The organism is Sorangium sp. So ce204, assembly GCF_051526795.1.
Classification (GTDB): domain Bacteria; phylum Myxococcota_A; class Polyangia; order Polyangiales; family Polyangiaceae; genus Sorangium; species Sorangium cellulosum_B.
In genome coordinates this window covers 3,448,187-3,563,529 of record NZ_CP150317.1, presented here as the reverse complement: position 1 = coordinate 3,563,529, position 115,343 = coordinate 3,448,187, and the positions used below count along the sequence as shown (strand labels likewise).

Genomic DNA, 115,343 nt, shown 5'->3' with positions numbered 1-115,343 from the left:
TCCGCGCGGGCCACTGGACCTGACGTAACCTCCACGGCGCGCTGCTCGCCGGGCGCGCCGCGGATCGAGCTGACCGCGCCATGGCCAGGTGCCTCGTATGCAACGCCGAGAACCCCGGCTCCGCCCGGTTCTGTGTGGCGTGCGGCGCGTCGCTGACCGCGAAGGAGGCGGGCGCCGGCGCGGCGGCCTCGGCGCCTCCCGCGCCCGGCCCGCGGGCGACCGTCCCAGGGCAGCCGCTGCTGGGCGCGCTGGCGCCCGAGGATCCAGCGCACAGGGCCAGCCTCTCGGCCCTCGCGGCCGGCGGCGCGAACGGGCCCGCGGCGAACGTCCACGCGCCTCACGTCGTCCCCGCGCCGCTGGCGGGCTCGCTGCCGCGGCGCGCGCCGGGCGGCCACCTGCCGGCGGGGACGCTCGTCGATCAGAAGTACGTGGTCGAGCGGGTGCTCGGCGAGGGCGGCATGGGCGTCGTCTACCTCGCTCGGGACGTCCACACCGGCCTGCACGTGGTGCTGAAGGCGGTGCGCCAGGAGCTCGGGCACCGGCCGGACGTGCGCGCGCGGACGCTCGCCGAGGGCCGCGCGCTCGCGCAGATCGATCACCCGAACGTCGTCCACCTGAAGGCGGTGGTGGCGGAGCGAGACGACCTCTGGCTCGTCATGCAGTACATCGACGGCGAGAGCCTCGAGCAGACGCTCGCCAGGTACGCCGAGGAGCGCCGGCGGATGCCCCTGCCCGAGGCGCTCTCGATCTTCCGGCAGATCGCCTCCGGCATCGCGGCCGCGCACCGCGAGGGGGTGATCCACCGCGATCTCAAGCCGGCGAACGTGCTCCTCCGCGGCAAGGACGGCGTCGCGAAGGTCACCGACTTCGGCATCGCCAAGGCCGAGGCGGACGCGCTCGCGGGGCGCGGGCTGACCAAGGGGATCATCGGCTCGCTCTATTACATGTCGCCGGAGCAGGTCCTCGGGCGCCGCGACCTCGACAAGCGGGTGGACATCTACGCGCTGGGCGTCGTGCTCTACGAGATGCTGGTGGGGCAAGTGCCGTTCGACGCCGAGAGCGACATCGAGATCATGCGGCAGCACGCGGAGGCGCCGCTCCCCCTGGTCAGCGCCGTGCGTCACGACGTCCCTCCGGAGCTCGACGCCTTCCTCCAGAAGGCGTGCGCCAAGGAACGGGCGGGTCGCTTCGCCAGCTGCGAGGAGCTGCTCGCCGCGCTCGACGCGATCGCCCACCCTGCGCCTGCCGCGGCCGCCGCGCCGCTCGGCGCGTCGAGCCGCCCGCCGCCGCCCGCGGCCACGACGGTCGACGAGGTCCGCGAGCGGCTGCGGTCGCCGTCGGGCGCTGCGCTGGCCAGCGGGCCTGCGGGGTCGCAGCGCGCGCGCGGCTCATGGCTCGCGATCGGCGCCGGGGCCCTCGTGATGTTCGGCGGGGCCGCCGCGCTGCTCGGGCTGGGCGTGCTCGACAGGCCGCGCGAGGGTCGCCGGCGGGCCGCCTCGTCGAGGGAGCAGCGCCCGGCGGCCAGCGCGAGCAGCACCACCCCGGCGACGAGCGCGGAGCAGCCGCAGCCGTCGCCGCTCGCCAGCCTGACCGGGCTGTGGGTCGGCAACGGGCGCGAGCTCGAGGCCGTCCTTGCCGGCGAGTCGCTCGAGTTCCGGGTCCGCCGCCCGGAGCAGTTCGCGCCGCAGGACTATGCCGAGGGCGAGGCCCGCTTCTCGCTGCGCGAGATCCCCGGCGAGACCGGGGTGTTCGCCGTCGAGGACCGGCTCCGCTTCATCGCCCCCGAGTCGCGCAAGTTCGATCCGGCCCGCTCCAGGGGCACCTGCCAGGACGTCCGCAGCGCGGTGGAGGGCCACCCCCTGCGCGCGAGCTTCGACGGGGCCCGCCTGAGCGTCGAGTTCGCGAAGATCGAGCCCTCGACGAGCAATTTCGTGGTGGAGCGCGGCAAGGTCGTCAGCTGCGTCGGCCTCAGCGCCCTCCCCGCCACGCGCGTCGTGAGCACGCTGTCGAGGATGTGAGCATCGGCGCGCTGGCGCTGAAGCCCGCCCGGCAACGCGCGTCGCCGAGCGGGCTCAAAGTCCACCCACGGCGGGCACCGGCTGCGGCTTCCCGGCGTGGATGACCGCGCAGCGGACGGTCGTCGACGAGGTCGGCGCGCTCGCCCGCCCGCCGCCCAGCACGAGCGTGCCGAAGATGCTGCGCGCCGCCGCATCGACCTCCGCGGCGCCGCGCGGCGGCACCGGGTTCCCGCTCGCGTCGAACACCGTCACCGCCTGCACGACGCCGCGGGCGATCTCGCCGTCCGGGAAGGACATCATCACCGTGGCGCGGACGTAGGCCGAGGCCCCCTCGACGATCCCGAAGCTGTACGGCTTCTTCGCGAAGGCGCCGCAGAAGCCGCTCGTGCCCATGCCGCCGTCGGGCCCGTAGTTCGCCGACGCCCACTGCCCCACGTTGACCGTGAGCCCGCTCTCCCCCGAGCCCTGCGCGTACTGGACGCACTGCGCGAGCGCGGGATCCCACATCGCGCCCGTTGGGCAGCGCCCGACCTTCGCGCACGCCTGGCCGGTCCAGACCTCGTCGCGCGCGCAGGTCTGCGAGAGCGGGACACACGCGGCGGTCGGACCGTCGACGATGAGCTCCTGGCCAGGCGGGCACCCGAGCTTCTGCCCGGCGCCGACCGCGACGCCGATGTTGGTCGCCACCTGCTCGCGCGGCACGCAGTAGCCCGTGCTCTGGTCGATCTCGTCGCCGGGCCGGCAGCGATCGGGAGCGCACCCGCCGGCCTCGTAGTGGCGACCCACGCCGCAGTAGGCGTTCGCCGCCTGGGGTGTGAGGCACTGGCCCGCGACCGAGAGGTAGCCCTTCAGGCACCGGCAGCGGTTCTGCTTCGTGTCGAAGCCGGCGCCGTCGCTGCACGACGAGATCGAGCAGCGGCAGCTGCTGCCCTGGCAGATCTTGAGGAAGCAGGAGTTCTCCGGGCAACCGACGAGCACGGCAGGCGCCAGCGCGAGGAGCACGACCGAGAGCGCGGTGGAGGCGAGACCAAACGAGCCGGACCGCATCGGGCGACCCTACTCGATCCGCTCAGACCGGGGAACTCGGGGAGCGACGCGCGGCGGCCGCCGCGATGCGCTGCCGCGCCCGCGGCGGTCGCAGCGGCGCGGCCGACGTACCGGCGGCCGGGGTGGTGTGGTAGGGGGTGTCGCCGTCCACGCGGAGATTCCACCGCGCCGGGCCCTATCAAGCCATGCTGCCCATCTACATCGAAGGTTCGCCTCAGTTCGAGTCCACCCTGTCAGCCCTGCGCACCCGCGGCACGGGCGACCTCGCGAACGTCACGCCGGCCGTGACCGAGATCATCGACAACGTGCGGCGCGGGGGGACGTCCGCCGTGCTCGGGTACATCGAGAAGTTCGAGCGGAGGACGTCGAAGGCGCTCGTCCGCCACGCAGGCCCCGAGGCGGAGGGCGGCTTCGGCGGAGCCGAGGCGCTCGCGAGGCTCTCGCCGGAGGTCCGCGCCGCGCTCGAGACCGCGGCAGCGAGGATCGCGCGTTACCATGAGCGGCAGCGCGACGCGGGCGACCTCGGCCCCGCGAACGTGACGGCGAACGGGCCCGCGCTGCAGGCCGGCTTCAGCTACGAGGAGGAGGGCGTCCTGCTGGGCATGCGCGTGCGCCCGCTGCGCCGGGTCGGCGTCTACGCGCCGGGCGGCAAGGCCCGCTACCCCTCCAGCGTGCTCATGTCGGCCATCCCCGCGCGCATCGCCGGCGTGCGGGAGATCGTCCTCGCGAGCCCGTCGGCCGACGACGCCACGCTCGCCGCGGCGCACCTCTCCGGCGTGACGACCCTGCTCGACTCGGGCGGCGCGCAGGCGATCGCGGCCATGGCCTACGGGCTCCCGGAGCTCGCGCCGGTCGACAAGATCGTGGGGCCCGGCAACGCCTACGTCGCCTGCGCGAAGAAGCTGGTCTTCGGGGATGTGTCGATCGACGGCATCACCGGGCCGAGCGAGATCCTCGCGCTCGCCGACGAGTCCGCGGATCCCCGGCTCGTCGCCGCCGATCTGCTCTCGCAGGCCGAGCACGACGAGGCGTCCTACGCGCTGCTCGCGACGACCTCCGCGAAGCTGGCGGAGGCGGTCGCGCGCGAGCTCGACGCGGCGCTCCCCGAGCTCACGCGTCGCGCGATCGTGCAGGCGTCGCTCTCGACGCACGCGGCGGCGCTGGTCGTCGGCTCGCGCGCTCGCCTCGCCGAGATCGCCGATCAGCTCGCGGTCGAGCACGTGGCCTTCCACGTCGCCGACGCCGAGGGGCTGTTCTCGGAGATCGGCACGCTCGGCGCCGCGCTGCTCGGCGACCTAACCCCGGTCGCCGCGGGCGACTACCTCGCGGGGCCCTCCCACGTCCTCCCGACCGGCGGCTCGGCCCGCTTCGGCGCGCCGCTCGGGGTCTACGACTTCGTGACGCGCGCGAGCCTCATCCGGTACTCGGGCGCGGCGCTCCGGACGCAAGGCCCGATCATCGAGAAGCTGGCCCTGGCCGAGGGCCTGCAGGCGCACGCCCGCGCCGTGTCGCTCCGCCTCGCGAGCAAGGCGACCGACCCTGCGAAGCGCGGCGCGTCGCAGTCCTGACACCGCGCTGCCGCCCGGCGCGCCGCGCCCTCGGGAGCGCGGCGCGCGAGGGCGCGCTGTCGACCGCGCTCCCCTGACCTATCGAGCTCGGTTCAGCCGAGCGCTGCGCGCGCCGCCGCGAGCGGCCGCCTTGCGCGGCCTCGCGGCGCCGTGCGCCCCCGCCAGGCTCACTCGGCGCGGAGGTAGCCCGCGTTGATCATCTTCAACACGGACTGCGCGGTCTCCAGATCCGTCGCGGGGCTCTTGTTGAGGACCATCGCGAGGTGCCCGTGGTTGTAGACGACCTGGAGGACGTCGAGATCGACGGGCGAGAGATCGCGGAGCTGCGGCTTGAGCGGCTGGGGGATGACCAGGCGCGCCGACAGGTCCGGGAGCTGGTGGCGGATGTTGTTCAGCTCGTCGATCTGCCGGAGCCCCTCCATGAGGAGCTCCTGCACCGTCGCGCTGATCTCGCCGGTCATGACCCGCTCCTCGGCCGCCTCGAGGTCGAACGTCCCGCCGGCCCAGGTGAGGATCCGGTAGACGCTCTTCAGCGGCGGGACGTCGGTCAGATCGTTGATGGTCGCAAAGGTCACGATGCCCTTGCGCAGGTAGATCTTGCCGACGTCGTCGTCGGAGCGGACCACGAGGACGCCGCTCTTCTTCGATGTGCCGAAGAGCTGCAGCAGATCCGGGAGCGGGATCTCGTCGATCGACCCGGACATCGACCGGGTCTGACCGCTCCTCAGCGATGGCTCGTCCATCCGTTTCCGCGCCGGCGGCGCGCCCGGGTCGGTGGAGACGACCTTGAGGATGCTGGTGCCGATGAGCACCCGATCGCCTTCCTTCAGGGTCGTCTTCTTGATCTTCTCGCCGTTGACGAACGTCCCGTTCGTCGAGCCGAGATCCTCGATCACAATCGACTGTTCGGTGCAGGCAATCCGGGCATGGCGCCGGGAGACCATGTCCTCGACGAGGACCATGTCGAGGTCGCTGGAGCGACCCACGACGATCTCCTGCTGCTCCCCGAGGGGGAATTCGCCGCCTTGGTACTTCCCGGAGATGAAGCGCAACGCTAGTTGCCGCGTTGCCGACACCTTGGGAGCGTGGTTATCCATCGCAGGGAGTAAAAACCTTCGTGCGCTTACGAGAGCGCCAGCAGGGGGCAAAGCTTAGTTTCACCGAGCAAAGGTGGTCAAGAGATCCGGTCCGTTCTTTCAAATGAGTCGGCTCGTCCGATCCTGACGCAACGCGCCGGCCCCCCTCCCTCGGCCGCCACAGGGGCGCGCCGCGGGGGTAGGGGCCAACGTACTCGGCGCACGCGAGTGTATCCAATTTGAGGGAAAGAGGGCGACTGGCTCCGTCGAAACGGTCGGCACCGCCGGTTTCCGGGGCCCCCGGGCCCCGGGCGGCGCGCCGGGCCGCCTCAGCGAGGAATCCTGCGGTCGCTCGGCTCATTGCCCTTGCTTTCGAGCCCGGCATGTTGAACGGCCTCGGCGTGAGCTCCGAAGCGACGCGACCCACCCTCTCCGCAGGCGATCCGCTGGGCACGCACCGCGTGCTCGATCCACCGGGGGCCATGCCGCAGCCGGCAGAGCGGCTGGACGCCGACGCCTCGCGCCACTTCGAGACCGAGATCGTCGTCGATGTGCAGACGCTGAACATCGACGCCGCGAGCTTCCGCCAGATGGAGGAGGCCTCCGGCGGCAGCCCGGACGGCGTGGCCCGGCTCGTCCTCGAGACGGTGGCGCGCCGGGGCAAGCAGCACAACCCGGTCACCGGCTCGGGCGGCATGCTGCTCGGCGTCGTGCGTCGGGTCGGCGCGCTCGCCGAGCACCGCGGCGTCGCCGTCGGCGATCGCGTCGCGACGCTCGCGTCGCTCTCGCTCACGCCGCTCTCGCTCCGCCGGATCATCGCCGTGCGGCCCGCGTCCGCGCAGATCGACGTCGAGGGCACCGCGATCCTCTTCGGGTCGGCGCCGCTCGCCCGGATGCCGACCGACATGCCCGAGCGGCTCGCCCTCGCGCTGCTCGACGTCGCGGGCGCCGCGCCTCAGGTGGCGCGCCTCGCCGGCCCGCGCGACAGCGTCGTGGTGCTCGGCGCGGGCGGGAAATCGGGCCTCCTGTGCGCGGCCGAGGCGCGGCGCTGCGTCGGCCGCGCCGGGCGCGTCATCGGGATCGAGGCGTCGCCGGGGCTCGCCGCCGATCTGCGCTCGCTCGCGATCTGCGACCACGTCGCCGTCCTCGACGCGCGCGACCCCCTCGCCGTGCGCGACGCCGTGCTGCCGTTCACCGGCGACGCGGGCGCCGACCTCACGCTCTCGTGCGTGAACGTCCCAGGCGTTGAGCTCAGCGCGATCGTCGCCACGCGCGATCGCGGCAAGACGTACTTCTTCGCGATGAGCACGAGCTTCACCGCCGCCGCCCTGGGGGCCGAGGGGATCGGCAAGGACGTGGATCTCTACATCGGCAACGGCTACGCCCACGGACACGCCGAGCACACGCTCGCGCTCGTGCGCGAGCATCCCGCGCTCGAGCGGCTCATGACCTCGCGCTACGGCTGAGCGCCCCGCTCGACGCGACGCGCGCGGCGCGCATGCGCCCAGACGCCGCGGGCGCTTCTGGGACGCGCCCAGACGCCGCGGGCGCCTCCGGGGCCACCGGCTTCAGCCTGGCCGCTCCTGAGGGGCCGCCTCGGCGGGCGAAAGCGCCGCGGGCGACGGCTGCGGCGCGCTCAGCTTGTCGACGGCGGCGGGGAGGATCACGGCGAAGGTGCTCCCCTTCCCCTCGTACGACCGGACCTCGATGCGGCCGCCGGCGCTCTGCGCGATGCGCTGGCTGATGGACAGGCCGAGCCCGGTCCCCTTGTCCTTCGTCGTGAAGAACGGCAGGAAGATGTTCGCGAGCACCTTCTGGGAGATCCCGGGGCCGTTGTCGGTGACGTTGAGCTCGACGAACGGCTCGTCCGAGCCCGAGCCGGGCCGCGTGCCGCGGCCGAAGCGGACGCGCGTCGAGATCACCACCTTGCCCCGGCCCTTCATGGCCTGAACGGCGTTGCGGAACAGGTTCATCAGCACCTGCCGCAGCTGCTCTGGATCGATGGCGACGCGGGGGAGGTCGGGATCGAGCGTGACCTCGACCTCGAGCTGGTCGTTCCTGCGCTCGATCGAGAGCACCTGCAGAGTGCGGCGCACGATCGCGTTCACGTCGGTCGGGACGACCGAGCCCTGCGCCGGCCGCGCGAGATCGAGCACCGAGCCCACGACGCGATCGAGCCGATCGACCTCCTCGAGGATGATCCCGAGGAACTCGCGCGACGCCGCGTCGATCTGCGCTTCCGGCACGGGATCGGCGAGCAGCTGCGCCGCCCCCTTGATCGCGCCGAGCGGGTTCCTGATCTCGTGCGCGAGCCCGGCCGCCATCTGGCCGAGGAGCGCGAGCCGGTCGCGCTCCTTCATCTGCGCGTAGAGGCGCGAGTTCTCCAGGACGACGCCGATCTGCGCGGCGAGCGTCTCGAGCAGGGTCAGCTCCTCGGGCGAGAACGCGTCGCGCACGCGCGTGTCCGCCACGACCAGGAGCCCGATCGGCTCGCCCTGCTCGTCGCGCGCGCACAGCACCACGCCCGAGCAGAGGCTGCCGAGCACCTCGGCCGCCGCGAGCACCGCGTCCTCGGGGACCTGGGGCCGCACCTCCGTCCGCCGCGCGAAGTTGCCGTCGTCGTCCGCGTCGCTCTGGCTGCGGCGCGCCCGCCGCTCGCGCGCCTCCCGCTCCAGCTCCTCCATCGCGAGCGGCCCGCGGTCGAGGCGATCGAGCAGCGCCCTCGCGGTCGCCACCTCGATCCGCTCGGGGACCCGCGGCCCGAGCGAGGCGAGCCGGTCGAAGCCCGTCCCATCCTGATCGCGCAGGTAGAGCGCCGCCGCCGTGACCCGGCGCGACTGCTCGAGCGCGCTCATCACGATCGAGCCCATCTCGTCCACCTCGAGCGTGTGCACGAGGCGCCGCCGGGCCTCCGCGAGCGAGCGGTCGAGGTCGAACCGCTCCCGCAGGAAGAGGCGCTGGAGCTGCTCCTCGACGCGCTCCCGCAGCGGGTCGAACAGCACGAGGATGACGATCGCGGCGAGCACCGCGTTCAGGTACATCGTGTTGAAGCCGCCGATGAACGTGAGCAGGAGATAGAAGATCAGCGCGATCAGGAACGCGACCGCCGTGGCGACGAGCAGGCGCGCGAGCATCTCGTAGGCGTCGAGCAGGCGCTCGTGACGGAGGGCCTGGGCGAGGACGAACAGGAACACGATCGAGAGCGCCGCGCCCACGGGCGGCGGCTCCGCGCCGAGGAACCAGGCGAAGTCGGCGACGCTGGCGAGCCCGGCGAGCGCGCCGATCACCACGAGGAACCGCACGCGGCGCTGCGTCGCGCGCGAGGAGCTCTGCTTGCCGCGCTGGCCCAGCGTGTACAGCCCCGCGGTGAGCAGCGCGAAGACGTAGAGGAAAATGCAGCCGCGCGTGAGCCAGTCGAGCCACGAGCCCGGCTCCCGGCTCACCAGCACGAGGACGAACAGCGGGATGACGAGCACCCCCGCGAACCGGAGCAGCCGCGAGCGCCGATCCGGGTCATGGGGGATCATCGCCTCGAAGAGCTGCAGCGCGAACTGCGGGAGAAGCACGGCGAGGATCGCCGTGAAGCGCTCCCAGATCGAGGCCTGGAAGAAGCCGAAGAGCGACTGCGAGAGGTACCAGAGCCCGACGTCGGCGGCGAACGCGGCGAAGAAGAGGTGGACGCGGCGGACGCGACCTCGCAGCAGCGTCGACGCCGCGATGGCGAGGGCAAGGGCCCCGCAGACAAGGGTCGTCCGTGTGCGGAGATCGATCCCGAGCGGCGCCACGCGCGAAGGCTACCGCGGCGAGCCGCGCGGCGACCGCAAAACGCGCCGGGGAGCGGGGCCGGGCGGCGCCGGGGCGCGGACGCGCTCAGGCCGCCCGGGCGCGCGGCTCAGCGCGTCCCGTCGCTCTCGGAGGGAGCGGCGTCGCGTCTGTCCGCGCTGCTGGGGCTCCACGGGAGCGGGTCCGGGTTGCAGCGCTCCTGCGATCGCACCTCGATCGTCGTGGGCGCGCCATCACCGCTGGACGGCGGCGCGACGTCGCGCGGCGGGAGCGACGCAGGCGAGACGAAGTCGGTGACGGGTACGACGACATCGCCGTCGGTGCCATCGCTCGATCCGGACGCTTCTTCGGAGATCATCGGGTCGAGATCGCTCCACGCTTCGACGCTCTGCTCCTCGTGCTCTGGGGACGCGATCGCGCAGCCCGCCAGCAGCAGAGGCGCCGCGAAGCCCCCCGACAGCCAACTCCTCCAGCAACCTCGCATCACTTCAATCCTCCGAAGTCCCGCCAAAGCCATACTGTTTGACAAGCTGGGAAAGCCGCGGGCGTTTCATGCCCAGGAGCACGGCGGCGCGCGTGATGTTCCCACGACTCTCGTCGAGCGCCCTAGCAACGCACTCGCGCTCGATCTCGCGCTTCATGTCGCTGAGGCTGACCCCTCCGCGGACATGAGCGTACGCGAGCTCCAGCGGCGTGCGATCCACGGGCGTCGATGGGGAATGTGCCACCAGCGTCGCCTGATCGGGCGCCGACGCGCGTGGCCCGCTGGACGGCTCTCTGGGCGCGTCTCTGGACGGCTCTTTCGACGATTCTCTCGACGATTCTCTCGACGATTCTCTCGACGATTCTCTCGACGATTCTCTCGACGATTCTTTCGACGATTCTTTCGACGATTCGAAAGCAGGGTGCATGCCAGCCCTCGGTGTCATCGGAGCGCTCACCTGCTCCGCGGCGTCGAGCTCCCGCAGCCCTTCGACGTTCGTCGTGAAATCCTCGAGATCGATCACCTCGCCGTCCGCGAAGATCGCCGCGGCGCGCAGGGCGTTCTCGAGCTCGCGCACGTTCCCCGGCCAGGCGTGCCGCGACAGCGCCTCGATGGCCCGGCTGGACAGGCGCTTCGGCGCCACGCCACGCTCGCCGCCGATCCTCTCCAGGATCGCGGCCGCGATCGCGGGCAGATCCCGCGGCCGATGGCGCAGCGCGGGGACCTCCAGGACGACCTGCCGGAGCCGGTAATAGAGATCTTCCCGGAACTCGCCCCGGGCGACCATCGCACGCAGGTCGCGGTGGGTCGCGCAGAGGATCCGCACGTTCGCGCGCAGCGGCGTGACACCCCCGACCCGCTCGAAGGTCTTGTCCTGCAGGACGCGGAGCAGCGCGACCTGCGTGCGCGGCGAGATGTCCCCGATCTCGTCGAGGAAGAGCGTCCCCCCCTCGGCGAGCTCGAAGCGCCCGCGGCGGCGCGACGCCGCGCCGGTGAACGACCCCTTCTCGTGGCCGAACAGCTCCGAGAGCAGCAGCGTCTCGACCAGGGCGGCGCAGTTGACCTTGATCAGCGGGCCCGCGCGCCGCGCGCTCACCTCGTGGATCGCCTCGGCGACGAGCTCCTTCCCGGTGCCGCTCTCGCCGTGGATCAACACGGTCGCGTCGCTCGCGCCGACCTTCTCGATCTGGTGGATGAGGCTGAGCAGCGCCGGCGTCGTCCCGACCATCCGCTTGATCGCGGGGCCCGCGCTCGCCGGCCTCGGGGCGCGAGCCGCTCCCCTTCCGCACCCGGCGCACGCGCTGGAGCCGCAGAGCTCGCAGCCCCTCGGCTCCGCCTCGGCCGCGCTGCGCGCGCACGCCTCCAGCCGGGCGAGCTCGGCGAAGCTCCGGCGCGCGAGGAACTTGCGCGCGATCTCGGGCGGGAGCGACTCGGCGATGCGATCGCGGAGGTCGATCGCCGCCTCCAGGTGCGAGCGCGCCGCCGTGGGCTCGTCCTCGGGGGCGCGCGACGCGCGGTCCCCGGCGGACGACGCGTGGTGAAGGAGCACGTGCGCCTCCAGGGCGCACTCGTGGCTGTGGGCCTGGCGCGACAGCGCGAGCGCCTCCGCGGCGATCTGCCCGAACGGCGCGCCGGCGGCGCGCGAGCACATCGCCTCGAGGAGGGCGATCTCGGCGCGGTGCCGGTCGGAGGTCGCCTCGGCGCGCGCCCGCTGGATCATCTGACCGGCCTGCAGGAGGTCGCCGTCGTGCAGCGCGATGCGCGCGGCGATCGCGTAGCACTCGCCGAGCTTCGAGCCGGCGCCGCAGGCGAAGGCGGCCGTGAGCTCGGACCAGGCGTCCACCGTGCGGCGGCACTCGAGGTGGATCTGCGCCGCCACGTAGGCGACGTGCGTGATCCGGACGCCAGGGATGACGTGGCCGCAAGCCTTCCGCGCGAACGCGAGCGCCTGCTCGGCCTCCTCGATGAGCCCGAGCTGCAGCCGGATCTCGGCGAGGTTCGTGATGAGGTTCACGAGCGCGACCTTGTCGCCGATCCTCCGGAAGATCTCGATCGCGCGCTCGAAGAGGCGCAAGGCCTCCGGGTACTCGTGCTTCAGGTGGGCGATGACCGCGAGGTTCGTGAGCGCATAGCCGGTCGCCGCGCGCTCGCCGCGCCGCTCGCCCTCCTCGAGCACGCCGGCGAGCATCGTGCGCGCCTCGTCGAGGCGGCCGCTGGAGAGCAGCGCGATGGCGCGGTTCAGCCGGGCGCGCAGCTCGCTCACGTGCTCGCCTGCGCACGCCGCCTCCCACGCGTCGGCCGCGAAGTGCAGCTCCGCCTCGGCCCAGGCCTGCTGCGCGAGGAGCAGCTTGCCGAGGATGTTGCGCGCCTGGAGGCGCGTCGCGATCTCCCCAGCGCCGGCGAGCCCCTCCTCGGCGCGCGCCTTGGCCGCCGCGAGGTCGCCCGTCTTGCAGCAGAGCTCCGCCATCTCCACCGCGCCGCGCGCCCGCTCCTCGGGCGTGGCCGCGAGCGACAGCGCCCGCGAGAGCACCATCGCGGCGGTCGTGAGGTCGCCGCGCGCGCTCGTCGCGCGGCCGCGCACGAGCAGCGCGGCGAACGTCTCCCGCTCGCGCTGGGCCGCGGAGGAGAAGTCGATGGCGAACTCGATGTCGCCGAGCCGGAGCGCGAGCGTCGCCGCGCGCAGCAGCCGCTCGCCCGGCGCGGCGCTCCCGCCGGAGAGCGCCCGCATCGTCCGGGCCCAGCGCTGCCAGAAATCGGCGCGCGCCGACGGCTCGCCGACCGAGGAGATCGCGAGCATCGCCGCGGCCTCGGCGCGATCGTCCTGGCCCAGCGAGGCGAGGAGCTCGCTCGCGCGCGAGAGGCTCCACGGGTCGGACGACTGCTCCTCAAGCGCCTCCGCGATCGCGAGCACATCCTCGCGATCGACGCCGGCCGGGTCGACGATCGCGCGCCGCGCGGCGACCCACCCTCGATCGTCGACCTCGATCAGACCGAGGGCGGCGAGCTCCTGGGCGACCCCCTGGCACGCCGCGTCCCCGGGCCCGGGCTCCGCGCGCCGCGCCGCGAGCTTTCGGAGCTGCGCGGACGGCCAGGGCCGCTGGCTCAGCGCGAGCCGGTCGAGCAGGCGCGCGGCCTCGCGGCTCGGCGGCTGCCGCGCGGGGCGCTGCTCGGGCGGCGCGGCCAGCACGGCGGAGCAAAAGCCCTCCAGCGCGTCGAGCCGCTCGATCTTCGCGACGACCCGGCGCTCCGCGTCCGCCGCGAACGCCTCCCAGAAGCGGTGCAGATCGTCCGGCGACGCGATGCCGTCGATCGTGAGCGCGCTCGTCCAGGGCCGCATCGCGCCGTCGCTGCACACGATGACCAGCGCGGAGCACGACCCCTCCGCGATGAGGCGCGTGACCTCCTCCAGCACCAGGCTCCCCCAGCTGGTGGCCTCTCCCTCGGCGACCAGCAGGATCGCGCCTTGCGCGGCGGCGCTGATGCCCTGCGCGACCGCCGCCGGATCGGCAGAGGTGACAGCGCAGCGAAGCGCGAGATCGCGCCATGGATCCCGATCCGCGGCGTGCGCGGCCGAGATCAGCGAGCGTCCCACACCTCGAGCGCGGCGCGCGAGGTGGGAACAAACGGCGTCCAGGACCGACCGCTGTCCATGGACGTGGAGCACCCCACGCGACGCGGCATCACGGACGCGCTCATCGAGCGCCCGGAACCCCCCGGAGTCGCTCGTGATGACGGAAGAAACGCAGGCTGCGGCAACGGATCCCAAGGCAACAAAAGCGTACCTCTCCGCCGGACCGCGCATCAATGGATCCCGCCGTCGAATATAATGAGGCGCCTACCTCACCATAAGAAAATTACAGTCTTATTGCGGTGTTCCGTCCAGGACCCGCTGGATGGCGTCGAACGCATCCGCGGGAGCTTCGCCCAGGACGCGGGCCAGCGGGAGCTGCGTCGCCGCGGCGGCGACGTAGAGCGGTACGAGGTGCGGCGCGAGCCGACGGAGCGCTTCGAGGTGCCGCGCGACGCCGGCCGCGTCGCCGCGGCGCACCGGCCCCGTCAGCGCGTCGGGCACGCCGAGGACCTCCACGTTGTCCGCGACCGTGCGGAGCAGCGGGCCGAGCATCTCGGCCGCCGTCCTCCGATCGATGCCCGCGCGCTCGAGCAGGTCGACGCCGGCGGCGGCGAGCGCGGCAGCGCCGTTGGCGACCAGGCCCGCCGCCGCGTGGTAGGCGACGCGGTCGAGGCCGGAGAACGTGCGCGGCGTCATGCCGAGGCACACCCCGAGCGAGCGAGCGGCGCGCACGGCGGTCGGATCGCCGTCGATGTGGAGCTGGCCACGCTCCAGGAAGGGCGCGAACGAGGGCGAGGCGAACGAGATCATCGGGTGCATCTGCGCGACCGAGACGCGGCCGCCTCGCGCCCCCGCGAGCGCCTCCGGGCCGAGCGCGCCGGCGCAGTGCACCACCGCGACGTCCCTGTGGCCGACGAGCCCGCGGTCGCGCAGCGCCTCGGCGCACGGCGCGATATCCCGATCGCGCACGGCGAGGATCACGAAGTTCGCCTCGATGCGCTCCGACGGCAGGCCGTCCCGCGCCGGCCGGAGGGTCACCCGTAGCCCCGCGTCGCGGATCGCGCGCGCGAGCCCGCGGCCCACCTTGCCGCCGCCATAGATGAACACCTCCAGGAGGGCGTTGTCCTCCGGGTGCACCGGCGACGGGCGCGTGCTGTCCATCTCGCTCATGGATCGCTCCTGTAAAGGCGGTGCGCGAGCACGTAGTCCAGCACGGCGCGCGGCACGCGCTGGTGGACGGCCTCGAGATCGCCCGCCGCGAGCGCGCGGCGGATGTCGCTGCTCGAGATCCGAGGCAGCTCCACGTCCGCGGGGCGCAGGTGAGGACGAGCATCGGCCGGCCCCGCGTCGAGGCGCTCCGCGGCGGGCGCGACGACGCCGGAGCGGCCGAGGACGATTGGCGGGGCGAGCTGCTCGATGCGGTCGAAGCGGTGCCACCTCGGCAGATCGGAGAGCACGTCGGCGCCCACGAGCAGGCGCATCGCCCAGCCCGGGTGCGCCGCCGCGAGGTGCTCCAGCGTGCGCAGCGTGAGGCTCTCGCCGCCGAGATCGCGCTCGACGGGCGACACCGACACGCCCGGGAGCCACCCGAGCGCGAGGTGGCACATGGCCAGGCGATGCTCGAACGGCACGAGCTCCTTCGAGAAGGGGTGGCGGTAGACAGGGACGACGAGCACCTCGTCGATCGGCGCGACGGAGATCGCGTAGGTGGCCGCGAGGACATGCGCGACGTGGGGCGGGTTGAAGCTGCCCCCGAAGATGGCGACGCGGCGCGCCTCGGGCGCGCGCGCGGCCGGGGCGCGGGCGGGCGCGTCAACCGTGCGAGCCACCTTGAACCCTCAGCCTGGGGCCGGCGGCGGACGGGCCCACGATCTCGCGCGCCGTCACCGCGCCGCTCGCGTTCATCACCTCGATCCGCACGCCGCCCTGCCCGTCGTCGAGGAGCGCCGTGCCGCCGTCGGAGCCGATCGGCCCCGGCGAGAAGAACGTCCGCGAGCCGACCTTCTTGATGAGCGGCTCCGGGCTCTTGCCGAAGACGAGGAGCGACGCCGCCACGATGTCCTCCTCGTCGAGCGCGGCCTTGTCGAACACGAAGAGCGCGACGCGCCCGTCCAGGATCTCGATGGTGCGCCGGCCCGACGGCAGGCTCATCAGCACCCGGAGGCGCAGCCGAGCGCGCTCGGACGCCACGAAGGCGTCGATCTGGTCCGGGGTCGCGGCGGCGCACCGAGCGGCCCGATCGAACAGCGCGCCCTCGGTGGGGTCCGCGCCGACCAGGCGCTGCGCCCAGCCCACGACGACCCTGTCGAGCGCGTCGTCCTCGGCGACGTAGATGACCCGCTCGGCGTGGCCTTCGTCGAGCAGGTGCTGCGCGCCGCGAGCGAGCGCGGGCAGATCACCCTGAGCAGGGCCGAGGACGCCGAGGCGCATCGGACACAGCATAGATCACCGCGCCAAGGTGAGGACACCTTCTCCACTCCGCCCGCTCGCGCGTCCTGCGCCGCCGCTGCCTCTGCTCGCTCCCGCGCCCTCCTCTGCCGGCGCGGCGCGCGTCTGCTAGCGTCCGCCCATGTTTCGGCGAGCTCGCGCGCTCCAGCATCCAGTCACCATCACCCTCGACGGGGCGGACGTCCCGGCGGAGCGGGGCGAGCCCCTGGCCGTGGCGCTGATCGCCTCCGGGCGCGTGACGCTCGCGCGGAGCCCGAAGCTGCACCGTCCCAGGGCGCCTACCTGCCTGCGCGGAGGCTGCGACGGCTGCCTCGCGCGGGTCGACGGGGTGCCCAACGTGATGACCTGCCTGCGACCGGCGGCCGGTGGAGAGCGCATCGAGGTGCAGAACGTCGTGGGCTCGCGGCAGGCCGACCTGCTCCAGGTGACCGACTGGTTCTTCCCCCAGGGGATCGACCACCACCACCTGATGGCCGGCGTCCCCGGCCTGTCCGGGGTCATGCAGTCGATCGCGCGCAAGCTGGCGGGTCTCGGGCAGCTGCCGAGCGCGGCCCTCCCCCCCGAGCGCGCCGCGCGGCTCGACGTGGACGCGGCCGTGATCGGCGCCGGGCCCGCGGGCGTGGCAGCCGCGTCGGCGCTCTCGGCGCGTGGCCTCCGCGTGGCGCTGGTCGACGACGGGCTCGCCCCCGGCGGGTCGCTGGCCGGCGCGCCGCGCCGCGCGGCGGAGCTCTTCGCGCGATACCCGCTCGACGGCGTCCGCGTGCTCCGCCGTCACGTGGCCGCCGGCGTTTACCTCGGCGAGCTCCTGGTCGCCGGCGACGCGGGCGCGACCGTGATCAGGGCGCCCGCCAAGGTCTTCGCCACCGGGGCGCACGACGGCGTGGCGGCGTTCCCGAACAACGATCTGCCCGGGGTCTTCTCGGCGCGCGCTTTCTGCCGGCTCCTCGCGTGCGGCGTCGAGCCGACCGGCCCCGTCGCGCTCGCGGGCGAGGGCCTCTGGGCCGACGAGCTCGCGAGCGCCCTCGGCGACCGCATCGCGGTCCGGATCCCGCTCGCCGCGCTCGCCGCGGTGAACGGGATCTCGCAGGTGAAGAGCGTGACGGTGCGCGACGCGCCCTTCGCCCCCGACAGCCCGACGAGCGACGTCCGGATCGTGGCCGTCGCGGTGGACGCGCCGGCCGCGCCCGCGTTCGAGGTCGCCGCGCAGGCGGGCGCGCGCGTCGAGATCGACCCGCGCGCGGGGTACGCGGTGCAGGTGGACGCGCGCGGCAAGGCCGGCGACGGCCTGTGGGCGATCGGCGAGTGCACCGGCGCCCCGCTCGATCTCGCCGGCATCGCGCGGGCGGCGACGATCCTCGCCGACGACGTGCTCGCGGCGCGCGGCGCGCCCGCGTGAGCCTGCGGGCGCGCGCGTCGGGATCGACCCGCGCGGCGGCTCAGCCCTCGATGATCAGATCGAAGAGGCCGAGCCCGCCCGCGAGGAACACGACGTCGAACACGCCCATGAGCGCAACGTAGTCGGTGAGCTCGCCGATCGACGCGCCGCCGAAGAGCTCCCGCGTCCCCGCGACCGCGGCGAGCAGCGTGGGCGCGAGCAGCGGGAAGAGCACGCTCGCGAGCACGAGGTCGCGGGCGCGGGTGCGCACGGTCATGGCCCCGAAGAGGGTGCCGCTCGCGGCGATGCCCGGCGTCGCCGCGAGGCAGAAGAGCGCGAGCCCCGGGCCCGTCTTCACGAGATCCACCGCGAAGAGGAGCGCCGCGACCGGGATGATGATCACCTCGACCGCGATCACGAACGCGCAGAGCCCGAGCGCCTTGCCGGCGAAGAGCGCGCTCCTCGCGATGGGCAGCACGAGCAGGCCCGAGAGCGCGCCGTCCTCGCGCTCGCGCTGCCACGTGCGGCTCAGCGCGAGCACCGACGCGAACGCCACGCTCACCCAGATGACGCCGGGCGCGACCCGCTCGGCCGCGTCCTGGCCCGCGTAGAACGCGAGCGACGCGATCACGGCGACGAGCACCGCGAAGAACCCGCTCGTGGTGACGATCTCGCCTGTGGCGAGCTCGATCGCGAGGTCCTTCCGCGCGACGAGCGCCGCCTGGCGCGCCCAGCCGGGCCGGCGCCGGGGGAGCGACGCGCGGACCGAGGGCGCCGTGCTCTCCGAGATCACGGCGCGGAGGTGAGGCTCAGGTACGTCTGGTCCTTGAGCCCCCGCTCGTAGTCGGCGAGGAGCCGCATGCCCTCGGTCGGCTTGAGGAGGTCCTGCTTGATCGCGCCGTCCACCTGGGCCTTCACCTTCCCCACGAGATCGCGGTTGTCGTACTGGGTCAGCGCCAGCACCTCGTGGATCTTGTTCCCGGCGATCGTCTCCTCGATGTAGTACCCGCTCTCCTCGTCCTCATCGAGGAAGACGTGCACCTCGTTGACCCGGCCGAAGAGGTTGTGGATGTCGCCCATGATGTCCTGGTACGCGCCGGTCAGGAAGATGCCGACGTAGTACGGCTGGTCGCCCGAGATCGGGTGCAGCGGGAGCGTGTCCTTCACGTCGTTGAGATCGATGAACTTGCTCACCTTGCCGTCGGAGTCGCAGGTGATGTCGACGAGCGTGCTGTCGGCCGCGGGGCGCTCGTTCAGCCGGTGGATCGGCACGATCGGGAAGAGCGCGCCGAGCGCCCAGTGATCGAGCAGCGACTGGAACACCGAGAAGTTGCAGATGTACTGGTCGGCGAGCTGCTTGCGGAGCTCGCCGAGATCGTCCGGCACCTCCTCCGGCTCGAGCGACGACGCGATCTTCTGCATGCCCTCGGCGATCTCCCAGAAGAGGATCTCGACCCGGGCCTTCACGTCGAGGTTGAGGAGGCCGAGCTCGAACATCTTCTGCGCCTCCTCCTTGATCTGGAGGAGGTCGTGCCACGACTCGCCGAGGTTCGGCCCGGAGATGTTGTCCTTGATGTAGAGGAGGTTCTGGATGAGCTTGTGCTCCTCGGTCTGGATGTCGATCGGCGACATCGGCGTCTTCTCGATCGAGCCGAACGCCTGGACGACCAGCACCGAGTGGTGCGCGACGATCGCTCGCCCGGACTCGGAGACGATGTTGGGGTGAGGCACCCGCTCCTCGTCGCAGATGTCGGCGATGTTGTGCACGATGTCGCGCGCGTACTCCTCGACCGAGTAGTTCATCGAGGAGTGGAACGTCGAGCGCGAGCCGTCGTAGTCGATGGCGAGCCCGCCGCCGACGTCGATGTACTCGATGCGCTGCCCCATCTTGCGGAGCTTCGCGTAGTAGCGCGTCGCCTCGCGCACGGCGCGCTTGATGATCAGGATGTCCGGCACCTGCGAGCCGATATGGAAGTGGAGGAGCTTGAACGAGGAGCTCATGCCCGCCTCGTCCATGATCCTGATCGCCGCGAGGATCTCGGCGGTGGAGAGCCCGAACTTCGCGTTCTCTCCGCCCGACGTCTTCCACTTGCCCGCGCCCTCGGTGAGCAGCCGCACCCGGAGCCCGATCATCGGCTCGACGTTCATCTCCTTGGCGACGCGGGTGATCATCCGCACCTCGGAGAGCTTCTCCGCGATGAGGATCACCTTCTTGCCGAGCTTGCGCCCGATCAGCGCCGTGCGGATGAAGTTGTCGTCCTTGTAGCCGTTGCAGACGATCAGCGACTCGGGGTCGGTATGGACCGACAGGCCGGCGAACACCTCGGGCTTGGAGCCGACCTCGACGCCGTAGTGGTAGGTCTTCCCCGCGTCGAGGATCTCCTCCACGACCTCCCGGAGCTGGTTCACCTTGATCGGGAACACGCCGCGGTACGTCCCGCGGAACTTGCTCTCGGCGATCGCCCTGTTGAAGGCCTCGTTGAGCGCCCGCACCCGGTGATGGAGCAGATCCTGAAAGCGGATGAGCAGCGGCGTGCGGAGCCCTTGCTCGAGCGCCGCGTCGACGACGTCGCGGATCGCGATCTTGCTGCCGCGCTCCTGGAGCGGCGCGACCGTGAGGTTGCCGTCCGGGCTCACGTCGAAGTAGCCACGACCCCAGCGGTCGATCATGTAGAGCGACTTGGCGTCTTCGGTCGTCCAGACGTCGTTCTCGGTCTCGTGCGCGCTGCTCACGGTCGTTCTCCTTGGCGGGGGCCGCGGCCGGCGGCGCCAACACCTTCTCTGGGAGGGCCCCCAGGAGGGGGCTTCTGGCTCATCAGGGGGACGTCAGATCGTCGGTCCGACGCAGGACGGCGGGAGGCCGCGCGCTGGCGACGCGGCTCATTACGATAGGAACGCCTGACCTTCAAGGGCAGGCAGCCCGGTCACAACCGGCGGGAGGGGGCTCCGAGCAGCGCGCGCTCAGGCCTGGGCCTTCGAGGCCGCCTTCGCCCGCTTCGAGGCCGACTGGTAGAGATCGTAGAGGCGCGGGACGGGGTACGCCTCGAGGCGCTTCCTGTACCCCTGGTCCTTCGACCGGTTCAGGACGGTCAACGTCTCGTCGATGAGCTTCGCCCGCGTCCCGAACTTCTCCTTTACAACGCTGAACGTCGCGTGGAGGCGGAGGAGCTTGGCGTTCGAGACGTGATCCAGGCCCTTCGTGCCGCCCCGATCGGAGCTGACGCGCCCGAGCCAGAGGTCCTCGGTCGCGAACCCTTTCACGGCCTCGACGAGCTTCGCCTTGTCGCCGAAGCGCTCCTTCACGATCGCAAGCGGATTTTTGCTGGCCATTGCTGAGACTCCCACGGGCAGGCGAGGCCTGCGCCGGACATGCGCGAGATGACTCGCGCGGCTTTGAAGAGGGGCGCGATCTAGCAGAGCATGGCGGGGCGCCGCAAGGCCGCGCTGCGGAGGGGCGGCGCCGGCGGCGGTCGAGATCCCGCGTCGCCCGAGCGTCGCCGCTGTGCTGGGCCGCGGATCGTGGTACACGGCGCGCCGATGCTCAACCTGGGGAGCTGGCTCGTGGCGCACGTCGACCGGCTCCGGCCGCTGAAGCCGCCCCTCTCGGACGTCAGCTCCCGCCTCGCCGCGCCCTCGTCGGCCCTGGGGAGCACCGTCCTCAAGGCCCTGTTCCCGGTCGTCGCGTTCATCGCGCTCGCGCCCGTCCTCTGGCTCTTCTTCCGGCGCACCTGGCGGGAGCTCGACGTCGAGGCCCACGAGCACCAGCGGCGCACCCTCGCCGCCGGCGGCTACGACCGCCGCCCCGCGGTCCTGTTCACCATCACCGCGGTCGTGCTCATGCTGCAGCAGTACTACGGCGGCCGCGCCGTCTACGACGAGCACATCCGGCCGTGGCTGCGCGAGATCGAGCTCGCCCAGTCGCTCTCGCCGGCCGGGACGCTGCTGCCCATCTCGATCCGCCGCTACGACGAGCTCTACGGCTACGTCTGGTGGTCGTTCACCCGTGTCTTCGGCTACGTCGCCATCCCCATGGTCGCGTGGAAGGTCTGCTTCCCGAAGGACAGCCTGCTCGACATGGGGCTGCGCGTCCGGGGGCTCGCGAAGCACGCGTGGATCTACCTGCTCTGCCTCGCCGTCGTCGTCCCGGCGGTGTTCGTCGTCGCGAGCGCGCCCGATTTCGGGACCTACTACCCGTTCTACAAGCAGTCCTCCCGCTCCTGGTTCGACCTCATCGCCTGGGAGACGATGTATTTCGCCCAGTTCTTCGCGCTGGAGATCTTCTTCCGGGGCTTCTGGCTCGCCGGCCTGCGGCACACGCTGGGCTCCGGCGCGATCTTCGCGATGATCGTCCCCTACTGCATGATCCACTTCGGCAAGCCGTACCTGGAGGCGGCCGGCGCCGTGGTCGCCGGGATCGCGCTCGGCTCGCTCGCGATGCGCACGAAGAGCATCTACTCGGGCTTCCTGGTCCACGTCACGATCGCGCTGCTCATGGACCTCGTCGCGCTGTCGAACCGCGGCGCGCTGCCGCGATCGTTCTGGGGGACGTGACGTCTTCTGATGTCTTCGCGGCCGGCCCGCCGGCCCTCGCGCCGCGGGCTCAGCCGAGCGTGCGGGTCAGCTTGCGCATGATCTCCGCCCGGCTTCGGTCACGGATCCCGCGCCGGTAGAGCGCCTCCAGCCCGCCGGCGGCCGCGCGCACCGCCTCGCGGTGCTCGCCGTCCCAGGGGAGCACCGCGAGCCTCCGCCAGAGGATCTTCTCGAGGAGCCGGGGCTTGCGCCTGGCCAGCGCGCCGCTCGCGAGCTCGATGACCCGAGCCGAGGTCGGGTCGGCGCGCATCGCGCGCACGAAGAACCCCACGGCCGCTGTCACGCGGCGGCCGCCGTGCATCGCCTGTACGCCGGCGTCGCACAGGGCCTCGGCCCGCTCGCGCGGGGTCGCGGCGCGCCGCGCGCGCTCCCGCGCGGCCTGCACCTCGGCGCTCAGCGCGTCCCGGCGCCGCCGGGCAGGGCGCATCTTGACGACGAGGAACAGGATGAAGAGGGCCGCAACCCCCGCGAGCACATGCCGCCAGCCGATCTCCATGGCGCCCGCCTTACTACAGCGCCCGGGACGTGCTCACCAGACCGAGCTTCCACGACGGGGGGCGGCGCGCCCGATCGCCTCACGACGGCGTCCTCGGGATGAAGGCGCGTGCCCGGAGCGTTGCGCTCCAATCCAGAATCCAGCTTCAGCTTCCTCCGATTCCACCGGCACGATTTCCGCCGATACGGTGCGGTTTGCGCGAGCGGACGATCGCAACCTATGCTGAACCGAGAGATGCCTGCCCCGTCGACCTCCGGGCCTTCCCTTCGCGTGCCCCTGCGCGCCCTCGCCGCCTCGCTCGGGCTCGCCGTCCTCGCGCTGCACCCGGGCAGCGCGCTCGCCGACATCTTCACGTACACCGACGCGGATGGAACGGTGCACTTCGCGAACCGCCCCAGCGGCGACGCGCGGTTCAAGCTGTACATCAAGGGCGACGGGCGCCGCTCTTCGACGACGCGCGCGGGGGTGACGCCCGTCGCGCCGAGCGACAAATCGCTCGAGCGCTTCAGCCGCTACGACGCGTGGATCCGTCAGGCCGCCGCGCTCTATCAGATCCCCGAGGAGCTCGTCCGCGCGGTGATCAAGTGCGAGAGCGACTACGATCCACGGGCCGTCTCGCCCGTCGGCGCGCAGGGGCTGATGCAGCTGATGCCGGAGACGGCGCTCCGCATGCAGGTGCGCGACGCGTTCGACGCGCGAGAGAACATCTTCGGTGGAACGCGGTACCTGCGCATCCTGGCCAACCTCTTCAACGGAGATCTCGATCTCACCATCGCCGGCTACAACGCCGGTGAAGGGGCGGTCATGAGGCACGGCGGCATCCCGCCGTACCAAGAGACCCAGACCTACGTGACGCGCGTCCGGACCTACTACGCGCGCTACCGCACCACCCGGGACACCACGGTCGCGTCGATCGAACCCTGACCGGCTCGCGCGCCCGCCAATCGTGCCCGCCAACAGCGAGCGCGCTCGCCAACCCCCCGCCCGCCCGCCAGAGGCGCCGCTCGGCGACAAGCGGCGCACATCGCCCCCGGCGGGGTACCGCGATGCTACGCTCCCAGGAACCGCTGCCGCAGCCTCTCCCGGGCAGGCCCCGAGACGCGCAGGCGCAGGCACGCGGCCATCCCTCGACGCTCTCTTTGCTCCGCGCGAGCAAGGGTCCACGACATGACGACCACCTCGAGCCTCATCGAACTCAGCAAGCGAAGCCACGACATCGCGCCCCTCAAGCCGCCGGTGGACCCGGCGTCCCTCCAGCACGCGAACCTGCTCGAGCTGCCCGATTTCCGGAGGATCCCGGCTTACGCCGACGTGACCGACGAGCAGTTCATGGACCACCGGTGGCAGGCGAAGAAGTCGATCACCCGCCCCGACAAGCTGCTCGACACGCTGCGCGGGATGGTGTCGGACGACTTCATCCGGGACGCGACCGAGGGCTTCGCGCGCGCGCCGATGAGCGTCCGGGTCTCGCCGTACATGCTCTCTCTGATCGACTGGAACGATCCGTACGGCGATCCGCTCCGCACGCAGTTCATCCCGCTGGCCTCGCGCTTCCTGCCGGATCACCCGAAGCTCGGGCTCGACTCGCTGCACGAGCGCGCGGACGCGCCCGTCCCCGGGCTGACGCACCGGTACGCCGACAAGGCGCTCTTCCTGCCGCTCGACACGTGCCCCGTGTACTGCCGCTTCTGTACGCGCAGCTACGCGGTGGGCATCGACACGGAGGAGGTCGAGAAGACCCACTTCAAGGTCGACGAGGAGCGCTGGAAGCGAGCGTACGCGTACATCGCGTCACGCCCCGAGCTGGAGGACATCGTCGTTTCCGGCGGCGACGCGTACAACCTGCGGCCAGAGCAGCTCGGCGCGATCGGCGAGGCGCTCCTCAGGATGCCGAACATCCAGCGCATCCGGCTCGCCACGAAGGGCCCGGCCGTGATGCCGCAGAAGATCCTGACCGACGACGAGTGGATCGACGCGGTGACGCGCACGGTCGAGCTCGGCCGGAAGCTGCACAAGGAGGTCGTGATCCACACGCACTTCAACCACCCGAACGAGATCACGGGCGTCACCCGCGACGCGATGAACAAGCTCTTCGAGCGGGGGATCACGGTCAGGAACCAGTCCGTGCTCCAGCGCGGGGTGAACGACACGCCCGAGACGATGAAGCTGCTCGTGAAGCGCTTGGGGCACGTGCACGTGCACCCCTATTACGTCTACATCCACGACCTCGTCCGCGGCGTGGAGGACCTCCGGACCACGCTGGCGACCGGGCTCGCGATCGAGAAGCACGTGCGCGGCTCGACCGCCGGGTTCAACACGCCGACGTTCGTCGTCGACGCGCCCGGCGGCGGAGGCAAGCGCGACGCGCACTCGTTCGAGCACTACGACCGCACGACCGGGATCTCGGTGTTCGAGGCGCCGAGCGTCAAGCCGGGGCAGCGGTACACGTACTTCGATCCGATCGATCAGCTCCCGGCCGAGGGGCGCGCCCGCTGGGCGGACCCGGCGGAGCACCAAAAGATGATCGACGAGGCGCTCCAGGCCTCGCGCTGAGGCGGGCCAGCTCCGAGGGTCAGGGATCCCACCCGGGATCGCTGGACTGCGGAGCTAGGCCTCGGCCGGCGGCTCCTCGTAGCGGGCGAGCGCGCCGGCGAGCTCGCGCTTCACGCGGTCCACGAGGTCGGGCGGCTCGACGACGCGCGCGGTCTCGCCGAAGCCGAGGACCCACGTCGCGAGCTCCGTCATGTCGCCGATGAGCATCGTGAGCCGCACGCCGCCGCCGGACAGCGGCGTGATCTCCTGAGACGGATGCACCTTGCGCGTCCGCACGAACTCGGTGACGCGCTCGTCGAAGTCGATCACGACGCGCCGGGGCTCGCCCCCGCGCCAGATGCCGAACTGGCCCTGGAAGTAGTCGTCGATGGAGAAATCCGGGGGCAGCTCGAACCGCTCGGTGACCGCGCACTCCGTGTCGCGCATGCGATCGAGCAGGAACGTGCGCACCTCGCCGCGCCCCACGTGGAGGCCCACGCAGTAGATCGCGTCCTTGTAGAGGACGAGCGCGTACGGGTGGATGAGCACCCGCTCCTCGCGCCCGTCCCGCGAGCGGCGGTAGCGGCACCGCAGGGGGCGCAGGTCGGCGACGGACTGGAACAGGTCGTCGAGCTCCTCGGTGCGCGCGGCGTAGTCCTTCGGCGCGAACGGGAGATAGAGGAAGCGCTCCTCCAGCCGCGCGTCGGCGACGCCGGCGTTCGGGCCGCGCCCGGGCCTGCGCGCGACGCCGAGGAGGCGCTGCGCGGCGAGGTCGATCTCCTCGAACAGGGTCGAGCCGCGCATCGGCTCGAACAGCCGGCGGGCGGCGAGCAGGGCGTACGCCTGCGTCCGCCGCACCTCGACGCGCCGGGGCGCCTCGCTCGGAGACAGCCGCCAGAGGCGAGGGCCCCCGGGGCGCGTGGCGACCGACACGAGATCGAGCTCGCGCTTGACCTCGACAAGGTAGCGCCGGAGCGAGCGCGGCGTGACGTTGAGCTCGCGCGCGAGATCGTAGATCGTCAGGCCGGAAGGGTGCTTCTGCAGCAGGCTGCGCAGCGAGTCGAGCCGCCGGTGCTGGGTGAACGGGCCGCGCGGCCGGCCGCGCTGCGCGCCGCCCCGCGCGTCGTCATCGTCCTCGTCGTCGTCGTCCGGCGGAGGAGGCCTCTTCGAGGCGGCCACTGGAGCACCCGCGTCCGCCCGCGGAGGGCCCGCTGGAGGGCGCACGCTCGGCGAGGACGGGGCGGCTGGAGGGCGCACGCTCGGGGCCGCCGTGCTCGACCTGACGTCGAGGGCCGCGTCCCCGGTGAGCCGCGGCGCCGCGCCCGCGCGCGGCTTCGAGGGCGGCGTCGCGCCGCTCGAGAACGGGTCGGCGGTGTGGCCGACGCGCGGGCGCGGAGAAGCCGCTGCCCCGCTCGATTTGCCGGCCCCCCGCGCGCGAGTGGACGCGGTGGCAGGCGCATGGGCACCCCCAGGGCCTGTGCGAACAGCGCGCGCCATCAGCTCAGCGCTGTATCGCATCACCCCCTCCCGTCCAAGATGTTTGTCCCGCGCCCTGCCGACCGAGCAGCGATCGCCGACCGGGCGCGCGGCGGCGGCGCTCGCGGCGCGCCAGGAAGCGGCGCTCAGCGCTCGCCACGGCGCCGTGAGCTCGCGAAAATGTCGTTGGGTTACGGGAATTTCGCCGCGGCGAGCCGCGGGGACGCAGCGGCGAGCGGCGCGGAGTGGAGCGGAGCCGCCGCGCCGCCGGCGGGCGGCTCACCAGGGACGATCGCGCATCGTCTTCTTGTACTGCTCCTTGTAGAGGTCGTGGCACTGCTTGCAGCTCGCCTTCGCGCCGTCGACGTCGCCGGCCTTCGCCTTGGTGATGCCGGCCTTCGTGATCGCCACCCAGCTGCCCATGCCGGGCGGCGGCTTGCTGGCCACGTACTGCAGCGCCGTCGCGATCTTCGCGGCGTCGCCGCTCGAGGTCGCGGAGGCCATCGTGCTCTTCATCCAGGCCTGCATCGGGCACATCTTCTGGCCCTTCGCGCCGCACTCGAACTTCTTCTCGCCCGCCTGCGCGGCGCCGGTCGACGCCGGCCCCGCGGCCGCGGCGGCAGACGCAGCGGCCGTCGCCTTCGGCGCGGCCGTCTCCGCCGGCACGGCGGTCGCCGCGGCCGTCTCCGCCGGCGCGGCCGACGCAGCGGCCGTCGGCTCGGCGGTCGCCGCGGCCGGCACCGCCGCCGTCTCCGCCGGCGCGGCCGTCGTCGCCGCAGGGGCGGCGCTCTCGGTCGGCTTGCCCTCGGCCACCGCCCCCGGGGTCGCGTCGCTCCCCTTGCTATCGCAGCCGAGCGTGGCGAAAGACAGGCTCGCGAGCAACAGCGCGAGCGGCGTGATCGTTCTCCTCATGCAGTCTCCTTGGGTGATGATCGGAAGCGCTCCTGACGAGCGCGAGGCCGAGGGATGCGTGCCGCGGTCCTCTGTGCGCCGCGCAGTGTAATCGGGTCGCCGTCCGTCCGCTGCGGTCGCGCGCGTCGGTCGGGGCGCCATGCGCGGCGCTTCACTCGCGCGTGCCGGGCGTCGAGGCAAACGTCGACCACTGGAAGTTGTCGAGGAGGGCCACGGAATCGTTCCAGGGATCACCGGTGTCCCAAAGTACGAAGCGCAGCTCCATGATCTCACCCGGGGTGACATTGCCGTTCATGACCAGCCATCCGGTCCCGCCGCCCGCGCGCTCGCTCGATCCGCACCAGCCAGGGTCACCGCTGACGTGGGCGGGCGGCCTCGTGGCATCGAACCCCGTCCCGCGGAGCTGGGTGATGCTCGTGCAGGTGGTCGTCGTGCCGGGGGTGGCGCCGTCGGCGCACCCGGTCGGCCCGTTCACGCACTGGGTGAAGAGCCCGGTGCCGCCGAACGCGAGGTTCGCTCCCAGCGGGTAGACCGGCGCCCCGGCGGGCGGCGGATCATAGAAGGCGAGGTTCCCGTCCGCCGGGTTCGCCGCCTCGCCTGGAAAGGGCTCGAACGTCGAGTCGAGGAGCGCCAGAAAGAAGTCGTTGAACCGGCTGCACACCCACTCCGGATACTCGGACGAGAGGAAGAACGTCGAGACGCTGAACGCGCTCGCGTTCGTCGGCACGCGGACGCGCAGCTTCAGCATCACGGGATCGTGGGCCATCGCGCCGCCCTGCGGGTCAGGGCACCCGGGCGCGTTCGGGAGGTTGTCGCCGTTCGCCTCGAGCCAGTCCGCGGGCACCCTGCTCGACGTCCCCATGTCCTGGCCGCCCTGGAACGGGGCGAAGCTCGGCCTCGTGTTGTTCGGCGCCGCCTCGGCCGCGGCGACGCCGGTCGAGAGCACCGCGAGCCGCGCGCCCCGGAGCGGCGTGATGCCGGAGCCGAAGCCCTGGCGGATCGATCGCTGGGCCGCGGCCGGCGCGCTTGCGCCGTCGGCGCGGTGGAAGCTCGCGGAGAGGACACCCCACGTGCGCTGCGAGCGCGACGGCGGGCTCGCCGTCGTTGTGACGCAGAGATCGATCGCCTTCGCGTAATCGAGCGCGGTCGGCGAGTCGCTCGCGAGCCCGGCGTCGCAAGGCGCGATGTTGTCTACCGCGCCGTCGCAGTCGTCGTCGATCCCGTTGCCCGCCACCTCGAACGCGCCGCGGTTCACCAGGGCCGGGGTGCCGCACCCGTCCGACGGGGAGTCGCAGCAATCGCCGTCGCAGATCGTCCACCCGTCGCCGTCCTGATCGGGTGGGTTGTCGACGGCGCCGTCGCAGTCGTTGTCGACGCCGTCGGCGCACACGTCGAGCGCCGGCAGCACCTGGTGGAGGCATGGCCCCCACGAGAGGCCGCTCGGCCTGCAGGTGGAGACCCCCGGGGCGCAGGGAGCGACCCCCTCGGTGCCCGGCGATCCCTCGTAACACACCCTCGTGTCGCCCGGCGCGCACGAGCAGCGCCCACGCTCCGCTTCGTCGTGCTCGCACCCGTCCGCCGGGTCGTGGTTGCAGTCGAGGAACCCGTCCTCGCAGGCGGTGAGCGCGCACGCGCCCGAGATGCAGGCGATCCCGGCGTGCGAGAGCTCCGGACAGGCGCGACCGCAGGCGCCGCAGCTCAGCGCGTCCGTCTGGAGATCGCGACAGACACCATCGCAGCACGCCGCGCCGCTCTCACACGGGTGCGCCGCCGAGCAGCCCTGAACGCACTCGCCCTCTCCGGTGCACAGCGCGCCCAGGGGACAATCGTCGTCGACGATGCAGGCAACACAGGCGTGCTTCGCGGGATCGCAGGTGAGCGGAGCTGCGCAGTCGGACTCGGCTTCACAGCCCGAAAGGCAGCGCTTCGCCTCGGGATCGCAGTACTGACCGGGCGGGCACGCCAGAGGGCCAGGCAGACAGGCCACGCAGTCGCCCGTCTCCCGGTCGCACAGCGGGGCGCTCGGGTCCGCGGCGCAGTCGGCCGGACAGCCGGAAGCGCCCTCGCCTCCCGCGCCTCGCGGGATGTCGGGGCCTGCCGCGCCGGCGCAGGACGGCGCCACGCCGGACGCCAGCGCGAGCCCGACCACGGCGGCGAGCCCTCCGCTCCAGGCCAGCGGGCGGCGACGGACGGCGCGGGTTCTTGTCGACATCGGCAAGCGGCTCCCCTCCTCCTCGGCGCGACGCCCCCGAGGGGTGGCCGGCCGCAAGGATCGTAGACTACCCGGTCAGCGCCTGGAAACACGGCAGATCGGCGCGGATGAGGCGCCTCGCCCGAACGTCACGTCATCGACGCGCCCCACACGACCACGGCGCGCTTTGCGACGCGCGACACACTGCCGCGGCGCGCTCGGCTGCGCCGAGCGGAGGTGCGACCGGGGCGTCGCTCAACGCGTGTGCTCGTAGAGCGTGAAGGCGCCGTCGCGCTCGATCCGGCGAAACGAGGGGTGCGCCGCGGTGAACACCGGCTTATCCGGCCGCTCGTTCCGGAGGATCACGTAATCGTACGCGACGCCATGGACATCCGGCTTGAACCACTCACCGCGGTTCGACGGCGGCGCGGGGAGGCGACGCTTCAGCGTGAAGGGGAAACCCACGTTGTGCCAGCCGTCCGCGCTGAAGCCCCCGTGCATGATCTGCACCCACGACGAGAAGTGGTTGGTGCCCTCGATGATCAGCGATTCATCGGTCCGTGGGGGCAGGGTCAGGAAGAGGACCTCGGCGCCCGGCGGGATCCGCTCCACCATCCGGGCGAACGGCGCGACCCGCTCCTCGAAGCGCGCGTATTTCTCCGAGAGGTGGAGCGGCAGCACGAGCGCGGCCGCCACGGCGGGGGCCATCAGGAGGCGCGAGCGGCCCTGGAGCGGCGCCGTGATGGCCAGGAAGCCGAAGAAGCAGATGAACGGCGAGAAGCGCCCGCTCACGAACCACCAGTCGAAGGGGCGAGCCAGGTGCAGCGGCACGAGAAAATAGCAGATCGCCATCGCAGCGCAGAGGGCGAGAGAGCGATGGCGGTGCAGCCGATCGAGGAGCGAGCCAGCAGGCGCGGCTGGCTCGCGCGCGGGAAGGCTGCGGCCAGGGAGGAAGCGCCGGGCGACGCGCGCGACGCCAGAGAGGCCCAGCAGCGACGCCACCGCGAGGAGCACCCAGAAGAGCCGGGTGTCGAGATCGCCCGATACCGAGTCGAGCGTGTACTCGGGGAACGATCGGAGCATCTCGTGCCATGGCACCCAGACGCCCTGGAACCGCGGGCCGCTCCGCAGATCGACCATGGGGCTCTTGAAGGCGACGAGCTGCCACAGGACGAGCGCGACGGCGGGCGCGAAGAGCGGCAGCGCGACGGCGATCCGCGACCACCGGGGCAGGTGGCACAGCATCAGCACGGCGACGCAGACGTAATAGCCGAAGAGGATGAGCGGATGGCTGAGGCCGCAGCCGACGCTGAGCAGCGCGACGGCGGCCCCGCGCGAGGGGCTCGGCCGATCGAGGTAGACGTCGAGCGCGAGCACGCCGGCGAGCAGCAGCGCGACGCCGACGAGGAACGGCAGGAAGCCGCACGCCCAGGAGAGGGTGAAGGCCAGCGGGAAGGTGAGGACCGAGAGCCAGGGGCTGCGCCGCGTCTGGCGCGCCCAGCCGAGCGCCGCCGCGGGGATGGCGAGCACATAACCGGAGAGCACGACGCGATTCGCGTTCTCGAGGCCGACGCCATAGGCGATCACGTGCGTCAGGATGTGATAGGCGCCGTAGGGGGCCGGACGGAGGCTGAGCTCGTAGAAGTCCCTGAAGCGCGTCCACGGCTCATCGAAGCTGTGCCAGATATGGACGGCCGCGAGGTGGTTCGGCAGATCGAGCAGCGGAAGGAACCGCACCCGCCATATCGGCACGACGGCTGCGACGGCGAGGAGCACGAACGTCGCGACGAACGCCCTGTCGCGGGGCCAGCGATTCCCGCTCCCGATCGCGGGAGGCGCCTCCGCGCCGGGAGGTCGAGGCGGCGGGGCGGCGGACGCGCCGGCCCGGGGCGTGGGATCGCTGTCGGGCGGGCTCGAAACGGGCATTTCCATGAGAGGTGTGGCGCTCCCCTTCCCTCCGCTGCTGCGCGAGGAGCGGGTAGGCCGCGAGCGTTAGCACAGCGCGCCGCGCGGATTGCAGCGCCGCGTGTCTTCCTCTAGTTTCCCGGGCGTTTCGCCGGGTGGACACCGCACGAGGGACGACCACTGGCCAGCCGGAGCGGCTGGCCGGGCCGACCCCGGCCGGCTCTCAGGAGATGACGTTTGCGTGCACATGCCGGGGCACGTGCACGCAAACGTCGCTTGATCTCGGGGGGAGGATCGGCCAGCCGCTCCGGCTGGCGCTTACCGGCCCTCGATCGTCTGCGACTTGATATGGAACTCGACGCGGCGGTTGCGCTGCCGGCCTTCCGGCGTGTCGTTGGACAGGAGCGGCCGGCGGGAGCCATAGCCGATGGAGGTGAGCCGCTCCGACTGAACGCCCTTGTTGATCAGGTAGACCCTGACCGCGATGGCGCGGTTGTGCGCGAGCCGGTCGTTGTAGTCGATGGTGCCCTGGTTGTCGGTGTGCCCCTCGATGCTGAGCAGCTTGATCTCGGGGTTCGCCTTGAGCAGGCGCACGACCTCGTCGAGGATCGGATAGCTCTGCGGGAGGATCCTGGAGCTGTCGAACTCGAACTCGACCTGCTTCATGATCTCGATCTCGGCGGAGCCCGTGATCCTGCGGATGTAGAAGGGGCAGCCGTTCTTCTCCGGGTCTTCGACGACGACCTGCCCCGGCTCCTTCGGGCACTTGTCCTCGGCGTCGGGGATGCCGTCCTGGTCCGCGTCCTCCTCGGGGCAGCCGTCGCGATCGTCGATGCCGTCCTTGTCCTCGGGGTCGTCCGGGCACTTGTCGACGACGTCGGGGATGCCGTCGCCGTCGCGGTCGGGCATGTCCGGACATCCGTCGCTCGGCTTGGGCTGCTTGCCGTCCTCGGGGTCCTCCGGGCAGAGGTCGATGACGTCGGGGTAGCCGTCGCCGTCGGTGTCCTTCTCCGCCGTGATCACGTAGTTGAAGCCGGGCGAGCGGGCGTCGGAGTCGGCGATGCCGAACGAGCCGCCGACGAGGGCGACCCCCCGGAAATCGGGCGCGTAGCCGCCGCTCATGCGGGTGCCGACGCCGGCGCCGACGTAGACCGCCTTGTCCTTGGTGAGGAACATCTTGCTGTTGAGCTGCCACTCGATGGGCGAGGCATCGAGCTCGCCCGCGGTCTCCTTGAGGAGGCCGAACGAGCCGAAGATCTCGGCCCCCAGGCGGAGCTTGCCGTCGAGGAGCGGGACGTAGCCGCCGACGCCGTACGTGAGCTCGCTGCCCACGACGAGCTCGTTGAGCGCCACGCGCGGCCGGATGGCGACGCCGGTGTTCAGGGTGACGAAGAAATCCTTGAAGTCGTACTCGGCGCCGAGGCCGAACGAGCTGCTCACGCCCCTGTCGCCGGCGAACGAGTAGTTGTTGCCGATGGGCACGAAGACCGCGCCGGTGACGCCCAGCCGGAAGCGGCGCTCGTCGAGCTCCAGGGCGACGAAGCGCGCGTCGACCCGGAGGTCCATCGGGGTGGCGGTCTTCAGGTCGACGCTCTGGTTGAGGCCGAGCTCGCGGTGGTAGGTCTGGTTGCCGTCCTGGAACAGGACGATGGGGAACGCGACCTGGAGGGCGCCGCGGCCGAGGATCTCGACGCCCGCGTTCAGGTAGGTGATGAGCTGGGAGGTGACGGGCCCGTCGCCCTCGAGCCGGTCCTCGATGGCGAGGTTGTCAACGTAGTTGTCGTCGCGAAGCGGGTGGACCGACACCCCCAGCCCGAGCTGCCCGAAGAAGCGCGTCCGTTCCCCCATGTGCGGGCGCCAGACGCCGATCCCGTCGTCGGGGGCGCCGGCCATCCTGAGGCGATCGAGGTAGAAGGTCCGGTCCTGCGCGCGGGCGGCGGAGGGCGCCAGCGCGGCGAGGGCCGGTGCGGCCAGGGCCGCTGCGGTCAGCGCGCAGCGAAGGCGCGACGGGCGTCGCGGCGCACGGCCCGGCAGGTTTCGTCGATCCATCACGGTGAGCTGTCCTCCAAGCAACGCTCGAAAAACGAGGTTGACGCGGGCGTTCCGCCGCATGCGGGCCGGCGTCCGGGCGGGAGACTACTCGGGCCGGGGGAGGATGTCTCCTGGGTCGAACCAGGAGGTGCGAGGAGGGCGGCGGGAGGGCGCTGCTGTGTCCGGGGCGCGCGGGGTCGAGGCGGCGGGCTGGCGCGCGGGTGCTTCCGCGTCGTCGGTGCGGTGTGTAGCGTGGGCCGCGTGGCGACGGTGAAGAAGCGGCGAACGGGCTACGGCGCGGGCGCGCGGATGGCTCCGCTGGCAGTTGCGGCCGGGATGACCAGCTGCGGCCTGATGCTCGGGCTCGACGACTTCAAGGACGCTCCGCGGGCGGGTGCTGGGGGCGGCGGAGCCGGTGGCGGCAGCGGCAGCGCCTCGAGCTCCAGCGCAGGAGGATGCGCGCACGACGAGCGCGACTGCGTCGGCGATACGCCCCGACAGTGCGCGGATGGGGAGTGGGTTCAGCAGCGGCCTTGCAGTGGAGAGACGCCAGTCTGTGCAAAGGGCCGTTGTGTACCGTGCACCGAGGGCGAGCGAGGGTGCTCAGGTGAGAAGCCGAGGCGCTGCGAAGGGGGCGCATGGGTCGAGGAGGCGCCGTGCGCGACGCCGTTCCCGGGGTGCCGCGACGGGGTGTGCGTCCCCACGAGCTGCCAGGGCGGCGACGCGCCTGGCACGGGACTGAGCTGCGGGGCCGACGGGGACAACGATTGCTGCGCCGCTGACGTCGTGGCGGGAGGAACGTTCGACCGCAGCAATAACGAGAGCTACCCAGCCACCGTCAGCGACTTCAGGCTCGACAGATACGAGGTCACGGTAGGACGATTTCGGACGTTCGTGGAGGCGCTGAAGGGGACGCGCAGGGATCCCCCGGCGCTCGGAGCGGGGGAGCGCCCCGGCGTGGCCGGCAGCGGGTGGCGCTTCGAGTGGACGTCCTCGCTCACCGCAAACACCCAGGAGCTAAAAGCGCAGCTCGAATGCGACTACTACCCGACATGGACCGACGAGCCGGGGCCCAACGAACACCGGCCGATCCATTGCGTCACGTGGTATGAGGCCTTCGCGTTCTGCGTATGGGACGGGGGCTACCTGCCCACCGAGGCCGAGTGGAACTACGCCGCCGCTGGCGGCGCGGAGCAGCGAATGTATCCGTGGGGTGAGTCGAGAGAGCGCGGGTTCGCTGCCAACGAGTGCAGGGGGAACGGCTCCTCCAGCGGATGCGGCATCGCCGCGTTCCTGCCTGTTGGCTCGTTCTCGCCGTCCGGCGATGCGAAGTGGGGCCACGCCGACATGCTGGGAAACGTCTCGGAGTGGACCCTGGATTGCAGCGGTGATTATCCGATGCCGTGCGAGGACTGCTCGAACCAGGGCTGCTCCGTCTCATCAGGATACGTGGTTCGCGGTGGGAATGCCATCGCCCCGCTGTACGATACAGTGTTCAGAAACAGGGAAGACCGCACAGTCAGGACCCAGGGCGTGCGCTGCGCCAGAAAGGCCCAGGCTGAGTGACAAGCTCGACCGATGAGGCGCCGATTTCGGATGTCAGCGTCGGCACCTCCCACGAGATCCGTGGACAGAGATTGACCCGGGGCGCTCCGCCGCACTCCGATTAGGCCGAGGACTGAGGTAGCTTGCAACGGCGATCGACGTCTCGCGCGTCAAACCACGAGGAGCGAGGAGCGCTGCGGAAGGTGGCGCGTGCGGCGCCCACGCCGGCTTCACCGATGCGCCACAGCGAAGCCGAACTCTCTATCATCTGAAGGTTGCGCAATCACGGCATCCTCAGTCATAGGACTTGCCACCACTGAGCGCCCGAAATAGAGGTAGACGACATTCTCCTCCGTCATGGCGACCGTAAAATCCGAGTAGCCGTCCCCATTGACATCTCCAGGCGACCCCAGACGCTGCCCTGTCCGGTCTTCAATAGCATTTCTGTAAATTGCGACATCCGGCTCGCCCAGGTTCGATTCACCATCACCCAGATACAGAAGCACCTTGGGCGACCGGTCGGCAACTGCAACATCATCGAACCCATCATTATTGACATCACCAACCGCCGCGACCGTCAAGCCAAACGAGTCGCTTCCCGTGAGGGTCACGCTCGGCGTCGTCTCTAGCCCCTGCGGCCCACCGAGGTAGACATACGCACGATTATCTCTATGAACTCCAATGATGACGTCGTCAAATCCATCGCCATTGACATCACCAGCGGCACCGAACGAGGTAACGAACCGGGATTGACCGGAGGGGTCTACGAGCTCTACCTTCGGCGCAGAATCGACCCCTCGGCCCGGGTTTCCTTGATAGACGCGCACGACGTCACGATCGATTGTGTGAAACACCACCATCACGTCGGAAAACCCGTCTCCGTTGACGTCACCCGCCGATGAAACGAGCGAGGTCGCGTTCTCCCGGTTCTCTACGCGCTCGCCGAGCTCGAGATCGATCGGCGCGTCGAGCCCCGACGAGCTCCCCAGATACAACGACGCAGTCAACCAAGAGCGCTCAGTTGTCCCGACGATAACATCAGCGAATCCGTCACCATTAACGTCGCCAGCAGGCGCCATATAGGGCCCGATATACCCCTCCACCGAATTACCATCGACATCAAAACGACCCAAATCGAACCGATCCCTACTGCTGCCACGATACACGAACGCCTTATCTCTATAAGGCGCCGCAACCAGCACATCGGCATACCCGTCTCCATCGACGTCACCGGCGCACGACAAAGACATCCCGAAGCCATCGTTGGCCTCGATGGGACTGGAGACGATGCCATCGTTATCCAGATTGAATTGCGCACCAGAGGTTCCGTAGTAGAAATATATGGCGCCTCTGGTAGGACTGCGACCGTAGGCGCTGATGGCGACATCGTCATAGCCATCAGCATTGTAGTCGCACTTGGTCCGGCCAACATTGACCCACCGCTCGGGCGAAAAATCTGAGCAGCTCCCCTGCACGCAGGCGCGCACACGCCAGTAATATCGCCGCCCAACGGGCGGAAGCAGCGCTATCTCCAGATCCTCTGCCGGCTGGTGCTCCGTAAGCTCGGTGATGACCGAGACGGCCTCATTCGCGCCTAGATCGGTGCCATACTCCAATTCGTACTCGATGGGAGCGCCGGACGGCGACGTCGACGCCTCCCACACAAACCGGGGCCTACGCGAACCGGCCTTCCGTTGGGCCCCCAGATAGGCGTCGTTCCGCGGGAGCCGCAGGACGGGTACTGTCGGCGGTCCCCTCGATCCGTCGCCGCCGCCAGACGTCGCCTCCCCGCTACCATCGCCGCCAGACGCCACCCCCCCGCCGCTGCCAGCCACCGGATGGGTAGGCGTGTCGACGAACTCGTCGAGGCCGAGGATCTTGCTGCAGCCCGTGAGAAAGACGAGTGCGAACCATCCCACTTCAGGCCCGAAGACCACATTGGATCGACGAGTTCTCATGACATTAACAAAAAAAATCGTACCGAACACACCGATGTCAAGCGGCGGCCCTAGTTTGCCACGGGAGGGATCTCGACATTATTGATGGGCAGGAATCCAGCACCGGCGGGGTATGCGTAAGAAACACGATAATTTTGCTGAATTGCACCCCATCCCCAGACCGTGACGCCGAAGGGGAGTTCGCTCCGCATCTCGTGTCGACCGTTCACGCACCCATTCACCGACTGCCACTCCCCGGTCATCAAATCAACAACAGTATACTCGTAGCTACCGTCACCAACAGGAGTCCACCCCGTGAGCTTCCCAACACAATCCAGCTCAACATCGGCAAATTCACCATTCACCCTCGATCGGGTACGGACGACAACGAGGCTCGTCTCCGGGTAAGTCGGATCGGTAAAAAACGCGTAATAATCGAGATACTGAGACGGCGGGATTACATTGACCCACTCTGGGTCCCCAATACCCCCGAAGAGAGAACCACCCGTCATATACTGACCGACATAGAACGGATGGTTAGCATCCTGACTTTTGACAATAAAAGGCTCACCTGTCGCGAACTCATACACTTCGCCCAGCCGCAGCTCCTCAGGCGCATTCTCTGGCCTCGATGGCTCCCAAGTGAGCCGCGTGCCGTCAACCATGCCCACAATTCGGTACGGCGGCGACTCATCCTGCTCCGTTCGGTTCCGGTGTCGAACCGCGACGTACTCGCTCCCGGTAGCTCTGACGGGCGCGATTTGCTGCTGTCCAGAGTCGCAATCACGAACATCACTGCCCGCAGGCACGAGCATGCAAGCATGCGCCCCGAATAGGCCAACAGGCTTGGTCGATTGAATTGGACTCCCGGTCAGCTCAGCCCGCTGTGTAATCTGCAGGAATTCGCCAGCATTCAGCGTATACGTCTTCGCTTCACCCGCGCTCGCGGGCTCAACGCCGTCCCCCGCCTCTACATTCACCTTGGGAAGGATAGTAACCGCAGTATCATCTTCATGAGCGACGATGGCCAACGAAGGATAGGCACCATTGTACGCTGGAGACTGCGACTCTGACTCCGAGTACCCATTTATAGCCACGTAGTTGCTATCCCACGCACTCGTCGGAAGCAGAAGCGTAGCCGAGGTGAATGACGCCTTACCTCCACCGTACGGAAGGATCTGGTAGGCCACGACTGGGAAGTCGGTCGTGATGTGAAAGGCCTTTCCGCGACCGGTGATTGGCTCGCCCGGAAACTCTGGGACGCCGGTTTCCTCATCCAGCGCTCCGGGCGCTGGGCAGTCCTCAATACCGCCCCCAGCAGACAACCTCGACAGGAACAGGACAGCAACTTGCCCCGCGGCAAGCTCATTGGTGTCAGCATACTTCGTGTAGGAAACGCTCTTCGTCTGCTCGTTCCATTCGGGAATGTAGGCGAAGGTGTTAACTGGAAGCTGCTCGCCATCGCGCTCAACGTTGATGTGAACCGGCAAGTTCCACGTATTCGCGACAATTGCAGCGAAACATGCGCCCTGGGTGGTCGGCCGCAGCGCCGTCTTCAGCGCCCAGTAATCGCATCCGTACGAGCTCTTCGACTCCCGCGCCGCCGTGCACGGGTCCGGCACGCACTGCGCATTGAGGCACCCCTCTTCAGGCTTGCACTCCTCGATCGTCGCACCATTGCAGCTGATGACCTTCTTCAGATCGTTGGAGCACGTGTACTCGCACCGCCCCCCCTCCCCGAAGGTCCCCGTGCTCCCCGCCTCCCCACCGGCGCCGCCGGTGCCGCTGCCGCTGCCGTTGCCGCTGCCGCCGGTCCCGGTGGGGCCCGAGCCGGAGCCGGTGAGCCCATGACGGTACGAGTCCGTGCACGCGGCGAACGAGCCCGTCACACCGGCTGTCGCTGCAAGTAACCCCACAATCGCGTGTCGACGGTATCTAGCCATGTTCGCCATCTCTACAGGGCTCCTTCCCCCACAAGCATCCTGAAACTTCGCGCCTTCGAGCGTAACACGGTTCGCCCGCCATGGGGAGGCTCGCGAAAGCGTTCGCATTTTTTCGGGGGCGTCGCGAGAGCGGGTTGCATGTCCCAGGAATGCAATGGACGACCCCCATCGCGCCATCGCCCCCTGGCGTCCGGACGGACACAGAGCCGCTGTTCAGCCAGCCGTCCTCACGCCTCCCCTGCGGGTAGGTCGAGGTGGTGCATCAGATTTGGCCACCGCGACTTCCACGTACGTCGGCCCCACTCCGCTCAATGGTCGTCGTCGCCGTCCGACGCAGCCCCCGCCCGGCCGCTGCCGAAGACGCGGAAGAGCACGTACAGCGATGGGAACAGCAGCACGGATCCGACGCCGAGCACCCAGACAAGCAATCGCAACGTCCTCGGGTTCGCCGCCGCGCCCTCGAGCGTCACGTCGGGCACCACCAGGAACGGGTACTGCGAGGCCGCCCAGCCGAGCAGGATCAGCGTGACCTGCGCCGCCGCCGCGAAGCGCGCCAGGCGGAAACGGCGGGTCCACAGCGCGAAGAACGCCGCGGTGGCCGCGAGGCCCGTCGTGACATGGAGCGGCCACGTGATCGGATGATCCGTCAGCCCCTCTCGAATGAGCGGGGCGCCCCGGAACGACGCCGCGAACGACGCCAGCGCGAGCGCGGCCACCACGCAGCCCGAGGCGAGCGCGCGCCGCCGGAAATCGTCGACCAGCGCAGGCTCCTTCGCCTCGTTCGTCAGGTACACCGCCGCGAGGAACGCGAACAGCGCCAGCGCGAACAGCCCCACCACGAACGGAAACAGCGAGAGCCACGGCGCGAAGAAGCCGCTCGTCACCACCCCCGACGCCACCCGGATCCGCCCGGACGCCACCGCGCCGACGATCATGCCGAGCAGCACCGGGGCGATCACGCTCGCGAGCGAGAAGACGAAGCCCCAGCGCTTCTGCCGCCGATCCCCCCGGGAGTCGTAGCTGCGGAAGCTGAACGCCGAGCCGCGAAACACGACGCCCACGAGGAACAGCGTCAGGGGGACGTGCAGCGCGATCGAGATCGCCGCGAACGCGGGAGGGAACGCGGTGAAGAGCAGCACAACGACCAGGATGAGCCACACGTGGTTGGCCTCCCAGATCGGGCCGATGACCCGCTCGATGAGGGCGCGCTGCTCCCGCTTCCGCGGGCCGGAGGCGAGCAGATCCCACACGCCGCCGCCGAAATCGGCGCCCCCGAGCAGCGCGTACAGCACGAGCGCCGCCATCATCACCCCGCCGATGAACCACTCAGTGCGCATCAGCCTCGCCTCCCCCGGACGCACGCGGCGCGCCGCCGCCGCCGCCGCCCGTCACCCCGAGCGGCGCCGCGCGGAGCTGGCGCACGAGCAGGTAGACCACCACCACGCCGAGAAAGACATAGAGCGCCGTGAACGTCCAGAAAGGCGCCGCGAGGTGCGGGAACGGGGTCACCGCGTCGCGCGTGCGCATCGCGCCCCGCACGATCCACGGCTGGCGACCGAGCTCCGTCACCAGCCAGCCCGCCTCCATCGCCACGATGCCGAGCGGGCTCGCCAGGATCGCCGCCCAGAGGAACCAGCGCTGATCCGGGATCCCCCTGCGGCGCCACGCGAGCACCGCCCCGACCACCGCCAGCAGCGCCATCGCGGAGCCCGCGCCCACCATCACCTGGAACGAGAGGTGCGTCGCTGTGACCGGCGGCCACTCGTCCCGCGGGACCGCATCCAGCCCGGGCACCACCGCGTCAGGATCCGCGTGCAGGAACACCGAGAGCCCCGCCGGGATTTCGATCGCGTAGTCGACCTCGCCCCGCTCCACGTCGGGCAGGCCGCCGACGAGGAGCGGCGCGTGGGCCGAGGTCTCGAAGTGCGCCTCCATCGCCGCGAGCTTGGCGGGCTGCCCCGTCCCGACCGCCACCGCCGCGTAGTGACCGACGAGCGGCTGCGCCAGCGCCGTCACCCCGGCGATCGCGAACGTCACCGCGAACGCCTTGCGGAACAGCGGGCTCGACGGGTGCCGCAGGAGCACCAGCGCGTGGATCCCCGTCATCACGAACGCCGTCGCCTGATAACACGCGAGGATGCCGTGCAGCGTCTCGTGCTTCCACGGCGGGCTGAACATCGCCGCGACCGGGTCGATGTTCGCCGGGCGCCCGTCGACCATCGTGAACCCGGCAGGGTCGTTCATGCAGGCGTTCACCAGGATCACGAAGAACGCGGACAGCGCGCCGCTCAGCGCGACAAGCGCGCCCGAGAGCAGGTGCAGCCTCGGCGAGAGCTTGCCGCGCCCGTAGAGGTAGATGCCGAGGAAGATCGCCTCCGTGAAGAACGCGAACCCCTCGAGCGAGAACGGGAGCCCTATCACCTCTCCGAACGTCCCCATGAAGCTCGGCCACAGGAGCCCGAGCTCGAACGAGAGCACCGTCCCCGACACGGCGCCCACAGCGAACAGGATCGCCGTCCCCTTCGCCATGCGCTTCGAGAACTCGAGGTAGTCTCGATCGCCCGTCCGGTGCCAGAGCGCGTCCGCGATGACCATGATCAGCGGCAGCGCCACCCCGGCGGCGGCGAAGATCATGTGAAATGCCAGCGACAGGCCCATCTGGGCCCGGGCATAGAGGAGGCTGTTCATGAGGCCCTCTGCGGCTCCCTTCTCCCGCGCGACCGCTCCCTGTGCCGTGCCGCTCTCCTGCGGGGACGGTCCGCGCGCTCCCGCCGACCATAGGGGGGCCCGCGCCAGGGACAAATAGGGGCGAACCCGGGTAAGCTCGACGCCGATGCAGACCCTTGTCGAGCTCGTCGCCAAGAAGCGCGACGGCGGGCGGCTGTCCGAGGACGAGATCGCGCGGATCGTCCGCGCCCTCAGCGACGGCGAGCTCGCCGATTACCAGATGGCCGCGCTGCTCATGGCGATCTTCTTCCGCGGCATGGACGACGCCGAGACGGTCGCGCTCACGCGCGCGATGCTCCACTCGGGCGACGTCCTCGATCTGTCCGGCGTGCCCGGACGGAAGGTCGACAAACACTCGACCGGCGGCGTCGGCGACAAGGTCTCGATCTGCCTCGCCCCCCTCGTCGCCGCCTGCGGCGTCCCCGTCCCGATGGTGTCCGGCCGCGGCCTCGGCCACACCGGAGGCACCCTCGACAAGCTCGAGGCGATCCCGGGGTTCGACGTCGCGCTCGACGCCGGCGCGTTCGCGCGCATCGTCCGCGAGGTGGGGACGTGCATGATCGGGCAGACCGCGCGGATCGCGCCCGCGGACAAGCGCATCTACGCGCTGCGCGACGTGACCGCCACGGTCGAGTCGATCCCGCTCATCGTCGCCAGCATCCTCTCGAAGAAGCTCGCGGAGGGCATCGACGCGCTCGTGCTCGACGTCAAGGTCGGGCGCGGCGCGTTCATGAAGACCCTCGGCGACGCCCGCGCCCTCGCGACCGCGCTCGTGCGCGTCGGGACCGCGGCCGGCAAGCGCGTCTCCGCGCTGCTCACCGACATGAGCGCCCCGCTCGGGCGCGCCGTCGGCAACGCCATCGAGACCCGCGAGGCGATCGAGGTGCTGCACGGCCGCGGGCCGGGCGACCTGGTCGCGTGCACGCTCGCCCTCGGCGAGGAGATGCTGATCGCCGGCGGCGCGGCGGCGAGCGCGGCCGAGGCGCGGCCGAAGCTCGAGGCCGCCATCGCGAGCGGCGCGGCGGCCGAGGTCCTCGCGCGGATGATCGCCGCGCAGAAGGGCGATCCGGCCGTGGTGCAGGACGCCGGCCGGCTGCCTAGCGCCCCCGTCGTTGTCGAGGTCGCCGCCCAGGACGAGGGGTACGTCGCCGCCGTCGATCCGCTGGAGATCGGCCTGTCGGCGGTCGCGCTCGGCGCCGGGCGGACGCGCGCCGACCAGCGCGTGGACCCCGCCGTGGGGATCGAGCTCGCCGCGGTGCGCGGCGATCGCGTGGACCGCGGCGCGCCCCTCGCCCGCATCCACGCGCGCCGGGCGGACGACGCGCGGGCCGCGGCCGATCGCGTCCGCGCCGCCTTCCGGCTCGGCCCGGCGCCCGCCGAGGCGCCCGCGCTCGTGCTGGAGCGGATCGAGGCATAGGCGCGCGCGGCGGCTCGCCGGCGGCGCGGGGCCCCACTAAGCTGCCGGCATGCGGACCCCGAGGCGCGACCTCACCACGCTCGGCTACCGGCGGATCATCCAGCTCCTCGTCTACCTGGTCATCATCCCCGGCGTGCTCCTGTCGGGCGTCGGCTTCCTCCTGCTCGTCCTCGGCGAGGCCCAGTACAACCTCATCATGGGGATCATCGTCCTCACGTTCTGCGGGACGCTCGCGACCGGGGTCATCCTCGTGTGGGTCTTCCTCCGGCGCGAGCGCAACCTGTCCGAGCTCCAGGCCGATTTCGTGTCCAAGGTCTCGCACGAGCTGCGCACCCCGCTCACGTCGATCCGGATGTTCACCGAGACCCTCACGCTCCGGCGCGGCGACACGATCAGCGAGGATCGCTGCATCGAGGCGCTCACCAAGGAGAGCGCCCGCCTCCAGCAGCTCATCGATCGGCTGCTCGACTGGGGGCGGATGGAGAGCGGCCGGCGCGTCTACGAGCTCTCGGAGCACCACCTCGGGGAGATCGCCGACGAGGCGATCCACGCCTTCGAGCCGACCCGCGAGAAGCGCAGCGTCGACCTCGACGTCTCCATCGACGCGAACCTCCCGCCCGTGCTCTGCGATCGCAGCGCGCTCGTCGACGCGATCGTGAACCTCCTCTCGAACGCCTACAAGTACGGCGGCCAGCCGAGGAAGATCAGCGTCTCCGCCCACGTCCTCAACCGGTCGGCGCTGCTCACGGTCCGCGACAACGGCAAGGGCATCGCCCGCGCGGAGCACAAGCGGATCTTCGAGAAGTTCTACCGGGTCGACGATCTCCTGGCCCGGCAGCAGGAGGGCTCGGGGCTCGGGCTGTCGATCGTCAAGCATGTCATCCGGGCGCACGGCGGCAAGATCCTCGTCGACAGCGAGCCCGGGAAGGGCAGCACGTTCACCCTCGTGCTCCCGCTCCGGAGCGCGCCCAAGGCGAGCGCCGAGCGACGCGCTCCGAACGCCGCGCACGCCGCGCCCGCGGTCGCCGCGGCGCACAACGACGCGTCGGATCACGGCGCCGACGCGAGCGCGCCGCCGTAGCGCGGCCGCCGCCGGTCAGGACGTGAACATGCTAGAGGACGTCCTCAGCATGACCCGAACCCCTCAGACACCGGCGCGGACCGTCCTGCTCGTGGAGGACGACCCCAGCATCGCGATGGGTCTCGAGATGAACCTGACCGCCGAGGGCTACCGCGTCCTCGTGGCCGAGGACGGGGAGCGCGGGCTCGCGCTGGCCCGCGGCGGCGGGATCGATCTCATCATCATCGACGTCATGCTCCCCCGGCTGAACGGCTTCGAGCTGCTCCGCATGCTCCGGAACGAGCGGCGCACCCTGCCGGTGATCATGCTGTCCGCGCGCGGCGCCGAGATGGACAAGGTGATGGGCCTCGAGCTCGGCGCCGAGGACTACATCACGAAGCCGTTCAGCCTGGCCGAGCTGCTCGCGCGCGTGAAGGCCGTGCTCCGGCGCGACGCGATCGCGCGCGCCGACGGGGCGCAGCTGCGCGCCGGCGACATCGTGATCAACGCGGCGACGCGCGAGGTCCGCCGCGGCGACGCGCTGATCGAGCTCACGGCGACCGAGTTCGACGTGCTGCTCTGCCTCGCCGAGGCGGGCGGCAGGGTCCTGTCGAGGGAGCAGATCCAGGCCAAGGTCTGGGGCCCGACGCACCACGGGACCCCGCGCACCATCGACAATTTCATCCTCCAGCTCCGCAACAAGCTGGAAGAGAACGCAACGACGCCGCGCCACCTGCTGACGGTGCGCGGCGTCGGCTATCGCTTCGTCCCCTAGAGCGGCGGTCACCCGCTTCGGATACGGGCCCACCTCGACGTTTTCGGTGCTCAGCGCACAGGAGTGCGCTTGCGCGCCGAAAACGCCGATCTGGGCCCATCTCCTGTGCGGGAGACCGTCGCTCTGTTCGGCGGTCGGAGGGCGAGCGCTCCGGGGGGCGCCCTGTCAGGGCGCCTGACAGAACTTGTTGATGTTGTCGACGAGGGGATCTTCCTGCTTGATCGCCTTCTCGATCGACGCCTGGGCGGCGTTGCTCTTCTCCGCGTCGTTGGCGTCCGCCGCGGTCGCGAGATCGCGCGCCGCCTTGGCGACGTCCTTCGCCATGGCCTGGTACTCGCCCGAGAACTTCTGCAGCTCCGGGGTGGTCAGCTTCACCTGCGCCGCGTCGGCCGCCACCTTGTCCATCGCGTCGGCCATCGCCTTCAGCTCGCTCGACCCGCCCTGGTCGGTGCCGGCCTTGGTGCCTTTCTCGATGCTCTGAACGCCCTTGTTGATGACCTCGATGAGCGCGTTGCACTCCGAGACCTTGTTCTGGCCGCAGCCGCCAGCGCCGGCGACGAGCCCGAGCGCCGCGACGAGCGCTGCGAGGGTGACCTGGGTGCGCATTCTGCTGTGTCTCCTCATGTGGTGAGCGAGGCCGGTCCGCCCATCCCTAAACGCCTAGGCATGAACCCACATTTTGCGGGTACGTTTCAACATGGAATCCGCGATCGACGTCCACGACCGCCGCGTGGGTCAGGACCGCACCCGCCAGTTCCCCTGGAAAGTTCGGCCGATGTCGTCGGCTGTGGGATCGGTGATGATGAGCTCCGGCCGGCCGCCTTGCGCGAACACGATCGTGTTCTGCCGGAAGACGCGGCCGAAGGCGATCGCCTCGTCCCGGTCCATGCCGTGGACGAGCCACGCCGGCTCGCGCCAGATGCCCTCCGGCTCCGCCTCGGAGCCGACGCACGGCTCCACCCGGTAACAGCCGAGGATCAGGAGATCGCGGAGGACGTGGTGGCGCTGATCGTTGACCCGGCGGGGGATGAGCATCGAGCGCGGGTTGTAGGCGGTGAGCACCGCGAACTTGCGGGTCAGGAGCTCGGGGAGCCCGGCCTGATCCTGGACGATCTCGCCGTCCAGCGAGACGCGCAGCGTCCCCGCCGGGGTGGGGAACTCGTAGATGGTCGAGAAATACGACCGGAGGAGCGTCTGATCCATCGTGCAGCGGTGGTGTGAGGGGGCCGCGGCGCTCGGCGCACCGGGTGCGTCGCCTTGCAGAGGGGCCCGTGGCGTGAGCGCCCGGGCCGCCGGGCGCGACGGCGCAGGGTTACCAGAGACGCGCGGCTCTGGCTACTCGCCGGCGCCGCTCGCGGCCAGACCACCGCCAGACCACGCCAGACCGGCGCGCGCTTCCCCTGCCCCGCCCGGTGCGCTAAGCGTTCCGCGCGATCGACCGGCCTGCCCGCGCGCACCGCGCCGGCGGCCCTGACCCCCTGCGCCCGATGCCACGATGATCGAGGTCGAGCACCTCTCCAAGTCCTACGGCCCCCACCAGGCGGTGAGCGACCTCTCGTTCCAGGTGAGCCAGGGGGAGATCGTCGGGTTCCTCGGGCCGAACGGCGCGGGCAAGAGCACGACCCTCCGCATCCTCGCGGGGTTCCTCGGCGCGACGTCCGGCCGGGTGCGGATCGCCGGCCACGACATCGCGGAGGAGCCGATGCGCGCGCGGGCCTCGCTCGGGTACATGCCCGAGACCTCGCCGCTCTACCCGGAGATGCGCGTCTCGGAGTACCTCGCGTTCCGCGCCGAGCTGAAGCTCGTGCCGCGGCGCGCGCGCGGCGAGGCCGTGGCGCGCGCCCTCCGCGACGCGCACGTCGAGGACGTCGCGAGCGTCCTGATCGGCCACCTCTCGAAGGGCTACCGCCAGCGGGTCGGCCTCGCGGACGCGCTCGTCGGCGACCCGCCGCTGCTCATCCTGGACGAGCCGACGGCGGGCCTCGATCCGAACCAGATCCGCGAGGTGCGCGCGCTCGTGCGCCGGCTCGGCCGTGACCGCACGGTGCTGCTCTCGACGCACATCCTCTCCGAGGTCGAGGCGACGTGCACGCGGGCGCTCGTGATCGCCCGCGGGAGGCTCGTGGCGGAGGGCTCGATCGACGAGATCCGCGCGATGCGCCGGTCGTCCGGCGCCCGCGTCGTCGTGCGCGGCGCGGTGGACGCGGCGCTCGCGGTGGCGCGCGGCGCGGCGCAGGTCCGCTCGGCCGAGGCGGAGGACGCCGGCGAGGCGGCGCGGCTCACGGTCGAGTTCGACGCCGGCGCCGACGCGGGCGAGGCCGCCGAGCGCCTCGTCGCCGCGCTGGTCGCCGCGGGCCTCGGGGTGCGCGAGCTCGTCCCCTGGGCCCCTTCGCTGGAGCAGGTCTTCTCCGAGCTGACCGCGGCCGACGACGCCGGCGCGCGGGGCGGCGCCGGAGAGCCGGCCGAGCCCGGGGCGGAGGGCGGCGAGGCGCCTCGGCCGGCGGCCGGGGACCGGAACCAGAAGAAGAAGGGCAGCGCGGCCCGGCGCGGCGAGGGCGGCGCGGTGAAGGAGCGGCGGTGAGGGGCTTCTGGCCGATCTTCAAGCGGGAGCTCTTCTCGCTCTTCGTGACGCCGCTCGCGTGGGTGCTGATCACCACGTTCCTGCTGGTGCAGGGCGTGCACTTCTTCCTGATCGCGACGCAGTTCGCCGGCGAGGTGGAGCTCTCCGCCGACACGGGCCCGGTGCAGGTCTTCTTCGGCCAGACGATCCTGATCTACCTGCCGCTGCTCTTCGTCTGCCCGCTGCTCACGATGCGGCTCTTCGCGGAGGAGCGCAGGAGCGGCACGATCGAGGCGCTCCTGACGGCGCCGGTCGGCTCCGCCGGCGTGGTGCTGGCGAAGTACGCCGCGGCCCTCGTGACGTACGTCGCGATGTGGGCGCCGACGCTGCTCTACGTCGTCCTCATCGGCAGGACCGGCGAGCTCGACTGGCGGGTCGTGGGGTCGAGCTACCTCGCCGTCTTCGCGGTCGGCGCCGGCTACCTCGCGATCGGGACGATGACCAGCGCGCTCACGAAGAGCCAGCTCATGGCCGCGGTGCTCAGCACGATGGCGGTGATGGGCATGTTCATCCTCGGCATCGGCGAGTTCATCTTCCCGGACGGCCCGGCCCACGACCTCTGCGCCTACGTCTCGGTGTGGACGCAGATGAACGACTTCTCCCGGGGGATCGTCGATCTGCGCCGCCTCGTGTTCGACGCGACGGTGGTCGCGCTGCCGCTGTTCGTGACCGTGCGCGCGGTGGACGCGTGGAGGTGGGGCTGATGTCCGGAGAGCGGCCCGCGCAAGCCGGGGCTCCGCCGCCGGGCACCTCGCTCGGCGAGAAGCTCTCGACGAGCGTCGGGATCATCGCGGCGATGGTGCTCGCGGTGCTGGTCAACTTGCTCGTCGCCCGCCACTACAAGCGCTGGGACTGGACGCAGGGCGGCCTGTACACGCTGAGCGACGCGACCGTCTCGACGCTGCGCTCGATCGAGGAGCCGATCCGCGTCTACGTCCTGCTCTCGGAGGGCGACCCCCTGACGCTCTCGGTGCGGCACCTGCTCGACGCGTACCGGGCCGAGAACCCGCGGATCGAGGTCGAGGTGACCGATCCCGACCGGCGCCCGGCGGAGTTCCTGGCGGTGCAGCAGCGCTACGGCGTCGTCGCGGGCAAGACGGACGACGGGCGCATCGTCACGGACGCGGCGATCATCGTCGCGCGCGGCGATCGGCCCCATTTCCTGACGGCGAGCGACCTCGTCGAGGTCGAGGACGAGGACGACCTGCGGTCGCGCCCGCGGCTCGAGCAGGCGCTCACCGGCGCGATCCGGAGCGTCCTGCGCAGCGAGCGGCCGCTGATCTGCTTCGCGGCCGGGCACGGCGAGAAGTCGATCGAGGCCGGCGGCGCCGGCGGGCTCGCGGCGCTGAAAGACCGGCTCAACAAGAACAACTACGAGGTCGTGGCGCTCGGCGGCCGCCGCGGCGCGGACGGCCACGACCACGGCGACGAAGACGAAGAGGAGGCTCTCGCCGCGCCGGCGGAGCCCGCGCCGGAGGTCGATCTCGACCGCTGCCGGGTGCTCGTCCTCGCCGGGCCGAGCCGGCCGGTGCCGGCCAGCGACGTGGCCCGCTACCGCGCGTTCATCGAGAGGGGCGGCAGCGCGCTGATCGCGCTCGGGCCCGTGCCGGACGAGAGCGATCAGCGGTACGTGGACCTCGGGCTCTCGGGCCTGCTCGCCGTGGCGGGGGTCGAGCTCCGGTCGGACTTCGTGTTCGAGCTCGACCCGAAGCTCCGGTCGACGCAGGGCTTCGGCGAGACCTTCGCGCCGATCGTCAGGCCGCACCCGATCACCGAAGGACTGATCAAGGCGGCCGATCTCGGGCTCGGCCCGGTGCTCACCGTGGCGAGCTCGCTCGCGCCCACGGCGAGCGGGCCGGTGGTCCCGGCGCCCCTGCTCGTGACGAGCGACAAGGCCTTCGGCATGGTCGATTTCTTCGGCTGGGCCCGGGATCCGTCCGAACCGAAGCCGCGCGACGGCGATCACCCGGGTCCGCTCACGGTCGCCTGCGCCTCGGAGCTGCCGAAGCCCGCGGGGTCCAGCGCCGCGCACGGGCCGCGCGTCGTGGTGGTCGGCTCGCCCGGCGTGCTCTACGGCGCGAACTGGCAGAGCCCCGAGCTCCGCGGGACAGCCGTGCTCGTCGAGAGCGCGCTGTCCTGGCTCGCGGCGAGCCCGCCCATGCTCGACATCCCGGACAAGCCGGCGTTCACGGCGGGCCTGCGGATCAGCGAGGACTCGCTCGCCGGGATCTTCCGCTACGTCATCGTGTACATGCCGCTCGCCGCGGCCCTCCTCGGCCTCGCCGTGTACCTGGCGCGGCGCGGCTCCGAGCGCCGCCCCGGCGACAAGGGGGGCCCCGGCGCGCCGGCCGGACGCGACGCGCGCGGCGCGCCGGCCGGGGCCGGGGCCGAGCGCGAAGGATCGCCGTGATGCGGCCGCTGCGCCGGCACGCGACGACGCTGCTCCTTGTCGCGCTCACCGCCGCGGCGGCCGTCGCGCTGCTCGTCCTCGACCGGGGCTCGGTGTCCACCGACGAGGCCGAGCGGCGCAAGAAGCACCTGATCGAAGCGTGGCGACCCGACGAGATCACCGAGCTCACCGTCACGATGGCCGCGCCCGGCGCGCCGCGGACCGCGCGGCTCACCCGCGGCGAGGTCGACGACGCCGGCCAGCGCCCCTGGAACGTCGAGATCGACGGGCAGCGCTACCCGGCCGACGAGCCCACGGTCGACCAGCTCCTCGGCACGCTGGAGTTCGCGACCGCGGAGCGGCGCGTCTCCGCGGAGGCGAGCGACCCGGGCGCCCTCGGCCTGGCCCCGCCCAGGCTCTCGATCGCGCTCGCGATGGGCCCGCGCCGCGAGCGCCTGCTGCTCGGCGGCGGCGCCCCGACGCCGCCCGGCGCGGTCTACGCCGAGGTCGCGGGCCGAGGCGTCTTCGTCATCACGAAGCAGCTCGCCTCGGCCCTCGAGGTGCCGCCGGATCGCTTCCGCTCGCGGAGCTTCGTCCCCTACGTCGCCGCGGAGCTCTCGGGCCTCACGCTCGAGGGCGACGGCGGATCGCGGCGGTTCTCGCGCGCCCCCTGGGGCGGCGGCCGCGGGGCCGGCTTCCGCTTCGCGGAGGGCTCGCCCGAGGGCAGCGGCGTCCGGGTCAGCGCGCCGGCGCTCGATCTCGTGCTCTCGGCGCTCGACCGCATGCAGGCCGAGGCGTTCCTCTCGGAGGAGGAAGCGCGGCAGGCCGCGTCCTCCGGCGGCCCCCGGGTCACGCTGACGCTGGAGCCGAGCGATCCCGCGGCGAAGCGCGGCGTGATCGACGTGGGCGGCGCCTGCCCGGGCAGGCCCGATCACGTCGTCGCGGCGCGGCGCGAGCCCGCGCGCGCGGCCGCCTGCGTGCCCGCGAGCGTGCTCGAGCCGCTCACCGAGGAGGCGTCGCGCTTCGTCGATCTCGCGCTCGTCGCCGCGCCGCTCGACGAGGTCGCCGAGGTGAAGCTCGCCGCCGGCGAGCGTTCGCTGGAGCTCGCGCGCGCCGGCAGCGAGTGGCACCTGCGGGCTCCCCAGGACCGGCCTGTCCCGACGGAGACGGGCCGCGCCCTGGTCCAGGCGATCCTCGACGTGCGCGCCGCGCGCCTCCTGCCCGGGGCGAGCGATCGCGCGGCGATCGGCCTCGCCTCGCCTCGGGCCACCCTCCGCGTCGTCTCGACGCCGCCGGGCGCGGTCGCCGAGGGCGAGCCGCAGGAGCGGATCGAGACGCTCGAGATCGGCGCCGAGCAGGCCGGCGTGGTGCACGTCCGGCGGCTCGAGGACGGCGCGATCGCCGAGATCCCGGCCGTGGCCGCCGGCGCGCTCCTTCCTTCCGAGGTGTCGCTACGCTCCATGAAGGTGTTCGATTTCACCCCCGATCGGGTCAGCGCGCTGCGGATCGAGCGCCCCGGCCTGGTCCAGCGGCTCCGCCGGACGGGCGAGGGCGCCTGGCGGCTCGTCGATCCGACAGGCGAGGGCCTCGCGGCCGACAGCGGGCTGGCCGACGAGCTCGCCGAGCTGCTCGCCGGCCTCCAGGCCGAGCGCTGGATCGCCGAGGAGGCTGGCCAGAGCCACGAGCTCGGCGCGCCCCGGCTCGTGGTCGAGGCCGAGCTCGACCCCGCGCCGGAGCCCGGCGGTGGAAGCACCGGCGCGGCGACGCGCGCGGCCCGGGTGGCGCTCGGCGCGCGCGCAGGCGCGGGCTCCTTCGCGCGCGCCGGGGACGGCGCTGCGGTGTTCGTCGCGCCGCCGGCGCTGGAGGCCGCGGCCGGTCGCCTGCTGCTCCGCCGCGACGTCTTCCTCGTCCCGCCTCACGAGATCGCGCGGGTGACGCTGGCCCCTCGGGAAGCGAAGCCGGTCGTGATCGAGCGCTCGCCGGAGGGCTTCACGATCGCGGGAGCGGCCGATCAGGCGACCGCCGCCGCGCTGGCCGCGAGCGTCCGGGACGCGCTGGCCGAGCTTCGGGCCGAGGGCGCCGTCGCGCTGGGCGAGCCGGAGCGGCGCCATGGCCTCGGCCCGCCGCGCCTCCGGGTCACCGTCGAGTTTTCCCGGCCGCAGGCCGCCCCGGCGGAGGAAAGCGGCGCGGTCCCGTCGCGGGCGCCGGTGGGGTCGTTCACGTTCGCGATCGGCGCGGGCGACGCCTTCCGCGGCACGAACGTCGTCTACGCCCGGCGCGACGACGTGCGCGCGGTCTACGCCATCGCGCAGTCCCGGGTGCGACCGCTCCTCGAGGCGGCGGGCATCGCGGGCGACTGAGCGGTCCGCGGCCCGATCGAACGGACTATTTCGTTCTGATGGCTCACCTGTGCTAGGCGACGTGCTGGACATGGCGAAGGCGGACATGGCGAAGAGGCAGCGCCCGCTGACGGTCGACATCCCCCGTCCCGGCGATGAGCAGCCGGTCTGGTCGCGGGTCGGGGTGATCGCGCTGGTGGGGTTTGTCGTCGGCGTCGCGTGGCCCAAGCTCGCCGGCGTCCGCATCGGCCCGACCGTGCCTTCCGACGTCAAGGCGACGGCCGAGGCCACGGCGGCGCCGGCGTCCCCTCCCCCCGCGGCAGCGGCGCCCGGGACCGCGGAGCCCGAGGCCAAGCCTCCCGAGGCCGCCGCGAAGAACCAGCAGCAGATCGTGGTCGGCCCTGGCAGGATCACGCGCTGCTCCGACAAGAAGAACAAGAAGGTCGAGGACTGCGGAGAGCTCCAGTTCGATCCGATCGCGCTGCCCCGGCTGAAGGAGCTCGCCCAGTGTCCGGCGGCGCTCGGCGTGAACGGCAAGCTCCCGATCGGCTTCGAGCTCAACTTCGAGAAGAAGGAGGTCCAGGTCGTCAAGGGGAAGAAGACGAGCCTGCCGGCCTCGACCGTCAGCGGCATTCTCCAGTGCGCAGCGCGGGAGTTCTCGAACGTGTCGCTCGAGGAAGTCCCGCACAAGTACCGCCGGTACTCCCTCGTTTACACTGCCACCTTCTATCCCCCGGGCGCGCAGGCCGACGCCGGGAAGGCCGAGGCCGGCGGCGGCGAACAGGAGCAGGCCGCCGGCACGACCACGAGCGAGACCGCCGTGAGCGGCCTGGCCACGGTGAGCTGGGATACTGCGCTCGTCCGCGGCGCGCCCAAGGAGGGTGATGTGGTGATGCGGCTGGTGCGTGGCACTCGGGTCAAGCTCGTTGGCCGGCAGAACGATTGGTACAAGATCGAGCACCGCGGCAAGACGGGGTGGATGTACCGGGGCGCCATCGGCCTGTAGCCGGGGGCCGCGAGCGTCGGCCTGATGGGAGACACGCGGGCGGCTTCAGGCGCGGATCCCAGGGCCGCGCCCGAGCGATGGCGCGTCGGTTCGCGTAGAATGGTTGGGCCGATGACGCGCAAGTTTTCGCTCCCCCTGCTCCACCTGGCCCACGCCGACCGCGCGACGGCGCCTGCGTCGGCCACGCCCACGGTGGACGCGGTGCGTGAGCGCCTCGGCGGGCGCGCGTCGACCGAGCCCGGCGTGGGCGAGCTGGTCCTGCTGACCACCACCACGGGCAAGGCGCTCCCCGGGGTGGTCCTGTACAGGGGTGGCACCACCGTCGATGTGTGGATTGACACCACCACAACGGCATCATCCACCCGGGACGAAGCGCGAGGCCTGGACCTCGCGAGCGCCGCGACCCGCCGGGGCGTGGTTCACCGAGCGCGCCCTGCCGATCTCGCGCCGTTGCGCGTCGCTGCGCCGGAGTCGCTCCTCGCCATCGCGGCCGACGCGCGCGTCTTCGCGGCCCTGAGCGAGGGCCAGCGCATCCGGTTTCAGGACGGCGGCGATCTCGCCGAAGGCACGCTGGTGGAGAAGTGCCGCTTCGGCGGCCTGGTGCGGCGCGACGACGGCACCCTCCTCGGCATCGGCTTCCGCCGGCTCTGGCCGGCGCGGTCCGAAGGAGCCAAACGAGGCCAGCGGAACTGAGGGGGAACTGAGGGGGAACTGAGGGGGAACTGAGGGGGAACTGAGGGGGAACTGAGAGGGAGACGGTATCGCACACTGGCCAGCTCCCTGGGGTACGGCCGGCGGCGCACGTGCGGGCTTGTGCCTCCTCCGCGGACGCGATAAGAGAGCCACCGTCATCGTAGCTCGCGCGCTGCGCGTCCAGCTCGGAGGATACCCCTTGAAGCTCGCCCCCTCGTTCACGATCGCCCTCGCGCTCGCGCTCGCCATGCTTCCGGGCTGTGGTGCTTCGCTGTCCGGCCTGTGCGAGGACAAGTGCGATTGCACTGGCTCGTGCAGCGAAAGAGACGAGGTGGAGTGCGTGGACGCCCTCGAGGACGCCGAGAGATCCGCGGAGTACGACGGCTGCCAGGACCAGTTCGACGAGGCCATCTCCTGCATCGACGATGAGTTCGTGTGCGACGGCAGAGACGTCGCCATCGCCGGGTGCAACACGGTGATAGAGAACCTGCGCGAATGCGCCGGACTGCCCGTGTCCGGCGCCGTCGTGGCCCAGTTCTTCTGATCGACGGCCGGCGCCGAGCCTGTCGCGCGCGCCGCGTGGCTCCTCTGCGCCCCTCGCGACAGGGCACCTCTCGCGGGGCGCGCTCGCGGCGCTCGGGTAGGTGTCGCGGCAGGCCTCACGCGGCGCCTGCCGTCCCGTCTTCCTGCAAGCTGCTCCTGCGCGCGGAGGGCCTTTCCGGTCGCCAGGGTTCGATCGAAGCAGCGCCTGGCGCGCGCCGAGAGGGCGAGATCGCTTATTCGCCGAGGTGGGTGCGGACCTTCGTGAGCAGCGTATTGCTGTCGAAAGGCTTGATGAGGTAGTCGGTACACCCGTTCGCGAAGCCGATCTTGATGCTCGTCTGATCGCTCCTCGTCGTCATCATGATGATCGGCACGGTCTTCGTCGCGTCGAACGCGCGGAGCCACCTGCAGGCCTGGAAGCCGTCCATCGCCGGCATGACGACGTCCATCAAGATGAGATCGGGGCGCTCCGAAATCGCCTTCGCGATGGCCTCCTTGCCGTTGCGCGCGATGACGATGTCGTAGTCGTCCACGCCGAGCGTCAGCTGCTGTGACAGCAGCGAAGTCAGCGAGTCGTCGACGACGAGGATCTTCTTCTTTCGAGCGGTCTCGCTGGGCTGGCTACTTGGCGCGGACGGCCGGCTCCGCGGCGCCGAGTCGGAAGCGGAGGCCGTTTCCGGAGAGCTCTTTCGCGAGGAGTCGACACGACGATCGGCCATGAGGGAGCCTCCATGAGGAGGCGCCGTTCCCTGGGACGCCTCCGGAGTGTTCAGGTTGCAACGAGTGATCCCCCCGTCACCTTATCAGGATCGCTACCGCACCGGAACCAAGTTCCACTGTCACCCGATGTGGCCAAACCCGCGAAAGTACTCCTGAACAGACAGCTGCGCGCTCCCCCGCAGCGAGCCGCCGAGGCCAGCTGGCGAGAGGAGGAGTTACCCGCAGACCTGCGAACCCACGACAAGCGGCTGCGCCGTGCGGAACGGCTGCTCACGCTAGCGTGTGAGGACGGTACGGCGGCGTTTGCTCGCCGATCCAAGCAAGAGAACGGTAGTGCCCAGGGACGGAATCGAACCGCCCACACGAGGATTTTCAATCCTCTGCTCTACCAACTGAGCTACCTGGGCTTGCTGCGGGCCCCGCGCTTACGCCGGAAGCGTCGGTCACGGGCGGGCTACGTTACGCGGATGTGGTCGAATGTCAAGGAATTCTTCGGCGCGCTCCGCGGAGCGATCGAGCAGCCGGAAGGCGGCCGCGAGCCACGAGGCGCGCAGGTAGGCCGCGGCGGCGAGCGCCGCGAGCTGCGCGGCGAGCGCGGCCGCGACGCGCAGGCCGCTGCTGACCCCGGCGAGGTGCATGCCCAACGCCCCGCCGGCGAGCGCGACGGCCGCGAGGGCGCCCCGGGACGCACAGGCCCAGACGGCCGCTAGCGGAGCGCCGCGCAGCGCGTCGAGCCCTCTGGAGACGGCGGTGTAGAAGCCCCGCTGCTCACCGACCACGGCGACCCGCGCGAGATCGTGGAGCAGGGCGATGGCCGCGACCGGCACCAGCGCGACAACGGCGACGGCGATCGCCGCAAGGTCGCGGCCGCGCGGCAGGATCGGGAGCTCCGCGCAGAGCTTCGTCCCGGGGAGCAGGACGAGCGCCGCAGCGGCGACCTGCGCCGCGAGCGCGACGCCCCAGAGCAGCGCGAGCGGGCCCAGGGCGCGCGCCGCGCGGCCTCCCAGGTCCTGCGCGGAGAGCGGTCCCTTCTGGCTCAGCGCGGCGAGGAGCACCGCGAGCGGGAGCAGCCCGAGCGCGGCGGCCAGCAGGGTGCCCAGGCCGAGCTGCGTGGCGAGGGCAGCGGCGGCGTGCGCCGAGAGACGCGCGAGCTCGCTGAGCATCAGGCCGCCGGGATCGAAGAGCATCGCGTCGCCGCGCGGGTATTCGCCGACGATCTGGGCCACGAAGACGGACAGCGGCGCCGCGACAACGAGCGAGGCGAGCGCCCGGTAGCCGAAGTACAGCGCGACCGCCGCTGGCCGCTCGTGCGCGGCGGGGCGCCCCGCCGCGCGCCCTGGCTCGGCCCCCGCGGCCCCCTGCGAGCCCGGATCGCTCGCGCCCCGCTCCGCCGGCGCGCTCATGGCCCGAGGAGCGTGAGCGCGAGCCCCACGGCGAAGCTCGCGCGCGAGAGCACGCCGGGCGCGAGGAGGTCGGGGCGCGATCGGCGCGCGTTGTTCGCAAGGTCCTCGTCGAGCAGCACCCGGTGGTCGGGGTCGATCACCACCGCGACGAGCGGAGAGGCGCCGGCGTAAGGGATCGCGGCGGTGCTCTCACGCGCATCCCACCGCGCCCGCTGCACGCTCCCGTCCTCGCCGTGCAGCGCGACGTCGACGGGGAGCACGAGCGAGCCGCGGCGCCGCACGACGGCGCGGCCGCGGTAGCCCGCCGCCTCGATCCCGGCCTCGCCCGGCGCGGGCGCCGCGGTGTCCGCGGGCCATGCGTCGAACGCCTCGACGGTGTAGTCGACCCACGCACGCTCGAAGAGCCCGGCTCGGAGCGCCTCGGCCGCCTCGTCGCCCACCTCCCGCCGCACCGCGTCGAGCAGCGCCTCGGGGCCGGGGTGCCGGAAGCGGTTCTCGCGCGCGTAGCGGCCGACGGCTCGCCGCACGAGGTCCTCGCCGTACACGCCCTCGAGGGTCGCGAGGAGCACCGCGGGCCTCCCGTACACGAGCCCGAGGTAGTCCTTTCCGTCGACGAAGCCCGCGGCCGGCTGGGCGACGGCGCCGTTGTGGCCCGACGTGAGCGCGTCGGCGCGGTACTGCGCGCGGAGGTCGATCTCGAGGCCGAGCAGGCGCGCCCACGAGCCGTCGCCGTAGCGCGCGCGCAGCGCGCCCGCTTCCGCGTAGGTGGTGAGGCCCTCGTCGAGGAACGGGTAGCGGTGCTCGTTCGTCGCGACGAGGCCGTAGAACCACTGGTGCGCGAGCTCGTGCACCGTGACCGCCTCGACGAAGCGCACGCCCACGGCGGGCCAGAGCCAGCTGCCGCCGGTCGTGATGAGCGTCGGATACTCCATGCCGCCCGCCTCCTCGGCGCCCTCCGGCGGGTGCACGATCGTGAGCGTGCCGTACGGGTAGCGGCCGAACGCCGCGCCGAAGCGCTCGAGGCCGAACCGGACCAGGTCGATCTCCAGCGCCGCCTCGCGCTCGCTCCCCTCGGGGAAGAGGCACCGGATCGCGACGCCGTCGCCGGTCGTGGCGCGCAGCTCGCGGAAGCGGTCCCACGCGGCGAAGGCGAAGTCGTGCACGTCCTCCTGCACGAACCGGCGGATCGCTCGCCCGTCGGCCCGCCGCTCCTCCACGAGCCGGCCGGTCGCCCCGACCGCGAAGCGCTCCGGGACGTCGACCGTCACGTCGTACGCCCCGAAGTCGGCGTAGAACTCCGAGAGCCGGTGGTAAGGGAAGTGCGCCCAGCGCCCGTCGGGCTCGAGGCGCGCGATCTTCGGGAACCACTGCCCCACCATGTGGAAGCTCCCGTGGTGACCCGTCCTGAGCGCGAGCGACGGGAGGTCCGCGTCCCACGCGAGATCGATCGTGATCGCCTCGCCCGGCGGTACGGCCCGCGGCAGCTCCACCCGGATGTCGGTCTCGTCGTCGGGATCGCCGGGCGTCGTGGGCTTCCCGCGGGGCCACACGTCCGCGCCTTCCATCTCGCGAACCGCGAAGCGGGTCACCTGGATATGCCCGTAATCATATAGCATTTCGCCACCGCGAAAGCCGTCGATGGACGAGCGGAGGAACACGGTGCGCGGGTCCTTGAAGCCGTTCAGGTAGAGGTGGACGAACAGCTCGCGCTGCGGCTCGCGCGACGCGTTCCGCCAGACCAGCGTGCCCTCGCCGTGCATCGTGTGCTGCGCCGGATCGAGGCTCGCGCGCAGCGTGTAGCTCGCGATCGGATCGGCGTGGGCCGCGAGCTCGGCGTCCGGCGGAGGCGCGGGCGCCGGAGCTGCCAGCGCCGGCGCGGCGCTCGCGCCGGAGGGAGCGGCCGGCGACCGCCGGGCCGGAGCGTCGGGCTCGATCGGCTGGACCGTCGAGAGGAGCGACGCGCCCATGCGGCCGGCGAGCAGCGCGAGGAGGAGACCGACAGCGGCCTGGAGAGCCGTGCGCACCGGTGCAACCTAGCGAGGTTGCGGCATCGCGGAAAGGCGGGTCTGGGGACGCGGCGGTCGCGGCGGTCCGCTCGGAGCGATGAGGCGACGCCGCGACGTCAGGGGAGGCCGGCGCCTAGACGCTGCAGACGATCCCCTCCTGCACGAGCTCGTACAGGAGCCGCAAGGCCTCGAGCGACTGCATGCCCGACACGTCGAGGATCTCGTCGATCGAGCTGTAGCCGTCGATGCACGAGAGCAGGAAGCCCGCGCGGTGATCGAGGTTCAGCGAGCGGAGCTGATCCGGCGACACCGCGAGCCGCAGCACCCGCGAGCCGTCTCCGAGGCGCGACTGGTACATCTGCCGGAGCGCCTCGACGCAGCTGTCCGCGTACTGCCGCGCCATCCAGTCCTTCGGGTTCTCCTCGAGCAGGCCCTCCGCGAGGATGAGGGCGCCGCCGAAATCGCCCTGATCGAAGCGGTGCTGCATCTGCTCCCGCGGCCCCTGGGCGCTCAGCTGGGGCTCGGTCGCGCGTGAATGAACCCCCTTGTCGACCTTCGCGACGGCCGCGGGCGCGCGCTCGGTCTCGGAGCGGCGCGGAGCGCGCGCCGCGCCCTGCGCCTCGCCCGAGACCCTGTACGAGGTCGAACCGGCGAGCGCGCCCGTCCCGCCACGGAACGCGGGCTCGTCGTCCTCCACGATCAGGCCGTAACGGAGCGTGCCGGGCGGCGGCGTGATCGGCGGCTCGTCCACCGGAGGGCCCGGCTCCTCGAACCCGAGATCGAGGCGGAAATCGATGCCCAGCGGCCCGCCGTCGTCCGGACGAGGGGCGCGCCCCTTCGCCGCCGGGGGGAGGTGGACGTCCCGCGCATCGACCGGCGGACCACCGAAGACGTCGATCTCGCCAAAGCTGCGCGGGTACGACGGGCCCGGCTCGCGCAGGAGATCGTCGTCGAGCTCCGACCCGAAGTCGCGCTCGGGGTCGAGCGATCCGAACCCCATCCGCCCGCCGGGCCGCGACGGGACCCCGGGCTCGTCGCACTCCAGGCCGAGCCTCGCCGCCTCTCGGCCGAGAGAGCCGTGTTTGGCCGAGAACGAGGAGCCGGGCGGCGGCTCCCAGGGGATCGTCCTGCGCGGCGGCGGGGCGGGCGGATACCCCTCCGGCGGAAAGGCCTCCGGAGGGCGCTGCCGCTGGGCGGTGATCTCGGAGCTCGAGTGAGAGCGGCGGGTCATCATCTTTGCCACGTAGTCGCTGACGGGGATCGGCGGCGGGAGCGTGATCTTGCCCTCGCCGTCCGGCTGCAGAGGCGTGCCGGCGGGCGGGGTTTCCATGCGGGGTGAGCCCTTCTCCTCGCGGGCGAGCGCAGCGAGCGCGAGGAGCTCCTCCGAGGCGACCGGTTGGGTGTCCTCGAGCTCGTCCACCTCGTCGAGCCCCCAGGAGGAGTCCAGGGTCTTGGAGTCAGGCGGCACCGACCGCATCGTCTTCCCTCATCGCGGCCACCCATCACCCCTGTGGCCTGGCTACGACGCCCTTGAACATCCGGTGGGTGCGCGAGAGCGCCTCCATCTGCTCCTTGACCGCGGCGGCGTCGCGCCGGCCGATGGCCTGACGCGAGCGATCCACGATCCCGCGCGCCTTGCCGATGGCGTCGCGGCCGAAGTCGCTGGACGCCACGATCTGCTCGACCTGCGGGAACATCCGCTCGATCTCGGCGATGAGCTTCTCGGCCTCCTGCCGGACGCCCTCGAACTGGTCGCTCGCGCGGCGATCGACGAGGTACTCCTTCGCCGCCTCCATCATCTCGCCGACCTCCTCCTTCGTGAGGCCGCTCGACGCGGTGACCTGGATCGACTGCTGCTGGCCCGTCTCCAGATCCTTCGCGCTCACCGAGACGATGCCGTCGCTGTTGATCTCGAACGTGACCTCGATCTCGACCTGCCCCTTCGGCGCGCGGCGCAGGCCGGTGAGGATGAACTCGCCGAGCAGCTCGTTGTCCGTCGCCTTCTGGTGCTCGCCTTGCATGACCAGGATCTTCACGGCGGTCTGGTTGTCGCGGCTCGTCGTGAAGATCTTCGACCGGCTCGTGGGCACCGTGGTGTTCTGCGGGATGAGCTCCTCGAAGTTCGACCCGAACGTCATGATGCCGAGCGCGTGCGGCGTGACGTCGAGCAGGATCATCTGCTTCGTCTCGTCCACGAGCGCGGCGCCCTGCACCGCCGCGCCGAGCGCGACCACCTCGTCGGGGTGCACCCCCTTGCAGGGCTCGCGCTCGAAGAAGTCGCGGACGGCCTCCTGCACCCTCGGCATGCGCGTCATGCCGCCGACGAGCACGACGTCCTCGATCTCGTCGCGGTCGAGCCGCGCGTCCTCGAGCGTCTGGCTGCAGATCTCGATGCACCGCTCGACCAGGTCCTCGCACAGCTCCTGCAGCGTGGCCCGCGAGAGCGTCCGCTGGAGGTGCAGCGCCTCGTTCCGCGCGCTCGAGATGATGAAAGGCAGGTTGATCTCGGTCTCCAGGACGCTGGACAGCTCGCACTTCGCCTTCTCGGCCGCGTCCTTGAGCCGCTGGAGCGCCATCCGGTCCTGCCGCAGATCGACGTCGTGCTGCTCCTTGAAGCCCTGCACCAGCCAGTCGATGACGCGCGCGTCGAAGTCCTCGCCGCCGAGGAACGTGTCCCCCGCCGTGGCGATGACCTTGAAGACCCCGCCCGCGCCGATCTCGAGCACGGAGATGTCGAACGTGCCGCCGCCGAGGTCGAAGACGGCGATCGTCTTCTCGACGTTCTTGCCGAACCCGTACGCGAGCGCCGCCGCCGTCGGCTCGTTGACGATGCGGATGACGTCGAGCCCCGCGATCTGGCCCGCGTCCTTCGTCGCCTGCCGCTGGTTGTCGTTGAAGTAGGCGGGGACCGTGATGACCGCCTTGGAGACCGGCTCGTTGAGGTAGTCCTCGGCGAACAGCTTCATCTCCTGGAGGACCATCGCGCTGATCTCGGGGACCGAGTACGTCTTGTCGCGCAGCTGGATGCGGACGTCGCCGTGCGGCCCCTCGACGATCTTGTACGAGGCGGTCAGGATCGCGTTCTTCACCTGCGGGGACGACCACTTCCGGCCGATCAGCCGCTTCGCGGCGTAGACCGTGTTCTCGGCGTTGGTGATCGCCTGCCGCTTCGCGATGTGCCCGCAGAGCCGCTTCCCGGCCTCGGTGATCGCGACCATGGACGGCGTCGTCTTGTACCCACCGCGATTCGGGATGACGGTCGGGACGCCCTCCTCGACGATGGCAACGCACGAGTTCGTGGTGCCAAGGTCAATGCCGATGACACGCTCCATCGATGCCGCTGCTCCTCTTGTGATCTTCGGCCCGAACGGCCGCTGAGGCCACGATGCTAGACCGTTTCGCGGAGCCGAGCGGGCCAATCGTGCGCCGGCCATGCGGAAGGCGCCGCCCCGGGCCTGCCCGAGGCCGGCGCGCCTTCTGTAAGGGCCGGCGCTAGACTTGCTTCCCCTGCTGTTTGGCCTGCTCGCGCGCCTGCGCGACGAGACCGCGCAGCCTACCATCGTTCCCTGCGAGCTCGGCGGCGCGATCGAGCTCGCCGGCCGCGCTCTTCGCGAGCCCCGCGGCCGCGTACGACAGCGCGAGCGTGATCCGGTACTCCACGGAGGTTGGCACGAGCTCCACCGCTCGCCGCGCAAACTCCACCGCCCGCCGCGAGCTCTCCCCGGCCAGGAGCGTCGCGTGCGCGACCCGCTCGTGCGCACCGGCGTCGTCCGGGCGGCCGTTACACACCTTCACGTAGCTCAGCGCCGCCTCGACCCAGCGGCCGTTCTGTGCCTCGTACTCGGCCTGCTTGAGGTACCCGTCCGCCAGCGCCACCGCCGCGAGGCGCTCCACCTCGGCCGACGCGCTCTGGAGCTCGGCGTCCTCCGGAGCCAGCGACGCGGCGATCCGGTACGCGTTGGCCGCGCTCGCGAACTCGCTCCGCTCGAGCGCGGCCCGAGCCACGTCGGAGTACCGCGCGATCTGGCTCCGGAGCGCCTCGTTGCGGGCGTTCTCGTAACGCGCCTTGAGCGCCTCGACCGCCCGTATCGACTCCGGCGAACGCACGCCGGAAGGGGTCTTCGGCGGCGCCGCAGGGGCGCCTGCCGCCGCAGCTGGCGCGACGGCCGCTCCAGGCGCAGCGGTCGCCACGGCCGGCGGGGTGGCCGCCCGAGGCGCAGCGGTCACCGCGACCGGCGAGATGGCCGTCCGAGGCGCAACGGTCACCGCAGCCGGCGTTGCAGCCGCCCCGGACGCAGCGGCCGTCGATGCAGAGGGCGCCCCTGGCGGAGCGCGCCGCAAGCCTCCGGTGAGCTTGCGCGCGAACGTCTCACGCCGGTCCTTGGCGGTGGGGGCAGGCGCGACAGGCGAGGCCGGCGCTGCGCTCCGCGCCGGCGCGCCTCCGTTGTCGGGCGAGCGTCCTCCTGCGGGCGGCTGCGCCGGCGACGGCTGAACCGGCGCGGCGGCGCCGGAGGACACAGCGGGCGCGCCCTGCTCTGCGGGCGCGCGCTCGGAGGAATAACGCCCGGGCGACGCGCCCATGTCGCGCGGATCGGCGAACGCGGCGCGCACCGTGGCGTCGACGGCGGTCGTTATCGTGGCGATGTCGCGCGGCGTCTGCTCGATCAGCGCCGCCATCGTCCGGTTCTTGTGGGTCTGCTCGAGGTACGCGTCGTACTCGGCGCGCCGCTGCTTCGACGTCAGCGTGTCGTGCGCCAGCGTGATGCGCGTGAAGATGGCCTCGATCTTCGGCTTGTAGGAGCCGAGCTGCTTCCGGAAGTAGGTGTCCGGGTGGAACTCCGGCGCGAGCTGGTAGTAGGCGCTCTTGATCTGCTTCTTGTCCGCCTGATCCGCGACGCCGAGCAGCGCGTAATAGCTGAGATCCTCGAGGCGGTAGTAGAGGTCGAGGATCCGCCGTTTCCGGTCGGAGGCGAGCTCGACCGGCTCGTCGAGCTCGGCGGGATCGTAGAGCGGCAGGGACTCCACCTGCTGCAGCGCGTCCCGACCGAGCGGGGCGGCCTCGGACCCGGACGGCATCGTCTTCTCCGGATCCACCGCGGCCGCGCGCCGCGCGGCGTCCCGCGGCGGAGGCTGTCCGGAGGGCTCCCCGTCCAGGAGGATCGCGCCGAGGTCGCGCAAGCGGCGCAGCGCCTCGACGGTATCGCCGTGCGACATGCCCGTGATCAAGGACAGATCCCGATCCGTCAGGACGCCGTCGATGCGGGACAGGAGGAACGCCTCCGCGGGTTTCAGCGGGAGCGACTTGAGATCGTACCCGGGCTTCGGCCTTGGAACACGGAACGTCATCGGGTCGAGCGGCGGCCCCCTCCCGCTCGAGTCTAGCGACGAACGCGCGCCCGTCGCAATTGCAGACCACGGCGAGCGCGCCCTTCAGCGCGGCTTTTCCCCGGGGCCCGTCAGGGCCTCGGTGATCACCCGGTCCTGGATCGAGATCGCCCGCTCCAGCAGCCCGACCGCCCGCGCGCGGGCCTGCGTCGCCGCCTCGCGATCCCCCTTCGCTTCGAGCGCCTTCGCGCGGCGCTCCTCGACAACGCCCGCGACCTCGTAGAGGTGGCCCTGATAATGAGAAGGCGCCGGCGCCAGCCGGAGGCCCGCGTCGATGTCGCGCGCCGCGGCGTCGAACTCGCCGGCCTCGCTCCGGAGCTCCGCCAGCCGGGCGTACGTGTCCGCCGTCACCTCGGCGACCTCCGGCGGGGCCCCCGGCGGCCTCGGCGCGGCGATGATCCCCTCCAGGGCGCGGAGCGCAGCGGCGCGATCGCCCGCGCCGAGCGCGACGTCGGCGGCATGGTGCGCCGCGCGCGCCCTCGAGAGGAAGGCGAGGAGCGTGGGATCGACGACCTGGGCCGGGGCGCACGCGCACGCCGGATCGCCCGGGCCCCCGGCGGCGCGCGCCCGCTCGTCGCCCGGGGCGCACCCGAGGTGCGCCGCCGCGAAGAGCCCCAGGCAGACGGCGACGAGGCGCGGGCCCCGCATCAGCGCACCCCCCACGCCGCGTAGCGGTTCTGGCGCAGATCGGACGCGCGCGCGGCGGCGATGCGATCGATCCGCTCCGTCTGACCGCCCTCCCGCGGAAAGGGCGCGGCCGGATCGAAGAGCGCGGCCGTCGAGCGCGCCTCGATCAACAGGGGCCGCGCGGCGAGCGCCGCGGCAGGAGCAGCGGCCGCGGGCGCGCGCGCGACGGAGGCGCGCTCCTCCCTGAGCTGGCCGACGATCAGCGCCACGGCCGCCGCGGCCGCGGCGAGGGTCGAGAGCGCCGCCATCGTCACCGGCGCGATGCGCCGGGGGCCGCGCGCGGGCGCGGCGCGGAGGGCCTGGTCGATGAGCGCGCGCCCCGGGAGCTCCGGGAGCGCCGCCGGACGCCACGCGGCCCGGAGCGCGACAGCGAGCTCCGCGAGCTCGCCGCGCGCGTCAGGCGAGCCGAGCGCCCCCTCGCCGCCGGAGCCGCCGCCCCGCCCCGGCCCGCCGCCGGAAGCGGCGCGGGGCCCCAGCGCCTCCCGCAGGCGCTCGGCGGCGCGCAGCTCGGCCTTGGTCGGCGGCGCGCCCTCGTCGCCGAGCGCGCGCGCGAGCAGCGCCTCGTGGTCCGCCCTGTCGAGCCCGGCGGGGCGGGCCGCCGCCCTGAGCGCGTCCGCGAGCGGGACCTCGCCGCGATCGAGCGCCTCCGCGAGCGCGCGCGCCGCGCCCAGCTCGTCGTCGGACGCAGGCGCGACGGGCTCCGCGCCGGGCACGACGAGCGCGAGGCGCCGGCCGCGATCCCCGCCGGCGCGGCGCTGAAGGGGCCCGTCGCCGGTCGGCGGCGAGCGCGGATCCGAGGGCGGCCGCGGCTTCATCGCGCTCCTTCCTTGCGCTCCGCGCGGGGCGCGGCGAGCGCCTTCTTCAGCGCGGTCATGGCGCGGTGCAGGACGACATCGAACGTCGCCACGCTGACCCCGAGCGCGAGGGCCACCTCGTCGCGGGGCCGCTCGTCGAGCACCCGCAGCCGGATCGCCTCGGCGTAACGGGGGTTGAGGCGCCCGAGCGCGTCCTCGACGCGCGCCCGCGCGTCGGCGAGATCGCGCTTCTCGCAGAGCTCGGCCTCTCCGCGCGCGGTGAGGTCGGTCTCCGCGGCGTCGATCTCGCGCTGGAGATCCTCGGGCTCGAAGAGCGCCTCGCGGCGGCGCGCGCGGAGCATGTCGAGCGCGATGCGCAGCGCGATGACGCGGAGCCAGGGATAGATGCCGCAGCTCTGCCACTGGAACTGATAGAACCGCTCGATCACGCGCGCGTACGTCTCGGCCAGAGCGTCCTGCGCGGCCGCGTCGGAGCCGAGGCGGGGCAACAGCACCGCGCGGTACAGCGCTGGCCCGTGCTTGCGGAGCAGCTGCCCGAGCGCGAGGCGATCGCCCTGCGCCGCGCGGTCGCACAGCAGGCGCTCCGCCTCGAGATCGGGCCTCGCTGCTGCCACCGCCGTCACAGCGGCGACGATACCCGGACGCAGAACGGAGCGCACCGGTGTCCGCCTCGCGCCCCTCTCGGGCCGGCGCGCCCCGCGGGGAAGGAGCGCCTGCGCGCCGCCGGCGAGACGCCGCGCGCCCCCCGCGAGGAGGGCGCGCGGCGGCTCGCCAGCGGCAGGCGGAACCGACCGCGGGAGGGCCACGGCATTCACCCCTCGACAACGGCCCAAACCCGTGGACCTTACGGCCAGGAGCCGCCACATTGTGCCGGACTCCACGCCGAGCGTCCGGCGTGAAAGGAGCCCAGGTGACCCTCGATACAGCGTTCAGGTCCCCCCCACACCCCGGCGCCGGGCAGCGCTTCGGGGCCGCTCTGTGACGGCGGGGCCGTCCGGCGAACGGAGGCGCGCGCTGCACTGCGCGCGCTGCGGCGCCCTCAACGGCGGCGACTTCAGCCGCTGCATCCGCTGCGGCGCGCCGCTCCTCGCGCCTGTCGCCCACGCCGCGCCCACCCGAGGACGCATCGACGGGCGAAGCCTGCTCGCGACCAAGATCCTGGGCGGGCTCACGGCGTTCGTGTTCGTCGGCCAGCTGATGGCCGCGCACTCCCGCGATCTCGGCCTCCTCTCGGCGTGGGACACGTCGAGCTACCTCCGCTTCGGCGCGCTCCTCCTCGCGCCCGGCGTGCCCTTCGAGCCGTTCCGGCTGCTCTCGGCGGTCTTCGTCCACATGGGCGTCCTCCACTTCGGCATGAACATGGTGACGCTCGGCATGCTCGCCCGCGCCGCCGAGCCCGCCGTCGGCTCGGCGCGGTTCGCGATCGCGTACGTGCTCACGGGCCTGTTCGGCTTCGGCGCGAGCGCCGCGTGGAACGTCTTCGTGCAGCCCGAGGTCGTGTGCACCGCGGGCGCGAGCGGCGCCGTGTTCGGCGTGATAGGCCTCCTGCTCGGCTGGCTGCTCCGCCGCCGCGACCCGCGGTGGAAGGACCTCGCGCTCCAGGCCGTGTTCTACATCGTCCTCTTCGGCTTCGTCGTGAACGCGTCGAGCACGGGCGTCCGCATCAACAACGCCGCGCACATCGGGGGCCTCGTGAGCGGCGCGCTGCTCGGGCTGAGCTACGCGGGCCCCTCGCGCGGCCGGTACGAGGGCGTGATGAACGCCGGCGCGCTCGCCAGCGTGCTCGCCTGCCTCGCGGCGCTCGCGCTCGCCCAGCGCTCGCCGGTCTGGCGCGCCGTGGAGTCGCTCGACGGAAACGCGCGGCAGGAGGCGCCCGGGCCCGAGCTGCACGGCCAAGCCAAGGGGCGTCCCGAGGACGCGCTCGCGGCGCTCGGCCCTCGACCGGCGGGCTCGCTCGTGCCGGGGGCTCCTGACGCGACGCGACGCTGATTGCGGCGCACGGCTCGAACGTCTAAGCGCCATCCTCGCATTCACGTGGGGGCGGGCCAATCCGTCCGTTCCCTCTCAGGAGACGTCATGGTCCGAACCTCGTCGCACATCGCCTCGTGCGTGCTTGCCGCGTCTCTCCTCAGCGGCTGCCATGTCACCATCCAGAGCGGCAACACGCCGGCAGAGGCCTCGCCGCCGCCCCCGCCGCCCGCCAAGAAGGCCTCCCGGTCGCGCAAGCCGGCCAAGCCCGACCCGGAGCCCGAGCGGCGCAGGACCCCGAAGTGGCGCCTGCCCACGAACAACGCGCCGCGCATCGCCGCCCCGAACGCGTTCGGCAACGGGGAGGGCGGCGCCTTCCGGGGGCTCGCGTACGTGATCCCCGAGAACACCCAGAAGCTCCCGACCTTCGACGGGCTCGTGCCGTTCGCGGTGCTGTTCACGGACAAGTTCGAGGTGAAGTCGCAGGACTTCTCCGGCGGCTTCCCGGGCGCGCTCGCGCAGAACGAGTGGTTCGCGATCCGGTTCGAGGGCGAGTTCAAGGCGCCCCAGGAAGGCGTGTTCCAGCTCAGGCTCACCTCGGACGACGGCGCGGTCCTCTACATCGACGACAAGCGCGTGGTCGCGAACGACGGCGTCCACAGCGCGAAGACCGTGGACGGCGAGGCCCGCCTCACGGAGGGGACGCACCGGCTGCGGCTCGATTACTTCCAGGCGCAGCGGGGCCAGGTCGCGCTCATGCTCCAGATCGGCCAGAAGGACAAATTCGAGCCGCTCGTCGGCCTCCGCTGACGGCGCGCCGCGCCGGCCGCGCCTCCCGTGCCCCGCCCTGGCGGGCACGGGACGGGGGTGGCGCGCGCGCGCGCGGCTGGCTTTCATGCGCCCGCGCACGTCCCGGCGCTCTCGTTCGCCTTTTCGTGTATCGTCGCCGCCGCCCATGGCGTCGGTGAACCCACTGTCGCGCGAGCTCGTCTTCAAGATCGTCTATTACGGGCCCGGCCTGGGCGGCAAGACGACCACGCTGGAGTACTTGCACGCCACGGCGAAGCCCGAGTACCGCGGCAAGCTCGTCTCCCTCGCGACGCCGGTCGATCGAACGCTCTACTTCGACTTCTTGCCGGTCCGGCTCCCGCAGCTGCGCGGGATGAACGTGAGGCTCCAGCTCTTCACGGTGCCAGGGCAGGTCTACTTCAACGCGACCCGGAAGCTGGTGCTCACGGGCGCCGACGGCATCGTGTTCGTCAGCGATTCACAGGCCGTTCGCGCCGACGCCAACATGGAGAGCATGGAGAACCTGCGCGAGAACCTCGCCGAGCAGGGGCGGGCGCTGGAGCACGTCCCGCACATCTTCCAGCACAACAAGCGCGATTTGCCCGGTTTGCTGCCGCTCTCGGAGCTCGACGCGATGTTGAACCCGTCCCGCGTCTTCTCGCTGGCCACGTCGGCGAAGACGGGGCTTGGGCTCTACGAGGGGCTCGAGGAGATCAGCGCCGCGGTCCTGCGCGCCTTCGAGAGCCGCCTGCCCGACGCGATGGGGAGCGGGCTGGGCGGGTTCGACGCGATCGAGGGCGGGCTCGCCACCGCCCTGCGCGACGCGTCGCCGCCGCCGTCGGCGCCGCTCGACGCGGTGATCTCGCGGCTCGCGCCGCCCAGCAAGCCGTGGTCGACGATGCCGCCGGACTCGACGATCGCGACGATCGGCGATCCGAGCGAGGGCGCCGCCGCGCCCGGCGCGACCACGTCACCTGGCGGTGAGCTCGCGCCGCGCAGCGCCGGCGTCAGGGATCCGGTGAGCCGCGGGCTCCCTTCGTCGCTGCGGCTCGCCGCCCGGAGGCTGGCCGCGCCGGCGGACGCCCCGGCGACCGCGCGCGCGGACGGCCCGTCTGCGGGGACGAGGCACCTCGCCCAGCCGGGCCTCTCGTTCGTCGCGCTCTGGCCGACCGCCGAGCGGGAGGCGATCGCAGAGATCGAGGCGACGATCGCCGCGGAGCGGTATGCCGTCGCGCTCGAGCGCTGCGACGCGCTCGTCGCGGGGATCTTCGACAAAGCGGCGGAGCTCGCGGGCTCGAGCGGCGCGGCGCGCGATCCAGCGACGGTGCCGGCGCTGCTCGGCCTGGACGGGCGCCGCTACCTCGGCTTTCGCGCCGTGGTCCGCAGAGCGCGCGCCGGCGGCGAGATCACCGAGCGCGACGCGCTCAAGGCCCTCGCGTTCGTCATCGAGGCGCGGCTCGCAGAGAGCGCGATTTGACGCGAGCCACGCGGCGGGCGCGCGCCCGCCGCGCCGTCAGAGCCGATCGAGCGAGGCGACGCCGGAGTAGCGGCGCATCGACACGCTCATGAGGAGCGCGATCGCCACCATCACCGTGGTCACGCTCGATCCGCCGTACGAGAACAGGGGCAGCGTGACGCCGACGACGGGCAGCACGCCCGACGTCATGCCGAGGTTGATGACCGCGTGCCAGAAGATGATCGCCGCGCAGCCGACGCCGAGCACCGCGCCGAAGCGATCCTTCGCCATCGACGCGATGCGGATCCCCCACACGACGAGGAACGCATAGAGGCACACGAGGACGATGCACCCGACGAACCCCCACTCCTCGGCGAAGACAGGGAACGGGAAGTCCGTGAACTGATCCGGCAGGAAGAGGAACTGGTTCTGGGTGCCCCGCAGGTACCCGCTGCCGAACAGACCGCCGTTGCCGATCGCGACGCGCGAGTGGTGGGCGTGCCAGCCGCGGTGCAGGAGATCCTCCTCGGGGTGGAGGAACACGAGCACGCGCGCGCGCTGGTAGTCGAGCAGCACGTACTCCCAGATGATCGGGATCGCCACCGCGATGGACACGACGAACAGCGCCGCGCTCCTCCACCGCACGCGCGTGACCGCCGCGATCGTCAGGAAGACGAACACGAGGATGGTCGCCGTCCCCAGATCGGGCTGCTTGAGCACGAGGAGCGCGGGGACCGCCGTCAGCGCCGCCGGGATCGCGAGATCGCGGAGGGTGCGGCCCTCGTTGCGCGGATCGTCGTGCAGGAACTTCGCCAGCGCGATGACCAGGAACACCTTCATGAACTCGCTGGGCTGGAACCGGAACGCGCCGAACTCGATCCACCGGGCGGAGCCGCGCACGTCGCGCGCGAGCACGAAGACGAGCGCCAGCGAGAAGACGCCGAACGTGTAGAGCACGTAGCCGAGGCGCTCGAGGTGCCGGTAGTCGAGCGCGATCAGCACGCCGCCGATGATGCCGCCCATGAACAGCCAGTACACCTGGCTGATGTAGAGCTCCGCGCGCGCGCCGGAGTAGACGCTCGTCGCGCTGTAGAGGTTGACGACGCCGAGCACCGCGATGGCCACCGCGGCGATGAAGAGCGGCCAGTCGAAATGATCGCGATCGCGCGAAGAGAGAGAGTCACCCCGGATCATGGCGTGCGCCCCGACGCGGCGGGCGCGCGGCCCGCGCTGCTCTTGCCAGCGCGCGGCCCCTCGTTCGGGCCGCCGCGGCGCTCCTTCGCGAGCTCCTGGTACGCGCGGACGACCTCGAAGGCGACCGGCGCCGCGTGCTTGCCGCCCGTGCCGCCGTGCTCGACGAGCACGACCACGGCGACCTCGGGCGAGCGCGCCGGCGCGTAGCCGGCGAACCAGGCGTGCTCGCGGTTGAAGTACCAGACCCGCTCGGCCTCGACGCCGCGGGTGAGCCGGTGCGAGACCTGCGCCGTCCCCGTCTTGCCCGCCATCTCCACGCCCGCGACGCGCGCCTTGAACGCCGTGCCGCCCTCCTCGTTCACGCCGGCGACCATCGCCCGGTGCACGAGGGAGAGGTTCTCCGGCCGGATGTCGATCTGGCGGCGCACGCGCGGCGTGAACTCCTGGACGACCGTGCCGGCGCTCGTCTCGACGGCCCGCACGATCTGCGGCTGGTACAGCGTGCCGCCGTTCGCGAGCGCCGCGTACGCGAGCGCGAGCTGGAGCACCGAGACCGTCGTCGCGCCCTGGCCGATCGCCGCGTTCAGGCCGAACCCGAGGCGGAACTGGCCCTTGTTCCGGAGCGTCATCCACGCCCGGGTGGGCATCCTGCCCCCCGCCTCGGCGTTGATGCCGAGCCCCGTCCGCGCGCCGAGCCCGTAGCGCTGGCCCATCTCCGCGATGACGTCCATGCCGACGCCGTACTCCGCCGCGAGCCGGTAGAAGTAGACGTTGCACGACTCGGCGATCGCCTGCTGCATCGCGACCGGCCCGTGCACGTGCGTGCACCGGAAGGTGCGCTTGCCGAACGTCAGCGCGCCCCGGCACCGCGAGGACTGGCGGGGATCGATGAGCCCCTTCTCGAGCGCCGCCAGCGCGGTGAACGGCTTGAACGTCGAGCCGGGCGGGTACGCACCGGACAGCGTCTTGTCGAGCGCGGGCTTCAGCGGATCCGAGTAAAGTCGCCGGAACGCGTCGCGGATGACCTGCTTCCCCGAGCCGCCGGAGAGCGCGTTCGGGTTGTAGCCGGGCTTCGAGTACAGCCCGAGGATCCGCCCGGTGCGCACGTCGATGACCGCGACGCCGCCGGCGAGCTCGCCGCGCATCGCCTTGTCGATCGCCTTCTGGATGTCGGCGTCGAGGGTCAGCCGGAGATCGCGGCCGGGGATCGGGTCCACCCGCCGCGGCTCCTCGATGATCCCGTCGCCGCCCGTCCTGCGCCGCCCCTTGGCGTCGACGAGCACCTTCTCCCAGCCGCGCGTGCCGCGCAGGTAGCTCTCCCAGGCGCGCTCGATGCCGGTGACGCCGATGCGATCGCCCTCGATGTACCCGACGCTGCGGAGCGACGCGAGCCGCTCGGCGTCCACCTCGGCCATGTAGCCGAGGACGTGCGAGCCGACCTCCTCGTACGGGTAGTAGCGCACCGGGACGGGCACCACGTCGACCCCCGGCAGCTCGGCGTCGTGCGTCGCCAGCGTCGCCACGGCGTCGCGCGAGATGTCCTCCTTGAGCAGGATCTGCTGGTTCTTGCGCGGTCCCTCGTCGGCGCGGATCGAGGTGATCAGCGCCTCCAGCCGCGCGCGCTCCTCGATCCCGATGCCGAGGTACTCGACGAGCTTCGGCCAGATCGTCTCCATGTCGAGGCGCCGCGGGACGACGTAGACGTTGTACGACGGCCGGCTCGCCGCGAGCACCTTGCCGTTCTTGTCCCGGATGATCCCGCGCGTGGTCGCGAGCGTCACGCGCCGAACGATGTTCTCGCGAGCGATGGCCTGGTTCTCGTCGACCTCGAGGATCTGCAGGTAGAACAGGCGCCCGAGGAGCACCATGAATCCGACGACCATGCCGAGCGCGATCCACCGGAAGCGCCGGCGGAACTCGCTCACGTCGGAGCGCTGGACGAGCAGGCTCACCGCGGGCTCTCCCCTGGCCGCGGGACGTTGATCGTCGCCTGGTGCACGCGCTCGGCCATCCGGAAGACGAACGGCGCGAACAGCGCCGTCGAGACCGCGTGCGGCGCGACGAGCCGGGCGAGCGCGCGGGTGCGCGCGGCGTCGCCCCCGAAGATGGCGGTGAGGATCACGATGAGCACCCCCTCGACGAGGCCGAAGACGAAGGCCAGCGCGATCTTCGTGAGGAGCGTCTGCGCGGCGAGCCGCACGCCGGCCGCCCGCGAGACGACGAAGGTCGCGACGGTGATGAAGGTGAACAGGCCGACCGGCGCGCCGGTGAAGAGATCGAGCAGGTACCCGAGCAGGAACGCGAGCGCGGCGCCCCGCGCGATCGAGTACTCGTGCACCCCCATGAACACGACGAGCGGCAGGAGCAGGCTCGGCGTGGAGCCCGGGATGTTCAGCTTGCCGATGAGCCGGAACAGGTTCGACTGAAGGATCAGCAGGGCGGCCCCCATCGCCAGGAACGCGGAGTTTCTCATCGCGTCACCTCCGCTGCGCCTGGGGGGGCGTCTCCTCCGGGGGTGTCGTCGTCACGATGAGCACCTCCTCCAGCCGGGAGAAATCGACCGCGGGCGCGACGTACACCTGCTGGTAGATGCCGAAGTCGCGGCGGACGACCTGCGTCACGGTCCCGACCGGGATCCCCTTCGGGAAGCGCCGGCCGACGCCGCTCGTCACGAGCAGATCGCCGACCTCGATCTCGTCGGTGCGCTGCACGTACTCGACGCTGCAGGAGTACTTGCTCTCGTCGCCCGTGCCGCGGACGAAGCCGCGCGCGCCGGTGCGCTCGACCACCACATCGACGCCGCTGCCCCCGTCGACGACGAGCCGCACGTCGACCGTGTCGCCGGCGCTCTTCAGCGTGGTGCCGACGACGCCGTCCGCGGAGAGGACCGGCAAGTTGGAGCCGATGTCCCGCGCCTCGCGATCGAGCGTGACGCGGACCACCCGGAAGAAATCGTTGGTGCTCTTGCCGACGACCTGGGCGCTCACCACGTCGGTCCGGAGGCTCTGGCGCAGGTCGAGCAGCCTGCGCAGGCGGCGGTTCTCTTCCTCGAGCGCCTCGAGCTTCCGCACCCGCTCCCGGAGGCGGGCGATCTGCGAGGCCTGCCTGGCGTTGTCTTCCTTGACGTCGACCAGGTAGATGTAGTCGCCCCAGAGGTTCGAGAGCCCGCGCGCCAGCGTCGCGGCCGCGTACTGGATCGGCGCCGCGATGCTGATGATGATCCGATCGGCCCCCGTGTTCTGCTTGGGGTCGCGCATGCTGGCGCGCAGGAACCAGAACGGCACCGCGAGCGCCAACAGCACGATCACGAAGTCGCGGTAGCGTTTGAGGTTCACCGTGGCTCCCGGACCCAGGTAGTACGAGGCGCCCCGCGAGGCCACCCCTCTCGACGCCGCGCGCGGCGCCCACCCCGGCGCGGGGCGGCTCGCCGCGCGCCGCAAACACCCCCGCCGGCGTGCTCACGGGCGGGACACGAAGACGACCCTCAGCTGATCGTGACCTCTTTCAAGAGCTCGAGGTGATCCAGCGCCTTGCCGCTGCCGAGCACCACGGCGCTGATCGGGTCGTCGCACACCATCACGGGCAACCCCGTCTCCTCGCGGAGGAGCACGTCGAGGTTCTTGAGGAGCGAGCCGCCGCCGGTGAGCACGATGCCCTTGTCGACGATGTCGGCCGCCAGCTCGGGCGGCGTGCGCTCCAGCGCGATGAGCACGGCGTCCACGATGGCGTTCGTCGGCTCGCTCAGCGAGTCGCGGATCTCGTCGGAGTTGACGACGACCGTCTTGGGGATGCCCGCGACCATGTCGCGCCCCTTGACCTCCATCGTGAGCTGCTGCTCGAGCGGGTACGCGTTGCCGATCGTGATCTTGATGCGCTCCGCGGTCTGCTCGCCGATGGCCATGTTGTACTTGCGCTTCATATAGGCCATGATCGACTCGTCCATCTTGTCGCCGCCGACGCGCACGCTCTGCGAGTAGACGATGCCGGCGAGGGAGATCACGGCGACCTCGGTCGTGCCGCCGCCGATGTCGACGACCATGTTGCCGCTCGGCTCGGTGATCGGCAGCCCGGCGCCGATCGCGGCCGCCATGGGCTCTTCGATGAGGTAGACCTCGCGCGCGCCGGCGCCCTCGGCGCTCTCCTTCACCGCCCGCTTCTCGACCTCGGTGATGCCGAACGGGACGCAGATGATGATGCGCGGCTTGACGAGCGTGCGGCGGTTGTGTGCGCGCGCGATGAAGTACCGGAGCATCGCCTCGGTGATCTCGAAGTCGGCGATGACGCCGTCGCGCAGCGGTCGCACCGCCTGGATGTTGCCGGGGGTGCGACCGAGCATCTCCTTCGCCTCGCGGCCGACGGCGAGCACCTTCTTGCCGCCGCGAGCATCGCGCTGGACGGCGACCACCGAGGGCTCGCAGGACACGATCCCCTTGCCCTTCACGTAGATGAGGGTGGTTGCGGTGCCGAGATCGATCGCGAGATCGTTCGAGAACAGGCCGTAGAGCCAGTCGAAGATCATCGCTTCGCCCTAGAAAGGAAAAAGGTTAAGCCGAGCACCGCGGAGGACGCAGCAGCCCGACCAGGCGCCCGCTTGCGCGGGCCCTGCGGCAGCGGCCAGCGGTGCAGCGTGGCCTAGCCCTTCGAGATCTTGCCTTCTTTGTGCTCGGTGTGCTTGCGCTCGGTCGGGCAGAACTTCTTGATGACGAACTTGTCCGTCATCGTCCGCTTGTTCTTCGTCGTGTGGTAGTTCGCGCGGCCGCAGTTGCCGCACGTCAGCTTGATGATGTCGCGCATCGGAGGTCTCCGAAGACAGGGCCGACCTGTTTCCACAGGCGGCCCTGGTTGAACCCAGGCACGGGCAGCACGGGAGCGCTAGCACCGCAACCGGCGGGGGGCACCAGAGGACGTGTGCCGGATCAGCGACGCCCGACCGCCCGTCTGGAGGGCGCTACCCTACGAGAAACGATGCAGTTGTCAACCGGGAGCGCTCATTCGTCGTCCCAGTCATCACCGCCGCGGCCGCGATCCCAGTTCTTGTTGTTGCTGCGCCGGCCACCACCACCGGCGCCACCACCGCCGCCGGGAGGACCGTCCCCGTCGTGACCGCCGCGCCGCCGGCGATCATCGAAGGTCTTGCGCGCAGGCGGCGGAGGAGCTCCGCCGCCGCCACCACCACCGCCGAAGCCGCCGCCGCCGCCGCCGAAGCCACCGCCGCCGCCGCCGACGAAGCCGCCGCCACCGCCGCCGAAGCCGCCGCCACCGCCGCCGAAGCCGCCCGGACGGTCCTCGCGCGCCGGCCGCTCACCCTTCGGGTGAGCGAGGTTGACGACGAGCCGCCGACCGCGCACGTCCACGCCGCGCAGGGCATCGATCGCGGCGCGCGCCGCCTCGGCGCTCGCCATCGTCACGAAGCCGAACCCGCGCTTGCGACCGTCAGGATCCATGGGGAGGTGGACCCGCACCACCGGACCGGCGCCGGTCGAGCCGATGAGCCCCTCGACTTCCTCGACGCTCGCGTCGTAGGGGAGATTGCCGACGTAGAGGGTGCGATCGGGCGCTGCAGCCGGCCCGCCGCCGCCCATACCGCCACCGCCGCCAGGGCCACCTGGCCCGCCGCCGGGGCCACCGCCGGGGCCCATCGGGCGCCCCTCGCGCCGCGGCGGCTCGGCCTGGAAGGGGCGGACCGAGATGGACTTGCCGCCCTGAAATGAACCGTCGAGCGACTCGCGCGCGGCGTTGGCTTCGCCGGTCGTCGAGAGTGTGACGAAGCCGAACCCGCGCGGACGACCCGTCGCGCGATCTTTCGGAAGACTGACCTCGACGACGTTGCCGCCGGTGGCCTCGAAGAGCTGCCGCAAAACGTCTTCGGTGATGGAGTCGGGCAAGCCCGCCACGAACAACTTACGCGAATCTTCAGCCATTGTAGAAAAACCTGGGGTTGGCCCCTGCGTTCCCTCTTATTTGGTCCACTCGCTCCGTGATCGATGTCGATGACGCGGAGCCTTTCGCGAGCGCGCCTCTCGATCGCCCCTCCCGCCCCTCCGTCGGCGGAAGGAGCGACCGAGCTCAATCGAGCGAAGGTCGGCGGGCCGACCCTCTGGTGCAAACTCCACCCCACGATATCTGGCGCCCCTGGCGCGTCAAGGGACCCGCCACGGGCGGGCGAGCCAAATGAAGGCCCGGAAGGAGCCGTCCGTGACCAGGCCGCATCCGGCCGCACCCCGCCGCGCCTTCGTCCCTCAGGCGAGCGCCGGTCCAGGCGACCAGGGACCCAGCAGCACGCGCTCCGTCACAGGCGGGTTTCGCCAGGCCGGCGCTCGGGAAACCCGGCGCTCGGGAGGGCCGAGCGGCCCAGCGCCGCCCGGCGAATGAGCGCATCGCGCGGCGTGGATCTGCCCGAAACCCGAAACGACCGGTCCAAGGCGCCCAGGTGCGGGATCACCTCTCGGCCCGGGCGCGGGAGGCCCGAGGCGCCTCGGCCTCATCGTCCTCGTCGGACGGATCGTCGTCCGCGACGCGCGAAGCGCCGTCCAGCGGGCTCGCCCCGGCGCTCGACGGCTCGCCGCGCGCCGCCATGCGCAGGAAATAGAGCCCCACCGCGAACAGACCGAAGCATGCCCACTGCGCGGGCGTGAGACCGGCATAGCGCGGATCGCCGCCGACGACCGTGCCCTCCCGCTCGCGCAGGAAATCGAGCGCGAACCGCACCGGAGCGTACGCGGTGCACATGATCCCGGTGTAGAAACCGAGCGGACGATGGGGGTTCCGGCGCCAGAGCACCGCGAACGCGATCGCGAGCGGGATCGCGAGCACACACTCATACAGGCCCAGATCGAACCGGCCGACATGTCCCGTCCCGAGCGGGTATTGGACCGCGAACCATGCGTCGGAGATACGGCCCGGATGATCGTGGACCGACGCGCAGCCCGCGCGCCCGAAGACCCACGCGAGCGGAAACGCGCTGTTGACGACCTCGCAGTAGGGCATGATCCGCTCGCGGCGATAGAAGCGCCACGCGAAGGCGCCGCTCAGCGCGCCGGTGAAGCCGCCGAAGCTCGACAGGCCGTCCCAGAGCGCGAAGAGGTAGAGAGGATCTCGGGCGACCCGCTGCGGGTGATAGAAGATCGCGTCGAGGACGTGCCCACCGATGAACCCGGCCGCCACGACCCAGAAGATGAACTCGCTCATCTTCTTCTCGTCGAGGCGCCGCTCGCGCGCGTGCCGCGTGGCGACCACGGCGCCGATGTAGACGCCGAGCGCCACCAGCGTGCCGAACGGCTTGATCGAGGGCGGCTTCGCCGGATCGATGAGCTGCCCCACGAGCGGGATGTGCTCCAGGAAAGCGAGCGGGATCTCGGGGAGCTCGATGTAAGGGATCAGAGGGCCTGACACGTCGCTCCCCTAGCGCAGCGACGAGGCGAAAGCCATCCGCCGTCGATGACGTCGGAGCGACAAGGCCGCGGCGGGGGCGCGCTCAGCGCGGCGAGGGCGCCGGGGACGCAGCGAGGCCGCCTTCGCCCGGTCGAGCGCCGCGCCGCCGCGCCGCGAGGCCACCGCGCCCGCGCTAAGTCCGCCGCGACGCCGCGCCGGCGTCGTCAAGAGTTCGCCAACCGCGGGGGACAGGCGTAAACCTGCCGCATGAGCCGCTCCCCCGTGCGCGTCGCCACGCTGACGCTCAGTGACACCCGCACCCTCGACGATGACGAGGGCGGACAGCTCCTCGGCGAGCTCCTGAAGCGCGCCGGCTTCTCCGTGACCTCCCACGCCGTTCTCCGCGAGGAGCCCGAGCTGCTGCGAGCGGCGATCGTTCAGATCGCGGACGCAGGCTCGGCCGACGCCGTCGTCACCACGGGCGGGACCGGGATCGCCCCGCGCGACAGGACCCTCGAGGCGCTCGCGCCGCTCTTCGAGAAGACGCTCGACGGCTTCGGCGAGGCGTTCCGGCGCCTGAGCTGGGACGCGATCGGGCCGAACGCCATCCTGTCGCGCGCCGCGGCGGGCGTCGCGCGAGGGCTCGTGGTGATCGCGCTGCCCGGCAGCCCGAAGGCGGTGGAGCTCGCCGTCACGCAGATCATCGGCCCCGTCCTCGCGCACGCGGTCACGCTCGCGTCCGGCAAGGGCGGCCACCACCACCGGCACCCGCAGCCCGCGCAGGGCGAGGAGCAGCGCGGATGATCCCCTTCGAAGAGGCGCTCGATCGGCTGCTCGCGACCGCTGCCCCGGTCGGCCCCGAGCGGGTGTCGCTCGACGACGCGGCTGGGCGCGTGCTCGCCGAGGACATCGCGGCCGCCGATGCGATGCCCGCCTTCGACTACAGCGCGATGGACGGCTACGCCATCGCCTCCGCCGACCTCGCGGGCAGCGGGCCCTTCAGGCTGCCCGTCCGCGGCGAGAGCGCCGCTGGCCGCCCGCTGCCGGCGCTCCAGCCGGGCACGGCGTGTCGGATCTTCACCGGCGCGCGGCTGCCGCCCGGCGCCGACACGATCGCGCCGCAGGAGGACGCCGCGCGCAGCGGCGACGAGATCACCCTGCAGGAAGCGCCGCGGGCGGGCGCCTGGGTGCGCCGCCGGGGCGCGGACCTCGCGGAGGGCGCCGTCCCTCTGCGCAGAGGAGCGCGGCTCACCCCGGGGAAGGTCGCGCTCGCGGCCGCGCTCGATCGCCCGAGCGTCCTCGTCGCGCGCCGCCCCGTGGTCACGGTGATGTGCTCCGGCGACGAGCTGCGCGCGCCCGGCTCGCCCGGCCCCGCGGGCACGATCCCGGAGTCGAACAGCTACTTCATCGCCGCGACCGCGCGCGCTGCGGGCGCCGCGGTCCGCATCGCGCCGTTCGTCCCCGACGACGCGGCGCGCGCCGCCGAGGCGGTGTCGACGGCGCTGCGCGGGTCCGATCTCGTGGTGACCGTCGGCGGCGTGAGCGTCGGCGACCACGACATCGTCCGCCCCGCGCTCGAGGCAGCCGGCGTGTCGCTCGATTTCTGGCGCGTCGCCATCAAGCCGGGCAAGCCGCTCGCGGTGGGGCGCGCCGAGCTCTCGCGGTGCGGCGTCGTCCACGTGCTCGGGCTGCCAGGCAATCCGGCCTCGGCCTCGCTCACGTTCGTCCTCTTCGGCGTGCCGCTGCTCCGCGCGCTCCAGGGCGACGCGGCGCCGCGGCCGCCCCGCGTGATCGTCCGCGCGGGCAGCGCGCTCAGGCGCCAGCCCGGTCGCGCCGAGTTCCTCCGCACCCGCCTCGACGCCTCGAGCGGCGAGCTCGTCGCCCGCATCGCCGCGAACCAGGCGTCGGGCGCCGTCACGAGCTTCGCCGAGGCCGACGCGCTCGTCCTCGTGCCCGCCGATCGGGAGCGCATCGACGAGGGTGATCGCCTCGAGGCCATCCGCCTCGCGGAGATCTGACCGCGCGCCGCGCAACGCCGCGCGCTCCCCACGGCGCGCGGCATTGCCTCCAGCGCGCGGAATTGCCACGCGGCCGGCGAATTTACGTCATGAGCCCGCGCCCGATCACACAGCGCTCGGGCGGATGGCTCACCTTGACCCTCGCGCGGGGGCGCCGGAAGATGGCGGAGCGATGCTCATCCTCGGGATCAACGCCTACCACGGCGATGCGTCGGCCGCCCTGCTCGTCGACGGCCAGCTCGTCGCGGCGGCGGAGGAGGAGCGGTTCAGCAGGATCAAGCACTGCGCGGGCTTCCCGCGGCTGGCGGTCGAGTACTGCCTCGGCGCCGCGGGCGCGCGGGTCGAGGACATCGATCACATCGCGATCAGCCGCGACACGAGGGCGCACCTCGGCGACAAGCTCCTCTACGCGCTGACGCGGCGCTCACCGGCGGGGCTCCTCAAGGGCTCGCTCGGCGCGAGCGACCCGAAGGTGCACCTCGGCGCCGCGCTCGGCGTCGACCCGAAGCGCATCCGCGCCGCGTCGCACAACGTCGAGCACCACCGCGCGCACCTCGCCTCCGCGTTCTTCCCCTCGGGCTTCGACGAGGCGGCGGTCCTGTCCATCGACGCCTTCGGCGACTTCGTCAGCACGATGTGGGCGCGCGGCCGCGGCAACAAGCTGGAGATCCTCCGGCACGTCGGCTTCCCCCACTCGCTCGGGCTGTTCTACTCGGGCCTGACGCAGTACCTCGGGTTCCCCAAGTTCGGCGACGAGTACAAGGTCATGGGGCTGTCGGCGCACGGCCTGCCGGATCTGCTCGACAAGCTCCGGCAGGTGGTGCGCGTCAAGGACGGGGCGTTCGAGCTCGCGCTGGAGTACTTCCAGCACCACACGAAGGGCATCGCGATGACCTGGGAGGGCGAGCCCCGCTACGGCCCCATCCACTCCGAGCGCCTGATCGACCTGCTCGGCCCCGCCCGCAGCCCGAAGAGCCCGATGGAAGATCGCTTCATGGCGGTCGCCGCCTCGACGCAGGCGGCGTTCGAGGAGGTCTACTTCGAGCTGCTCGCGACGGCGAAGCACCTCACCGGCTCGCCGCGCCTCGCCCTCGCGGGCGGCTGCGCCTACAACAGCGTGGCCGCCGGGAAGATCCGCCCGAAGGGGCTGTTCGACGACGTCTTCATCCAGCCCGCGGCCGGCGACGCGGGCACGTCGTTCGGCGCGGCGCTCTACGTCCACCACCACAAGCTCGACAACCCGCGCGGCTTTCACCAGACGCACAGCTACTTCGGCCCGGCCTTCTCGCAGGAGACCATCGACGAGCTGCTCCGGAAGGAGCAGGTCGCGTTCGAGACCCTCCCCGACGAGGACCTGATCCCCCGCGTCGCCAGGGCGATCAGCGAGGGCAAGGTGGTCGGCTGGTTCCAGGGGCGGATGGAGTACGGCCCGCGCGCGCTCGGCAACCGCAGCATCCTCTGCGACCCGCGGCGGCCGGACATCAAGGACGCGATGAACGAGCGGATCAAGCGCCGCGAGATGTTCCGCCCCTTCGCGCCGGCGCTGCCCCTCGAGCGCGTCGGCGACTACTTCGAGCAGACCTCGCCGGACCCGTTCATGGTCAAGGTCTACAAGATCAAGCCCGAGCGCCGCGCCGAGATCCCCGCCGTGACGCACGTCGACGGCACGGGGCGCCTCCAGACGGTGACCGCCCAGGAGAACCCGCGCTACCACGCGCTCCTCAGCGAGTTCGGCCGGCAGACGGGCACGCCCGTCCTCCTGAACACCTCGTTCAACGCGAGCGAGCCGATCGTCTGCACCCCAAAGGAAGCGCTCGACTGCTTCCTCCGGACCAAGATGGACGTGCTCGTCCTCGAGCGGGCCTACCTCGAGCGCGCGCCGGCCCTCTAGGCAGACCGCGCGCGCTCCTGGCAGGCCGCGAAAAGCCCGCCGGAAGCGGCCGGGGAGGCTCGGCCGAAAGTTCGTGGTTGACGTGGAGCGAGGGGACGGCAAATGGGCGTCCCCGGCATGTGGAAGAACGGGACGCCGGGCGCCCTGCCCCACCTCGACGGAGCGCCGGAGCAACCGGCTCCGACGACCGGGGGTGCTCGGACGCCTTGCCTCGAGCATGATGCCGGCCCGCCGCGCGGCGTGCGCGCGGACCTGGTACCCCATGGGCCCACGGCGCTGCATGCGCTCAAGGCCCCTCCTGCGTAAGGGTCCGCGCCGCGGCGGCCCAGGCGGTCAAAGAGGATGGATGCGAATCGGATGAAGCTCGTACTCGAAGACGGGACGACCATGACGGGCCGGTGCTTCGGCGCCCCGCGCGCGGTGAGCGGCGAGGTCGTCTTCAACACCGGCATGACGGGGTACGTCGAGACGCTCACGGATCCCTCGTACAGAGGCCAGATCCTGACGATCACGTACCCGCTCGTGGGCAGCTACGGCGTGCCCGCGCCGCGCAAAGCGGGCAGCGTCGACGGGCCCTACGAGGCCGACCGCATCCAGCTGCAGGGGCTCGTGGTCCAGAGCTACGTGGAGCGCTACAGCCACCACGCCGCGGTCCGCTCGCTCGGCGCCTGGCTCGCCAGCGAGGGCATCCCGGCGATCACCGGGATCGACACGCGGACGCTGACGCGGCGGCTCCGGGAGGTCGGGACGATGAAGGGCTGGCTGTTCCCGGCCGAGATGGACCTGGAGCGGGTGAAGCGCTCGGCCGAGGCCGTGGACATGCGCGAGGAGGTGTTCCGCCTCGTCTCGCCCCGCGAGCCCGTCACGTACGAGGGCGGCCCCCTGAAGGTGCTCCTCATCGACGCGGGCGCGAAGGACAACATCGTCCGCTCGCTCCTGCGGCGCGGGGTCACCGTCATCCGCGCCCCCTACCACGCGCCCATCGCCGAGCTCGCCGAGAGCGCCGACGGCATCCTCATCGGCAACGGCCCCGGCGACCCCAAGGACCTCGGCCCGCTGGTCGCCGCGGTGCGCGGCCTGCTCGGGACGTACACGAAGCCGATCTTCGGCATCTGCCTCGGCAACCAGATCCTCGCGCTGGCCGCCGGCGGCGACACCTTCAAGCTGCCGTACGGCCACCGCGGCGTGAACCAGCCGGTGCAGGACCTCCTGAGCCGCCGCTGTTACGTCACGAGCCAGAACCACGGGTACGCGGTGAAGCACGAGTCGCTGCCCGCCGAGTGGGAGCCCTGGTTCGTCAACATCAACGACGGCACCAACGAGGGCATCCGCTCGCGGCTCCGCCCCTTCTTCAGCGTCCAGTTCCACCCCGAGGCGACGCCCGGGCCCGAGGACGCGGGCTACCTGTTCGACGACTTCCTCCGCCTCTGCGGCGCGATGAAGGGTTCCTCCGATTCGCGACTCAAGACCGCGGGGGCCGCTGCCGCGGATCCCCGCGCCACCCCCACCGCAGGAAGGAGCTGAGCCATGTACGGCGCGTATCTCCCCAAGAAACCCAGGCGCGTCCTCGTGCTCGGCTCCGGCGCGCTCCAGATCGGTCAGGCCGGCGAGTTCGACTACTCGGGGTCGCAGGCGATCAAGGCCCTCAAGGAAGAGGGGATCGCCACCGTCCTCGTGAACCCCAACATCGCCACCATCCAGACGAGCGAGGGGCTCGCCGACCGCATCCACCTCTGCGCGGTCACCCCGGAGTTCGTCGAGCGGATCATCGTGAAGGAGGAGGTCGACGCGATCGCCCTCTCCTTCGGCGGGCAGACGGCGCTCAACTGCGGGCTCGAGCTCCACGACTCGGGCATCCTCGACAAGTACGGCGTGCGGGTGCTCGGCACGCCGATCAAGGCGATCCGCGACACCGAGGACCGGCGGCTCTTCATCGAGCGCCTCGACGAGATCGGCGTGAAGACCGCCCGCAGCCGCGCCTGCCGCTCGGCGGCCGAGGCCATGGCGGCGGCGCGCGAGATCGGGTTCCCCGTGATGCTCCGGGGCGGCTACGCGCTCGGCGGCAAGGGCAGCGGCATCGTCGAGAGCGAGCGCGACCTCGAGGACGCCGTGCGCCGCGGCTTCGCCGGCGGCGTGCCCCAGGTGCTCGTCGAGGAGTGCCTCCGCGGCTGGAAGGAGATCGAGTACGAGGTCGTCCGCGACGGGCGCGACAACTGCATCACCGTCTGCAACATGGAGAACCTCGACCCGATGGGGATCCATACCGGGGAGTCGATCGTCGTCGCCCCGTCGCAGACGCTGAACGACGAGGAGTACCAGCTCCTCCGCTCGGTCGCGCTGAAGACGATCCGCCACCTCGGCATCGTGGGCGAGTGCAACATCCAGTACGCGCTCGACCCGCACAGCGCCGATTACCGGGTCATCGAGGTGAACGCGCGCCTCTCCCGGTCGAGCGCCCTCGCCAGCAAGGCGACGGGCTACCCGCTCGCCTACGTCGCCGCGAAGATCGCCGTCGGCTACACCATGCCGGAGATCGCCAACGCGATCACCCGCAGGACGACGGCGTTCTTCGAGCCGGCGCTCGACTACCTCGTCTGCAAGGTCCCGCGCTGGGATCTCGGCAAGTTCCGCGGCGCGTCGATGCGGATCGGCAGCGAGATGAAGAGCGTCGGCGAGGTCATGGCCATCGGCAGGACGTTCCCCGAGGTCATCCAGAAGGCGCTCCGCATGCTCGACATCGGGGTGAAGGGGCTCGACCCCGACGCGTTCACCTTCAAGGACCTCCGCGACGAGCTGCAGAACGCGACGCCGCTCCGGATCTTCGCCGTGGCCCGCGCGCTCCAGGAGGGGATGTCGGTCGACGAGATCCACAACCTCACCAAGATCGACCGGTGGTTCTTGAACCAGATCGAGCCGATCGTCCGGATGCACCGGGATCTGAAGACGCTCAAGGTCGCCGTCCCCGCGCAGGCCGACAAGGCCGCGGCCGCGCAGGAGCCGGCGTTCGAGGAGGCGACCCTCCGGGAGGCGAAGCAGCTCGGCTTCAGCGACCGGATGATCGGCACGCTGACCGGCGCGCCGCGGGGCTCGATCCGGGAGGCCAGGAAGCGGCACGGCATCGTGCCCCACCTCGCGCAGATCGACACGCTCGCGGCCGAGTTCCCCGCCGAGACGAACTACCTCTATTCGAGCTACCACGCGTCGGCCACGGACGTCGCGCCGTCCTGGCGGAAGAAGATCATGGTGCTCGGCTCCGGCGCTTACCGCATCGGATCGAGCGTCGAGTTCGACTGGTGCTGCGTCAACGCGATCCGCGCGGCCTCGGAGCTCGGCTACGAGACCATGATGCTGAACTACAACCCGGAGACGGTCAGCACCGACTACGACACGTGCGACAAGCTGGTCTTCGACGAGATCAGCTTCGAGACGGTGCTCGACATCTACGAGCGGGAGCAGCCCTACGGCATCGTGGTCAGCATGGGCGGGCAGGTCCCGAACAACCTGGCGCTCCGGCTGCACGAGGCGGGGGCGCGCATCCTCGGCACGAGCCCGGGGAGCATCGACACCGCCGAGGACCGGAAGAAGTTCAGCGATCTGCTCGACCGGCTGGAGATCGACCAGCCGCGCTGGGCGCACGTCGTCGACGCGGGCCAGGCGGGCGAGATCGTGAACAAGCTCGGCGGCTTCCCCGTCCTCGTGCGCCCGAGCTACGTGCTGAGCGGCGCGGCCATGAGCGTGGCGCACGAGCCCAACGAGCTCGATCGCATCCTCGCCCGGGCCAAGGCCGTCTCCCCCGTTTACCCCGTCGTCGTGTCCAAGTTCGAGACCCACGCCCGCGAGGTGGAGATCGACGCGGTGGCCGATCGCGGGGAGATCATCCTCTGGGCGATCAGCGAGCACGTCGAGAACGCCGGTGTCCACAGCGGCGACGCGACGCTCGTCCTGCCCCCGCAGTCGCTCTACATCGCGACGATCCGCAGGATCAAGCAGATCGCCCAGCAGGTGGCGCGGTCGCTCTCGATCACCGGCCCGTTCAACATGCAGTTCTTGGCCAAGCACAACACGGTCAAGGTGATCGAGTGCAACCTGCGCGCGTCGCGGAGCTTCCCCTTCGTGTCGAAGGTCACGGGGAACAACTTCGTCCGGGAGGCGATGCGCAGGATGCTCGGCGTGGCGCAGCCGGTCGAGAACCGCGGGCTCGACCTCGATTACGTCGGGGTGAAGGCGCCGATGTTCTCGTTCTCGCGCCTCGTGGGGGCCGATCCGATGCTCGGCGTCGAGATGGCGAGCACCGGCGAGGTCGGCTGCTTCGGCGACGACATGCACGAGGCGCTGCTGCACTCGCTGCTCGCGACCGGCTTCAGGTTCCCCAAGAAGGGCGTGCTGCTGTCGCTCGGGCCGCTCGAGGACAAGTACTGGTTCGCCGACGAGGCCCGCGTCATCGCCGAGCACCTGAAGCTCCCCATCTTCGCGACCCCGGGCACGGCCGAGGCGCTCCGGGCGCTCGGGCTCGCGTGCACGAGCCTCGCGAAGCAGCCCGACGAGGGGGAGACGGCGATGAGCGCCATCGAGCAGGGGAAGGTGGATCTCGTGATCAACATCCCCCGCGAGTACGATCAGCTCGGCCGTCCGGACGGCTACCTGATCCGGCGGCGCGCGGTCGACGCGAACATCCCGCTCCTCACGGACCTCCAGCTCGCGCGGGCGGTCATCGGGGCGATGCGCGCGAAGAGGATCGAGGATCTGCGGACCCTGTCCTACGACGAGTACCTCGCGCGGAGCCCGGTGGCGCTCCGGTGATCTGAGGCGCCGACGCGGCGAGGAGTGGCTCCGGGTGGCTCGGGAGGTTGTGCCGAGCCGCCCGGCCCCGCGGCGGATGCCCCCGCACGGGACCTGCCGGCTTCATGGGAGCGGGGGCGGGCTCACGAACCCAGACGGCGGGCTCGCCCTCAGTCGTTCGTGACGATGAACCAGCCGTTCACCATGCCGTTGCCGGTCGACGTGGTCGATCCCTGGATCGAGCTGGTCCCCTCATTGCGGACGCACATGCCGACATTCCATTCGCCCTCTGGCAGCACCGTCGTGGCAGAGACCGAGTAGGTCGTGCGGGTCGGCGTGAAGTAGTGGCTCGCGAAGGCGCCGCCGAAGAAGTTGACGAGCTCGCTGGTGCCGCGCCGCTGGTAACAGAGGCCGAGCGGGGCGACGAACGCAGCGCGGGACGGCTGCAGCCCGAGCGGCGCAGAGGCCGATCCGGTCACGCGCTGGCTGCCGGTAATGGTCACCAACCCCGTGGGGCCGACGAAGACATACGCGGCGCTGCCACCATCAAAAAGGGGAGCAACGTTGCCCGCAATCGCGATTGTCGCGACCACACCCGTCGGCCCCTGAGGCCCTCTCGGTCCCTCCGGTCCCGTCGGTCCCTCGGGTCCCGTCGGTCCCTCGGGTCCCGTCGGTCCCTCGGGTCCCGTCGGTCCCTCGGGTCCCGTCGGCCCCTCGGGTCCCGTCGGCCCCTCGAGTCCCATCGGTCCCTGGGGCCCCATTGGCCCCTCGGGCCCTGTCGGTCCCTCCGGCCCCGTCGGCCCCTCAGGCCCTGTCGGTCCCTCCGGCCCCGTCGGTCCCTGGGGCCCTGCCGGACCCGTCGGTCCCATCGGCCCCGCGATTCCGCTCGAGTTGCCCACCCAGTTGCCGCTCTCGTCGATGACGACCCTGCCGCCGATCTTCACCAGCTTCGGCGTGATCTCACCAACAGCGTTGTTCGCGACCATCGCATACGGGATGCTCCCGATCGAAGCGCGAGGCTGCATCTCCTGATCGTCCCCGACCGTGATTCCGATGTAGCGAACCGAGCCGTCAAAGACCTTCGCGGATTGCTCCTCGGTGAAGTCGAGCACCGTGGAGAAAAAGCCTTCGTCGAACGAGAGCGCGATCACCTCGCTCCAGAGCGGCTCGTCGTCGTCCTCGGCGGCGTAGATGGCGAACGTCACCGAGAGGACGTCATTGACCGGCTCGCCGTTGGCCGTGAAGAGCCGCCCCTGATGCGAGATCTGCATCGGCACGGCGGCGGCCGCGCCGCGCACGAAGCCGACGGAGGCGGCGAGAAGAACACCCATCGCGAGGACACGCCGTCCCATCCCGTTCATGGCACGCTCCCGTTCGCCCCGACCAGACCGCCCTGCACGCGGTAGCTCGGTGAGGTCGTCTTTCCCTGATTCTGCGTCGGCTGACCGAGCGTGAAGACCATGCGATAGCTCGGACTCCTCACGACCTTCCCCGCGCTGACCATCTCGCCCGCGGCGATGCCCCGATCCCCCACCTCGGGACGCCCACCTGCGCCACCCCCGCCCGCCGAAGCCACAGGATCGCCTGCACCAGCCCCGCCGGCCCCCCCGAGCCCCTCACCCCCCGACCCGGCCCCAGCCACGGACACGTCGGGACTGCCACAGCTACAGCCCGGAGACACGGCGAGCGATGCAACAGTCAGGCCTAGCCACACCGGGAATTGCAGTCGCGCCATCAACGTGTTCCCCTCTGCTTCCGGGGCTTACGATCCGGACCAGGAAGGTACGCGCCCGGCCACCAAGGTTCAATCTAATCCCGAGCCATTGTGCGACATCGCCGCTTTACGTCGGGGTCGACAGGCGGCGCCACGGGCTCGAAAGCGCGCCGGCGCGCGCACGCCGCGATCGCAAGGAGATGTCCGAGGCGAGGTGAACGCCGAGAATCCTGTCCCCGCCGGCGGAATGCCCTCGCCCCACGCTCTCCTGCCCTCCGCGCGCCCGCGCGGTAGCAGCTCCGCCGATCGCTGCCTCAACGCGCCGCGCCGCCGGGCCCACCTTCAGCCGCGCCCGGTGCCCCCCGACCGGCGGGGCGTCCGCAGAGGGAACACGCCTTTCCACACCGGTTTCCGCCCACCCCCGCCACGTGCAGAGCGGCGATCACCCGCACAGGAGACGGGCCCAGATCGGCGTTTTCGGCGCGGAAGCGCACGCCGGTGCGCTGAGCACCGAAAACGCCGAGGTGGGCCCGTATCCGAAGCGGGTGACCGTCGCTCGCTCTAGAGCGGTTTTCAGCTGGGTCTGGTACAAAAGCTGCTGCTCGGGCTCACTGATTCCCTATGCTGCAGGGCATCCCCGCTGGCGGAGCGCGAGAGCGCTCGCCGGGCGGCGCCATCCTCCGGGTTGCGCCGGCACGCGAGGGAGGTGGGCGACGCGGTGGACGGATGTAGCCGGCGTGCTGAAACCAACCTTTGGCGTCGCGATCAGTTACCAGACCGATGGCTCGGCCCATGGCTCGGTATACCTGCGGAACCGAGCGCGGGGCGGCGGCGCGGGTGAGCTCCTTGACTTTGCTGCCGCAGCCTTCCACCGGCGACAGGTCAGGCGAATAAGGCGGCAAAATCCAGAACTTTGCCCCGCGCTCCTCGACGGCAGCGCGAGCACCGGGAGCACGGTGTGCACCCAGCCCGTCGACAACGATCACATCGCCGGGCTGCACTCGAGGAGCGATCCGGTCGCGGATGTACGCCTCGAAGATGGCGCCGTTCATGGACCCCTCGAAGGCCATCGGTTCTACAGCGCCGCCGAGATTCAGCCCGACGATGAGCGTGATCTTCGGGTCGGTGTTACACGGCACCCTGCCGTGCGCCCGACGCCCGCGACGCGCACGACCGTACCGCCGCGCCATCCCGCGATGCAGACCGAACTCGTCGAAGAAGGTGATGTGGCGTGCGCCTACTCTTCGTGCTCGCCGCCGGAACTGAGCGCGGCGCTTGCGGACGGCGGGCCGATACTGCTCGCTCGCTCGAAGCGTTTTTTTTTCTCGTGATGCCCAGCCGCTGCAGCGCCCGATGCATCGTCGGGATGCTGACACGCACCTCCTGCCGCTGCTCGAACTGCTCAGCCAACTCGGCCAGCGTCCGGTCGTTCTTTTCCTCGACCAGCTTGCGCACCTCATCCAGCCCCGCCCGGTCGATCTTCGGCCCCACTCCACCACCGTGCGGCAAGGGCGCAAGGCTGCCTGTCGCGCGCACCTGGGTGAGGTAATTCTGCACAGTGTTCGGCGCGACCGAGAAACGCTCCGCTATTTCCCGAATGCTCCCCTCGCCGTTGACGTAGGCATCGACGATTCGCCGGCGCAGATCGAGACTGTACGGGCTCATGGGGCAGACCTTGGGCAGGTCCTGTGCCACGATCCGGTGCGGTCGAGCTCGGGCTGTAGCAGACTCGGCTGAAAGCCGCTCTAGAGATCGTCGCAGACCGGGGCGGCTTCGCCAGGCCCCTCGCCCGCGACGCCCGGCTGGCCCTGCGCCCCGCCGCCGCTGTTCAGCTCCTCCGAGATCGCCCCGGGGTTGAACGTCATGAACCACCGGAGCGACCACCAGAGCAGGTTGAACCAGGCCGGCACAGGCAGCCTGCGCGTGGCCCCGACCTCGGCGAGCCCCGCCGCCGCGAAGACGACCGGCAAGATGGTGCCCAGATCCGCGCGGTAATCCATCGCCTCGCGCACATCGGCGTTGATCCCGGCAAAGGCGTGCGCGACCGCGCGGGCGACGCGCGTCGGACCAGGGTGCCCCTCGGGCCGCGGCGCCCCGAGCGGGTGGCCGTCGTCCTCGCGCGCCCCGTCGACCAGCCCGGCGAGCCGGGCGCGGAGCCGCTCCGGATCGAGCCCGCCCTCGGAGCGCTCGACGATCACCGAGCCCGTCAGCGGGCGGATCGAGACAACCTCGCAGGCGGGATCGGCCGCGAGCTGCTCCGCGATCCGCTCGCACACCCGACGATGGCCGGCCAGCGCCGGCGCGCGCAGGCGGACGCGCCGCTCCAGGGCGTGGACGACGAGGACCGCCAGCGACGTCATGACGACGGCTCGCCGTGGAGCTCCGAGGCGCCGTTGCTCTTGCGCGCAGCCCGCTCGCCGCGCGCCCCGCCCGCGGCCTTCTGGCGCACCCGCTCGGCGACCTCGGCGAAGAGATCCTCGAGGTGCTCCCGCTGGCGCTCGAGCAAGCCGAGGCCCAGCCTGCCCAGGTGGAGCCCGAGCGCCGCGATCTCGACGACCACCGGGCGGAGGTGCTGCTTCTTGCCCATCAGGAGGACGGCCGTGCCGACCCCCAGGGCGAACGACGGTGGATGGAACTTCATGATGCCATGTCTCCCTTGCGCAGCCCCGCGACGCGCGCGGCGCGCACGCCTTGCTTGCGTCTCGCGGCCGCCCCCGCATCCTCGCCTGCGCCCTGGTCCGTTTCCGCTTCCGCTCTCGCGCCTGCTGCTTCCGCTTCTGCTGACGCGTCCGATTCCGCTCCTGACGCCGAGCCCGACTCCGACTCCGATTCCGAGTCCGACTCCGATTTCGACTCCAATTCCGATTCCGATTTCGACTCCAATTCCGATTCCGATTTCGACTCCAATTCCGATTCCGATTCCGCGCGCCTGCCGTTGACGATCACGATCTCGCGGCCAGCGCTCGCGGAGCGCCCCAGAGGACCGCGGAGCAGCGCGGGCAGCGCGCCCACGGCCACGGCGAGCGCGAGCTCCCCGGCGCGGAGGCGCTGCGCCCCCAGCAGGCGGCCCAGGGACCTGGAGCCGAGCGCGAGCGCCTGGAGCGCGGACGTGGCCGCGAGCGCGCGGGCCACGTGCGGGCTGTCCCGGCGGAGCGCGGCCGCCGCGGCGCCCTCCCCGGCGCCGGCGCGGCAGGCCAGGATGTGGAGCAGCTGCGCGGTCACCAGCGCCGTGAACGCCCTCGTCCCCGCGGTGGCCCGGCCGCCGAGCGCGTACGCCGACAGCGACGCGCCGGACATCGCGGCCGCGTCCACGCCCAGCGCGCGGAGATCGGCCGCGCCGAGCAGCCGCGCCGCAGGGTCGCGCGGGGGGCGCCGCATGACGCCGGCCTCGGCCGGCTCGAGCGCGAGCGCGAGCGCCGGCGCCACGTCGGTGAGCAGGTTGATCCAGAGCAGCTGCAGCGGCGTGAGCGGCGAGGCCCCGCAGAGGGCGCCGACCAGCATCGTGAGGACCTCGCTCGCGTTCGTCGCGACGAAGTAGGCGATCGCCCGGCGGACGTTGTCGTGCAGCCGCCGCCCCTCGCTGACCGCCTCGGTGAGGCTCGGCAGATCGTCCTCGGCGAGGACCACGTCGGCCACGGCCCGCGCGATGTCCGTGCCGCGCTTGCCCATGGCCACGCCGACGTCGGCCGCCTTGAGCGCGGGCCCGTCGTTCACGCCGTCGCCCGTCATCGCCACGATCGCGCCGCCCTGCTGGAGCGCCCGCACGATGTCGAGCTTGGCCTCCGGGGTGACCCGGCTGTGCACGGCGTCCGGCGGGATGCCGAGCTCGACGCCGATCGCGCGCGCGGTCCGCTCCTGGTCGCCCGTGAGCATCAGGGCGCGGATGCCGGCGCCGGAGAGGGCCTCGAGCGCCTCCCGCACGCCGGGGCGCGGCGGGTCGCGGAGGCCGACGAGGCCGGCGAACTCGAGCGGAGCGTCGTTGTCCGGCCGGCCGTTCTGCCGCCACGCGAGCGCGAGCACGCGCAGCCCCCGCGAGGCCATCGCGTCGTTGTGCCGGAGCGCCTCGCCGCGCTCGTCGCCGGCCCCCTCGCGCCGAGGCGGCGCGTCGCAGCGCGCGACGACCTGCTCGGGGGCGCCCTTCACGAGCTCGATGTGCCCGAGCTCCGGGTGGTCGTGGACCGTCACCATGAACGCGCGCTCGGCCGAGCGGCGCGCCTCGCTCACGCGCCGCGCCGCGAGGCGCCGCGCCGACACGGGGTAGCCGGCGGCGAGCGCGAACTCCACGAGGGCGCGCTCGGTGCCGCTGCCCTGGACGACCTTGCCCGCCTCGCTCAGCTCGACGTCGGCGTTAAGGGCGGCGATGCGCGCGAGCGCGTGCACGCGCGGGGCGGCGGCGTCGACCTCGCGCCCGTCCTCGCCGATCAGCGCGATCGCGCGCCCAGGCCCCGCGCCGCCGCCCCGGCGCGCGGCGCGCTCCACCCGCAGCGCGCCCTCGCCGGGGAGGAAGATCTCGGCCACCTGCATCCGGTTCTCGGTGAGCGTGCCGGTCTTGTCGGCGCAGACGACGCTCACCGCGCCGAGCGTCTCGGCAGCGGCGAGGCGGCGGATCACGATGCCGGAGCCGCGCAGGCGGCGGCTCGCGAGCGCGAGCGCCGTGGTGCCCACGGTGGGGAACCCCTCGGGGATAGCGGCGACGCCGAGCGCGACGGCGCTCCGCACGAGCGCGCGGAGCGGCCTCCGGCGCGCGAGGCCGACGACCATCACCGCCGACGAGCTCGCGAGCGCGAAGGTCGCGAGGCGCCGGCCGATCCAGGCGAGCTCCTGCTCGAGCGGCGGGGTGCGCTCGGACTCGCGGGAGAGCGCGCGCTGGATGTCCCCGAGCGCGGTCCATCGGCCCGTCGCGACGACCACCGCCGCGCCCTCGCCCGAGGCGATCGTGGTGCCCGCGTACACCATGCCGCGGCGCTCGGCGAGCGGCGCGCCGCCGTCGACCCTCGCTGGGCACTTCTCGGCGGGCTCGCTCTCGCCGGTCAGCGTGCTCTCGTCGGCGGCGAGGCCGTGCGCGTCGACGACGCGCGCGTCCGCCGCGACCGGCTCGCCGGCGCGCAGCGCGAGCACGTCGCCCGGCACGATCTCCGACGCGGCGAGCCGCTGCTCGCGCCCGTCGCGCACGACGCGCGCCCACCCGACGCGGAGGTCGCCCCACGCGTGCAGGAGCTCCTCGGCGCGCGACTCCGTGTACGTGCCGATCGCGGCGTTCGCGCCGACGACGAGGAGGACGGCGCCTGCGTCGATCATGTCGCCGAGCGCGAGCGACAGGCCCGCCGCGCCGAGGAGCATCGCCGTGGGCACCGTGAAGATCTGCCCGGCGAGGATCTCGATCGACGAGCGGGTCGCGACGCCGGCGAGCTCGTTCGGGCCGACCGCGCGGAGGCGGCGGCGCGCCTCGGCGGCGGGGAGCCCCTCGCGCGGATCGACGCCGAGCGCGCGGGCGACCTCGCCCGCGTCCTCCGCGTGGGCGCAGAGCGTCACGTCGACGCGGCGGGCGCGCTCGCCTCCGCCCTGCCCGGCCGGCGCGCTCCCACCCTGCCCGGCCGGCGCGCTCCCACCCTGCCCGGCCGGCGCGCCCTCACCCTGCCCGGCCGGCGCGCCCTCACCCTGCCCGGCCGGCGCGACCTGGTTCCCCCAGGCCCGCGCATGCCACGCGCGGCGCTCGCCCTCGCCCGCCGCGCCCTCGCGGGGGCGCGCGCAGCGGCGCGCCGCGCGCACGAGCGCGCCCACGCCCTCGGCCATCGCCCGCACGGCGCGGCGCGCGGACGGCGGCGGCGGGGCGCCGGGCACGGCGTGGGCGCCGAGCACGAGCGCGGCCTCGTCAGCCGCGTCCTCCCCCACGCGCACGAGCACCCGCCCGGTGCGCGCGCTCGCCCGCGCGGACACGACGCCGGGGATCGCCGCGAGGTCGCGCTCGATGCGCGCGGCGCGCGCAGCGTCTCCGAAGAGGCCGGCCACCTCCGCGCGCACCCGCGCGATCCCGGCGGGCCCGTGCAGATCGCGCGCAGGCGTGCGATCTGCACGGGCCCGCCGCCGCGCGCCGCCGCCGGCCCTGCGCCCGCCACGAAGATCGATCCAGCCCTTGCCCCGACGCTCCATGATCCTCCGCGCTGAGGCGGAGGCCTTTTCAAAGGTCGAGCCAGCGCCTGTGTGCGAGCGAGCCACATCGAGCCGCCGGGCCGGCGCAGCGGCGCGCCAGCGCCCTCGTCGCTGTCACGCCAGCGCCCTCGTCGCTGTCACACCAGCGCCCTCGTCGCTGTCACACCAGCGCCCTCGTCGCTGTCACACCAGCGCCCTCGTCGCTGTCACGCCCGCGTCGCCACGGAGGCCAGGAGGCTCTGCAACGAGCCCGGATCGATCGGCTTGACGAAGTGCATATCGAACCCGGCCTCGCGGACCCGGCGCTGGTCCCGCTCCTGGCCATAACCCGTCAGCGCGATCATCAGCGAAGGGGCGACGTCCGCGCTCTCCTCCAGGGCTTTCAAGGTCCGCGCCACGCCGCAGCCATCCATCCCGCCGGGGAGGCCGATGTCGCACAGGATGACCTCCGGCCGGAACGAGCGGGCCGCTTCGACCCCCGCGGCGCCCGACAGGGCCACCTCGACCTGGTGGCCGTTCATCGCGAGGAGCGCCTGCAGCATCTCGGCGGCGTCCTCGTTGTCCTCGATGATCAGGACGCGCAGCGACCTCACGGCGCCCGCCGACCTCGAGTCGGGGCCCGGCGGCGGCCCGGCGCGCTCCGTGGACGCCTCGGGCCCGCGCGCGAGCGGCAGGCGGAGGACGATCTCCGTCCCGTGGCCGACGCCCGCGCTCTCGGCCGACGCCGCGCCGCCGTGGAGCTCGACAAGACCCTTTACGAGCGCCAGCCCCAGCCCGAGCCCACCCCGGTTGCGGTCCAGGCTGCGCTCGGCCTGGCTGAACGGCTCGAACATGCGCGCCAGCGTCGCCGGCTCCACGCCGACGCCTGTATCGCGGACGCGGATCACGGCGGAGCCGTCCGGCGTCGCCGACAGCGCGACCGTCACCCGACCTCCGGCGTCGGTGAACTTGTTGGCGTTGTGGAGCACGTTGCTGACCGCCTGCGACAGGCGCGTGGGATCGCCGGAGACCCAGAGCGGCTCGATCGGCAGATCCAGCCGGAGCTCCAGGCCGCTCGCCTCCAGCGTGCTGCGGTAGTCCTCCGCGGTCTGCCGGAGCAGCCGGGGCAGGTCGCAGCGCTCCGCCCTCAGCTGGATCCTCCCGCGCGCCACGCGGGACACGTCGAGGAGGTCGTCCACCAGCCGGGCCATGTGCGCGACCTGCCGCTCGATCACGCCGCACGCCCGCAGGAGCGACGGCTCCTCGATCCCGGTGCTCCGCAGGATCTCCACCGCATTGCGGACGGGCCCGAGCGGATTGCGCAGCTCGTGCGCCAGCATCGCCAGGAAAGCATCTTTGCGCTGGTCCGCTTCCCTCAGCGTCGCCTCCCAGGCGACGCCGGCCCGCTTCCGCTCGGTGATGTCGTAGGCGATGGTGACCAGGAGCCGCCGGCCTGCCGCGTCCCTCCCCAGCCGAGCGGAGCTGAAGACCCACGTGCGCTCGGCGCCGCTCGCCGTGGTGAGGGTGAGCTCGTTCTCGCCCGAGGCCTCATCCATGTCGAACAGGGACGCCACACGGGCGTGGATGGCAGCGCTCCTCGCCCCGAACGCCCTGTCGAGCCACGCCGTGACCGTGGGGATCTGCTCGCGGGTATAGCCGCTGATGTCCGTCCACGCGCTGTTGACGCAGACGACGTGCCCGTCCTCGGCGTAGATCATGATGGGGAACGAGGTCGCCATGATGGCGCGGCGCAGCCCCTCCTCCCGCTCCCCCAGCTGGAGCTCGGCCTCCTTGCGCTCGGTGATGTCGATGATCGAGCCGACATAGCCGAGGAACTCGCCGCCCGGGCCGAGCCGCGGAGCGGCCGAGTCGATGCACCAGCGGTACACGCCGTCGCGGCGGCGCACGCGGAAATCCACCCTGTAGGCGTCGCGCCGCTCGCTGGCCCGCACGAACGCCTCGATGGCCACCGACCGGTCCTCCGGGTGCACCGCGTCGAGCCAGCCGATGCCCAGAGCCGCCGACTCGGTCTGGCCCGAGAAGTCCAGCCAGCCCCGGCTCACGTACGTGCAGCCGCCGTCGGCGCCCGTCATCCAGCTCATGACGGGCGCGAGATCGGCCACCTTGCGGAAGCGCGCCTCGCTGTCGCGCAGCGCTTCCTCGGCGCGCCGCTGGGCGGTGCTCTCGCGCCCGGTCTCCACGACGAGCCGCCGGCGCTCCGCCCCTTCCACGAGCCGCAGGCGGCTCTCGACGAGGATCTCCCGGCCGTCGCGGGTCGTGCGCCGGATCTCGCCGTCCCAGAGGCCGTCGCGCGTGAGCGCCGCCTCGATCTGCGCGAGCGGCGCCGGCAGGACAGCGCGCAGGAGCTCGTGGCTCGACCGCCCGAGGGCGTCGCGCGCCGGGAAGCCGTAGAGCTGCTCGGCCCCGGCGCCGAAATACACGATGGCGCTCGCGCCGCCGAGCTCCCACGCGAGGGCCGCCTCGCCGAGCCCATCCAGGAGGGCCGCCTTCAGCTGCAGCTCCCCCGCGGCCTGCCCCCTGCCGCCGCGGCCGTCTTCGGGCGGGGCCGCGTGCGGGACGGGCGAGGGGGCGCAGAGGCGGGGGCGCACCGCCTGATCAGCCAACCCGCAGCAACGCTCCGACCGCACCGTCAGCAGGCATCTCCGTCGAGCGCGCCGGCTCGAAACCCAGGCCAGATGTCCCCGATGAACACACCCAGCATTTGTCCGCCTCGAGCGCGTGCTGCAAGCGGCGCGAGCGTGAATCGTCACGCGAGATCCCAGGAATACCAGGCGATCTGCGCGTGCCTGGCGAGCGCGAGCAGGCGGCGCGCTGGTCGAGCGTCGATCGCTGGCCGCGCCGCTAGCCGCGGCCGAACCGCTCCACGAACCGCCGGTGCGCCTCGAGATCGGGGCCCTCGCCGCCGACGAGCTCCCTCTCGCGGTAGCCCGTCGCCACCGACAGCACGTCGATCCGCCGCCCCTCGGCCCTGAACCGCACCCGCCACGACGTCACGGCGAGGCGCATCGCGTCCCCGTCGGCGCGGATCCGGCGGTAGGGGTGCGGCTGCGGGCCGAGCGCGAGCACCCGGTCGACGCGCTCCCGCAGCGCGAAGCCGTGCGCCTCCTCGATCCACGCGGCCTGCTCGGCGGCGCGCGCGCACCACGCGACCTCGAAGCCGGGCTCGGGGTCGACCGGCGCCGCCCCGCCCGGCTCCTCCGCGAGCGGCGTGAGCCAGCCGGTGCGCGCGTGCGGGTGGGCGTCCGCGTACGGCACGTAGGGCTTGAGATCGAGCACCGGCGTGCCGTCGATCATGTCCACGCCGCCGACGCGCAGGGTGAGCCCGTCCACCCCGAGGAGCCTCACCGCGCTGAGGCCGATGGGGTTCGGGCGGTGCGGCGAGCGCGTCGACAGCACGCCGCGCCGCTTGCCGGCGCTCCGCGGGGGCAGCACCTTCGGGCGCCACCCCTCGTTGAGGTGGAACCAGAAGACCACCCAGAGGTAGTCCCACCCCTCGATGTCCGAGAGCGCGTGCTCCAGCCCGAGGCCCGGCACGAGCTCGATGGTCCCCTCCGCGCTGCCCGCGGCATGGGGCTGCCGCGGCGCGCTCACCTTGTCGGAGAACGGCGTGCGCATGACGCCGATGGGCGTGAACGTGACGGGCTTCAGCATCGCGCCCCGGAGGCGTCGGGCACCTCGACGATCAGGACCGACGGCCCCTCGAGCTCCACCCAGCCGCGCTCGATCGGGGGCCGCCGCGCCGCGCCGCCGAACCTCGGCTCCTCGCTGAACGCGAGCGCCCGCGCCTCCGGGCGGCCGAGGTCGAGCGAGAGCGCGCCCCGGAGCGCGCAGAGCGCGATCACGGCGGCCCCGCCGCCGCGGCGCTCGATGCAGATCGCGTCCGGCGAGAGCGCGTCGGCCGAGAAGGCGCCGCGCGCGCGGCTCTGCAGCGCGGGGTGCGAGGCGCGGAGGCGGAGGAGCTCGCGGTACCACGCGAGCACGCCGGCGTGCTCGGGCCGCTGCCGCTCGGCGTGGTCGAGCTTCGAGCGCTGGAACGTCCGCGGATCCTGCGGATCGGGCACCTCCGCGCCCGCGAACGCCGCGAAGTACTGGAACTCGCGCCGGCGTCCCTCGGTCACCAGCCGGCCGAGCTCGGCCTCGTGATCGGTGAAGTACTGGAACGGCGTCCGCGCGTTCCACTCCTGGCCCATGAACAGCAGCGGCGTGTACGGCGTGAGCAGGAGCAGCGCCGACATCGTCCGGAAGGCCGCCGGGCTCACCTTGTCCCCGAGCCGATCGCCGGCGGCGCGGTTGCCGATCTGATCGTGGTTCTGGATGCAGTGGACGAAGCGCGGCGGCGGCACCGGATCCGCGGGCGTGCCCCGCGGCTTGCCCGCGTGCTTGGAGATCTGCCCCTCGTAGAGCCACCCTTTTCGGATCGTCGCCGCGATGTCCTCCGCGGTGCCCGTGTGATCCTCGAAGTAGCCGTCGCGATCCCCGGCGAACAGGACGCGCAGCTCGTGGTGGAAGTCGTCGGACCACACCGCGTCGAGGCCGTACCCGCCCTGCTCGACGGGCGTCACGAGGCGCGCGTCGTTCTGGCTGTCCTCGGCGATCACGAGGACGCGCCGCCCCTCGCCGGCCGCCCGCGCGCGCTCGCCGATCTCCCGGAGGATGTGGGGATCGGAGTCGTCGACGATCGCGTGGGTCGCGTCGAGGCGGAGGCCGTCGATGTGGAAGTCGCGGATCCACATCTCGACGTTCTCGAGGACGAGCGCGCGGACCTGCTCGGCGCCCTCGCCGTCGTAGTTCACCGCGTCGCCCCAGGGCGTCTTGTGCCGATCGGTGAAGTAGCGCATCGCGTACGCGCGGAGGTAGTTCCCGTCGGGGCCGAAGTGGTTGTAGACGCAGTCGAGGATCACGCCGATCCCCGCGGCGTGGGCCGCGTCGACGAGGCGGCGCAGGCCCGCCGGGCCGCCGTAGGCCGCGAGCGGCGCGAAGAGGTCGACCCCGTCGTACCCCCACCCGCGCTCGCCCGGGAAGCTCGCGACCGGCATGAGCTCGATCGCCGTGATGCCGAGCTCCCGGAGATCGGCGAGCCGCCCGATGAGCGCGTCGAACGTGCCCTCCGGGGTCGCCGCGCCGACGTGGACCTCGTAGAGGACGAGATCCTCGAGCGCGACGCCCCGCCACCCCGCGTCGGTCCACGCGAAAGAGGGGTCAAAGACCGCCGACGGGCCGTGGACCCCGAGCGGCTGCGCGCGGGAGTACGGGTCCGGGAACGGCCCCTCGCCGTCGATCCGCACCTTGTAGAGCGCGCCGGCCCCGAGGCCCGGCGCCGTCGCCTCGAAGTAGCCGCCGCCGGTCGGGGCCGCAGGCAGCGCGCCCGTGACCTCCTGGCCGTCGGCCCCGTAGGTGACGATCTCGATCCGATCGTGGTCGGGCGCCCAGACGCGGAAGCGGACCGCGCCGCCCTCGAGCCACGCGCCCATCGTGCGCTTCGCCTTCATGTCACTGGCCTCGCTGCGCCGCCCGCAGGAGCAGGGCGACGGGGAAATCGGAGAGCACGCGGTCGAGCGGGAGCGACGCGCCGTCGCCCGGCTCGGGCGGCGCGCCCGAGCCGCGCGGCGGAGCGGCGGGCAGCGACGCCTCGAGCTCGGCGCCGGTGAAGAGATCCGTGTAGAGGCCGGGCTCCACGTCGACCGAGGTGCCGGCCCACGCCGCGCCGATCGGCGGGGAGCAGGCGCCGCCGAGCAGCCGCGCGCTGAACCGGGGCGCGACGACGACGATCGAGCGCCCGTCCGGCGCGCGGCGCGCGAAGGAGACGACGTGGGCCTCGCGCTCGCCGATCGCGGCGCGCGGCACGTAGTCCCCGTCGGCCCCGAAGAGCGCGGGGTGGCGCCGGCGCAGCTCGAGCGCGACGTGCGTGACGAACAGCTTGACGCGGCCGTCGCGCGCCTCGGCGCAGAGCTCGCGCGCGAGCGCGCGGCCCCCGCCGCGGGGCCGCGAGCGCGCGCGGATCTCCGCGAGCGCCCGCTCGCGCACGGCGTAATCGACCGAGCGGCGGTTGTCCGGATCGACGAGGCTGAAGTCCCACACCTCGTTGCCCTGGTAGATGTCGGGCACGCCCGGCGAGGTGAGCTTCAGGAGCGTCTGCGAGAGCGAGCCCCACATGCCGTGGTACGCGACCACGCGCGCGAGCGGCAGGAGCGCGCCCACGACCTCCGCGGACGAGAGCGCCTTGCGGACGAACGCCTCGACGGCGGCGTCGTACTCGGGCTGCGCGTCGATCCAGGACGTGTTGACCTTCGCCTCCTTCGTGGCCTTGCGCATGTAGTCCGCGAGGCGGTCGGCGTACGCCGAGAGCGCGTCGCCCTCGGGCGCGCGCGGGCCGCTGGCGGCGCCGAGCAGCGGCTCGATCGGCAGGCTGCCGAGCAGGGTCTGGTAGAAGAGGTACTCCTCGTTGCTGTCCGGCGCGAGGCGGCCCTCGATCTCGGCCTTGAGCGGCGCGGCGGCGGCGGCGGCGCGGTGGAGCGCCTCCTCCCAGGCCGACGGCAGCTCCGAGAGCACGCTGATGCGCGCCCGCACGTCCTCGCTCCGCTTCGTGTCGTGCGTCGACGTCGCGAGCATCGAGTACGGCCACGCCCGGTGCCGCTGCACGTTGCCGCGGTGGAACGCGAGGACGCTCGATCCATAGCGCTCGGGCTCGCCCCCGACCTCGTTCAGCGACACGAGCCGGTTGTAGATGTAGAACGACGTGTCCTCGAGCCCCTTGGCCATCACCGGCCCGGTGAGCTGCTGGAACTTCATCACGAAGTCGCAGAAGAGGTGCCGGTCCTCCTCGGGGAAGAGATCCGTGCCGTCGAGCATGAGGACCGAGCGCACGAACGTGAAGATGGAGGCCTCCATCGTCGGGTTCTGCCGGCGCGCGAGCGCGACGGCGCGGCCGATGGCGACGCGGTCGTGATCGGAGATCGCCGGCGTCCGATCGTTGATGTAGGTGCGGTAGACCGGGAAGCACGCGATGACCTCGCGCAGCGCCTCGTTCAGCGAGCCCAGGGTGAAGTCGCGGAAGCGGCGGTCGCGCTCGGTGAGGCGGTTCAGGGCGTGGGTGAGCACGTTGAGCTCGCTCGCCAGGGCCGTCCGGAGGATCACCTTCTTCTTCTCGTAGACGAGCGCCTCGAACGGCATGTGCTCGCCGATGAACCGCTCGTAGATCGCGGTCATCGGCCCCTCGCTCGAGGCGTCGACGAAGAGCTCGCCCACGAGCGCGGTGAAGTCGTAGCCGCTCGTCCCGTGGACGGGCCAGGCCTCGGGCAGCGTCTCGCCGCGCGCGAGGATCTTCTCGACGACGACGTAGAGCGGCGTGCTCGGCGAGCCGCCCGCGCCGCGCTCCGAGAGGGCCGCGCGGAGGGCCGGCTCCAGCCGGGCGAAGCGCGCTTCGGGGCGGCGGCGCGGGTCGAGGAAGCTCTTCGGCTCGGGCTCGTCCGAGGCCTCGGCGAGGAAGCGGCGCCGGCAGCGCTCGATCAGGTAGCCCTGCTGGAGCTGCTCGAAGTAGCCGATCGGGTCCCAGAGGCCGTCGGGGTGGTCGATGCGCAGCCCCGTGACCTGGCCCCGCTCGCAGAGCTCGAAGACGAGGCGGTGCGCCTCGGCGAACACCGGCCGGTGCTCCATCCGGATCGCGGCGAGGTCGTTGATGTCGAAGAACCGGCGGTAGTTGATCTCCTCGGCGGCGGTGCGCCAGAAGCTGAGGCGGTAGGCCTGCTCCTCGAGCAGCGCCTCGATCGGGTCGAAGCTCAGCGGATCGCCCGGCTTGCCGTTGATGCGCAGGACGCCCTCGGCCACCGCCGCCGCGACGTCGGGCGAGTCCGCGACGAGCGACGCGAGCCGCCGCCTGAGGATCTCCTTCTCCCGGCGCCGCTCGATCACCTTGGCCCGCTGCGTCTCGGTCCGCGGCGGCATGTTGCGGAGCCCGGTCAGGATGCTCTGCAGCTCGAGGAGCGCGTCGTGCTCCTCGCCGAGCGCGGCGACGAGCCCGGGCACGAGCGGCCCGATGATCATGCCGTACGTCCGCGGGTTCACCGGGAAGACGTGATCGAAGTACCGCAGGACGAACGCGCCGCTGTCGAACTCGATCTTGAGCTCGCCGCGCTCGAGCACGCGGCCGAAGTGGTCGCCGAGCACGGGGAGCAGCACCTTGTGCTTGAGCTCCGTCTTGAGCGGCGCCCAGTCGATGTCGAAGAACGGCGCGTAGAGCGAGCTCGGGCCGTTCTGGAGGACGTCGTTCCACCAGGCGTTGTCGGAGGTGCCGACGCCCATGTGGTTGGGGACGAAGTCGAGCAGGAGGCCCATGCCGTGCGCCGCGAGCTCGCCGGTGAGCCGGTCGAGGTCGGCGCGCTCGCCGATCGCCGGGTTGAGCGCGTTGTGGTCGACGAGGTCGTAGCCGTGCATGCTCTCCGGCCGCGCCTTGAAGAACGGCGACGAGTAGAGATCGCTGACGCCGAGGGCGTCGAGGTAGGCGACGACCTGGCGCGCCTGCTCGAAGGTAAAGTCCTTGTTGAGCTGCACGCGGTAGGTGGCGCGCGGCAGCCGAGGCGCCACGCCCTCGCACGCCGCGTCGGCGAGCCGCGCTGCCGTCGCCTGCAGGCCAGCGCCCTCCACATGGCCGCTCGTCTGCTGTTCGTCCGACGTTCCGGTCATCCCTCGGTTGCCTCCGGCGGCAGAATCTACTGCGAACGAAGCGATGAGCACCCGCGGATCTGCGCAGCTCGCGCGGCTCCTGTCGTTTCGGCGTGCGGCACGAAGGAACGGCCTGATGCGCCTACGGAGAACGCAGCAGCGATGAGGCTGGCGCCATGGATCACGCCGGGGTCACGCGCAGCTGCGGAGGAGCGGTGACGAGCTCAGCCGCTATCGGAGGCACGCCGAGCTCAGCCGTCGTCGAGCGTGCTTCGCACGTTCGACTCGACAGGAGCTCTCCTGCGAGGAGCGCGCTTGCTGCTCAAAGGCATCTGCGAACACGCGCCCCAGCATGACCAGAGAGCGTGTGCGCATCATTCCACCCGAACCGGACGACGCGAATGCGTGGCGCACCCCGCATGACGTTCGCATGACATTCATCGAGCGGCATGACGGGGCATGACGGGAGGCGAGGATCGAAGACGCGTGGGTCACGCTTGCTTTGTGAGGTGGCTCCGTAGTATATCCCACCGGCGTCCGTCAAATTCAGCATGGACGGCTGGTTATGCGCAAGATTGGCGTTGGAATCATCGGCTTCGGCACGATCGGCGAGCGGATCGCTCGCCTCCTCGCGCAGCGCCCCGATTTCCAGGTCGTCGCTGCGTGGGACCCATCCGCCGAGGTGACCCAGCGCATCGAGGCGTTCGACCGGGCTTGCCGGCGGAGGACCGCCGACGAGGTGGTCGCTGCTCCGGTTGAACTTATCTACATCGCCTCGCCGCCGGCGACCCACCTCGATCACCTGCGCCTCGCCGCGGGGGCGGGCAAGGCGATCCTGTGCGAGAAGCCGCTCGCGGTGGACGTCGAAGCGGCGGCGGCGACCGTGGATCGGCTCGAGCGGGCCGGCGTGCGCGCCGCCGTCAACTTCGGCTTCGCCGTCTCGCCGCCGGTGCAGGCGCTCTGGGACGCGCTGCGCGCCGGGCGCCTCGGCGAGGTGCGGCAGGCGCGCATCGACGCCTCGTTTCGCGCGTGGCCTCGACCGTGGCAGCCGGCCGGCGGCTGGCTCGCCGGCCGGCAGGAGGGCGGTTTTGTCCGCGAGGTGCTGTCGCATTTCGTGTTCCTGGCGCAGCGCGTGCTCGGGGCGCTGCGCGTCGAGCGCTCGCGCGTCGATTTCCCGGCGGACGGCATCGGGTCGGAGACAGCGATTCATGCCCGGCTGACCGCGGGGGCCATTCCCCTCGAGGTGAGCGCCTGCGTGGGTGGAGAAGAGGACGACTTCAACGCCTTCACCCTGATCGGCGAGCGTGGAGCGGGCCGCACCCACCACTGGTATAGCGCCGAGATCCAGGACGGCGCGGGCTGGGTCGATCTCTGCCCCGCGACGCCGGAGCAGGCCCTCGCGCGCAACCGGACGGCGCTGCTCGACCACCTCGCGGCGATGATGCAGGGCGGCTCGCACACCCTCGCCAGCTTGCGTGAGGCGCTCTCGGTCCAGCGCTGTATCGAGCGCCTCCTCGCTGGTGGGGCGACGGGCCTGTAATTCGAAGCCGTCGTTCGTCGTCCGTCGCGATCAGTTTCCAGCGGTCATCGTCAGTCTCCGTCAGTCTCCGTCAGTCTCCGTCAATCACCTTCAAATACAGTCATTCGCCGCCCGTTCAGCCAGCGGAACGGAGCTCGCTCAGGTCGCCCCGTGGAATGGACTTCACGTTAGCTCACGAGAGTGGACTCCCATGGCTGAAAAACTCTTGACGAAGGTCACCTCGCTCCTGGGGACCCTTCGAGAAACGACCGTGCTCCCCCTCGAGTGTGATGGGGTCAAGCTCTTCGCCAAGATCGAGGGGCACAACCCGGTAGGGAGCTTGAAGGATCGCCCCGCGCTCTGGATCCTGCACCAGGCGATCAAGCGGGGTGAGATCCACGACAAGACCGTCCTCATCGAGTCCTCCTCGGGGAACTTCGCCGTCGCGCTCGCGTTCTACGCGCGCCAGCTCGGCCTCGAGTTCATCCCGGTGATCGATCCGAACACCACGGAGGCCTACGAGTCCCTGTTGCGAAGGCTCTGCCCGAGCGTCGTCAAGGTGACCGAGCCGGACGACATGGGCGGCTACTTGAAGGCGCGGCTCCAGAAGCTCCGGGAGCTGCGGGAGAGCATCCACGATTCGTACTGGACCAACCAGTACGGCAACATGGACGCTGTCGGGGCCCACTACCGCTTCACGGGCGAGGAGATCTGCTCGGCCTTCTCCGAGCTTCACTACGTCTTCGTGGGCGTGAGCACAGGAGCGACGATCGCCGGCATCTCCCGGCGGGTGAAGGAGGCGTTCCCGAACGCACGCATCATCGCCGTCGACGCGCAAGGCTCGGTCATCTTCGGGGGCGCTCCAGGGCCGCGGCACATCGCCGGCATCGGCGCCAGCGTCCGATCCAAGCTTGTCGACGAGGCGAAGATCGACGACGTCGTCCTCGTCTCGGAGGTCGAGACCGTGCGCGCCTGCCGCGAGCTCCTCACGCGGCACGGGCTGCTCGTCGGGGGCTCATCCGGCTCGTGCTACGCCGCGGTGAAGAAGCTCCTCCCGAGGATGCGCTCCACGAGCCGCCCCTCGGTGCTGTTCGTCTGCGCCGACCGCGGCATCTCGTACGCTGACACCATCTTCAATGACGCCTGGACGTCCAGGCTCGGCGCGTAGAGGACACGCCCCGGAGGATCCGGTCAGAGGGGCTCTCCTTTCGCGCCTCGTGACGAGCGAGGCAGAGCGGAGCCCGGGCGGCCGACCACCAGCTTTCAACCCATGTCTCTGACCGGCGATCGCGCTGCCTCGGGGGAGCGACGCCAGGCTCGGGGCCAGCGTGAGACAACGGAGATCGCATCAGAATGGATTTCTCGATCATTACGGGCAAGGTGATCCACGAGATCATCCACGCCGACATCCCGGCCTGCGTGGAGCGCGTCAAGAGCGCCTACCTGATGCACGAGGACGGGCAGACAGTGAACCCGGACAGCTATTTCCTGCGGTTCCCGGAGCAGCCGAAGAACCGCATCATCGCGCTGCCCGCGTTCCTCGGGGGAGACGTCGGCGTCTCGGGCATCAAGTGGATCGCGAGCTACCCCGACAACATTCGCCGGGGGATCCCGCGGGCCTCGGCGGCGCTGCTCCTGAACAGCTACGAGACGGGCTACCCCTTCGCCTGCCTCGAGAGCTCGATCATCTCCGCCGCCCGCACGGCCGGCTCGGCGGCGCTGGCGGCCGAGTGGATGAACGGCGGCAAGCGCGCGGTGAACAGGCTGAGCATCATCGGCAACGGCCTCATCGCGAGGTACATCTACGACTTCCTCCTCGCGCTCGGCTGGGAGATCGGGTCGGTGCTGCTGCACGATCTGAATCAGGCGGAGTCGCAGCGGTTCGCGACCCAGGTGTGCAAGCCGGGTCGCCACGGCGCGATCGACTGCGTCTCAAGCGCCGAGGCCGCGATCACGGGCAGCGATCTCGTCGTCCTCGCCACCGTCGCGGGCGAGCCCTACATCCTGGATCCGGCGCTGTTCGCGCACAACCCGCTGGTGCTCAACATCTCTCTCCGCGATCTCGCGCCGGAGATCCTGCTCGGGTCCTACAACATCGTGGATGACGTCGAGCACGTGATGAAGGCGAGCACGTCGCCGCACCTCGCGGAGAGGCTGAGCGGCGGCCGGAGCTTCGTGACAGGGACCCTCGCCCAGCTCATGCGCGGCGAGCGCCGGATCGGCCGCGACAAGCCGGCGATCTTCTCGCCCTTCGGGCTCGGGGTGCTCGACCTCGCGGTCGGCCGATGGGTCTACGACGTCGCGAGCGCGCGAGGCCAGCGCGTCGTGGTCGACGACTTTTTCTTCGAGATGGCGCGCTGAGGCAAATGAACCGCGCGCCTCGCGTGGCGCGTCCGTCCGGTGGCGACGGCGATCAGGAAGCTCGATGTCGCCGGCGTGAACATGCCGTCTGTAACAGAGGTAGCTTGTAGATGACGACGCTCGAACAGCAACCGCGGTACGCCACACTGATCGATCTGCTCGAGGCGCGGAGCGCCGAGACGTGCGGAACCAGCTTCCGCGACGACAGCGGGAAGATCGTGGCTCGCATGAGCTACGCCGACCTCGCCCGCCGCGCCCGCCAGGTCGCCTCCGCGCTCCGCCAGGTCGCGGAGCCCGGAGAGCGGGCGATCCTGCTGTACGAGCCTGGGCTCGAGTACATCGTCGCCTTCTTCGGCTGCGTCTACGCGGGGCTCGTCGCCGTGCCGGCGTACCCGCCGGATCCTGCGCGCATCGAGCGGACGCTGCCGCGGCTCTGCGCCATCCTGAAGGACGCGCGGGCCGGGCTGGTGCTCTCCACGGGCGCGATCACGTCGATGGCCGTGCACCTGTTCCAGCGCGCGCCGGAGCTCGGCGCGGCGCGCTGGGTCGCGACCGACGAGCTGCCGGCGGAGGGCGAGGGCGCCTTTCGGCCGCCGGCGGTCGGCCCGGCGTCGCTCGCTTTCCTCCAGTACACGTCGGGATCCACGGGCACCCCGAAGGGGGTGATGCTGAGCCACCGCAACCTGCTGCACAACCTGGAGAGCATCTCACGGTGCTTCGGCGCGCACCGGGGCAGCACAGGGGTGATATGGCTGCCGCCCTACCACGACATGGGGCTCATCGGCGGCATCCTCGAGCCGCTGTACCACGGGTTCAACGTGGCGCTGATGTCCCCGCTGACGTTCCTGCGGCGCCCGTTGCTGTGGCTGCAGGCCATCTCGGAGGAAGGAGCCACCATCAGCGGCGGACCGAACTTCGCCTTCGAGCTGTGTGTTCGCAAGAGCTCGCCCGAGGAGCGGCGCGCCCTCGATCTGCGCTCGTGGGAGGTCGCCTTCTGCGGCGCGGAGCCGGTGCGGGCGGAGACCCTCGATCGATTCGCGGCGGCCTTCGGGCCGTGCGGCTTCAGGAAGACGGCCTTCTATCCCTGCTACGGGCTCGCGGAGGGGACGCTCATCGTCTCCGGCGGGGAAGCGGGCAGCGGCGCCATCGTCGGCGCCTCGAGCGCGGCGGCGCTGGAGCAGGGGCGCGCCGAGGAGGCGGCCGCCGGTGAGCCGGGGGCGCGGCTGCTCGTCGGCTGCGGCCGCTCGCTGCCGGACCAGGAGCTCGTCGTCGTGCACCCCGAGACGCTCACCGCCTGCCCCGCCGGGCACGTCGGCGAGATCTGGCTCCGTGGTCCCAGCGTGGCCCAGGGCTACTGGGGTCGCGCCGAGGAGACGAAGGGCACCTTCCGCGCGCGGCTCGCGACCGGCGAGCCGGGCGAGTTCCTCCGCACGGGCGACCTGGGCTTCCTGAAGGACGGGGAGCTCTTCGTCACGGGGCGGCGCAAGGACCTGATCATCCTCCGCGGCCGAAACCACTACCCGCAGGACATCGAGCTCACCGTCGAGCAGAGCCACCCGGCGATCCGGTCGGGGTGCTCGGCGGCGTTCGCGGTGGAGGTCGACGGCGAGGAGCGGCTCGCCCTCGCGCTGGAGATCGACGTCCGGAAGGAGCGAGACCTGCGCGCGCGCCTGTCGGCCTGCGAGGCGGCGATCGGGGCGATCCGGGAGCGGCTGGCCATGGAGCACGACCTGCAGCCGCACGCGGTGGCGCTCCTGCCGCCGGGCAGCATTCCCAAGACCTCCAGCGGCAAGATCCAGCGGCACGCGTGCCGCGCGGCGTTCCTCGGCGGAGAGCTCCAGACCGAGCTGCTCTGGCGCGCCGACGAGGTGAGGAGCGGCGCGCGCCTGGAAGCGGACGCGGACGCGGCCGCGGCGCCCGCGATCCAGCCGGCGCCGCCGCGCGCGGCGCCCCGAGGTGACGCGGCGACCGTGGAGGAGCTGCGCTCGTGGCTCTGCGGTTACCTCGCGAGGGCGCTCGGCGGGCCCGCGGGCGGGCTCGATCCGGAGGCGCCGATCACGCGCTACGGCCTGGATTCGCTGCGCGCTGTCGAGCTGTCCTCGAGCCTCGAGCAGGAGCTCGGCGCGCCGGTGCCGCTCGACGTGCTCCTGCGCGGTCCGAGCCCGGACGCGCTCGCGCGGCACGTGGCGGCGCAGCGCGCGGCGGCGTCGCGGCCGGCGGGAGGGCTGGCGCCGGCGCTGGCTCCCGCGCTCACGTCCCGCCGAGCGCCGGGCCCGCTGCCGCTCGCCCCCGTGCAGCAGCGCCTGTGGTTCCTGGCGCAGCTCGATCCCGACAACCCCGTCTACAACATCCCTGTCGCCGTCGATCTCTCCGGCGAGCTCGACGTGGCGGCGCTGCAGCGCGCGCTCGACGCGATCGCGCGCCGCCACGAGCCGCTGCGCGCGAGCATCGAGGAGCGAGACGGGAAGCCGGTCCAGGTGATCGCGGCGGAGGGGGCGCTGCCGCTCGAGATCGTGGACCTGACGGGCCTGCCCCTGTCCGCCCGGGAGGTCGAGGCGCAGCGGCGCTCGCGCGAGGAGGCGCGGCGCCCGTTCCAGCTCACGCGCGGCCCGCTCGCGCGCGCCACGCTCCTGCGCATCGAGCCGCGGCGGCACGTGCTGCTCGTCGTGGCCCACCACCTCGTGGCGGACGGCTGGTCCTTCGGGGTCCTCGCCAGGGAGCTTTCGGCGCTTTACGGGGCCTTCTCGCGAGGGCTCCCGCCCGGGCTCGCGGATCTGCCGCTGGGGTACGCCGACTACGTCCTCTGGAAGCACGAGCGCCTCGACGGCGGCGTCGCCGCGGATCAGCTCACGCGCTGGGGCGCGAGGCTGGCCGGCGCGCCGGAGCTGCTCGAGCTGCCGGCGGACCGCCCTCGACCCGCGGCGCAGACCTACCGGGGCGCGAGGTCGCCGGTGCGCTTCCCCCGCGCTCTCCGCGAGGCCCTGGAGGCGATCTGCCGGCAGGAGGGCGTCACCCCGTACATGGCGCTGCTCGCCGGCTTCGCGCTCTTGCTGGGGCGCTGCGCGGGCCAGGACGACGTGTGCGTCGGCTCCGCCGTCGCCGGCCGCCCGCCGGAGCTGAGCGGGCTGTTCGGCATGTTCACGAACACCGTCGTCCTGCGGGTCGATCTGTCCCGCGCCCGGACCTTCCGGGAGCTGCTCTCGCAGGTGCGCGACGTCGCGGTCGAGGCCTACGCGGACCAGGACGTGCCCTTCGAGCGGGTCGTCGAGCACCTGCGGCCGGCGCGCAGCCAGAGCTTCTCGCCGCTGTTCCAGGCGATGTTGATCTTGCTCCCGGACCGGGAGGTCGATCTCCCGGCCCTGCCGGGGCTCGCGGCGCGCCCGGTGGAGCTCGATCCGGGCACCTCGATGGTGGACCTCACCCTCTCCCTGAGGAGCGGCGAGGACGGGTTCGAGGGGTACTTCGAGTACAGCGCCGACCTCTTCGACGGCGCGTCGATCGCCCGGATGGCCTCGCGCCTCGGCGCGCTGCTGCTGTCGGCGGCCTCGAGCCCCGATCGCCGCCTGTCCGAGGCCACCGTGATGGACGAGGACGAGCTGCGGCTCGTCACGTCGGGCTGGAACGCGACACGCGCGGCATGGACGACCGACGCGTGCATTCATGAGCAGCTCAGCGCTCAGGTCCGCAGGACGCCGGACGCGACAGCGTGCGTGTTCGAGGGCGAAGAGATCACGTACCGCGAGCTCGACGCGCGGGCGGGCGCGCTCGCGGGCGAGCTGCGTTCGCTCGGCGTCGGGCCCGAGGTGATCGTGGGCCTGTGCGCGGAGCGGTCGATCGAGATGCTCGTGGGGCTGCTCGGCATCCTGAAGGCGGGCGGCGCTTACCTGCCGCTCGATCCCTCGTACCCCTCGGACCGCATCGGCTACATGCTCGACGACGCCGGCGCGCCGGTGGTCGTGACCGAAGAGCACCTCACGACGCGGCTCGCAGGCTCGAAGGCGCGCGCGGTGATGCTCGGCAGGGGCCAGGGCCGGCCGGAGACGGGCGCGCCGCCCGCGGCCGGCGCACGCCCGGCCAACGCCGCGTACGTCATCTACACGTCGGGCTCGACGGGGAAACCCAAGGGCGTCGTCGTGCCCCACCGGAGCGTCGCGAACTTCTTCAGCGCGATGGATCGAGCGCTCGGGCCCGTCGCTCCCGTCGCGCCGGGGGCGCGCTGGCTCGCGGTCACGAGCATCTCCTTCGATATCTCCGTGCTGGAGCTCCTGTGGACGCTCACACGCGGCCTGACGGTGATCCTCCAGGGCGAGCAGCGGCGCCGGGCGCCGCGGCGGCAGGCGAAGGGCCGCCCCGGCGCGCGCCGGCCGCTCGGCTTCAGCCTCTTCTACTTCGCCGATGACGCCGACCAGGGCGGCGGCGACCGGTATCGGCTCCTCTGGGAAGGAGCCAGGTTCGCGGACCGCCACGGCTTCATGGCCGTGTGGACGCCCGAGCGCCACTTCCACGCGTTCGGCGGTCTGTACCCCAATCCATCGGTCGTCGGCGCGGCGATCGCGGCCATGACGGAGCGGGTCGCGATCCGCGCCGGCAGCGTCGTCGTCCCGCTGCACCACCCGGTCAGGATCGCGGAGGAGTGGGCGCTCCTCGACAACATCTCGCGCGGCCGCGTCGGCGTCTCCTTCGCGTCAGGCTGGCACGCGCGCGACTTCGTGCTGGCCCCGGAGCGGTACGCGGACCGGAAGCGGATCATGCTGGAAGGCATCGACGCCGTCCGCAGGCTCTGGCGCGGCGAGCGGCTGACGTTCCCGGACGGCGCGGGGACACCGACGGAGATCCAGATCCGGCCGCAACCGGTGCAGCGCGAGCTGCCCGTCTGGCTGACGGCGGCGGGCAACCCGGAGACGTTCGAGGCCGCGGGCCGGGGCGGGATGAACATCCTCACGCACCTGCTCGGCCAGAGCATCGAGGATCTCGCGGAGCGGATCGCGATCTACCGCGAGGCGCGCCGCCGCGCGGGGCACGAGGGCGAGGGGCACGTCACGCTCATGCTGCACACCTTCGTCGAGCGGGACGCCGATCTGGTGCGCGCCCGGATCAGCGCGCCGTTCCGCAGCTACCTGCGCAGCTCGGCCGATCTGATGAGGGGGCTCGGCCGCAGCCTGGGCATCGATCTGGACGGCGCTGTCCGCGAGGAGGACCTGGACCTGCTCGTCTCCCACGCCTTCGACAGGTACGTCGAGACGAGCGGCCTGTTCGGGACGCCGAGCGACTGCCTGGAGCGGGTCGCCCAGCTCAAGGAGATCGGGGTCGACGAGATCGGCTGCCTCATCGACTTCGGCGTCGAACCCGACGCCGTGCTCGCGAGCCTGCCGTACCTCGACGAGCTGAAGCGCCTGAGCGAGCGAGAGGACCGGCGGAGCCTGGAGGACACCTCGGCGCCGCGGCAGATCGAGCGGTATCAGGTGGATTACCTCCAGTGCACGCCGTCGCTGCTGCGCGGCATGATGCTGGAGCCCTCGGCGGCGGCCGCCCTGTCCAGCCTGCGCGCGCTGCTCCTCGGCGGTGAGCCGCTGCCTTTCGATCTCGTCGAGGAGATCCGCAAGACGTTCCCTGGCGCGCTGCTCAACATGTACGGCCCCACGGAGACGACGATCTGGTCCTCCACGCACCTCGTCGAGCGGGCGGCCGGGGCGGGGTGGGCGTCCATCGGGCGGCCCATCGACAACACAGCGCTTTACGTCTGCGATCGCCACCTCCAGCTGGTGCCTGTCGGCGTGCAGGGGGAGCTGTACATCGGCGGCGAGGGCGTCACGCGAGGTTACCTGTCACGCCCGGCGCTGACCGCGGAGCGGTTCCTGCCGGATCCTTTCTCCGGCGACGCGGGGGCGCGCATGTACCGGACGGGGGACCGGGTGCGATGGCTGCCGGACGGCACCGTCGAGTTCCTCGGCCGCACGGACCACCAGGTCAAGCTGCGGGGCTTCCGCATCGAGCTCGGCGAGATCGAGGCGATGCTCGCGCAGCACGAGGCGGTCGCGGCCGCGGTTGTCTCGGTCCGCGAGGACACCCCCGGGGACCGGCGGCTCGTGGCCTATGTCGTGCCGGCGCCGGAGCGGTCCGTGGACGAGGCGGAGATCAAGCGCTTCGTGCGCGATCGGCTGCCGGACTACATGGTCCCGTCGGTCGTCGTGGCGCTGAGCGCGCTCCCGCTCACGGCGAACGGCAAGATCGATCGCAAGGCGCTCCCGCGGCCCTCGGGGGAGCACGCGATGGCCAGCTCGACCTTCGTCGCGCCGCGCACCGAGGTCGAGGGCCGCGTCGCGCAGATCTGGGCCGAGGCGCTCGGCGTGCCCGGGGTGGGCGTCGAGGACGACTTCTTCGCGCTCGGCGGGCACTCGCTCCTCGCGACCCAGGTGGTGGCCCGGCTGAGGAGCGCCTTCGGCGTCGATCTGCCGCTCGGGCTCATCTTCCAGTCGCCCACCGTGGCGGCGATCGCCCGGCACATCGAGGCGAGCGCCGGCGCCGCCGAGCTCCTGCCGCTCCGGCGCGTCGAGCGAGCGGGGCCGCTGCCGCTCTCGCTCGCGCAGGAGCGCATGTGGTTCCTGCACCAGCTGAGCCCCGAGAGCGTCGCGCAGAACGTGGCGTGGAGCGTGCGCTTCTCGTCGGCCATCGACCCGGTCGCCCTCGAGCGGAGCGTGACGGAGCTGTCGAGGCGGCACGAGATCCTGCGCACGAGCTTCCCGAGCGTCGACGGGCGGCCGGTCCAGCGCATCGCCCCGCCGGCGAAGGTCCCTGTGCCGGTCACCGATCTGCGGGGCTTGCGGCCGGACGCGCGGATGGACGCGGCCCGCGAGCGGCACCTCCGGCTGGCGCTCGAGCCGTTCGATCTCGACGAGGGGCCGCTCCTGCGCGTCGAGCTGCTGCGCCTCCGCGACGCCGAGGACGTGCTTGTCGTGGCGCTCCACCACATCATCACCGACGGCTGGTCGCTCGGGGTGCTCGCCCGCGAGATCACGGCGCTCTACCAGGCGTTCTCCAGCGGCCGGCCCTCTCCCCTGCCCGAGCTGCCGATCCAGTACGCCGACTTCGCCGTGAGCCAGCGGCAGTGGCTGAGCGAGGAGTCGCTCGCGGCGCAGCTCTCCTACTGGAAACAGGCGCTCGCCGGCGTCCCCGCCGTGCTCGAGCTGCCGTCGGACCGCCCGCGGCCGCCGGTGCTGAGCTACCGCGGCGGGCGGCACGCGATCCGCGTCTCCGCCGCGATGACCGAGGCGCTCAAGGCGCTCAGCCGGCGCGAGGCGGTGACGCTGTTCATGACGCTCCTTGCGGCCTTCCAGGTCCTGCTCCACCGCTATTCGGGGCAGCAGGACATCGTCGTGGGCTCCCCCGTGGCCGGGCGGAGCAGGCAGGAGCTCGACGGGCTCATCGGCTTCTTCCTCAACACCGTCGCGCTGCGCGTGGACCTCTCCGGCGATCCGAGCTTCCTCGATCTGCTCGAGCGGGTGCACCGGACAGCGCTGGAAGCGTACGCGCATCAAGACTTGCCGTTCGACAAGCTGGTGGAGGAGCTGAACCCGGCGCGGAGCCGCGCCCACGCGCCTCTCTTCCAGGTCATGTTCATCCTGCAGGACCCCACCGGCGCCTCGCGGGCCGAGGCGCTGGAGACCGAGGAGGTCTTCACCGGAACGGCGATGTTCGACCTGACCCTGGCGCTGACGGAGGCAGACCAGCAGCTCGGGGGGCACATCGAGTACAACGCCGATCTCTTCGATCCGCCCACGATCGCCCGGATGGCGGCGCACCTCGAGCAGCTCCTCGAGGGGATCGTGCGCGACCCGACCCGCCCGATCTCGTCGCTGCCGCTCCTGCCCGCCGACGAGCGGCGGACCCTCCTCGACGACTGGACCCGCACCGAGATGCCGTTCCCCGAGGAGGAGTGCTTCACGACGCTCTTCGAGGCCCAGG

General features: G+C 71.9%; 82 protein-coding genes and 1 tRNA gene (2 of these 83 running past the window's edge). 31 read left to right on the top strand and 52 right to left on the bottom strand.

Annotated features, from left to right (window positions below; translation table 11 throughout):
• Positions 1–23 carry the end of an SMI1/KNR4 family protein gene (locus WMF22_RS13550; protein WP_012235099.1) on the top strand. Its footprint begins 466 nt before the window's first position, so only the last 23 of its 489 coding nucleotides appear in the window; the start codon falls outside the window, past its left edge; the stop codon is at positions 21–23.
• A 57-nt stretch (positions 24–80) separates the two neighbouring features.
• On the top strand, positions 81–2,018 hold the full coding sequence (locus WMF22_RS13545; protein WP_438036006.1) for a protein kinase domain-containing protein: 1,938 nt from the start codon (positions 81–83) through the stop codon (positions 2,016–2,018).
• Between the two features lie 54 nt (positions 2,019–2,072).
• Here the strand turns inward: WMF22_RS13545 and WMF22_RS13540 are convergent, their stop codons facing one another.
• Positions 2,073–3,065 (bottom strand): hypothetical protein, encoded by a 993-nt coding sequence (locus WMF22_RS13540; protein WP_437299504.1) that lies wholly within the window; start codon positions 3,063–3,065, stop codon positions 2,073–2,075.
• A gap of 185 nt (positions 3,066–3,250) precedes the next feature.
• On the opposite strand from WMF22_RS13540, the gene hisD reads away from it, so the two are divergent.
• Positions 3,251–4,633: a histidinol dehydrogenase gene (hisD, locus tag WMF22_RS13535; RefSeq protein WP_437299503.1), complete on the top strand. Its 1,383-nt coding sequence runs from the start codon at positions 3,251–3,253 to the stop codon at positions 4,631–4,633.
• 167 nt (positions 4,634–4,800) lie between these two features.
• Here the strand turns inward: hisD and WMF22_RS13530 are convergent, their stop codons facing one another.
• On the bottom strand, positions 4,801–5,730 hold the full coding sequence (locus WMF22_RS13530) for a DUF4388 domain-containing protein (RefSeq protein WP_272103306.1): 930 nt from the start codon (positions 5,728–5,730) through the stop codon (positions 4,801–4,803).
• A 362-nt stretch (positions 5,731–6,092) separates the two neighbouring features.
• Between WMF22_RS13530 and WMF22_RS13525 the strand changes: the two genes are divergently transcribed.
• On the top strand, positions 6,093–7,175 hold the full coding sequence (locus WMF22_RS13525; protein ID WP_437299501.1) for an L-erythro-3,5-diaminohexanoate dehydrogenase: 1,083 nt from the start codon (positions 6,093–6,095) through the stop codon (positions 7,173–7,175).
• A gap of 102 nt (positions 7,176–7,277) precedes the next feature.
• On the opposite strand, the gene WMF22_RS13520 is transcribed toward WMF22_RS13525, so the two are convergent.
• The 6 genes from WMF22_RS13520 to WMF22_RS13495 form a co-directional block, all read right to left on the bottom strand.
• Positions 7,278–9,494 carry an ATP-binding protein gene (locus WMF22_RS13520; RefSeq protein ID WP_437299500.1) on the bottom strand — a complete coding sequence of 739 codons (2,217 nt, stop codon included), beginning with the start codon at positions 9,492–9,494 and terminating at the stop codon, positions 7,278–7,280.
• Positions 9,495–9,601: 107 nt separating this feature from the next.
• Entirely contained in the window at positions 9,602–9,976 is a 375-nt protein-coding gene (locus tag WMF22_RS13515; protein WP_437299499.1) for a hypothetical protein, read from the bottom strand.
• Between the two features lie 4 nt (positions 9,977–9,980).
• Positions 9,981–13,568, bottom strand: a complete 3,588-nt coding sequence (locus tag WMF22_RS13510; RefSeq protein WP_438036005.1) for a sigma 54-interacting transcriptional regulator — start codon at positions 13,566–13,568, stop codon at positions 9,981–9,983.
• Between the two features lie 270 nt (positions 13,569–13,838).
• Positions 13,839–14,717, bottom strand: a complete 879-nt coding sequence (locus tag WMF22_RS13505) for a DUF2520 domain-containing protein (protein ID WP_437299497.1) — start codon at positions 14,715–14,717, stop codon at positions 13,839–13,841.
• Complete coding sequence (nadD, locus tag WMF22_RS13500; protein WP_437299496.1) at positions 14,714–15,376, bottom strand: nicotinate (nicotinamide) nucleotide adenylyltransferase; 663 nt, start codon at positions 15,374–15,376, stop codon at positions 14,714–14,716. The genes WMF22_RS13505 and nadD overlap by 4 nt, the downstream gene beginning before the upstream one ends.
• A complete protein-coding gene (locus WMF22_RS13495) occupies positions 15,360–15,977 on the bottom strand; it encodes a hypothetical protein (protein ID WP_231864811.1) in 618 nt (205 codons plus the stop codon). The genes nadD and WMF22_RS13495 overlap by 17 nt, the downstream gene beginning before the upstream one ends.
• Positions 15,978–16,116: 139 nt before the next feature.
• Here WMF22_RS13495 and WMF22_RS13490 point away from each other — a divergent pair, with 139 nt between their 5' ends.
• Positions 16,117–17,391 (top strand): (2Fe-2S)-binding protein, encoded by a 1,275-nt coding sequence (locus WMF22_RS13490; RefSeq protein ID WP_438036004.1) that lies wholly within the window; start codon positions 16,117–16,119, stop codon positions 17,389–17,391.
• Between the two features lie 40 nt (positions 17,392–17,431).
• On the opposite strand, the gene WMF22_RS13485 is transcribed toward WMF22_RS13490, so the two are convergent.
• The 3 genes from WMF22_RS13485 to WMF22_RS13475 all read right to left on the bottom strand — a co-directional run bounded on the left by WMF22_RS13485 (position 17,432) and on the right by WMF22_RS13475 (position 20,700).
• Entirely contained in the window at positions 17,432–18,163 is a 732-nt protein-coding gene (locus tag WMF22_RS13485; RefSeq protein ID WP_437299493.1) for a heme exporter protein CcmB, read from the bottom strand.
• Positions 18,160–20,103, bottom strand: coding sequence for a biosynthetic arginine decarboxylase (speA, locus tag WMF22_RS13480; protein WP_437299492.1), 1,944 nt, complete (start codon positions 20,101–20,103; stop codon positions 18,160–18,162). The genes WMF22_RS13485 and speA overlap by 4 nt, the downstream gene beginning before the upstream one ends.
• 228 nt (positions 20,104–20,331) lie before the next feature.
• Complete coding sequence (locus WMF22_RS13475; RefSeq protein ID WP_012235084.1) at positions 20,332–20,700, bottom strand: hypothetical protein; 369 nt, start codon at positions 20,698–20,700, stop codon at positions 20,332–20,334.
• Positions 20,701–20,907: 207 nt separating this feature from the next.
• Here WMF22_RS13475 and WMF22_RS13470 point away from each other — a divergent pair, with 207 nt between their 5' ends.
• Positions 20,908–21,921 carry a CPBP family glutamic-type intramembrane protease gene (locus WMF22_RS13470; RefSeq protein WP_437299491.1) on the top strand — a complete coding sequence of 338 codons (1,014 nt, stop codon included), beginning with the start codon at positions 20,908–20,910 and terminating at the stop codon, positions 21,919–21,921.
• Positions 21,922–21,970: 49 nt separating this feature from the next.
• On the opposite strand, the gene WMF22_RS13465 is transcribed toward WMF22_RS13470, so the two are convergent.
• Positions 21,971–22,456, bottom strand: a complete 486-nt coding sequence (locus WMF22_RS13465; protein ID WP_437299490.1) for a hypothetical protein — start codon at positions 22,454–22,456, stop codon at positions 21,971–21,973.
• Between the two features lie 219 nt (positions 22,457–22,675).
• Between WMF22_RS13465 and WMF22_RS13460 the strand changes: the two genes are divergently transcribed.
• The gene (locus tag WMF22_RS13460; RefSeq protein WP_437299489.1) at positions 22,676–23,380 is read left to right on the top strand and encodes a lytic transglycosylase domain-containing protein; all 705 of its coding nucleotides are present in this window, start codon (positions 22,676–22,678) and stop codon (positions 23,378–23,380) included.
• A 243-nt stretch (positions 23,381–23,623) separates the two neighbouring features.
• Entirely contained in the window at positions 23,624–25,009 is a 1,386-nt protein-coding gene (locus tag WMF22_RS13455; protein ID WP_437299488.1) for a KamA family radical SAM protein, read from the top strand.
• A 54-nt stretch (positions 25,010–25,063) separates the two neighbouring features.
• On the opposite strand, the gene WMF22_RS13450 is transcribed toward WMF22_RS13455, so the two are convergent.
• The 5 genes from WMF22_RS13450 to WMF22_RS13430 all read right to left on the bottom strand — a co-directional run bounded on the left by WMF22_RS13450 (position 25,064) and on the right by WMF22_RS13430 (position 33,521).
• A complete protein-coding gene (locus WMF22_RS13450; RefSeq protein ID WP_437299487.1) occupies positions 25,064–26,167 on the bottom strand; it encodes a helix-turn-helix transcriptional regulator in 1,104 nt (367 codons plus the stop codon).
• A 576-nt stretch (positions 26,168–26,743) separates the two neighbouring features.
• Positions 26,744–27,376 carry a hypothetical protein gene (locus WMF22_RS13445; protein WP_437299486.1) on the bottom strand — a complete coding sequence of 211 codons (633 nt, stop codon included), beginning with the start codon at positions 27,374–27,376 and terminating at the stop codon, positions 26,744–26,746.
• A 151-nt stretch (positions 27,377–27,527) separates the two neighbouring features.
• Complete coding sequence (locus WMF22_RS13440; RefSeq protein ID WP_438036003.1) at positions 27,528–29,588, bottom strand: MopE-related protein; 2,061 nt, start codon at positions 29,586–29,588, stop codon at positions 27,528–27,530.
• Between the two features lie 234 nt (positions 29,589–29,822).
• A complete protein-coding gene (locus WMF22_RS13435) occupies positions 29,823–31,499 on the bottom strand; it encodes a hypothetical protein (RefSeq protein WP_437299484.1) in 1,677 nt (558 codons plus the stop codon).
• Between the two features lie 291 nt (positions 31,500–31,790).
• Positions 31,791–33,521: an OmpA family protein gene (locus WMF22_RS13430; RefSeq protein WP_437301560.1), complete on the bottom strand. Its 1,731-nt coding sequence runs from the start codon at positions 33,519–33,521 to the stop codon at positions 31,791–31,793.
• A 768-nt stretch (positions 33,522–34,289) separates the two neighbouring features.
• Here WMF22_RS13430 and WMF22_RS13425 point away from each other — a divergent pair.
• A complete protein-coding gene (locus tag WMF22_RS13425; protein WP_438036002.1) occupies positions 34,290–35,069 on the top strand; it encodes a formylglycine-generating enzyme family protein in 780 nt (259 codons plus the stop codon).
• A gap of 209 nt (positions 35,070–35,278) precedes the next feature.
• Here WMF22_RS13425 and WMF22_RS13420 read toward each other — a convergent pair whose 3' ends face one another.
• The 4 genes from WMF22_RS13420 to WMF22_RS13405 form a co-directional block, all read right to left on the bottom strand.
• Positions 35,279–37,036 carry an FG-GAP repeat domain-containing protein gene (locus WMF22_RS13420; protein WP_438036001.1) on the bottom strand — a complete coding sequence of 586 codons (1,758 nt, stop codon included), beginning with the start codon at positions 37,034–37,036 and terminating at the stop codon, positions 35,279–35,281.
• Between the two features lie 20 nt (positions 37,037–37,056).
• Positions 37,057–38,937, bottom strand: a complete 1,881-nt coding sequence (locus WMF22_RS13415; protein ID WP_438036000.1) for an IgGFc-binding protein — start codon at positions 38,935–38,937, stop codon at positions 37,057–37,059.
• A gap of 299 nt (positions 38,938–39,236) precedes the next feature.
• The gene (locus WMF22_RS13410) at positions 39,237–40,265 is read right to left on the bottom strand and encodes a cytochrome d ubiquinol oxidase subunit II (protein WP_012235070.1); all 1,029 of its coding nucleotides are present in this window, start codon (positions 40,263–40,265) and stop codon (positions 39,237–39,239) included.
• On the bottom strand, positions 40,255–41,616 hold the full coding sequence (locus WMF22_RS13405) for a cytochrome ubiquinol oxidase subunit I (protein WP_438035999.1): 1,362 nt from the start codon (positions 41,614–41,616) through the stop codon (positions 40,255–40,257). Before WMF22_RS13405 ends, WMF22_RS13410 begins: the two co-directional genes overlap by 11 nt.
• A 145-nt stretch (positions 41,617–41,761) precedes the next feature.
• On the opposite strand from WMF22_RS13405, the gene WMF22_RS13400 reads away from it, so the two are divergent.
• The 3 genes from WMF22_RS13400 to WMF22_RS13390 are packed head-to-tail and all read left to right on the top strand — an operon-like array spanning position 41,762 to position 44,907.
• Positions 41,762–43,072 carry a thymidine phosphorylase gene (locus WMF22_RS13400; RefSeq protein ID WP_438035998.1) on the top strand — a complete coding sequence of 437 codons (1,311 nt, stop codon included), beginning with the start codon at positions 41,762–41,764 and terminating at the stop codon, positions 43,070–43,072.
• 49 nt (positions 43,073–43,121) lie between these two features.
• A complete protein-coding gene (locus WMF22_RS13395; RefSeq protein ID WP_438035997.1) occupies positions 43,122–44,153 on the top strand; it encodes a sensor histidine kinase in 1,032 nt (343 codons plus the stop codon).
• A gap of 49 nt (positions 44,154–44,202) precedes the next feature.
• The gene (locus WMF22_RS13390) at positions 44,203–44,907 is read left to right on the top strand and encodes a response regulator transcription factor (protein WP_437299477.1); all 705 of its coding nucleotides are present in this window, start codon (positions 44,203–44,205) and stop codon (positions 44,905–44,907) included.
• Between the two features lie 165 nt (positions 44,908–45,072).
• Here WMF22_RS13390 and WMF22_RS13385 read toward each other — a convergent pair whose 3' ends face one another.
• Both WMF22_RS13385 and WMF22_RS13380 read right to left on the bottom strand, forming a co-directional pair.
• Positions 45,073–45,513 (bottom strand): hypothetical protein, encoded by a 441-nt coding sequence (locus tag WMF22_RS13385; RefSeq protein WP_437299476.1) that lies wholly within the window; start codon positions 45,511–45,513, stop codon positions 45,073–45,075.
• A gap of 129 nt (positions 45,514–45,642) precedes the next feature.
• Positions 45,643–46,110 (bottom strand): DUF3293 domain-containing protein, encoded by a 468-nt coding sequence (locus tag WMF22_RS13380; protein WP_012235064.1) that lies wholly within the window; start codon positions 46,108–46,110, stop codon positions 45,643–45,645.
• A 292-nt stretch (positions 46,111–46,402) separates the two neighbouring features.
• Here WMF22_RS13380 and WMF22_RS13375 point away from each other — a divergent pair, with 292 nt between their 5' ends.
• From WMF22_RS13375 to WMF22_RS13345, 7 genes are all read left to right on the top strand, one after another.
• On the top strand, positions 46,403–47,488 hold the full coding sequence (locus WMF22_RS13375) for an ABC transporter ATP-binding protein (protein WP_437299475.1): 1,086 nt from the start codon (positions 46,403–46,405) through the stop codon (positions 47,486–47,488).
• Positions 47,485–48,231: an ABC transporter permease gene (locus WMF22_RS13370; RefSeq protein WP_437299474.1), complete on the top strand. Its 747-nt coding sequence runs from the start codon at positions 47,485–47,487 to the stop codon at positions 48,229–48,231. The genes WMF22_RS13375 and WMF22_RS13370 overlap by 4 nt, the downstream gene beginning before the upstream one ends.
• The gene (locus WMF22_RS13365; RefSeq protein ID WP_438035996.1) at positions 48,231–49,937 is read left to right on the top strand and encodes a GldG family protein; all 1,707 of its coding nucleotides are present in this window, start codon (positions 48,231–48,233) and stop codon (positions 49,935–49,937) included. The genes WMF22_RS13370 and WMF22_RS13365 overlap by 1 nt, the downstream gene beginning before the upstream one ends.
• A complete protein-coding gene (locus tag WMF22_RS13360) occupies positions 49,937–52,276 on the top strand; it encodes a DUF4340 domain-containing protein (RefSeq protein ID WP_438035995.1) in 2,340 nt (779 codons plus the stop codon). The genes WMF22_RS13365 and WMF22_RS13360 overlap by 1 nt, the downstream gene beginning before the upstream one ends.
• Before the next feature lie 70 nt (positions 52,277–52,346).
• Positions 52,347–53,261, top strand: coding sequence for an SH3 domain-containing protein (locus WMF22_RS13355; RefSeq protein WP_437299471.1), 915 nt, complete (start codon positions 52,347–52,349; stop codon positions 53,259–53,261).
• Between the two features lie 111 nt (positions 53,262–53,372).
• Complete coding sequence (locus WMF22_RS13350; RefSeq protein ID WP_437299470.1) at positions 53,373–53,954, top strand: hypothetical protein; 582 nt, start codon at positions 53,373–53,375, stop codon at positions 53,952–53,954.
• A gap of 199 nt (positions 53,955–54,153) precedes the next feature.
• The gene (locus WMF22_RS13345; protein ID WP_437299469.1) at positions 54,154–54,498 is read left to right on the top strand and encodes a hypothetical protein; all 345 of its coding nucleotides are present in this window, start codon (positions 54,154–54,156) and stop codon (positions 54,496–54,498) included.
• Positions 54,499–54,730: 232 nt separating this feature from the next.
• Here WMF22_RS13345 and WMF22_RS13340 read toward each other — a convergent pair whose 3' ends face one another.
• The 10 genes from WMF22_RS13340 to WMF22_RS13295 form a co-directional block, all read right to left on the bottom strand.
• The gene (locus tag WMF22_RS13340) at positions 54,731–55,216 is read right to left on the bottom strand and encodes a response regulator (protein ID WP_437299468.1); all 486 of its coding nucleotides are present in this window, start codon (positions 55,214–55,216) and stop codon (positions 54,731–54,733) included.
• A gap of 335 nt (positions 55,217–55,551) precedes the next feature.
• Positions 55,552–55,624, bottom strand: a tRNA-Phe gene (locus WMF22_RS13335).
• 36 nt (positions 55,625–55,660) lie between these two features.
• Positions 55,661–56,620 carry a hypothetical protein gene (locus WMF22_RS13330; protein ID WP_438035994.1) on the bottom strand — a complete coding sequence of 320 codons (960 nt, stop codon included), beginning with the start codon at positions 56,618–56,620 and terminating at the stop codon, positions 55,661–55,663.
• Positions 56,617–58,644, bottom strand: coding sequence for a M1 family metallopeptidase (locus tag WMF22_RS13325; protein WP_437299466.1), 2,028 nt, complete (start codon positions 58,642–58,644; stop codon positions 56,617–56,619). Before WMF22_RS13325 ends, WMF22_RS13330 begins: the two co-directional genes overlap by 4 nt.
• Positions 58,645–58,759: 115 nt before the next feature.
• Positions 58,760–60,094 (bottom strand): hypothetical protein, encoded by a 1,335-nt coding sequence (locus WMF22_RS13320; protein ID WP_437299465.1) that lies wholly within the window; start codon positions 60,092–60,094, stop codon positions 58,760–58,762.
• Between the two features lie 34 nt (positions 60,095–60,128).
• A complete protein-coding gene (gene dnaK, locus WMF22_RS13315; protein ID WP_272103249.1) occupies positions 60,129–61,958 on the bottom strand; it encodes a molecular chaperone DnaK in 1,830 nt (609 codons plus the stop codon).
• A gap of 160 nt (positions 61,959–62,118) precedes the next feature.
• Positions 62,119–63,972, bottom strand: a complete 1,854-nt coding sequence (locus tag WMF22_RS13310; protein WP_438035993.1) for a DnaJ domain-containing protein — start codon at positions 63,970–63,972, stop codon at positions 62,119–62,121.
• Between the two features lie 84 nt (positions 63,973–64,056).
• Positions 64,057–64,659, bottom strand: coding sequence for a hypothetical protein (locus WMF22_RS13305; protein ID WP_437299463.1), 603 nt, complete (start codon positions 64,657–64,659; stop codon positions 64,057–64,059).
• On the bottom strand, positions 64,659–65,513 hold the full coding sequence (locus WMF22_RS13300; protein ID WP_438035992.1) for a hypothetical protein: 855 nt from the start codon (positions 65,511–65,513) through the stop codon (positions 64,659–64,661). Before WMF22_RS13300 ends, WMF22_RS13305 begins: the two co-directional genes overlap by 1 nt.
• Positions 65,510–66,172, bottom strand: a complete 663-nt coding sequence (locus WMF22_RS13295; RefSeq protein ID WP_438035991.1) for an RNA polymerase sigma factor — start codon at positions 66,170–66,172, stop codon at positions 65,510–65,512. The genes WMF22_RS13300 and WMF22_RS13295 overlap by 4 nt, the downstream gene beginning before the upstream one ends.
• Positions 66,173–66,491: 319 nt before the next feature.
• Here WMF22_RS13295 and WMF22_RS13290 point away from each other — a divergent pair, with 319 nt between their 5' ends.
• The 3 genes from WMF22_RS13290 (at position 66,492) to WMF22_RS13280 (ending at position 69,747) form a co-directional block, all read left to right on the top strand.
• The gene (locus WMF22_RS13290) at positions 66,492–67,502 is read left to right on the top strand and encodes a rhomboid family intramembrane serine protease (protein WP_437299460.1); all 1,011 of its coding nucleotides are present in this window, start codon (positions 66,492–66,494) and stop codon (positions 67,500–67,502) included.
• 87 nt (positions 67,503–67,589) lie between these two features.
• Complete coding sequence (locus WMF22_RS13285; protein ID WP_437299459.1) at positions 67,590–68,291, top strand: PA14 domain-containing protein; 702 nt, start codon at positions 67,590–67,592, stop codon at positions 68,289–68,291.
• A 145-nt stretch (positions 68,292–68,436) separates the two neighbouring features.
• The gene (locus WMF22_RS13280; protein WP_437299458.1) at positions 68,437–69,747 is read left to right on the top strand and encodes a GTP-binding protein; all 1,311 of its coding nucleotides are present in this window, start codon (positions 68,437–68,439) and stop codon (positions 69,745–69,747) included.
• 36 nt (positions 69,748–69,783) lie between these two features.
• Here the strand turns inward: WMF22_RS13280 and rodA are convergent, their stop codons facing one another.
• The 8 genes from rodA to WMF22_RS13240 all read right to left on the bottom strand — a co-directional run bounded on the left by rodA (position 69,784) and on the right by WMF22_RS13240 (position 78,312).
• On the bottom strand, positions 69,784–70,920 hold the full coding sequence (rodA, locus tag WMF22_RS13275; protein WP_437299457.1) for a rod shape-determining protein RodA: 1,137 nt from the start codon (positions 70,918–70,920) through the stop codon (positions 69,784–69,786).
• Entirely contained in the window at positions 70,917–72,872 is a 1,956-nt protein-coding gene (mrdA, locus tag WMF22_RS13270; protein WP_437299456.1) for a penicillin-binding protein 2, read from the bottom strand. Before mrdA ends, rodA begins: the two co-directional genes overlap by 4 nt.
• Positions 72,869–73,393, bottom strand: coding sequence for a hypothetical protein (locus tag WMF22_RS13265; protein WP_437299455.1), 525 nt, complete (start codon positions 73,391–73,393; stop codon positions 72,869–72,871). The genes mrdA and WMF22_RS13265 overlap by 4 nt, the downstream gene beginning before the upstream one ends.
• Before the next feature lie 4 nt (positions 73,394–73,397).
• Entirely contained in the window at positions 73,398–74,255 is an 858-nt protein-coding gene (mreC, locus tag WMF22_RS13260) for a rod shape-determining protein MreC (RefSeq protein WP_012235041.1), read from the bottom strand.
• Between the two features lie 149 nt (positions 74,256–74,404).
• Complete coding sequence (locus WMF22_RS13255) at positions 74,405–75,439, bottom strand: rod shape-determining protein (protein ID WP_276598056.1); 1,035 nt, start codon at positions 75,437–75,439, stop codon at positions 74,405–74,407.
• A 113-nt stretch (positions 75,440–75,552) separates the two neighbouring features.
• Positions 75,553–75,714, bottom strand: coding sequence for a 50S ribosomal protein L33 (gene rpmG / locus WMF22_RS13250; RefSeq protein ID WP_012235039.1), 162 nt, complete (start codon positions 75,712–75,714; stop codon positions 75,553–75,555).
• Positions 75,715–75,908: 194 nt separating this feature from the next.
• The gene (locus WMF22_RS13245; protein WP_438035990.1) at positions 75,909–76,841 is read right to left on the bottom strand and encodes an RNA recognition motif domain-containing protein; all 933 of its coding nucleotides are present in this window, start codon (positions 76,839–76,841) and stop codon (positions 75,909–75,911) included.
• 517 nt (positions 76,842–77,358) lie between these two features.
• Positions 77,359–78,312, bottom strand: a complete 954-nt coding sequence (locus WMF22_RS13240) for a prolipoprotein diacylglyceryl transferase (protein WP_437299453.1) — start codon at positions 78,310–78,312, stop codon at positions 77,359–77,361.
• 246 nt (positions 78,313–78,558) lie between these two features.
• Between WMF22_RS13240 and WMF22_RS13235 the strand changes: the two genes are divergently transcribed.
• From WMF22_RS13235 to carB, 5 genes are all read left to right on the top strand, one after another.
• On the top strand, positions 78,559–79,095 hold the full coding sequence (locus tag WMF22_RS13235) for a MogA/MoaB family molybdenum cofactor biosynthesis protein (RefSeq protein ID WP_437299452.1): 537 nt from the start codon (positions 78,559–78,561) through the stop codon (positions 79,093–79,095).
• Complete coding sequence (locus tag WMF22_RS13230) at positions 79,092–80,309, top strand: molybdopterin molybdotransferase MoeA (RefSeq protein WP_437299451.1); 1,218 nt, start codon at positions 79,092–79,094, stop codon at positions 80,307–80,309. The genes WMF22_RS13235 and WMF22_RS13230 overlap by 4 nt, the downstream gene beginning before the upstream one ends.
• Before the next feature lie 172 nt (positions 80,310–80,481).
• Entirely contained in the window at positions 80,482–82,200 is a 1,719-nt protein-coding gene (locus tag WMF22_RS13225) for a carbamoyltransferase family protein (protein WP_438035989.1), read from the top strand.
• Between the two features lie 357 nt (positions 82,201–82,557).
• A complete protein-coding gene (gene carA, locus WMF22_RS13220) occupies positions 82,558–83,724 on the top strand; it encodes a glutamine-hydrolyzing carbamoyl-phosphate synthase small subunit (RefSeq protein ID WP_437299449.1) in 1,167 nt (388 codons plus the stop codon).
• A 3-nt stretch (positions 83,725–83,727) separates the two neighbouring features.
• Positions 83,728–87,000, top strand: a complete 3,273-nt coding sequence (gene carB / locus WMF22_RS13215) for a carbamoyl-phosphate synthase (glutamine-hydrolyzing) large subunit (protein ID WP_437299448.1) — start codon at positions 83,728–83,730, stop codon at positions 86,998–87,000.
• Positions 87,001–87,149: 149 nt separating this feature from the next.
• Here the strand turns inward: carB and WMF22_RS13210 are convergent, their stop codons facing one another.
• From WMF22_RS13210 to treY, 11 genes are all read right to left on the bottom strand, one after another.
• Complete coding sequence (locus WMF22_RS13210) at positions 87,150–88,340, bottom strand: collagen-like protein (protein WP_438035988.1); 1,191 nt, start codon at positions 88,338–88,340, stop codon at positions 87,150–87,152.
• Positions 88,337–88,513, bottom strand: a complete 177-nt coding sequence (locus WMF22_RS13205) for a hypothetical protein (RefSeq protein ID WP_437299446.1) — start codon at positions 88,511–88,513, stop codon at positions 88,337–88,339. The genes WMF22_RS13210 and WMF22_RS13205 overlap by 4 nt, the downstream gene beginning before the upstream one ends.
• A 788-nt stretch (positions 88,514–89,301) precedes the next feature.
• Positions 89,302–89,883 (bottom strand): transposase, encoded by a 582-nt coding sequence (locus tag WMF22_RS13200; RefSeq protein WP_437294640.1) that lies wholly within the window; start codon positions 89,881–89,883, stop codon positions 89,302–89,304.
• Complete coding sequence (locus WMF22_RS13195) at positions 89,822–90,358, bottom strand: IS630 transposase-related protein (RefSeq protein ID WP_437294639.1); 537 nt, start codon at positions 90,356–90,358, stop codon at positions 89,822–89,824. Before WMF22_RS13195 ends, WMF22_RS13200 begins: the two co-directional genes overlap by 62 nt.
• Before the next feature lie 80 nt (positions 90,359–90,438).
• Positions 90,439–91,053, bottom strand: coding sequence for an HMA2 domain-containing protein (locus WMF22_RS13190; RefSeq protein WP_438035987.1), 615 nt, complete (start codon positions 91,051–91,053; stop codon positions 90,439–90,441).
• Complete coding sequence (locus WMF22_RS13185; protein WP_438035986.1) at positions 91,050–91,334, bottom strand: hypothetical protein; 285 nt, start codon at positions 91,332–91,334, stop codon at positions 91,050–91,052. Before WMF22_RS13185 ends, WMF22_RS13190 begins: the two co-directional genes overlap by 4 nt.
• Complete coding sequence (locus tag WMF22_RS13180) at positions 91,331–94,843, bottom strand: HAD-IC family P-type ATPase (protein WP_438035985.1); 3,513 nt, start codon at positions 94,841–94,843, stop codon at positions 91,331–91,333. The genes WMF22_RS13185 and WMF22_RS13180 overlap by 4 nt, the downstream gene beginning before the upstream one ends.
• A 206-nt stretch (positions 94,844–95,049) precedes the next feature.
• The gene (locus tag WMF22_RS13175; protein WP_438035984.1) at positions 95,050–97,431 is read right to left on the bottom strand and encodes a PAS domain S-box protein; all 2,382 of its coding nucleotides are present in this window, start codon (positions 97,429–97,431) and stop codon (positions 95,050–95,052) included.
• A 253-nt stretch (positions 97,432–97,684) separates the two neighbouring features.
• Entirely contained in the window at positions 97,685–98,494 is an 810-nt protein-coding gene (gene tsaA, locus WMF22_RS13170; protein WP_437299441.1) for a tRNA (N6-threonylcarbamoyladenosine(37)-N6)-methyltransferase TrmO, read from the bottom strand.
• The gene (gene treZ / locus WMF22_RS13165) at positions 98,488–100,332 is read right to left on the bottom strand and encodes a malto-oligosyltrehalose trehalohydrolase (protein WP_437299440.1); all 1,845 of its coding nucleotides are present in this window, start codon (positions 100,330–100,332) and stop codon (positions 98,488–98,490) included. The genes tsaA and treZ overlap by 7 nt, the downstream gene beginning before the upstream one ends.
• A 1-nt stretch (position 100,333) precedes the next feature.
• The gene (treY, locus tag WMF22_RS13160; RefSeq protein ID WP_437299439.1) at positions 100,334–103,522 is read right to left on the bottom strand and encodes a malto-oligosyltrehalose synthase; all 3,189 of its coding nucleotides are present in this window, start codon (positions 103,520–103,522) and stop codon (positions 100,334–100,336) included.
• A 544-nt stretch (positions 103,523–104,066) separates the two neighbouring features.
• On the opposite strand from treY, the gene WMF22_RS13155 reads away from it, so the two are divergent.
• The 4 genes from WMF22_RS13155 to WMF22_RS13140 form a co-directional block, all read left to right on the top strand.
• Positions 104,067–105,041, top strand: coding sequence for a Gfo/Idh/MocA family protein (locus tag WMF22_RS13155; RefSeq protein ID WP_438035983.1), 975 nt, complete (start codon positions 104,067–104,069; stop codon positions 105,039–105,041).
• Positions 105,042–105,231: 190 nt separating this feature from the next.
• A complete protein-coding gene (sbnA, locus tag WMF22_RS13150) occupies positions 105,232–106,188 on the top strand; it encodes a 2,3-diaminopropionate biosynthesis protein SbnA (protein WP_438035982.1) in 957 nt (318 codons plus the stop codon).
• 185 nt (positions 106,189–106,373) lie between these two features.
• Positions 106,374–107,381, top strand: a complete 1,008-nt coding sequence (gene sbnB / locus WMF22_RS13145; RefSeq protein WP_437299436.1) for a 2,3-diaminopropionate biosynthesis protein SbnB — start codon at positions 106,374–106,376, stop codon at positions 107,379–107,381.
• A 110-nt stretch (positions 107,382–107,491) separates the two neighbouring features.
• Positions 107,492–115,343: the 5' portion of an amino acid adenylation domain-containing protein gene (locus WMF22_RS13140; RefSeq protein ID WP_438035981.1), read on the top strand. It continues 2,501 nt past the right edge of the window; the window shows 7,852 of its 10,353 coding nt (coding positions 1–7,852); its start codon is at positions 107,492–107,494; its stop codon lies off the right edge, out of view.

Excerpts from the sequence above, each read along its gene's own strand:
- rpmG (WP_012235039.1), bottom strand. The coding sequence starts at position 75,714 with ATGCGCGACATCATCAAGCTGACGTGCGGCAACTGCGGCCGCGCGAAC.
- WMF22_RS13380 (WP_012235064.1), bottom strand. The coding sequence starts at position 46,110 with ATGGATCAGACGCTCCTCCGGTCGTATTTCTCGACCATCTACGAGTTC.
- carB (WP_437299448.1), top strand. The coding sequence starts at position 83,728 with ATGTACGGCGCGTATCTCCCCAAGAAACCCAGGCGCGTCCTCGTGCTC.
- WMF22_RS13545 (WP_438036006.1), top strand. The coding sequence starts at position 81 with ATGGCCAGGTGCCTCGTATGCAACGCCGAGAACCCCGGCTCCGCCCGG.
- WMF22_RS13235 (WP_437299452.1), top strand. The coding sequence starts at position 78,559 with ATGAGCCGCTCCCCCGTGCGCGTCGCCACGCTGACGCTCAGTGACACC.
- WMF22_RS13285 (WP_437299459.1), top strand. The coding sequence starts at position 67,590 with ATGGTCCGAACCTCGTCGCACATCGCCTCGTGCGTGCTTGCCGCGTCT.
- WMF22_RS13375 (WP_437299475.1), top strand. The coding sequence starts at position 46,403 with ATGATCGAGGTCGAGCACCTCTCCAAGTCCTACGGCCCCCACCAGGCG.
- WMF22_RS13185 (WP_438035986.1), bottom strand. The coding sequence starts at position 91,334 with ATGAAGTTCCATCCACCGTCGTTCGCCCTGGGGGTCGGCACGGCCGTC.
- WMF22_RS13415 (WP_438036000.1), bottom strand. The coding sequence starts at position 38,937 with ATGGCGAACATGGCTAGATACCGTCGACACGCGATTGTGGGGTTACTT.
- WMF22_RS13350 (WP_437299470.1), top strand. The coding sequence starts at position 53,373 with ATGACGCGCAAGTTTTCGCTCCCCCTGCTCCACCTGGCCCACGCCGAC.
- WMF22_RS13365 (WP_438035996.1), top strand. The coding sequence starts at position 48,231 with ATGTCCGGAGAGCGGCCCGCGCAAGCCGGGGCTCCGCCGCCGGGCACC.
- WMF22_RS13245 (WP_438035990.1), bottom strand. The coding sequence starts at position 76,841 with ATGGCTGAAGATTCGCGTAAGTTGTTCGTGGCGGGCTTGCCCGACTCC.
- WMF22_RS13395 (WP_438035997.1), top strand. The coding sequence starts at position 43,122 with ATGCGGACCCCGAGGCGCGACCTCACCACGCTCGGCTACCGGCGGATC.
- WMF22_RS13435 (WP_437299484.1), bottom strand. The coding sequence starts at position 31,499 with ATGGAAATGCCCGTTTCGAGCCCGCCCGACAGCGATCCCACGCCCCGG.
- WMF22_RS13330 (WP_438035994.1), bottom strand. The coding sequence starts at position 56,620 with ATGAGCGCGCCGGCGGAGCGGGGCGCGAGCGATCCGGGCTCGCAGGGG.
- WMF22_RS13355 (WP_437299471.1), top strand. The coding sequence starts at position 52,347 with ATGGCGAAGGCGGACATGGCGAAGAGGCAGCGCCCGCTGACGGTCGAC.
- WMF22_RS13200 (WP_437294640.1), bottom strand. The coding sequence starts at position 89,883 with ATGGCGCGGCGGTACGGTCGTGCGCGTCGCGGGCGTCGGGCGCACGGC.
- WMF22_RS13310 (WP_438035993.1), bottom strand. The coding sequence starts at position 63,972 with ATGACGTTCCGTGTTCCAAGGCCGAAGCCCGGGTACGATCTCAAGTCG.
- WMF22_RS13405 (WP_438035999.1), bottom strand. The coding sequence starts at position 41,616 with ATGAACAGCCTCCTCTATGCCCGGGCCCAGATGGGCCTGTCGCTGGCA.
- WMF22_RS13530 (WP_272103306.1), bottom strand. The coding sequence starts at position 5,730 with ATGGATAACCACGCTCCCAAGGTGTCGGCAACGCGGCAACTAGCGTTG.
- dnaK (WP_272103249.1), bottom strand. The coding sequence starts at position 61,958 with ATGGAGCGTGTCATCGGCATTGACCTTGGCACCACGAACTCGTGCGTT.
- sbnB (WP_437299436.1), top strand. The coding sequence starts at position 106,374 with ATGGATTTCTCGATCATTACGGGCAAGGTGATCCACGAGATCATCCAC.
- WMF22_RS13440 (WP_438036003.1), bottom strand. The coding sequence starts at position 29,588 with ATGTCGACAAGAACCCGCGCCGTCCGTCGCCGCCCGCTGGCCTGGAGC.
- WMF22_RS13305 (WP_437299463.1), bottom strand. The coding sequence starts at position 64,659 with ATGCGGGGCCCGCGCCTCGTCGCCGTCTGCCTGGGGCTCTTCGCGGCG.
- WMF22_RS13505 (WP_437299497.1), bottom strand. The coding sequence starts at position 14,717 with ATGAGCGAGATGGACAGCACGCGCCCGTCGCCGGTGCACCCGGAGGAC.
- WMF22_RS13490 (WP_438036004.1), top strand. The coding sequence starts at position 16,117 with ATGTTTCGGCGAGCTCGCGCGCTCCAGCATCCAGTCACCATCACCCTC.
- WMF22_RS13340 (WP_437299468.1), bottom strand. The coding sequence starts at position 55,216 with ATGGCCGATCGTCGTGTCGACTCCTCGCGAAAGAGCTCTCCGGAAACG.
- WMF22_RS13195 (WP_437294639.1), bottom strand. The coding sequence starts at position 90,358 with ATGAGCCCGTACAGTCTCGATCTGCGCCGGCGAATCGTCGATGCCTAC.
- WMF22_RS13255 (WP_276598056.1), bottom strand. The coding sequence starts at position 75,439 with ATGATCTTCGACTGGCTCTACGGCCTGTTCTCGAACGATCTCGCGATC.
- WMF22_RS13465 (WP_437299490.1), bottom strand. The coding sequence starts at position 22,456 with ATGGAGATCGGCTGGCGGCATGTGCTCGCGGGGGTTGCGGCCCTCTTC.
- WMF22_RS13155 (WP_438035983.1), top strand. The coding sequence starts at position 104,067 with ATGCGCAAGATTGGCGTTGGAATCATCGGCTTCGGCACGATCGGCGAG.
- WMF22_RS13515 (WP_437299499.1), bottom strand. The coding sequence starts at position 9,976 with ATGCGAGGTTGCTGGAGGAGTTGGCTGTCGGGGGGCTTCGCGGCGCCT.
- WMF22_RS13360 (WP_438035995.1), top strand. The coding sequence starts at position 49,937 with ATGCGGCCGCTGCGCCGGCACGCGACGACGCTGCTCCTTGTCGCGCTC.
- hisD (WP_437299503.1), top strand. The coding sequence starts at position 3,251 with ATGCTGCCCATCTACATCGAAGGTTCGCCTCAGTTCGAGTCCACCCTG.
- treZ (WP_437299440.1), bottom strand. The coding sequence starts at position 100,332 with ATGAAGGCGAAGCGCACGATGGGCGCGTGGCTCGAGGGCGGCGCGGTC.
- WMF22_RS13225 (WP_438035989.1), top strand. The coding sequence starts at position 80,482 with ATGCTCATCCTCGGGATCAACGCCTACCACGGCGATGCGTCGGCCGCC.
- treY (WP_437299439.1), bottom strand. The coding sequence starts at position 103,522 with ATGACCGGAACGTCGGACGAACAGCAGACGAGCGGCCATGTGGAGGGC.
- WMF22_RS13470 (WP_437299491.1), top strand. The coding sequence starts at position 20,908 with ATGCTCAACCTGGGGAGCTGGCTCGTGGCGCACGTCGACCGGCTCCGG.
- WMF22_RS13400 (WP_438035998.1), top strand. The coding sequence starts at position 41,762 with ATGCAGACCCTTGTCGAGCTCGTCGCCAAGAAGCGCGACGGCGGGCGG.
- WMF22_RS13540 (WP_437299504.1), bottom strand. The coding sequence starts at position 3,065 with ATGCGGTCCGGCTCGTTTGGTCTCGCCTCCACCGCGCTCTCGGTCGTG.
- rodA (WP_437299457.1), bottom strand. The coding sequence starts at position 70,920 with ATGATCCGGGGTGACTCTCTCTCTTCGCGCGATCGCGATCATTTCGAC.
- WMF22_RS13385 (WP_437299476.1), bottom strand. The coding sequence starts at position 45,513 with ATGCGCACCCAGGTCACCCTCGCAGCGCTCGTCGCGGCGCTCGGGCTC.
- WMF22_RS13300 (WP_438035992.1), bottom strand. The coding sequence starts at position 65,513 with ATGAAGCCGCGGCCGCCCTCGGATCCGCGCTCGCCGCCGACCGGCGAC.
- tsaA (WP_437299441.1), bottom strand. The coding sequence starts at position 98,494 with ATGCTGAAGCCCGTCACGTTCACGCCCATCGGCGTCATGCGCACGCCG.
- WMF22_RS13445 (WP_437299486.1), bottom strand. The coding sequence starts at position 27,376 with ATGAGGAGAACGATCACGCCGCTCGCGCTGTTGCTCGCGAGCCTGTCT.
- sbnA (WP_438035982.1), top strand. The coding sequence starts at position 105,232 with ATGGCTGAAAAACTCTTGACGAAGGTCACCTCGCTCCTGGGGACCCTT.
- WMF22_RS13190 (WP_438035987.1), bottom strand. The coding sequence starts at position 91,053 with ATGACGTCGCTGGCGGTCCTCGTCGTCCACGCCCTGGAGCGGCGCGTC.
- WMF22_RS13390 (WP_437299477.1), top strand. The coding sequence starts at position 44,203 with ATGACCCGAACCCCTCAGACACCGGCGCGGACCGTCCTGCTCGTGGAG.
- WMF22_RS13180 (WP_438035985.1), bottom strand. The coding sequence starts at position 94,843 with ATGGAGCGTCGGGGCAAGGGCTGGATCGATCTTCGTGGCGGGCGCAGG.
- WMF22_RS13460 (WP_437299489.1), top strand. The coding sequence starts at position 22,676 with ATGCTGAACCGAGAGATGCCTGCCCCGTCGACCTCCGGGCCTTCCCTT.
- WMF22_RS13280 (WP_437299458.1), top strand. The coding sequence starts at position 68,437 with ATGGCGTCGGTGAACCCACTGTCGCGCGAGCTCGTCTTCAAGATCGTC.
- WMF22_RS13525 (WP_437299501.1), top strand. The coding sequence starts at position 6,093 with ATGTTGAACGGCCTCGGCGTGAGCTCCGAAGCGACGCGACCCACCCTC.
- WMF22_RS13495 (WP_231864811.1), bottom strand. The coding sequence starts at position 15,977 with ATGCGCCTCGGCGTCCTCGGCCCTGCTCAGGGTGATCTGCCCGCGCTC.
- WMF22_RS13475 (WP_012235084.1), bottom strand. The coding sequence starts at position 20,700 with ATGGCCAGCAAAAATCCGCTTGCGATCGTGAAGGAGCGCTTCGGCGAC.
- WMF22_RS13265 (WP_437299455.1), bottom strand. The coding sequence starts at position 73,393 with ATGAGAAACTCCGCGTTCCTGGCGATGGGGGCCGCCCTGCTGATCCTT.
- carA (WP_437299449.1), top strand. The coding sequence starts at position 82,558 with ATGAAGCTCGTACTCGAAGACGGGACGACCATGACGGGCCGGTGCTTC.
- WMF22_RS13410 (WP_012235070.1), bottom strand. The coding sequence starts at position 40,265 with ATGCGCACTGAGTGGTTCATCGGCGGGGTGATGATGGCGGCGCTCGTG.
- WMF22_RS13455 (WP_437299488.1), top strand. The coding sequence starts at position 23,624 with ATGACGACCACCTCGAGCCTCATCGAACTCAGCAAGCGAAGCCACGAC.
- WMF22_RS13430 (WP_437301560.1), bottom strand. The coding sequence starts at position 33,521 with ATGGATCGACGAAACCTGCCGGGCCGTGCGCCGCGACGCCCGTCGCGC.
- WMF22_RS13210 (WP_438035988.1), bottom strand. The coding sequence starts at position 88,340 with ATGAACGGGATGGGACGGCGTGTCCTCGCGATGGGTGTTCTTCTCGCC.
- WMF22_RS13230 (WP_437299451.1), top strand. The coding sequence starts at position 79,092 with ATGATCCCCTTCGAAGAGGCGCTCGATCGGCTGCTCGCGACCGCTGCC.